The organism is Haloarchaeobius baliensis (genome assembly GCF_052060055.1).
In the GTDB taxonomy this organism is placed as follows: Archaea; Halobacteriota; Halobacteria; order Halobacteriales; family Natrialbaceae; genus Haloarchaeobius; species Haloarchaeobius baliensis.
On sequence record NZ_JBPPFR010000003.1, the window covers coordinates 283198 to 392281 of the forward strand.

Genomic DNA, 109084 nt, shown 5'->3' on the forward strand with positions numbered 1-109084 from the left:
TGGGCGGAGCCACATCATCTACCGCACCCAGCCAGACGCTGGCACCCACGCCGTCCGCCACATCGCCGTGACGTCCGAGGGAAGTCTGGATTTCGAACAGACGGTTCGCACCGACAGTGAGCGTATCAACTTCGAGGATACCACCATCGGTCCCAACGGTCGGGTGTTCGTCATCTCGGACGATTTCGACACCACCGGAATCGATTTCTGGGCGCTGAATACCGCCGAACCCGGTCTCAATGGGTTCCTTGAAACTGGGACGGGCGCCGACGTTCATAATCCCTCACTGACAGTCCACGAGGAGACGCTCTACATCGGATTTTCCGAGGATCACAGTCGAACCGCCCATCATCTCCAGGTTGCGAGGTACGACCTGAGCGGGGCGACCGTACAACGGAGCGGGCAAGACGATTTGATCGACAACGATCACCGCATCGTCGACAGTCGTATTCAGGACTTGGCGGTCCATCCGGACGGTCTACTCCTCGTCACCTACAGCGACAACGACAGGACGTCCCTCAGTGCCTTCGATCCGAACAGCGGTGCTATGGTCACCGGCCTGGACGGTTTCGATGGCTTCGTACGAACCGACTGGACTGTCGACTACTCTGGACGGTCGTTCGCCTTCGTGGACTCTCAGCACGTTGTCTTCGACGAGCAGTTGGACGACCGGAGAGCAGTGCCATTCTCCGGGGACAGCGTCGCCAGAAACGGCCACGGCTTCCCGAGCCTCCTGACGAAGACGGACGATGGCGACCTCCGCTACCGGCCGATGGTCGTCCAGGCGCTGCCCGAGACCGAGAACCCCATCGCCCAGTACGGCTCCATCGATGACGCACTGGCCCAGCGCGTCGAGGAACTCCAGACGGCGGCCAGTCGCCCCATCAACATCTCCGTCGTCGTTCGTCCCGCCGGGGGTGGAGAGTCGTTCCAGACCGGTGAACGGGCCGCGGTCACCGTCAACGCTGGTGATGCCTCGATTGCTGATATCGACGTGCTGTTCGACGGTGCGGTCTACTCGCTCGACACCGATGGGAGTACCACTATCCCACTGTCGGAGCCTGGGAGCCAAGAACTCGAGGTCCGATACGGCGACGCGTCGGAGACGGTCACCTTGACGGTGGAGCAGGCAGGTGGAGGCCAGGAGACGGCCACCACCGGAATCGGAAATTCCAGTGAAGCGACTGATGAGTCAGCGTCGGGTGACGGCGGCGCGCCAGGATTCGGCCTCCTCGGGTCGCTGCTCGGAATCAGTCTCTGCCTCTGGGCTGCTCGTCGTCGTGTCGATGGTCGACAGTAGCTTGAACCGCCGGGTTCAGCCCTCGTTTACGTGCTTCCCGCCGTCCCAGTGGTGGTCGGCGAGGACGCGTTCACCCATCTCTCGCGGGACGTCCTCGAGCGCCGTCGCCATGGTATCGTTCCAGCGGTTGAGGAAGCCGTAGAGGCTGATGGCGGCGAGCAGTTCGACTATCTCGTCGTCGGACCAGTGCTCCTTCATCGCGGTCATGATCTCCTCGTCGACCTCGTTCGGGACCTTCCCGGCCGCGAGTGCGAAGTCGAGTCCCACCCGCTCCTTCTCCGTGTAGAGCTCGCTCGTCCGGTACTCCCAGAGGTCGTCTATCTTCTCCTGACTGACCCCGTGTATCTCGGCCGCGATGAGCGAATGCGCCTCGCAGTACTGGCAGCCGGCGGCCCGACTCGAGAAGTGAGCGGCCATCCGCTTGAACCCGGGGTCGACCTCGTCGCACTCGTTCATGACGGCCTCGGTGAGGTCGTGGAACCCCCGGACGACCGGTGGTTTCCGTTGCATTGTCAGGAGACTGTTCGGGACGAACCCGAGGATCTCCTCGAAGAGCGCGAAGTCCTCTTCGAGTTCCGGGTTCTCGTCCATCGGCAGTGGTTCGAGATGTGGCATCAGTGACCACATCACACTACCGTCGTCCGTGGTTTAGTCCTGTCCATCGCCTCACAGGTGGGGTCCCTCCGTGGCTCCCGATATGCGCCAGGACCCGAGTTTCTGGTCGGTATCCGGCCAGAGCCACTCCTATCTGGGATGCACTCGTACCCTGTCTCATGGCGACGATCGCCGAGTTCGTCATCCCCGCCACCGAGTTCCCCCTCGGGAGAATCGCCGAGGAGCTCCCAGACGTGACCGTCGAACTCGAACGGATCATCCCGACGAGGGACGCCATCGTCCCCTACCTGTGGGTTCGTGGCTGTGATGGGCCGCTGGAGTCCGATACCCTGGCGCGACTCACCGCTCAGACGGACCTGAAGGACGTCGAGGTCGTCGACAGGGTCGAGGGCGCGTACCTCCTCCGTGCCGAGTGGAGATCACGATACGAAGGTGTATTGCGGGCGATCACGGACACCGACGTCGTGCTCCTCTCCGGCGTCGGGAACGCCGAGCAGTGGACGTTCGAACTCCGGGGGACCGACCACGAGTCCATCGCGGCCTTCCAGCAGTGCTGCCGCGAACTCGACATCCACGCCACGCTCGTCTCGCTGCAACGTCTCTCGGAGCTCCAGACCGGTCAGGACCACGACCTGACGCCGGCACAGCAGGAGGCACTGGTTCTCGCCTACGAGCAGGGCTACTACGAGTCGCCCCGACAGGTCACGCTGGCGGAGCTGGCCGAGACACTCGGTATCACGGGGCAGTCGCTCGGCTCTCGACTCCGCCGTGGGACACATCGTCTCATCGAGAACACGTTGATCGAGTGACCGGTACTGCCGGGTGAAGAACACCGTTCATATGAAGAAGGAACATTCACTCGGTGTCACCGAATCATCGCAGTGTATGAGCGCCGACGACTTCGACAGCCGCCCTCAACCCCCAGTCGAGCCAGACCTGCCGAACCTGCTGTACGAGCCAGAGACGGAGTCGTTCCGGTACTCGGGCGAGGACGATCGCTGGTCGATGAGCGAGGCCGTCGTCTCCTCGGTCTCCGTCGCCACAGAACGTGACCCACTCGACCTGCCACCACTCTACTCGGCGATCGACCCCGACGCGCTCGACGCCCTCCTCTCACCCGTCGGGCACCAGATACCCAGCCGGTCCATCACGGTCTCGTTCGAGTACGCGGGCTGCTGGATCGTCATCCAGGACCAGTCGAGGATACGTGTACGGCCATCGTCGGAGACGACGGGGCTCTGAGCGAGGCCCGGCCGCCGCTCTCCTGGAACTCTGTGCGAGACGGTCTGCCGGCGACCGATACGTCCACGGCCGCTCAACCGGTGGCACTGCTCGATCAGGGCTGCCCGTCGGCGCTCTCCCCGCCGGCGCCCACCTCCGCCCGTACCCGACGGACTGTATCGAGCTGGCGGGACTCCGCCAGCGAGATCTTCCCGGGGTTCGGACTGTACGTGATGAGCCCTGCCTCCGACAGCTTCGGCAGGTGGACGTGATGCAGCTGCAGTTCGACGTCCTCGACGGTCCTGCCGGTCTCCCCACCGGTCCACTCGACGATTCCTCTCGCGAGCTCTTCCCGCTCGACGCCACCCGCCTGCTGCGAGAGGTAGTCCAGCGCGTACCGTCGGTAGGGGTGTGCGAGGAGTGTATGAATCTCTGATAGTTCCTCCGCCTCTATCCGTCCCATATCGTTTTAGACGCACCTGAGATGCATAAGGCTCATTATCAGCGGAGAACAATTACTTGCAATATTCAAGACACGAACGACCGCTGCTTGGAGACTCCAACTGCTCACCTACGTGGTCGTTCACCGTCGCCTACCGAGCTGCGAGAGCAGCGGCTCGCCGCTTTTCGTCCCCCCGGTCGGTTCCCTCCAGCCACTACGACCCCTCGTCCTCGTCGTCGGCATCGTTCGACAGGTGGAAGTGGTCCCACGGCTGGAACCGTTCCGTCGAGACGATCTCGCTGCTGTTGATCCGTAGTCCGAGCGTGTCCAGTTCCTCGGTTATCCGTTCCGTCTCGTCCGTCGACCCCGCGACCGCCATGACGTGCAGGTTCCCCTCGCCCGACATGAGCTCGCGGACGTTCACGACACCGTCGATCTCGAGGGCCCGTTCCGCGACCGCCGACCGGTCTGACATGGGGACCGAACCGATGAACAGGACCGAGAGGGGATACCCCGCGCTCTCGTAGTCGATCTCGGGATGGTAGCCCCGAATGACGCCCAGATCTTCGAGTGCCTCGATACGGTTGTGAATCGTCGTACTCGACACTCCGGTGTCGGATGCGATATCCGTATCCGTCATCCCTCTCGCGTCGAGCTGGAGCAGGTGGAGGATGCGCCTGTCGAGATTATCGAGCACCCGGTCTCCCATACACCTGAGTACGCGCGGATCGACATTCAATCGGTCGGTGCGCACGTCGTCTCTCCGCCGGTTCAGTCACCGAACAGGGCCGCGAGGACCGCCGACTCCGCCCGCTGGAGGTGCTCACCAGCGGTGGACGGCGAGCAGTCGAGTGCTGCCGCCACGTCGGCGGTCGTCGCCTCCCGCGGGACCGCGTAGTATCCGAGCGCGAGTGCGGTCTCGACGGCCTCGCGCTGGCGGTCCGAGAGCGCCCCTCTGGCATCGGCCGGCGCGACTCGCTCGCCGCCGACGCGGCGGACCTCCACGTCCACCGCATCGGGCACGCCGTCCACGGCGGCCTGCACGTCCGCCTCCGTCCCGACGATGGTGAAGGTGCTGCTCCCGTCCTCGCCCCACTCCACCGGTGGAACGGTCAGCAGCCCGTCCCGGGTGAAGTTCTCCCAGAGCGCCCGTGCCTCGGCCGGTGCGTGCCCCTTCAGGAACAGATAGCACTCGCGGTCGCTCACCGGCAACAGCTCGTGGTCGAGCATCTGGTCGTCGGCCTCGAGCTCGGGCACGAGTCGCTCGTAGTCGCCACGGAGCCGGAGCAGGAACGCAGCGGGCGGCTCCCTGATGTTCCAGTTCACCGTCTGCACGCGCCGCAGGTACGGAGCCCGGGTGAGTCGCTCGTACAGCGTCGGGTTCTCGAGTGACTGCGGGTGGATGGTCACTCGGACTCGCTTCATGTTCGAACGTCCTCGGACGCCGCGGAAAAACTGTCGGTGGGTGGCCGCCACTTGAATGGACCCCTGCCATCCGGCAGAATCGACTCCAGTGACTCGGACCCACCATCCAGGTATGCGCATCGATGCATCCCCCCTGGAAGCCGCGCTGACGAGTGACTGGACGATCGTGGCCGGACTCCTCCTGTCCATCCTGCTCGTCCCGGCGTCTGTCTACTACCTGCTCGTGGTCAGGACCGCCGTCGCACCAGGCTGGCCATCGGTCGGACTCGCCGGTGGCATCGCGATGGCCCCGGGACTCGTGATGGGAGCACTCGCGCTCCGGGTCGCGGCGCAGGGCTGAGCGCACCGCCCTTTATTGTCGTTCGCGGCGACAGGTCAGTCCGAGAATCGCCATGCAGCTCACCACCTACCTGCGACGACGACGGTGGACGCCTGTGCTCGGGTACGTACTGTTCGTCGCCCTCATGGTCGCCGGCTACTACTACAACATCACCTTCGTCCAGCTCGGCCTCATCGACCTGGGGACGAGGCTCGTCGGGATGTCCGAGACGGCCGTCTCGGCCTGGATGGCCGGGCTCGCGCTCTGTACCCTCGTCGTCGCCGTCGCCACCGGCGTCACGATGGACCGTCGCGGCTGGAGCACCGACCTCCGGACCAAGCTCCGCCTGCTGCTCGGCGTCGTGGTCGTGCAGTTCTGTCTCACACTCGTCGCACCGTTCGTCCGAACCGTCCCGAGCTTCGGCGCGTGGATCGTCGTCGCCTCTGTCGGTCTCGGGGTCGGGTTCCCGGTCTCGTTCTCGCTCGCGGTCGACCTGGTCCCGGTTCCCGACCGGGGCTACGTCGCGGCACTCATCACCGCGGTCGCGTACTTCCTCGCGAACGCCATCCCGCTCACGTGGTCGGTCGAGACGTTCAGCCGGCTCATGGTGGCCGCGATGCTGCCCGGCATCCTCGTCCTCGGCATCCTCGTCTCCCGTCGGAGCGAGCGACTCGAGACCGTGCTCTCGACCCTCGAGGGCCAACGCGAGGCGTTCGGCCCCGGTCGGTTCTGCCGGCCCGAGCCGGTCGCCGCCCGGAGCCTCGCCTTCGCTGTGCCGACGGTGCTCATGTTCGGCGTGTTCTTCGTCGACAGCCTGGGCTTCCTCCGCATCATCGACACACCGGCACTGCTGTTGAGCTCCTGGCAGTCGCCCCAGCTCTCGACACGCCTGCTCATCGCCGTCGCGCACGTCGTCGGCGCCGTCATGGCCGGTGTCATCTACGCGAACTACCCCCTGAACCGGGTGTTCCTCTGGACCTTCGCGCTGTTCGCGCTGACCCACGTCCTCTACACCTGGGACCTCCGGCTCGCGGCCGCACTCCCGACCATCGCGGGCGGGGCCGCCTCACCGCTGAACCCGGCGTTCTACGCGGTCGCTGTCAGCTTCTACACCACCCTCAACTTCGCGCTCTGGCCCGACCTCTCGACGACCGAGACCATCGGCACCCACTCCGCCATCGGCATCGGTGTCGCGGGCTGGCTCGCCACCTTCCTCAGCACCGCGCTCGCCCTCTACTTCCAGGCGTCCGAGCTCACCCTGCTCTCGCACCTCAACGTCGTGCAGGCGCTCTCGCTGCTGATGGTGTTCGGGCTGCTGGCCGGGCTCTATGCCCGACGGATGGTCCTCCTCGCTCGGACGGGTGATGTCGCGTGAACCCGACCGAGCTGGTCCCGCTGCTGGTCGTCGTCGTGCTGCTCGTCTCCGCCAGCGGGGCGGACCCGGACCGGATGACGGTCACGCTCCAGGGCGACCAGACGCTCGACGAGATCGACGGCGTCCACGTCGTCGCCGGCGGGACGACCACCGTCCCGGCGAACGCATCCGTCGATGGGGACCTGTACGTCATCGGCGGGACCGCACGTCTCGACGGGACACTCAGTGGCGACGTGACGGTGCTCGCGGGGAACGTGACGGTGACCGAGCGCGCGACGCTCGCCGGCACGCTTCGGACCATCGGCGGGCGGGTGACCGTCGCGGACGGGGCGACCATCGGCGTGTTCGACCGGTTCGAGCCTCCGGCACCGGGCGGGTCCCCGACCCGGCGCGTCGGGACCTTCCTGCTCCAGTTCCTCGTCCTGGGCGCCGCAGGCTGGTGGCTCGCCCGTCGACAGCCGACGCTGCTGTCGAACGTCGGTCACGCCGTGACGGAGCACCCGCTGGTGTGCGGCGTCGTGGGCTCGCTCGGAGCGCTCTCCCTCCTCGTGCTGTTCGTCTATATGGCCTTCACGCTCATCCTCCTCCCGGTCAGTCTGGTGGGTCTCCTCGGCCAACTCGCGGTCGTACTGTACGCACAGGTCGTCTTCGGATACCTCGTCGGCAGCAGACTCCCGGTGGCGCGGACGGACCGTGCCACCTTCCTCGGGGTCGGCGTCGTGCTGTTCGCCTTCGAGGTGCTCGGTGCGTTCCCCCTCGTCGGTGCGCTCGTCCAGCTCGCCGCCATCGGCGTCGGCTTCGGCGCGGTTCTCAACACGTACTTCGGGCTCCAACGGTTCGAACCGGTTTCACTCCCCGGTGTTGACGAGTGATGGGTCGCGGCAGGCACTCCGCCATCGGCGTCTCGCATCGGGGTCGAGACCCGGAATCGATTCCCACCGCGGGAGAACCTGCCTCCGACTTCAAGCCGCCCGCTGACGTCTCTCTAGCCGTGATGATACCACTCCAAGCACTCGGTCTGCCCGAGATACTCGTCATCCTGGTCATCTTCGTCGTCCCGCTCGTGCTACTCGCAGCCGCCGTCCTGGGTGGCCTGTACCTCTACCGAAAGCGGACCGTCGGTCCGGGGACCGAGCCGGGGCAGTCACCGGACGAGCCGGACGCGGCCGACGAAACGACGACGCCCTGACCCGGCCACTCCGAGCCGACTCTCCCCCAGGCACCTTCCGTCGACACTACCACGAGGAGCGACCGGGCCGCCATCTACGAGGTCGATCGGACTGACGGTACGCACCGAAGTTGGTTGCGGAGCGCAGCCGTCCGCGACGTTCGAAACGCGGGATTACGGCGGGGCAGGCGGCCATTCGACCGGCGGAGACTCCCGACTGTGTGCCGGTGCCGACGGACAGCGACAGATCCCGATTACCCTTCCAAAAGAGCTCGTAACTTTGCACCCGGGGAGTGTGTCCACTGCATGGCCATCTCGTGGCGAGCGGTCCTGATCGGATTCTTCGTCGAGGTCCTCGTCGGGTCGATCGGCGGTATCGTCATCCCGGTTTTCGGGACTGTCGGCGGGGGAGTGATCGGTGGACTCATAGCCGGCTACATCGCGGGTGGCGGGCTGTGGAACGGCATGTGGAACGGGCTCGTCGCCGGCGCCTTCGGTGGCATCGTCGCGGTGATCGTCCTCGCCCTCGCCGGCTCCCTCGTCGGAGCGATCGCCGGTCCGCTGGGGAGTCTGTTCGCGGGAGCGAGCATCTTCATCATCGGTATCATCGTGGCGCTGCTGTTCGCAATCCCGAGTGGAATCGCAGGCGCACTCGGTGGCTGGGTGCGGACGCTGAGCTAACGGGGTCGACGGACATTCGTGGCTCACACGATAAGGAAACTCGGCGGATACAGCAGCAGGCAGAGCACCGCGGCTCGCCGGTCGATGCCTCGCTGCCAATAGAACAGGCCGAGGACCAGCAGCGAGACGGCGAGCATGTACTGTGCGGAGAGCATGATGCCGACCGGGTCGACGAGAGTGACGTCGTAGAAGAGGGGGCCGATACCGAGCGAGAAGACGGGGTCGGTGATGTTGCTTCCGAGGATGGCCCCGACCGAGATACCCTCCTGGCCGCCTCTGGCCGCGATTCCCGCGACGACGATCTCCGGCGCGGTCGTCCCGAGACCGGTCAGCAGGCCCACGATGTACTCCGGGATGCCGACCGAGATCGCTATCTCGACGCCCGCAGTCACCATCACGTGGCCGCCGACCACGACCATCCCGAGGCCGAGGACGATCCACGGGACCGTCCGCCGGGGTGGTTCGCGTTCGACGACCTCCTCGGTGATCTCCTCGCCGCCCTCGTTGGTGTACAACGTGTAGATGAAGAAGACGTACGAGAGCATCATCAGGAACCCCTCCGACCGGATGAGCTCGCCGTCCTCGACGACAAGTATCATGATGATCATCGAGAGCACCATCGCGCCGCCGTAGATCATCACGTTCCGCCGCTCGGCGACGATGGGCGAGAGGAGCGCGACGATCCCGATGGCGAGGGTGATCTGTGCGGTCTCCGAGCCGACGATGTTCCCGACGAGCAGGTCGCCGGCTCCGTAGGACGCAGCGTAGATGGACGTCGTCATCTCCGGCACGGACGTCCCGACGGCGATGACCGTGACACCGACGAAGAACTTGGAGACACCGTAGTACAGCGCCAGGTCGCCGGCGGAGGAGACGGCACGCTCTGCGCCGATCACCAGCAGGGCGAGCCCGCCGACGAAGAGGAGGTACTGTTCGAGCACGGTCGTGGTCGGGGGACGGTCCGACCGCCTGCAGCGAGGCCAGCGACGGCCGGACCGGTCTCGTGACTGACCTGTCCACGGCGGGTCCCCTCAGCGTTTCGGTGCGCCGTGGTCCCGGTCGTCGGCCAGCAGCTCGCGGATGGTCCGGATCGTCAGCCGGTCGAGGCTGAACGACGCCACCGCGAAGGAGACGAAGAACACCACGACGGCGACCACGTCGAGCAGGAGGATCGCGGCCAGGTCGAACGTGGCGATGCCCTCGATGAGCGTCACCGCTCCGCTCACGCCCACCTCGAAGGTGACGAGCGCCGTCGCGCCGGCCAGTCCAGCACCGAGCCCGTACACCAGCAGCCAGTACTGGGCCGGGATCAGTGGGTGTATCACCCAGCCACGTCCGGCCGCCGACCGACCGGTGAGCGCGTCGAACTGCGTGCGGAGCTGGTCGAGGACGGTCACCGCGAGCACGAACCACAGCAGCGCCGCGAGTCCGAGACGGACGAGCGACGGCGAGAGCTCGAGCACGCGACCGGCGAACAGGTCGACGACGGTCGGGGTCGCCCGGTCGACGACGACGTAGAACAGCCAGTAGCCGAGGGCAGCGTCGACGGGGCCGTAGGCGGGGAAGGCCGGCCCCAATCGGGCGTGGTCCCGGGACCTGGCAGTGACTGTCGATTCCATACCGGAGAGACGCGCCGTGGCGGCTTCAACAGCGCGTCCGGCTCTCACGGCGTGAGAACGACCTGTCTTCGTTATGTCCTGAACGGTCGATCGTTCAGTCATGGCAACAGAAGAGACATCCACCACCGACGCCCGGAAGACCATCGCCATCACGGGGGACGCACTCGGTCCGAAGAACACACACGTCGAGACGGGGACAGGTGAGTTCGTGATCGGACGCGACGGAAGCCCGCTCGAGTACCTCCTCGGGTCGCTCGCCGGCTGCTTCAACGTCATCGGACACCTCGTCGCGAAGGAACAGGGCATCACCGTCGACAGCCTGTCGGTCGCCGTCGAGGGCGACATCGACACACGACGGTACATGGGCGAGTCGACCGAGCCGCGAGCTGGCTTCGAGACGCTCCGGCTCTCGGTCACCGTCGAGACGGACGCCGACCAGGCAGCGGTCGACGCGTGGATACGAGAGGTCGAGGCGCGGTGTCCCGTGGCGGACAACCTCGAGAACGGGGTGGGGCTGTCCGCGGAGGCTATCATCGCCTGACAGGGGCGCGGTGGCTCCCTCGGTCGCCACGGTCGCCGAAGTACCGAGTCTGGAGGAACGGTCAGTCGTCGGTCAGGGCCTCACGGCCGTCGGCCTCGTCGGTCCATATCGCGCCGGTCTCCCCGTCGTCGCTCACGTCGATGCTCCCCATCTCCGGCGTCTCCCGGTCGCCGTAGCGGGTCTTGAGCTTGCCGAGCGCGACGGCGACCGCGTAGATGCCGACGCCACAGAGGACGACGACGCCACCTGCGGTCGCACCAATCGTGTAGGAGACGGCGATGCCGAGCATGACCGAGAGCTCGGCGAGTACGATCGAGACGAGCAGTGACTCGTTGAAGCTGCGGGACACCTGTGACGCCCCCGCGACGGGGACGACGAGCATCGCCGCGACGAGGATGACGCCCATGATCTGCATCGCGCCCACGACGACGAGCGCGGTCAGCATCACCATGATGCGGTTGTACCAGTTCACCGAGATGCCCGACACCTCGGCCGCGGTCTCGTCGAAGGTGACGTAGAGGAGCTGGTTGCGCGTCAGCGCGACGACCCCGACGATGATGCCGAACAGCACCAGCAGGATAGCCGCGCTCTGTGAGGTCACCGTCGAGAGGTTGCCGAAGAGGTACTGCTCGACGCTGACTGTCATGCCGCCGGCGTTGATGCTGATGAGCGTCGTCCCCAGCGCGAACCCCGTCGACAGGACGATCGCCATCGAGACGTCGTTGTACGCGTCCGTCACCTCCGAGATGAGCTCGATGAACAGCGCCGCGATCATCGCCACGATGACCGCGGTCAGGTACGGCGTCACCCCGAGGTCGATGGTCGCGTTCAGGAACAGGCCGACGGCGACGCCGGCGAACGCGGTGTGGGCGAGCGCGTCGCCGATGAGCGCGAGCTGTCTGTGGACCAGGAAGGTGCCGATGAGCGGGGCCATGACGCCGATACAGAGCCCGACGAGGATGCCCCGCTGCATGAACCCGTAGCCGAGCATCTCGATGCCCGCCGTCCGGGCGATCCAGCTGAGCAGACCACCCCATGCATCGAGGAGCCAGTACATGGGCCCGAGCAGTGTGTCGAGCGTCTCGTTGGACTGCGACTGGAGGGCGACGGCGGCCAGCGCCCCGTTCATCCCGAATCACCCAGGAAGTTGGCGGCGGTCCCGAAGGCCTGTGCCAGGGCGTCGCTGTCGACGAACTCCTCGGTCGGGCCGTCGAAGTACACCTCGCGGTTCAGGCAGACGACGCGTTCCGCGTGCTGTGTGACCGCTCCGAGGTCGTGCTCGATGAGCAGGACCGTGATGCCGCGCTCGTTCAGCGACTCGAGCAGGTCGTAGAACGCCTCGACCGACTCGGCGTCGACGCCGACGGTCGGTTCGTCGAGCACGAGCAGCTCAGCCTCGCCGGCGAGCGCCCGGGCGATGAACGCACGCTGCCGCTGGCCGCCCGAGAGCTGGGTGATCCGGCGATCGGAGAACGCGGACATACCCACGATCGCGAGTGCGTCGTCGACGATGGCCCAGTCCTCCCGGGAGAGCCGGCCGAACCCGACGTGCGGGAACCGGCCCATCTTCACGACCTCGCGGACCGTGATCGGCATCTCCTTCGAGGCACTGGCGTGCTGGGCGACGTAACCGAGCCGCTCCCCGTCTTCGAACCGGTGTGCCGGCTGGCCGAAGAGGGTCGCTTCGCCAACGTCCGGTTCGAGCAGGCCGAGCATCAGCTGCATCAGCGTCGACTTGCCGGAGCCGTTCGGGCCGACGACGGCGACGTACTCCCCCTTCCGGATCGAGAGCGACACGTCCTCGATGACCGACGTGGCGGTGTAGCCGAAGGAGACGTCCTGCAGGTCGATGATCGTCTCCCCGGTGGTCGATCCCTCCGTGTCGCTCTGGGTGTCGGCGTACTGTGAGCTCATTGGAAGTTGCGCCACTCCTCGGCCCAGCCGTCGGGGCCGGCTTCCTCGGGCAGCTTGTTCCCGAGGACGACCTCGAAGGTGGGCATGTTGATGTTGTAGGCGATCTCCTCGTAGCCCCAGTTCTCCTCGACCCACTCCTCGCGGACACCGGCGTACGGCGTCACCGGGAAGTACGCCTCGACGTCGGTCTCCTCCATCAGCTGGACCGCCGGACGACGGGACTCGAACACGCCGTTGGCGATGTACCTGATGTCGTGCTCCTCGATGGTCTCCTGCGCCCGGCGCATGTCGCCGGGGGAGACGTCGCCACTCGCCGCGAGGTTGGTCACCAGCGGTCGCATCTCCACGCCGTACCGGACACCGATGTACTGGAAGGCGTTGTGAGCGGCCAGCTGTACCACGTCGCGCTCCGCGGCGTCGAAGATCGCCTGGTAGTCGGCGTCGATCTGGTCCAGTCGCTCGGACTTGTACGTCTCCGCGTTCTCGCGGATGGTGTCCTCCTCGGCGGGTGACAGCTCGACGAGGCCCTCGGTGATGTTGTCGACCGACGTCTTCGCACGGTACGGGTCGAGCCAGAAGTGGGGGTCCTTCCCCTGCTGCTCACCGACACCCTCTTCATCCGGGTCGAGGCTCGCGGCGAGGTCGACCAGCTCGACGCCCTCGCGGACGTTGATGAGCTGCGTGTCGACGTTGTCGTCCTCCAGTGTCTGGATGATGCGGTCGGCCCAGGGCTGGAACCCCGGTCCGACGTGGAGGAAGGCGTCGGCCTCGTTGACCTTGATGTTCACCTGTGCGTTGGGCTGCCACCCGTGGCCGTGCATCCCGACCGGGACGAGGTTCTCGACCGTGATGCTCGTGCCGTCGGCGATCTTCCGTGCGAAGTCGTAGAAGCTGAAGAAGGATGCGACGGCCGTCGGTCCATCGTCGTCCGGACTGGCGTTGGTCTCGCCGAGACAGCCCGCGATACCGCTCAGCAGTGCTCCACCGCCGACGGCGAGCGCCTGTCTGCGAGAGAGACGAGAGGAGAAGTTCCCGTTCGTATCGTTCATACTCGGTCGATGGTTGGGCTCCGAAATATATAATAGTTCTCTTCTAATGTGAGAATTAGACTTGTCTAAACCACGGGTCAGTACGCTGTTCTCTCCTGGTTCATCACCGGGCGATGATCGCTCACTGGCGGCCCAACCACGTTCAACTGGTCCCGAATCTCTTGGGGGCATCTAAAGTCTGGTTTCGTCTCGTCCAAAGACACGCCTTGCTCGGGAGAGAACTCCCCCATCGAGGCGACACCAACCTACGTCGCCGACTCCTGCCAGCCGCCTGCGTCGACCACCGCGAACAGCTTCCCCCAGTTCTCGTCGTCCTGCGCCTCCGGCAACTGGTCGCGGAGCTGCTGGAGGTCCGACGCCGGGACCTGCGCGGCCACGAGGTCGACGATGACCTGTGCGTGGTACGCCGCCTCCTGTCGCTCGATGCCCTCCCGCTCCGCGACACGTCCGACGAACTCGGACCAGTCGAACCGTTGACCGTGCTCGTGCACCGCGCCCGTCGGGTACCACTTGATCTCCATCGGGAGCGACGCCGCGAGGTCCTCGGCGTTGCCTTCGGGGATGCGCTCGCCGAGCGTGGTGAGCGTCGCACGGATGGCTCGGACCGTCTCGCCGGTGCCCGGTAGCTCGAGGCGGTGCTGGATCTCGCCCGTGAACTCGTCGAAGTTCATGCTCCGTCGTGCTTGAACGGCGTCCGGCAATAGAACGAAGTCCTTACTCGACGCTATCGTCACCTAAGCTCGGCCTACCTCCCGAACGGTCGGCGGTCCGCCGACGGCCGCGGTGCCGGTCGCCCGGTCACGCGTTCCGGACCCGTTCGAGGTCGGAGACGATGGTGTCCACGTCGGGCGACTGCTCCCTGTAGGCCCGTTCCACGTAGCCGTCGCCGTTCACGAGGAGCGTCAGGGACGTGTGCGTGAACATGTACATGTCCATGTCCTCTGGTTCGGTCCGTCGGAACGCGACCCCGAACTCGTCCTCGACGACTGCCTTCGCGCGCTCCTTCGAGTCCGGCCGCAGGAAGTGCCAGTTCCCCGCATCGGCGTCGACGTTGCGCTCCTCGGCGTAGGTCCGCAGTCGGTCGGCGGTGTCCCGTTCGGGGTCGAAGGTGACCGGCAGGAACGCCACCTCGTCGGCGTAGCCGTTGGTCGCCGCGTGCTCCTGGACGTGCTGCAGCGCCGAGACGAGCACCGGACAGACCGTCTGACAGTGGCTGTAGAAGAACGTCAGGAGCTGCGGGCGCTCGACCGACCCCAGCCCGACGGCTCGCGATTCGAGCGGCGCCGGCAGCGTGACCGCCGGCAGCTGCTGTCCCCAAGCCGGGTACGCGACGTCCTCGCTGTCGAACGGTTCGCCGGGGTCGCCCAGGACGACGTTCGGGTTCGAGTCCCCCCGCAGCACCCCGAGACAGCCGGTCAGCGCGCTGGCACCGGCGACCGTTCCGACTGTCGCGAGCATCTGCCGCCGTTTCATGCCCATCGATAGTCGGGTCGAGCACAAGTGCAATCTGGTTCACGGGTCGAATCCGGGCGTACCTCGTCCGATGGGTCGGCTTGGCCCACGTCGCGGGACAGCACGCTGGCCAACAGACCCACCACCGGAACCACACTACTGACACTATGGACGCATCCCCCTCCAGTACCGACAGGGCCCTGTCGTCGGTCGTGTCGACCGTACTGCTCGTCGCCGTGGTGCTCTTCGCCGCCGCAGGCGTCGGTCTCTTCGTGTTCGACCTCGGACAGTCGGCGACGGCATCACCACCCCCAAAGGCAGCCTTCGAGACGGCCAACACGTCTTCGGGCGTGGCCATCACGTACAGTGGGGGCGAGCCCGCCGACCCCTCGCGGCTCCGTGTCGTCGTCGACGACCCCGACGGAACTGTCTCCTCGGGGACGTGGGACACGCTCGGCGGGACCGCCTCCGACGGGCAGGTCACCGCCGGTGACTCGCTGACGTTGTCCGGGAGCGACGGTGACGAGACGCTCCAGTTGATATGGGAGTCGGCCGACGGCGGCGGGTCGTATCCGCTCCTCTCCTGGACCGGCACCGGAGGTGCCGGAACGCCATCGTACACGTTCCAGGGAACGACCAGCACCGGTGATGGATTCGGCGACGCCATCGAGTTCAGTGCCGAGGCGTGGGACGCTCGCGGTCGGTACGGCGATAGTGCCGGCGGCGGCTCGACCGAACTCCAGATCCGCGATGGCGGAAACAATCCGCTCGCGACGACTGGCCACGACTGGTCGGCCGGCACCGAGGAGTCCTTCAGTCTCAGGTACTACTCGAGCAACTCCACGGCCGTACTGACGGTCGACGGTGACACCGTCAGCAGCGCATCCGTGACCGACCCCGGTGACCGGTTCACCGTCACGGTGAAGGCGCGAAGCAGCTCCCCACCGTCGAGTCAATCGGTCACCGTGGACTCCCTCGCGCTGAACGGTTCATCCATCGGTGCGACAGACGGTATCTCGGAGGACGGAACCACCGGAAGTGCGGATCAACAGTACCTGCTCGTCGAGCCCGGCAACGCAGACCTCTCGGACGGCTTCGTCATCACCGGGACGGTCACCTTCGACTGGGCCGGTGGGACGCCGAATTCGGAGACACTCGCCTTCACCATCGACTTCGAACAGCCCTGACCAGCCGGTAGGGCCGGCATCGAACGGACTGACCGCACCAGGGGATACCGTTCCCTCGCGATGGTCGGTCGCCGACAGTTCTGTCGACACCTGCAATCGCTGCGAACCCGTACCAACCCGGGTTCGAAAACGGGTATGTAGTTTTATGTCCGCCCATCCGGTGGTCTGTACCAGTACCCGCAATGCAGGTCACGGTAGCAGACATCGAAGACGCACGCGACCGCCTGGACGACGAGTCCGTCGTCCGCGAGACGCCCATCGAGACGAACCGTTCACTCTCCGCCGAGGTCGACGCCGACGTCCGGCTGAAGATGGAGCACCTCCAGCGCACCGGCTCGTTCAAGACACGGGGCGCGTACAACAAGCTCACCCAGGTCGCCGCCACAGACAGCGACGCGACCCGCGCCCTCGCCGCGAGCGCGGGGAACCACGCCCAGGGCGTCGCACTCGCCGCGACGAAGGTCGGTCTCGACGCGACCATCGTCATGCCGAAGGACGCCCCGCAGGCCAAGATCGACGCGACGGAGGGCTACGGCGCGGCGGTCGTCCTCCACGGCGAGGACTTCCAGGCGGCGATGCGCCACGCCAAGACCCGGATCGACGACGACTGCGTGTTCGTCCACGCCTACGACGACCCCGACATCGTCGCCGGACAGGGGACCCTCGGGCTGGAGATCGCCGAACAGGTGCCCGATGCCGACACGGTCGTCGTCCCCATCGGTGGTGGCGGACTCATCGGTGGAATCGCGACCGCCATCAAAGCACGGTCGCCCGAGACCCGCGTGGTCGGCGTGCAGGCCGAGTCCGCCGCGACGGTGCCGGAGAGCCTCGACAAGGGTGTCCCGGTGACAATCGACTCCATGCAGACCATCGCCGACGGCATCGCGACGGGTGGCATCTCGGAGCTGACCTACGAGCTCATCCGGGAACACGTCGACGAGGTCGTCACCGTCACCGACACCCAGATCGCAGAGAGCGTGCTGTTCATGCTCGAACGGACGAAGCAGATGGTCGAGGGGGCCGGGGCGGTCTCGGTCGCTGCGGTCCGGAGCGACGCGCTCGACGTCAGCGACGAGGTGGTCGTCCCGCTGCTCTGTGGCGGTAACCTCAGCATGACCGACCTCCAGACCGTGCTCACCCACGGCCTCACCCACCGGAACCAGCTCGTCCACCTCCAGGTCCACATCGTCGACCGGCCCGGCGAGATGAGCCGCGTCTCCGAGCTCATCGCCGACTGCGGCGCGAACATCCACGACGTGACCCACGAGCGCTCCGCGAAGGAGCTGGACGTCGGCGACGCCTACCTCCAGTTCCACGTCCAGACCAGCGGGACCGGCCAGACCGAGCGCATCCTCGAGAGCATCCGGAACGCGGGCTACGACGTCGAGCTGTTGAACTGAGCCAGGCGACCGTCGGGTCAACGGGCCGGTGCAAGCACGTCCTCGAGCCCGTAGAGGAACACGTCCGCCCGGTCCCCGGCGGTCGCTCGCAGGTCGTCGGTGAAGCCGGACCGGCTGAACAGCGCGTACCGGGTGCTCGACTCCGCGGGTTCCTCCGACCACCGCACCTGCTCCGTCGTCCGTTCCAGGTCGGCGAGCTCGCCCTCGCCCACCGGCGACGACGTGAACTTGCACTCGCCGGCGACGAGCCCCGCGTCGCTCAACCCCAGCACGTCGAGCTCGTGCTCCCTGTACCACCACTGGCCAACAGCACGGTACCGTCCATCGACCAGTTGCGGCAGTGCCTGCTGACACAGCCGTTCGAACAGCGGACTCACGTGGTCGGCGAGCTCCGGCGCGACCAGTTCCTCGAAGGCGTCGTCCTCCAGGAGCCGCAGTCGGTCCTGCTGCCCGTAGACGAACCGGAACCAGAACCGGAACAGCGGGGCCGCTATCCGGTACCGGCCGCGCTTCGACGAGGTGGGGGACGCCGTGACCGGGATGTGTCGCTCGACCAGCCTGAGCCGGCGGAGCTTCTGGAGGTACGTGCTGAGCGACGCGGACTCGACGCCCGCCATCCCGGCGATCTCGTTCGGCGTCCGGCGGCCGTGTGCCAGCGCCCGGAGGATGCTGAAGTACGTGTTCGGCTGCCGGAGCTCGGTCCGCAGCAGGAACTCCGGCTCGGAGTAGAGCAGCCCCTGCTCGGACAGCACCGACCGCTGGACGTTGTCCGCGACGGACGCTCCCGGGTCGATGGTCTGGAGGTAGTAGGGCGTGCCGCCGTAGATGGCCCACGTGCGGACGGCGTCCTCGGGACCGTACTCCGGGAAGAACGCCCGCGCCTCGCCGACGTCGAGCGGCCCGAGGTCTATCGTCCCGGTTCGTCGACCGTAGAGGGGGCTTCCCCCCGAGAGGACCTTCTCCTCCATCACGCTGATGGAGGAGCCGATGAGGACGAGCGTCATCCCCGTCTCCGACAGCGCCGTGTCCCAGACCCGCTGGAGTCGCGAGGGGAGCGCCTCGTCGGCGTCGATGAGGAACGGGAACTCGTCGACGACGACGACGGCGTCTTCCCGACCGAGTGCCTCCAGCAGCATCTCCCAGTCCCGGCGCACGTTCCCGACCGCGGGGACCGCCTCCGTCGCGGCCTCGACGAAGTACTCCAGCTGGTTCTCGGCCGTGGACTCGGTCGCCTGGTAGTACACCGCGTCGTCGCGACCCAGGATTGACTGCCGGACCAGCTCGCTCTTCCCGAGCCGACGCCGACCGTACAGCACCACGAACTCGGCGTCGTCCGACTCGTAGGCGGCCTCGAGCCGTTCGAGCTCGTCCTCCCGGTCGACGAACTGTGCCATACCCGACCTGCGTCAGGAGCCCACTTGGAACCTCCGATTGTCGAAACTATAGTTTTGGAAATCGTAATTTCCGAAATCGTGATTTCGACTACTGGTTGGCAGCTCGTTCAGACCCCGGTCTGGTCGAGCACCGTGACGTTCGCGAGGTCGATGCCGAGCCGGGAGGCCCCCGTAGACCACGTCGTCGAACCACGGACCACCCGACGGTACTATCGCCGGCGGGGATGGCATCCCGAATACCACCACACACTGAATGGATGCGCGATGGCGCCGAGGCGGCGAGAGTCGGGCCCCGGGCGGTCGGCGGCCAGTCAGTCCAGAGTGGCCGAGGAACCCCCGTCCCGGTTCCGGTGCGCGATGGCGAACAGGAACCCCGAGAGGAAGAGCAGCTCGTTGCCGGCGTAGAACGAGAGGACCGGCTCCAGGAGCTCGAAGAACGACGCCGGAGCCGCCAGGCCGAGCACGGCCAGCACGAGGGCGACGAGCGCCGCGAGTCCCGCGAACACACGGGTGACAGTTCCACTGAGGTAGCCGACGACGAAGATGACGACAGCCTCGACGAGTGTCATCGACGACCCACCCGGCTCGCGTCCCGACGGCCGATCGCGTCGCGTCGAGAAGGGAGATGCACCCGGTACGGCTCGTCCGGGTTCTGGCGTTCGTCGACTCCGGCGGCGCCGGTCGGATGGACCACGAGTTCGCTCGTCATGTACGGGACCGAGAACGGGCCACGAGGCGATAAAGGGGGCGGACGCCGGAACCCGCTCCACGAACGCACGACCGGGCCCAGAACGGCCGGGGCTCAGTCTCCCCCTTCACCCCGGACTGTCAGGACGGGAACGGGCGACCGGCGGCCGACTCGTTCCGCGACGCTTCCCATGAACACCCGGTCGAGCCCGGTCCGGCCGTGGGTCCCCATGACGACCAGGTCGATGTCGTTCTCGGAGACGTACGACAGGATCTCCTCGTGTGGGTTCCCCTCGACGATGTCGGTCACGATGGTCAGACCGGCCCGTGTACCGGCCACCTCGACGTCCCGTATCGCCCGCCGTCCCTCGCGACGGAGCGTCTCGAGCGCCGGCCCGGACCGAGCGAGCCTCGTATCGACGACGTACAGGGTATGGACCGTCGCGTCCCACTGTGTCGCGATCTCGATACCGTGTTCGAGCGCGGTGGTCGCGCCCTGACTCCCGTCCGTCGGCACGAGTATCCGGTCGTACATACGACAACGGTAGGCGGTTCGAACACAATGTTCTTGTGCGCATACCCGCCGAACGGGCCGTCTCGACCCGATGGTGTCGTCTCGACCCGATGGGACGCTCAGCGGTCGCCGTCCCCGGGCCGGTCGATCCCCGACCTCCCGTCGGACGTCGAGTCCTGCTCGACACGTGGACCATCCGGTTGGTCGACCCCCTCCGCGTCGAAGATGGCGCTGGCGATGTCGCCGTTCCCCGTCGCCCGGAGTCCCTGCTCGAGCCGTGCGACGTGGTCCACGCGGGCACGAGGGGGTGCCGCCGACAGCCTCTCGGCCGCCCGCGAGAACGTCCGCTCGTGGGCACCGTCGGCACCGAGCAGGTCCGCGTCGACGGCGGCCTGGACCGATTCGTCCACGGCGTCGATGCACGACTCGGTCAGTGTTCTGGGCCCGGGACTCCTCGCACCCGCCACGACGACGTCTGCGTACACTCCTTCCAGGAACGTCGCCGGGTCGTCCACGAGCGGCCCCCTCGCGAACTCGCGGAGCTCGGCATCGAGCCGTCGGCACCAGCCGTCTGCACCGTCCTGGGCCGCTTCGGCGACGGCCCGGACGAACACGTCGGCGACGAACGCGGCCGGTCCGTCCGGCACCTCTCTCGTCGCGGTCGTCTCGAGTCCGGTGTGCACGATATCGAGCCACTCGTCGACCGCCGGGTCGTCGACGTTCCGCCGACCGACGGTCGCGAGCGCCTCGGCGAACACGCGCTCGTAGACCGTCGCGGGGTCGCTGTCGACGCTGTCGAGCGAGCCGCCCTCCTCGAGGACACCCAGGACCTCGGTCACACCGAAGCGGACCGCAGCCGGCTCGATGTCGGCGGCGAGTGCCAGGGCGGTACCGAACACCGAGGACACGTAGACGACCGGATGCGCCGGGTTGTCCGGTGCGTTCGCGGCCAGTTCGACCTGTGACAGCACCGCCTCGACGATCCGGTCGTGGGTCCGTTCGCCGACGTCGGTTCGGGTCAGCACCGCGAGCAGCACCTCGGCGTCCGTCGTCGCGAAGGCGTCGAACCAGTCCCCCCTGTCGGGTCCGTCGATGGTCTCTCGACTGGCCCGCAGCGACTGCACGAGCACCTCGAGCCACTCCCGGGTGCGACTCGATTCCCCGTCGGCCGCCCATCGCACGGCCGCCCCGCCGAACACGTCCGCGAGGAACGGGACCGGGTCGTCGACCGACTCCGCGGCCCTGGCCTCGACCAGCTCCGTCAGGCCCGCGTACCAGGTACGCTCGTTGCGTGGCGTCACACCGTCTGCCGTCCCGTCCGAATCGGCGTCGAAGCCCTGCACGTGCGTCGACAGTGCACCCCGGTAGACGGCGGCGAGGGACCCCGTTCGCGCCGCGATGGGACGGTCCGCCGCCTCCCGTCCCAGCACCGTGGCGTCGTAGCGTTCCATCCAGTCCTCGAAGCCGAGGGCGTCCGGGGACGGGACCGTGTCACTGCCGTAGGGGTACCGACCGACAGCGTCCGGACGAGCGTGCTCGACGTCGGCGAACGCGGCGAGCGCCGCCGCGTGCAGCGTCGCCCGGAGCTCCGGTTCGTCCTCGACGTGGTCGGCGCCCGCGACCGCGTCGACGAGTCGGTGACCGGCCGCGAAGAGCCGTTCCGCCCGGTCGAGTTCGCCCGTCTCCACGACGGTTCGGACGGCGTGACCGTACACAGCGGAGACGAACGCGTCGGCGTCGTCGGAGGCCGCCGTGGTCGCCGTCCGGTTCATGCGCTGCCCGACGGCGTCGAGCCAGGGACCGAGCTGGTCGTCCGGACAGTCGTGTTCGAAGACCCAGAGACCGATCCCGTCCGCGTAGAACCGTTCGAGCAGCAGGCTCCGGTCCGACGGGTCCCCGACGAGTCCGGCCGCGTCCACCGCACGCGACTCGATATCCGTCACCCACGCCGCCAGGTCCTCGGGCGGACACTCGACGCCCGCGACCGCCCCGAGCATGGAGGCGAGACTGTTCCCGAGAACGTCCGTCGCGAGGTGGGTGTGCGGGCTCTGTGCGTGCTGCTGGACCAGCGAGAGCACCGTCGAGAGGCCACCGTTCGCCGCCGCCGGATCGGCGGTTCGGCGGACGATTCGCCCGACTGCGCGTCCGTAGACGAGGTGGAGCGGGAACCGCCAGCCGTCCTCCGGGACCACCTCGTGGAGGACCTGGTCGACACAGCCGACCGCGCCGTGGTTCACCGTCGCCCCGTCCGGTGGCTGGGCGAGCGTGGCCAGTGCACCCGCGAACGCGGAGGCGAAGGGTTCCAGCTGGCCGCCGACGGACGCCACCCCGTGCGGTGTCGCGGTCTCGTTCGTCACCTCCAGCGCGCCACGTGCGACCGCGTGGACCCACTCGGCGGTCGTCGGGTCCGCCGTCGCGACGGCCGCCACAGCCGTCGCGTAGACCTCGCCCCGGTACTGGAGTGCGTCGTCGCTGCCGGGACCGCGGTTCCGACCGACGTCCGCCACGAGGTCGTCGACGAACGAGAGCCACGGCCGTGCGGCGTCCGGTCCGTGGGTGGTCGCGACGACGTCGACGACCTCGGCGACGACGTGCCCGACGAACGTCCCGTCGAGCGCGTGGTCCGGGACGCCCGCGACCGCTGCCAGCGTGCTCTGGTCCGTCACCCGCTCCACGTCGACGGTCCGACGCGACGGCGACGCCACCTCGCCCCAGCCGACCGCATCGAGCAGGTCACCCGCGACCGCTGCGGGCTCCCTCTCCGGCGAGTCGTACGCGTCCTCCATGCTGATCTCGACGCGGTCGACCCAGGCCGCCAGTTCCCCGCAGCCGGCCCGCTCGCTGATCTCGTCGAGGCGCTCTCGGTCGGTGTCGTCGCAGATGAGCAGCGCCCCCGAACAGACCCCTTCGTCCACCCACTCGGGGAGTGCCCGGAGCCCGTCGTCGCCGGGTATCCGCGCCGGCTCGGCACCGTACGCGGCGACGACGACTGCGTCGGGCGTCGCCTCGATGCCCGTCCGAACGTGGTCGGGGGTCGTCAGGGACGGGAGTCTGACTGTTGCCCCCCAGTTCTCGAGTTCCGTGGCCAGTGCGGCGGCCACGCGTCGCTTCCCGCTCCCCCTCGGACCGGAGAGGACGACCAAGCCCCCGTCGAGAGCCTCGAGGAGGTCGGTCTCCTCGACGAGCGACCGCCAGTCCGACCCTCCCTCGTCGTCGCCGTCTGACTCCGGGAGTGGTGTCGGTAGTTCACGCTCCGCGGCGGCATCGTGCAACGCCCGGGGACCCTCCCAGTGCCAGGCACCGACGAGCGGGGAGGACCCGTACGCATCCGGGTCCGTCGACATCGTCTCGAGCGACGACCCGACCGACCGGAGCGCGTCCGCCGGCTCATCGACCACCCCACGGGCCACGTCGAGGACCGATTCCCCAGCCTGGTCGCCGGGCTCGTCGGCCAGACGGTCGCGGAACAGGGTTCGGGCGGGGTCGGCGGCGAACACCGTGAGCCGGTCGACCGTTCCGGGCGGGAGTTCGAGCGCGATCTCCAGCCGCTCGGCGGCGGTCGGTAGCGTCCGGAGCCCGGCGAGGGTGTCGAGCCAGTCCGCCTCCTCGCTCAGTCCGACGGCGACCAGCGCGGCGGCGACGAGGACCGGCGGTGAGCGTTCGTTCGGGAGCCGGCTCGGGAGGCCACCACCCGGCACGAGTCGCGAGACGGCGTCCGCGAACGGCTCGCCGAGCGGGCCGACGGAGACGTCCAGCTCTCCGAGCGCCCGCCCGGCGTCCTCGGGAAACATCACCGGTTCCGGGTCGTGTTTCGAGAGCGGGAGGAACACCTCGGGCGTGACGGTCGCATCGTACCACCCGAGATGGCGCTGGAGCGCCGGGGTCTCGAAGTGGTACGGGGGATACCGGGCCCGTTCCAGCACGGCCGCCTGTTCGTCGTCTCGCAGTCCGCCAGCGCCCCGACGGCTGGTTCGCTGCCGTACACCGTCGATCGCCGCCATCGCGTCGGTCGGCGGGGTCCTGACCAGCAACACCCTGTCGACCGCCTCGACGAACTCCCCCGAGACACCCAGCTCGCTCCGGCAGAGCCAGTCGAAGCTCCGTGGCCTCGTCACGAGCACCGTGCCGCCCGTTCTGGCGAACAGCGACCGGTCTCCGTACTCGGAGCAGTAGCTCGTTACACTCCCGTCGACGAGGTCGAACACCGCGTCCACGAACTCCTGGACGACGAGGAGCTCGTCGTCGCTCGCCGCCGTCTCGGGCAGCCCCCGGACGACCCGACCCAGCGACCGGAGCCGCCGGACAGGTTCGATGCCCGGTGGGCAGAGGACGAGTGTCACCTCGTCCGACTCGACAGCGTCCGCCAGTGCGTCCGGTCCGACCGTCTGTATCGTAGAATCCATGAGTAGGCGGCAACCGGTTCCGTCGACGGATCCATCACGGAGCACGACAACGGCGGTTGGTTGCATCCGAATCGTTCGCTGGATAATATATCAGTTTCCATCGCGAAGGATTTCGGGTCGGCAGGGCAGCGCTAAAGGACCGCCGCAGATATCTCCCGGTCCCTCAGCCGGGCCGTCTGGTCGACCACCGGCCCTGTCATCGTCGAGCGACTGTGTGCCGCCCCCACCGAACGCGGGTTTATGTAGTCGGCGTCCGCGGGTGCCGTATCGCCTGTCGGTCACCGATGCGGCCACGCCGTCGGCCCCCACCGGCGCCCTGCACGAACGCGGTCGTACGCTGGCCAGTGCGGGCACCCCTCGACGCGTCTTCGGTCCGTTCGAGGCGGCGCGGACCCACCGAATCAGCCATGGCAACCTACTACGTCATCTCCAGCCCGGACCACGACGCAGACCGCCCCCACAGCAGCGACTGGCCGAAGGTACTCAAGCTCTCCTTCGAGGCCGGCGAGATCCAGCTCAGCCAGGGCAAGGGACACGGTTTCGTCGGAGCGAACTTCGCCCTCGAGGAGTTCCAGGTCGCGGAGTGGACGGACTTCATCGAGGCCTGTGGCGGCGAGTGGCTCCGCGAGGAACTCAGCGGCCACGAGTCGCTGGCCGCCATCGAGGAACCCGACTTCGTCCGGCTGGTGAACAAACAGACCACACTCGTCACGGAGGACCACTGACCGTCCAGCCGACGGGACTACGCACCACCGTCGGGGTCCGCAGGGGGCCGAATCGGGGGCGTGACGCGCCTGCCCTCGTAGGACGAGCGGTCGTCGCGGAACGTCTCGACCAGGTCGGCCGTCGTCGATTCACCGGCCTCCACCGCGGCGATCTCCGCGGGCGTCAATCGGACGGTCACGTCGCGCATGACTGCCCTGCCGACCAGGAACGTGAGGAACCACTCCCCGTCCCGCACCAGGAGGACGTGGGAGTAGGGTTCCCGCTCGAGGACCTCCATTGGTCGGTCGACGGGCGGGGCTCGCTAAACCGTTCCGACACGTCCGGGGGGTATCGTCACCGTCCGAAAGGGGTGAAACCGTGGCACTTGCCACCCGGCCGGTCGTCGCCCGACCCAGTGAGTGCCGAGTGGTAGCAGCGATGAACATCGAGGACGGCGACGACGGCGCCCGCACGACGGTCACGTGGCGTCACGAGGGGGAGAGCGTGTCCGTCACACTCCCCAGCCCGGCCGATGCGGCCTACGCCGACCCCGTGGACGTCATCGTCGCCGCAGACGGAGACGGGCGGCTGCACGTGCTGGAACCCGATGGAGCCCTCCGTGACTCGTTCGAGTACGACACGCCGGACGGCTGTGACCGGTACGTGCTTGTCTCGAGCATCGCGACGAAGCTCGGTGTGACGATGGTACTGGCCCACGACCCACCGCACCAGGGAGAGACGCTCTGGCAGCACGAGATCGACCTCGAAGGGCGTGCGGTCGGTGGCCCCGTCGCCAGATGGCGCTGACGTCGATCGTCGAGTCCATCCCGACAGTCCGACACCGGTGCCACGCGACCGGATGTGTCGGCCCCCAGTGTCAGTGGTCTCCGATGGGTTCGGGCGGTGTCACCGCTCCCCGGATTCCATACCTGTACCCATCTCGCCCGGCGACAGAACGCAGCGCTAGAGCCAGTCGTCCGGCAGCTCGTCGGCGTGGGCCACCATCAACTCCAGTAGCGGTCGTATCTCCTCGAACCGCGGTCCAGTCTGGATGGTGTTCGTCTCCCGGTCCCAGTCGACGAACCCGGACTCCGCAAGTTTGGGAAGGTGGACGTGACGCAGCTCGATCATCAGCTGGTCCAGTTCCTCGTCGCCCAGTCGGACGTCGTCGGGCACCTGTGGGTCGTCGCCCTCCTGCGGGTTGTGGTCCAGCAGCGCGACGAGCAGCCGTCGGCGGTATCGGTTCGAGAGGACGTCCAGCATCGAGTCCAGGCCGGACTCGGCCGAGCCGGAGCGACTGGTCATGCTCCCGTTCCCTCCCCATCGATTCGCTCTCCCCCGTCCGCACCCGGTGAGGCGTCTTTCGCGGCGACCATCCGGGCGAGGGACTCGACCGACACCGGTTCGTCCTCGCGCAGCAGCGCGAGGAGGACCCGACGCCGTGACTGCCGTCCGAGAGCGTCAAGCATCTCGGAGAGCGACGCCAATTCCCCCGGCGAGTCGGAGCCGTCCGCCTGCAGCGACCCTTCTGAACGGTTCCAGGATCGGTCGATGGGCATACGTCCCGATGAATGCTACGACGACAAAACCCGACCCCAAAAACTGTTCGCCCCCCGCCCCAACGTGGGGAAACTATTTCTCCCCACGCTCCGGGGGCTCCTGCTCGTCGGCGAAGATGGCGTCCAGCACGTTCCGTTCTGCGGTCCGGATGTGCTTCGTGAATGTCGACGGCACGATACCCAGCACGTCGGCCAGCTCCGTGCCCGACTGGATACGGGGCATCTCGAAGTACCCACTGCGGTACGCCAGCTGCAGGACCTCCTCCTGGCGCGGCGTCAACCGGTCGAGCACCGCACTCTGGAGTGTCGTCTGCGGCTCGCGCGTCCGGGTCCGTCGTGAGAGCAGGTCGAGGTCGGGCGCGTCCCGCCGCAGTTCCTCGATGCACTCGCGGACCTCGGCCGTCTCCGGGAGCTCCACGACGGCCGTTGCCGTCCCCGCATCGATGGACAGCGACCGTATCGTCGCCCCGCGTTCGAGGAACCGTCCGGGGAGCGTCGCCCCCGCCAATCGTGCTTTGAACAGGGCTCCGGTCTCTCGGTCGGCGACGTGACGCAGTTCCTCGATTGCGAGCACCTGCCCGCGGTCCGCGACCAGCGCTTCGGGAGCGACGTCACTCGCGGTGAAGAACACGGTCGTGTCACCGTTGTCCCCTGGGACCAGCCCCTCGAACTCGAGCTCGCAGTCCAGCTCCCGCGAGAGCCGGACCAACGGCGTCTCCGCCGTCCTGGTCTGGAGCGTGAGTTCGACGACGCTGTCGGTCCGCCGGGTGGTCGTCGCCTCGAGCGCGTGGATGGCGTGTGCGATGGTCCCGCCGAGTTCCGCCAGCACCTCCGTCTCGCGCTCGTCTGGCTGTGGGGTTCGCCCGTAGACGGTGAGCATACCGTAGGTGGACTCCTCGTAAACGAGCGGAACGATGATCGCCGAACGGGCACCGCGTTCGAGTGCGTCCTCACGCCACGAGGCTGCCTGGGCCTCGACGGCGATATCGGAGATGATCTGCATTTCGTGTGTTCGATGGGCGGCGACGAGCGGGTCGTCGCTCGACCCATCACCGACAGTCACTGTCCGGTGTTCCAGATAACGACTGTCTATGCCTGCCCAGGTCTGCGGCCGCAGCGTATCCGTGGCTGCATCGTAGGTGGCGAGCCAGGCCGACTCGTAGAGGTCGGAGTTGGCCAGTTGCTCGCAGACTGCTTCGTCGATTCCCTCGCGCGTGTCGGCGGCCACGAGCACCTGGTGGATCGACCTGATGAGCGTGTTGAGCTGGTCGAGGCGCGTCAACTCCTCGTTCTGGCGTGCCACCTCCTGCTCGCTCTCGGCTCGGCTCCACGCGGTTTTGACCGTCGAGACGACCATCTGCAGGAGGTCGAGGAGTCGATCGTCGAACGCCCCGGGGTCCTCCGAGCCCACACAGACGACGCCGTGCCGGCCCAACGGAGCGAACACACGGTTCCTCAGCCCGGCCGGCCACGCGTCGTCCTCGGCGATGTCGAGCGCGTTCTCGACGTCGAACTCGCCCCCGACGAACGTCCCCCAGACCTGCTCGTGGGAGACCGCCGCCGGACGGATCGCATCGAAGTCGGTTCCGGGGGCCGCGTGTTCGGTGTCCAGTTCGAGGTCGCCGGTCTGCGCGTCGTACCCCCAGAGCGCCGCGTACTCGACATCGAGGACTTCGACGACGAGTTCGGCCACGCGACCGCCGATCGTCTCGGGGTCGGCGTCGATCAGCTCGCGGCTCGCGTCGTTGAGTCGTTCGAGGGACTGATTGGACCGGTTCAGTACCTGCTCGGCACGGGTGCGCTCGACGGCCTCCCACGTCCGTTCGGCGGCCTCCTCCAGTAATATCCGCTCGTTGTCGGTCCATTGGCGTGGCTCGGCCATGGCCGCTGGGAACGCCCAGATGACTTCGTGTTCTCCCTTCCGTAGCGGTACAGACAGCAGGGCGACGATGTTCAGCCCGGCGTGCAACTCCTTCTCCGAATCGGAAAAGCGCGGGTCGTCGGCCAGATTCGGGATCTGAATCGTCTGCGTAGCGAGCCGTCGCATCACCTCCTGGGAGTCAGAGATCTGGAACGTGCCGGACATCGGCTGCAGGTTCGAGCGGAAACGCTCCGGGCCGACCCGGGCAACTCCCTCCTCCTCGGACACCTTGGCGATCCAGCAGCGGTCGACATCCAGCTGCTCGGCGAGCATCTCGACGGCCGTCTCTTCGATCGACTCCGCATCGGGCTGGGCCCGCAGGGCGTCGCTGAACCGGAGTAGGAACTCCTGCTGCTCCTCGCGTTGCTTCTGTTCGGTAATGTCGATACCAGTCCCGAAGACGCGGACCGCCCGCCGGTCGTCCCCGTCTTCCTCGAAGAACACCTCGCCGTTCGTGAGCACCCACCGTTCGCCCCCATCGGGAAGCCTCGCTCTGAACTCGAACTCGTACTCCCCGTCAGACGCGGACTCGAACACCGCCTCTAGCTGGTCGGTGACTGATTCGAGGTCGTCCGGATGGATGCGCTCGTCGAGCAACGCTTGCCCGACGATGGTCTCCTGTTCGTCGTATCCGAACAACTCGTGCATCCGCTCGTTTCCGCTCACCCGATCCGTCTCGAGGTCCCACTCGAAGACGGCGATGTCCGCGATGTCGGTCGCGAGTCGGAGTCGCTTCTCGCTCTCACGCAACGCTGCGTTGACCTCCTTGCGCTCGGTGATGTCGTCGACGAGAACCGCGACCTGCCGACTGTCCGACCCGCCGTACGGGAACACGCGGACGTCGAACCATCCGTCGACGAGCGGCTCGCCGTTCGTTTCGAGGCGACGGGACTCGCCCGTCCGAGCGACCTCGGCACAGACGTCGAACCCGGGGACGTCGCCGTCGACGTCCAGGTCGGACCGACGAGTACCGACCACGTCGGTCATCCCGGTCAGTTCCTCGAACGCGGGATTGACCTCCACGAAGCGGTAGTCACCCAGGGCATTCCGGTCAGCGGCAGTTTCGTCCCGATTCGAAGATTCGTCGGTGGCCTCGCCCTCCTCAAGCAGTTCGACGACGCAAAACCCCTCCTGCATGGACTCGTTGAGCGAGTCGAACAGCGTGCGATAACGTTCCTCGCTCTCCTGGAGGGCCTCCATAGCGCGTTCCCGCTCGATTTCGGCCTGCTTACGCTCGGTGACGTCGACAGCGACGTTGAACACGCCACCGACCGACCCGTCGGCGAGCGGTATCGGATTGTAACTCGTATCCCACCAGATGTCCTCGATCTCGTCGGTCCGTTCGAGCGGGAGCAACAGTTCCTCGAGTCGAGTGGCCCCGCCTCCCGCCATCACCTGCTCGTGGACCGGACCGAGCGTGTCCCACGCTTCCGGGAACACGTCCCGGGCGGGCTGGCCGAGCGCGTCAGGGTGTTTCTTCCCGATGACATCTCCCGCGAGATCGTTGTACAGCAGCGTCAGGTCGTCGCCCCAGTAGATGCCGATTGCTTCGTCCGCCCCCAGCATAATGTCGACCGCAGTCCGCAATTCCGCTGGCCACTCTTCCATCGGGCCAATCGGGGTTTCGGCCCAGTCGAACTCGCGGATGCGTTCGGCCATCTCGCAGTCGGCAGTGAATGGCGGAGACTGTTCATCTCGAAGTGAGACGGGACCACCGGGCGCAGGGGCACCACGGTTTCGTCGGAGACCGCCGTCGACGGGGCGCCACCAGACGCGGCTGTTCGCGCCGACCTTCTTCGTCTCCAGAACGCCGTCCTCGACCAGTGCCTCGAGTCGATTGTAGATGGTCCGCTGGGTGCAGTCGAATCCCGCTGCGACCTCCGGGGTCGTCACCGGCGTGCTGGGCGGGCCGAGGTCGTCGACCTTCTCCAGCACGTCGCCTGCTGTCGGCGCGGCAGGGGCCATGGTGCCAATTCGCAAGGATGCGGCAAAAGGTTTCCGTCGATAGAATCTCGTGGTCGCGAGGACGAGTGGACGGACCTTTAGACCGACGCCAGACCGGGCTATATGACGTCTTCCGTGGACGACGAACCCGTCGCCATCACTCGGGCACGTTCGGCCTGAACGGCGAGCTGAATGACAGCGTCTGGATCCAGCGGTCGCGTGACCCTCCTCCTCGTACTCACAAACCGTCAAGGCCACGGCACCACGGCCGACGAGTCCTCGTGCGATGCGGGCGGTGGATGGGCACAGAATCATCTCGCCTCGGGCCGTCTGGCCCATCCCCCGGCCCGCACAGTCGGTATAGCGATATGTAGTTTACAAGGAGGGGCGAGCCATCAGTCGTCGAACGTCATCCCGTAGCCCCACTCCTCGAGTTCGCCCTCGACCTCGTCGAGGTGCTCGAGTCCGACCATCACGAGCGCCTCCCGGAGGTCGGTGAGCGAGACGTCTGCGTCGAACCGCTCCTCCAGCTCCCGCAGGGCGTCGCGCTCGGCGCTCTTCGTCTCCGGCTTGAGGAACAGCGGGACGCGGTCACGGCCGTCCTGCACGCCGTCGCGCCGGAACTTGTACGGGATGGACATCGACCGCCGACCCCCGCTCCGGCTACTGCTCGCGGTGGACCGGTCGGCGCTCCCGGTGCTGGTCGTCTCGGCGGAGCTGGTCTCCGTCGTCGTCTCCGTACTCGATTCCTCGGTGGAGCCCGAGTCAGTCACCGGGTCCTCGGCGAACGGGTCCTCGCCAGCACCCTCCTTCATGCCGGTCATGGCGCGAGCACCTCGTGCTCGATATCGCCCGGCTTGGGCGGGTTCGGCGCCTCGATACCGACCTCCTGCTCCAGGTGGCGGGCGATGCGGTCGAACTGCGCCAGCGTCTCCACCTCGTAGTCGCGCTGGCGGTCCCGGTGCTCGCGGATGTACCGGTACGCGGAGCACTGCTGCATCCAGCAGCCCTCCATCAGCGAGGCCCGCTCGCCGATGATCTCCGGGATCGGGTACTGGATCTCGTCGAGGATGGTGCGCTGGTCGCGCGTGTCCTTGAACCCGATGGGGATGGCCCCGAGGACGCCGACGTCGACCTCGAGCTGCTCCTCCAGCCCGGCGACGAGGGCCTCCAGACCCTCGACGGCTGCACGCCCCTTCGCGCTCGGCTCCACGGGGATGACGAGCGACCGCGTGGCGTGGATGGCGTTGTAGAGATGCGGCCCTTCGGTCGCAGGCGGGTCGCAGATGAGAACGTCGTACTTCTCGGGCACGCCGGCCTCGCGCAGGACCCGGAGCAGCTGGGCGTGCATGCCGAACGCCTCGCCCATCGCCTCCGCCTGGTCCTTCTCCCGCTGGAGGTACTCCGCGAGGTCCGAGAGCATGTTGTGTTCTGGGACGATGTCGACGCCCTCGACGGTCCTGACGAGGTCGTCGAAGTCGCCCTTCGGCCGTCGAATCATGTGCCGGACGACGTTGTCGACCGGTTCGGTCCGCTGGTCGTCGACGCCGAACAGGCGGGAGAGATCGCCGTCCTGGGGGTCGAGGGGCACGACGAGCGGCTTCAGCCCGGCCCGGGCGTGCGCCACGGCGAGGTTGGCGGCGGTCGTCGTCTTCCCGACGCCGCCGGCTTCGCTGTACGTCGAGTACGCTAACATGCTCGCACCATCACAGCCATTCATCTTGAATGTTCGTCAGACGCATTCGTGACTTCAGATGGTGAACAGGACAAATGAACATGAGAAGTGCACGAGTCCATCGAACACATCCTATGAACACATGTACTGAACGACCGCACTGAACACAACCGCATCCTGTGACCAGTTGAGGCATCCAGCTACTGTATTCACTTGCACAAACCCACCACAGCAAGTAACTGATGTAGCGAACTCGTTCAACGGACACACGTAATCCACGACAGTACCGAATACCACCCACCAAACCAACGAATGAACTACAGACAAGAACACAACCAAGACACACTAGCAACGAACATCAACCAAGAAAAGATACCTTGGACACCATTCATGCACCCACACCATGAACACCAGCAATGAACGCCAATAGAGAACAACAAGAATGAACGCACACAGTGAACACAACCAATGAACATCATCGATGAATGGCCTTACGGAAGGCGATTTCTGACTGATCTGGACGGCGTGTCAGGGGTGCTGAACGTCAGGACAACACGTCCCTGTAGTCACGGACGAACGTCGAGAACGACAATGGGTCACGACCGAGGAGAGTACGCACGTCCGCCGACACCCGGCCAGCGAACCCCAGCCGCGTGGTCGTGTAGATGCCCGCCATGACCAGCACCTTCCGAAGGTCGCCATCCTGCTGCGCGCGACGCCAACAGAACCGTACGAGAGAGGGCTCACGATACCGGACGTCGTGGTCGAGCTCCGCAGACAGTATCGCGGCGACCTCGTGGTAGGTCAGCGATTCGGGGCCCGTGATGTCGTACGCGCCCGTGCGCGACCGTTCCAGGAGGACCGCAGCGACGGCGGCCACGTCGCGTGCATCGACGAAGCTCGTCTCGCCACGCCCGGCGGGGACGAACAGTTCGCCGGCGCGAACCTCCGCAAGATGTTCGGTGAGGAGGTTCTGCATGAAGAAGGATGCACGGAGGAAGGCGGTGTCTACACCGCTGTCGGAGAGCCACGACTCGATCTTCGCGTGGGGGACGAGCGGGTTGCGGTCCGCGCCGATGACCGAGAGGAACACGACGTGCTCGACACCGGCACCGACAGCGGCGGCAAGGGCGGGGACCACGTCCCGGGCAACCCGCGAGATCGCCGGCGGCCTGACGAGGAACAGGGAGTCCACGTCAGCGAACGCCGCACGGTATGTGGCCGGGTCGGTGAAGTCGAACGCGACGACCTCGTCGACGGGGCCATCGTAGCCCGCCGGATCCCGAACCGCGGCGCGGACGATAGAGTCCCCGTGCTCGACGAGTTCGGTACAGACGTGACTCCCGACGGTGCCGGTCGCTCCGGTGACGAGGACTCGGTCCGGCCGCCCCTCGTCGTTCGCCCCTCCGTCGGTCATGACGGGCCCACCTTCGGGAGTTCGTGGATGTATAAACCGTCATCCACGATATCCAGTATGCAGGTTGCCACGTCGGCACGGGCGACACTCGCGAACCCGAGGTCGATGTCCCCGACACTGTACGAACCAGTCCCCCTCCCGTCCGTCAGTCTCGGGGCACGCAGGACCGTCCAGTCGAGGTCCGAGCGACGAACACGCGAGACGTGCGCTCTGGCGTCCTCGAGCACGGACCGTGCGAGCAACTTCAACATCGTCCCGACGACACGGCCACTGAGTGGGACGGACTCGCCCTCGGTCCTGACCCCGGCGCCGACCAGCGTCACCAGCCGGCTCACACCAGCGTCGGTCATGGCTGCGACGATGTTGTCGCCGGCGACCGTCAGGAGATCGTCCGGGCCGTCGGCGGTCTGGCCGAGCACGCTGACCACGGCATCGGCTCCGGTGACGGTCTCGCGAACACCCTCGCCGGAGTAGGCATCCCCGACGACGACCGTGAGCCGGTCGTGCTCGAAGGCGAGCTTCTCCGGGGAGCGGGTGTGAGCCACGACGGAATGCCCACGTTCCAGCGCCTGTTCACAGAGGGGGACACCGGTCCGACCAGTCGCCCCGAACACTGCCAGTTTCATACTCCCGATAGTGGGGGACGAAGCTTATACTTGCAACTTCGTAGTATAGAAGTATTGGGCAGCTCGTGGGGCAGAAGGAGCGTCGACCGGATTCGACGAGGAGAGCCAGTGCCGACAGCTGCAGACGGTGGCCGAATCAGGACCCGCTCGTCGTGTAGCCGGGGCTTCGTCCCGGGCCGAGACCGGTCTGGTGATACTCGGGGCACTGGTGGCAGGCCTCTGGCTTCGCATCCGCGGTATCGTCGGCAACGCTGCCGTCGGGTTCCTGGTCATCCTGCTCCCCGCACTCTTCGAACGCGACTACCGCTTCACGATGAACCCCGGCATCGTCGACCAGCTGGCGTATCTGCTGTCGAGACGGGACGTCGTGTGGCTGGAGGCGGTGTCTCCGGGCGTCGATTCGGTGGACTGAATACCGACTCTGATAAATGACGACTATCATGCCACTGGACTGGCGCGACATCTCCCACGTCACGAAGGTCGACCCGGCGGAGGAGCTGCCGCGGGACCTCGACATCCTCGGTGGGACCGACCTCGTCATCGTCGGCGGGTCCGACGGCGTCACACAGGAGAACTCCCTCGACGTGATCAGGCGCATCAAATCCCGGTTCCCGGAGCTGCCCGTGTTCCAGGAGCCCTACAGTTCGAGCCACGTCTCCACGGCGACCGTCGACGCGTCGGACTACCTCGCCGTCCCCGCGGTGTACAACGGGGACCGGGAGAACTTCGTCACGAAGCACGTCGAGTTCTTCACCGAGATCGGGACAAAACCGGAGGAAATCGTCGGGTCGGGGGTACCGGTCGTGGGGGAGCTCATCGCCTCGCGCGGCAGAGAGGCCGTCGCCGAGGTCTCCGAGAACGTGGTCGGTGAAGGCTACGTCATCCAGAACCTCGATTCGAAGGCGGCAGCCGTCTCGGGTGTCGAGCGGACGTACAGCCCGGACGAGGTCGCTGGCGCCGCGCTCGCGACGGAGTCGTTCTACGGATTCCCCATCTTCTACATCGAGTACTCGGGGACCTACGGTGGGACAGCCGACGTGGAGGCGGCCGCGCAGTATCTCGACGAGACGGTCCTGCTCTACGGTGGCGGCATCACGAGCCAGCGACAGACCGAGGAGATACTCGACGCCGGTGCGGACGCGGTGGTCGTCGGCGACTGCTTCCACGACGACCCCGAGCGGTTCCGTGACACGCTCCCCTGACCGGGTCAGTCCCACCGTCTGCAACGCGACGCCGTCACGTCCAGCCCGGGGCTGTAGAACCGGACCGGCTCGGTGTCGGGCCGTTCGAAGCCGTTCGCGGCGAACAGCGTGTTCGTCTCTTCCTCGACGCTCGCCGGATACAGCGTCCACGGTTCGTGGTCCACGTTCGTGTACATGAGAGAGCCGTCCGGCGCCTGCGTGTAGAAGCGGTAGCGTTCGACCATGAAGCGCGCGAGGGGGTCGTCGACCGAACGGAAGGCGTCGCCACTCGGCCAGTACGTCGCCTCGTACTGGGCCGGTCGCGCCCCGGGATGGAGCCGTCTGCTCAGGAACCGCACCTTGCCGTCCACGCCGTCCAGCGAGATGCGGGCGTAGTAGTACGGCAGGTGGTGGAACAGCCGGGCACCGGTCACGCCCAGGACGCCCTGGGCGTCGAGGCTGAAGAAGTAGACCCCCGGTTCGCCGTCACAGGTGACGTAGGTACGGAGGTTGAGTTCGGGGAGCGGCAGTCCCCACCCCTCCGGCACGCCCCGCGGGCGGACGTCGACGTTCGTGAAGGGGACGACGGAGAGCCAGGCGTCGCCGTCGAACGTATCGACGTCGACCCCGTCGGGGAGATGCGAGTCGACGAGGTCGGGCGCCACGGGATAGTTGTCGAAGAGGAGGTTCCGCCACCCCATCGCCAGTGGTAGCATGTGGGACACTGGGGACCGATGGTGGAAAACTCCTCGCCCGGTCGGGCGGAACACCCGGTCGTCGACAGGCCCTCCTCGCCAGTCCTCGACGCTTCTTCCGAGCCCGTCAGCAGTCCTGAATTCGTCCGCCCCTGGAACGCAGCGGGACACAGCGCCGAGAGTGGAACCGATATCCGGCGGACCATCACCCGACCCAGGTCGCCGCGAAACCCCCCGACGTGAGATACTTTTATTGGGCGACCTCCCCGAGGTGAGGCCATGACGACGGGAGGCACACCCCGGCGGCGGACGGTTCTGGCCGGGGTCGCGGGGGCGACGGCGGGTCTCGCGGGCTGCAGCGGTGTCTTCGGTGGCGGTCCGGCGGTGTCGGTGCTGGCGGCCGGGAGCCTGAACGACGCGCTGGAGAACGGCCTGGTCGAGCGCGTCGACGAGCGCGTCGAGGTCGAGGCCCACGGGTCGGCCCGGGTGGCCCGACTCGTCGCCGAGGGACAGAAGGACCCGGACATCGTCGCCGTCGCTGACGTCGCGCTCTTCGAGTCGACGCTCACCCCGCCCTGGTACGCCGAGTTCGCGACGAACTCGCTCGTGCTCGCCTACGACAGCACCAGCCCGGGCGGCCGTCGCGTCGCCGACGCGGGCGTGGACGGCTGGTGGCGGCCCCTGCTCGATGGTGGGGTCTCCCTCGGACGCACCGACCCGGATCTGGACCCGCTCGGCTACCGGACGCTGTTCGCGCTCGAGCTGGCGACCGACCACTACGACACCGCGGTGGACCTCAGAGCCGAGGTCCCGTCACCGGACCAGCGCTACCCCGAGACGCAGCTCGTCAGCCAGTTCGAGACCGGCGCCATCGACGCGGCGTTCACCTACCGGAGCATGGCGGTCGACCGCGACTACGAGTTCGTCGACCTCCCCCCGGCCATCGACCTCGGCGACCCGTCGCTGGCCGACCGGTACGCGTCGACGAGCTACGAGCTACCCGGCGGGACGGTCGTCACCGGGGCTCCGATCAGCTACGCGGCGACGCTGCGAAACGAGTCCGCTGCGACCATCGCCGTGTTCGAGGCACTGACCGACGACGGCTACCTGACCGAGTTCGGGTTCACCGTCCCCGAGACGTACCCCCGGTACACGGGACAGACACCGGATGGCGTCGCGAGCTGAGACGGCCCGCGGGCCGGACTGGCTCGCCGTCGCCACCGTCCTCGGGGTGCTGTTGCTCTGCTACTACCTCGTCCCGGTGCTCTCGCTGGTCGCGAGCCAGCCCCCTGGCGCCGTGCTCTCCCGACTCGACGACCCGGCCGTCGTCGGCGCCATGACGACCTCCGTCGCCGCCTCGACGGTGAGCACGGCCATCGGGGCCACGTTCGGGGTCCCCCTCGCGTACTGGCTGGCGCGGACCGACGGCCGACGCGAGACGGTACTGACCGCGCTCGTCGTCCTGCCGCTCGTCCTGCCCCCGGTCGTCAGCGGGATGGTGCTGCTGACGGTGGTCGGCCCGGAGACGCTGGTCGGCGAGGTCGCCGCGTCGGGCGGGTTCCCGCTCACGCGCTCGTTCGCGGGGGTGGTCCTCGCCCAGACGTTCGTCGCCTCCCCGTTCGTCGTCGTCACGGCGAAGGCGGCGTTCGAGGGGGTCGACGAACAGCTGGAGGCCGCGTCCCGGTCCCTCGGCAAGAGCCGGGCGACGACGGTGCGGCGGGTCACGCTCCCGATCGCCTGGCCGGGGGTGCTCGCCGGGGTCACGCTCGCGTTCGCCCGGGCGATGGGCGAGTTCGGCGCAACCATCATGCTGGCGTACTACCCCCGGACGATGCCCGTCCAGATCTGGGTCTCGTTCAGCACCGCCGGCCTGTCGTCGGCGTTCCCGGTCGCGGTCGTCCTGCTCGCGGTGGCTGTCGTCAGCCTCGTCGTCCTGAACGCACTCGGCACCAACCCACTGGAGTGACCATGCTCGAACTCACCTCGCTCGAGACACGCTACGGCGGTTTCACGTTCGGCCCGGTCGACCTGACCGTCGAGGACGAGGTGCTGGCGGTGCTCGGCCCGTCGGGGAGCGGGAAGACGACGCTGCTCTCGACGGTCGCGGGAATCGTCGACGCGGACGGCGGGACCGTCGCGCTCGACGGCCGCGACATCACCGATGCGCCAACGGAGGCCCGCGGAACGGGCGTCGTGTTCCAGGACGGCGCGCTGTTCCCGCACATGACCGCCCGCGAGAACGTCTCCTACGCAGCGACCGACCAGGGGCGCGTCACCGAACTGGCGTCGCTGCTCGAGATAGACGACGTGCTCGACCGCAGACCTGACGCCCTGTCCGGTGGTGAACGCCAGCGGGTGGCGCTGGCCCGGACGCTCGCCGCCGACCCGGATGCGCTGCTGCTCGACGAGCCGCTCTCGAGCCTCGACACGCCGATCCGACGACGGCTTCGGCTGGAGCTCCACGACCTGTTCGCCTCGCTGGACATCCCGGTCGTCTACGTCACCCACGACCAGCGCACGGCCAGCGCGCTCGGCGACCGGATCGCCGTGCTGAACGACGGCCGGGTCGAACAGGTCGGGCCGTCCGACGCGGTCCTCCAGCGACCAGCCACGCCGTTCGTCGCCCGCTTCACCGGCAGCGAGAACGTCCTCGAGGCGAGGGTGGTCGAACGGCAGTCCGGCAGGCTGCTGCTGGAGCTCGGCGCAGGCCAGCTCCGGGCGACGCTCGACGGGAGCGAGTCCGGCCCCGAGGTGGGTGAGACCGTCACCGTCAGCGTCCACCCCGCCCGCCTCGGACTCGCACGGCCGACGGCAGCCACGCCGGATGGTCCCGAGCGACTCCACGGAACGGTGGACAGACTGGTGAACGAGGGCGACCAGTTCCGCGTCATCGTCGAGACCGACAGCGAGAACCGCGACACCGGGAATCCCACCGGGTCGGAGACCGGAACCGTGACGCTGGTCGCGACCGTCGCGCCGCCGACGGTCGACCGGCTCGCCCTCGAGGTGGGAGACGCCGTCGCGGTGACCGTCTCATCGGCGGACGTCCACGTCATCGGTCGAGGACGATGACGACAGCCGCCTGCAGTCCACGTCACTTCCATATCCGTAATTCGTGCCTGCCTTAGCAAGCATTAAGTGAATCCCCGACGCGGTCTGCTTGTAGAACCGAAATCCGCAAGGAGCAACCGACATGCCACAGCAAGACACCGAGTACCGCCTCGACGACATCGACCGCCGGATCCTCTTCACACTGATGCGTGAGAGCCGCCACACGACGGCGGCGGCCATCGCCGAGACGGTCAACGTCTCCGGGGCGACGGTCAGGAACCGGATCTGCAACCTCGAGGAGGCGGGTATCATCAGCGGCTACACCGCACACATCGACTTCGAGCGAGCGGGCGGGAACCTCACCAACCTCTACCTCTGCAACGTGCCGGTCCCGGAACGCGAGGCACTCGCCCACCGGGCACGCGCCGTGCCGGGCGTCATCAACGTCAGGACCCTGATGACGGGGCGGGAGAACCTCCACGTCGTCGCCGTCGGCGAGACGACGAGCGACCTGCAGCGCGTGGCCCGGAAGCTCTCCCAGCTCGGCATCGAGATCGAGGACGAGGACCTCGTCGAGGACGAGTTCTTCAGTCCCTACGCTCCGTTCGACCCGGACGGCGACCGGGACGCCGGCGCCCCCGAGGACGTCATCAGCCTCACCGGCGAGGCGAACATCGTCCAGATCACCGTCGACGGGAGCGCCCCCATCGCCGGTCGGAGCCTCGAGGAGGCGAGCGGCGAGGGCATCCTGGACGCGGACACGCTGGTCATCGGCATCGAACGCGACGAGTCGGAGCTGACGCCCCACGGGGAGACGGTGGTCCAGCCGGACGACATCGTCACCGTCCTCTCCCGGAACCCGACCGACGAGCGCGCGCTGGAGACGTTCCGCGGCACCGGAACCGAGGCGGTCGACGGATGAACGGCCCGACGAGCAACGAGACGAACGCGATACGGACAGGACCGAATCAATGAGCAAGTCATTCACAGAATCAGTCGTCGTTCCAGTCGCCGACGAATCGGACGCACGGAAGACAGCACGAGCCCTCGAACCCTACGAGCTGGACCAGGTCACGGTCCTGCACGTGGTCGAGAAGGGCGAGGGGGTCCCTGACAAGACACCCGTCGAGCAGTCGGAGGAGGTCGCCCGGGAGGCCTTCGCGGCGTTCCGAGAGAGCTTCCCCGACGCCGACGACGCCGTGGCGTACCGACGAGACGTCGTCGATGGCATCATCGACGTCGCGACCGAGCTGGACGCGAGTGCCATCGTCTACCGGCCACGTGACCAGGGCCGTATCGTCCGGTTCCTCTCGGGAAGTCACTCGCTCAGGCTCGTCACCGAGTCGCCGATACCCGTCATCGCCGTCCCCGAGGAGGGCAGCGGATGACAGACGGCGACGAAGAGCTCGCGAAGGACCTCGGCCTGCTCTCCGCGCTGACCATCGGCGTCGGTACGATGATCGGAGCCGGTATCTTCGTCCTCCCGGGGCAGGCAGCTCAGGCAGCCGGACCAGCGGTCGCCATCTCGTTCGTCGTCGGGGGCGTCATCTCGCTGTTCACCGCGCTCTCGGCCTCCGAGCTGGGGACGGCGATGCCGAAGGCCGGCGGGAGCTACTACTACGTCAACCACGCGCTCGGCCCGCTGTTCGGCTCCATCGCCGGCTGGGGGAACTGGATGGGGCTCGCGTTCGCGAGCGCCTTCTACACCATCGGTTTCGGAGAGTACCTCAACACGCTCCTGGCGCTCCCGGAGGTCGCACTCGGCCCCATCGCGCTCTCCTCGTTCCAGATCGGGGCCCTCGTCGCCGGGACACTGTTCATCGTCATCAACTACGTCGGCGCCAAGGAGACCGGGAGCATCCAGATCGTCATCGTGACGCTGCTGGTCGGTATCCTCACCCTCTTCTCCGTCCTCGGCTTCCTCCAGGCCGACCTCTCGACGCTCCGGCCCATCTTCCCGCCCGACACCGGCGGTGCGACCGCCATCCTCCCCGCGACCGGGCTCATCTTCGTCTCGTTCCTCGGCTTCGCGAAGATCACAACCGTCGCCGAGGAGCTGAAGAACCCCGGCCGGAACCTCCCGCTGGCGGTCGTCGGCAGTGTCGCCATCGTGACCGTGATGTACGCCATCATCATGGTCGTCCTGATGGGCGTCATCAACTGGCGCCAGCTCGGTCCCGACTTCACGTCGACGCCGGTCCTCGACGTGGCTGATATCGCGTTCGGGGCCTACGGAGTCGCCGGAATCGGCGTCGGGCTGCTCACGTTCGCCGGCCTGCTCGCGACAGCCTCGAGCGCGAACGCGAGCATCCTCGCGTCCTCCCGGATCAACTTCGCCATGGGCCGTGACAAGCTCATCTCGAACAAGCTCAACGCCATCCATCCGAGCTTCGCGACGCCGTACCGGAGTATCGCGGTCACGGGCGGTCTCATCCTGGCGTTCATCGTCATCGGCGACGTGAAGGTGCTCGCGAAGGCAGGGAGTGTCCTGCACCTCATCGTCTACGGACTGCTCAACCTCGCGCTCATCGTGATGCGGGAGGCCGATACGCCGGAGTACGACCCCGAGTTCGAGGTTCCGCTGTACCCCGCCGTCCCGATCATCGGGGCGATCTCCTCCTTCGGGCTCATCTACTTCATGAACCTGGAGTACATCGCTGTCGCGGTACTGTTCGTCGTCGGCGGTATCGTCTGGTACCTCGTCTACGCCCGGAACAAGACCAACAAGCAGGGCATCCTCTCGACGTACATCCTGTCCCGCCCCGAGGAGATGCCTGATGCCGCCGTCTCGGCGGCGAACACCGTCCAGCCCGACACTGTCCAGGGGAGCGCGACCGACGACTACCGCGTGATGGTCCCGCTCGCGAACCCGAAGACCGAGAAGGACCTCATCACGCTCGCGAGCGCCGTCGCGAAGCAGAAGGGCGGCACCGTCGACGCGGTCCACATCGTCAAGGCGCCGGACCAGACCTCGCTCGAGTACGCGGCGGAGCACCCCGAGGTGTTCGAGGAGGACTACCACGACATCCTCGACGAGGCGAAACGCGACGCCGAGACGTTCGGCGTCGACGTCGAGACGCACACCATCCTCTCGCACACGCTGTTCGAGCAGATCTTCGACGCCGCGGAGACCCACGACGCGGACATGGTCGTCATGGGCTGGGACGACGACACGCACGGCTCCCCCGGCCGTGTCGAGAGTGCCGTCGACGAGCTGACCGAGAACCTGCCGTGTGACTTCCTCGTGCTGAAGGACCGCGGGTTCGATCCGTCGGAGATCCTCGTGCCGACGGCCGGTGGACCGGACTCCGACCTCTCCGCGGAGCTCGCCAAGCTCCTCAGGGCCGAGTACGGCTCGACCGTCAAGCTCCTGCACGTTGCCGAAGACGTGGACGCCGGCAGGGAGTTCCTGGAGTCGTGGGCCGAGAGTCACGGGCTCTCGGACGCGGAGCTCGTCGTCGAGAGTGGGGACGTCGAAACGGTGATCGAGGACGCGGCCGCCGAGAGCTCGATGCTCGTCCTCGGTGCCACCGAGAAAGGGCTGCTGTCGCGGCTGCTCCGTGGATCGCTCGTGCTGGACGTCGTCGACGACGTGCCGTGTTCGGTGCTGCTGGCCGAGCGCTCCCGCGAGAAGGGCTTCGTCGACAAACTGTTCGGCGAGTAGCTCAGCTCTCTACGGGCTCGGCCTGTGCCTCCCCGTCGGCGTACTTCTCGCTGAACTCGCCGATGAGGTTGCCCATCTTCGCGTACCAGTCGTTGAGCATCCGCTGCATCTCCTGTGCGATCTCATCGGCGTCGCGCGGCCGGTAGACGTGGTAGTACCCGCCCTGCTCGTAGTTGATCTGTTCCTTCTGGAGGAAGCCGGCCGAGAGCAGGCGCTGGACCGCACGGTAGGCGGTCGAGCGCTCCCGGTCGATCTCCTCGGCGATCTCGTCGACGGTGAGCGCGTCCGTCTCCTCGTTCAGCAGCTGGAAGATCTCCTTGTCGATACCCTTCAGGTCGTGGAAGCACTCCAGCAGTCCCTCGCAATACATGTCCTGCCGGAGCATCTCGCTCATCGAGTCAGCCATTTGATGTACATAGGGGTTGCCCACTCAAAAGTGTTTGCAAATTCGGCACAATACTGCCAGAGGCGTCGAATACAGGGCTTCAGTCCTGCGAGGAGGCGTGGTCTGCTCCCTGCTCGGCGCCCTCCGACGACCGCATGGATCGCCAGTAGCCCTGCGCGTACGCACCGAGGAACATGCCCCCGATGGCCCAGAGGATTGGGTAGTTCCCGACGCCGAAGCTCGCGTAGGCCGCGCCGGGACAGATACCGGAGAGCCCCCAGCCGACGCCGAAGATGGAGCCCCCGATCACGACGTTGCGGTCGAACGACTTCACGCGACGCTTGTACTCGTCGCCGGTGATGGGTGCGCGGTCGAGGAACGTCGTCGCCACGAAGAACGTGATGCCGGTGACGACCGCCGCGCCGCCCATCACGAACAGCAGCCCGAAGTCCTGGAACTGGAGGAAGTCCAGCACGACCTCCGGCCGGGCCATCCCGCTGATGGCGAGTCCGAGCCCGAAGACGATGCCGCCGAGGTAGATGGCGGGCAGGAACAGCGGGCTCCGCTCTGCGGTGCTCATGGGCTCACCCCCAGCGCCATCACGAGCTGTGCGGTCCCGATGGCGAACGCCATGAACGTCGCGACGTTCACGAGCGAGGTGTTCGACAGCGAGCCGACGCCGCAGACGCCGTGGCCGGAGGTACAGCCCTTCCCGAGGCGGGTACCCACGCCGACGAGGAAGCCGCCGCCGAGCAGCCGCCACCACTGCACCTCCGTGGTCCAGATACCCGGTTCGAGCACGAGCCCCCAGATCGCTGCGCCGCTGACGATGCCCGCGGTGAACACGAGCCGCCAGTCGCGCGACTGGACGTACTTGAACCGGTTGAACCGGTCGATGTCCGAGACGTACGAGAGCGTGGACTCGAGGAACGTGCTCGCCCCCGCGATGATACCGGTCGAGAGGTAGATTATCGATGCTCCGAGCCCGACGAGCAGGCCGCCGAGGGCGTACGGGAGTATCCCGCGCGGGAACAGGTCACCCAGGACGAGCAACGGTGCGAGCTCGGTCATCTCGCGGTGACACCTCCCCGGTCGTCTCCGGTGTCGGTTCGCCGGACGATGCTACCGCCGATGTCCGGTCCGTGGTCGCCGGCCGTCGAGCGGCCGGTGTACCGTCCGTCTGTCATTGTCGATTCCATCTACAGCGGTCGCACAGATAAGACTTTGCATAGTAATTCTACGGGCGCACAATACCGGATAGACAGACCGGCATCGAAAACGTTCGTCTGACTGGTTACGTACGCGTAACCGAGAGTAGTCGTGTTCGGAATACGAACGGCTACCGACACGCTTTTTAGTGACCCACCAGTATTGGGTGGTGAAGCCAATACCATGACGGAGTACGAATCCACCGAGACGCTCGACGTGAAAGGACAGAACTGCCCGATGCCGGTCGTCAAGACCAAGCAGAGCATCGATAGCCTCGCCGCCGGCGAGGTGCTCGAGGTGCTTTCGACCGACTCCGGGAGCATGAGCGACCTCGCGGGCTGGGCCGACTCCACGCCAGGCGTGGAGCTCGTCGGCCAGGTCGAAGGCGACGGTCTCTACACGCACTACGTCCGCAAGACCGAGTGATCATGTCGACCGACACACCAAACACCGCAGAACCCGACGGCGACGTGCCGTCACGTGCAGAACTGGCCGCCCAGGTCGAGGAGCTGCAGGACCGGCTGGCCGACGTCGAGGCCGACGCAGGCGACGAGAACCCGAAGATGTCCATCATCGCGACGAAGGGCACCCTCGACATGGCGTATCCGCCGCTCATCCTCGCGAGCACGGCCGCCGCGTTCGGCTACGAGGTCACCGTGTTCCACACGTTCTGGGGCCTCGACATCCTGCACAAGGAGAAGTCCAAGAAGCTCAAGCTGAGCTCTGTCGGCAACCCCAGCATGCCCGTGCCGAACGTCATCGGCGCGCTCCCGGGCATGGACCGCATGACCACGAAGATGATGGAGAAGCAGATCGCGGACAACGACACCGCGACCATCCAGGAGCTCATCGACACCTCGCTGGACATGGGTGTCGAGTTCCAGGCCTGCCAGATGACCATCGACCTGATGGACTACGACGAGGACGACTTCTTCGACGGCGTCACCACCGGCGTCGGCGCAGCGACGGCCATCCAGGACATGGCCGAGGCGGACATCCAGCTCCTGGTCTGACCGACCAGTTCCTTCATGACACAGGAATCCACCGACGAGCGGGAGCAGCAGGCCGATAGCGACGGGCAGGGCCGCGCCGACCCACTGGTCGGCGAGGGTCTGCTCGACGAGGAGATGGGTCCGAGCTCGTCGATGGCCCACCTCTACCGTGGCGAGATACACCGGATGAAGTTCTGGCGGGAGCGGCTGGACCGGACCACGAACTGGGCCGTCGTCGTCATCTCGGCGCTGCTGACGTGGTCCTTCTCCTCCTCGGACACCCCGCACTACGTCATCCTCATCGGCATCGCGACCCTGACGGTGTTCCTCGTCGTCGAGGCGCGCCGCTACCGGGGGTACGACATCTGGCGGACCAGGGTCCGCTCGCTCCAGCAGAACGTGTTCGCGAAGGGGCTCGACCCGGATATCGAGCTCACCAACCCGGACTGGCGGACGGAGCTGGCGGCGGACTACCGCCAGCCGACGCTGAAGATCACGGCCGAGGAGGCCATCGCCCACCGGTTGCGACGCATCTACCTGCCGCTGTTCGGGCTCCTGCTCGTCGCCTGGGTGGTCCGGATCACGGCGTTCGCGACGGACTCCTGGCTCGCGACGGCCCAGGTCGGCGCGATCCCCGGGTGGGGCGTCGTACTGTCCGTGGCCACGTTCTACACGGCCGCGCTGGTCGTCGCCTTCCGACCGCGGACCTGGCACGCGAGGGGCGAACTCAGGTCCGAGGACCTCCGGAAGTGACCCGTCCGGCCAGTTCGTCGTATCGGACTGTCACACGGGTTCGCGGCCTCGCGGGGTTCTCAAACGCCGGGACCGATAGTACCTCTTTATATTATCACTATACGTATGTTAATCCATGAGCACTACTTCGTCCCGTAGATTCCCGTCCATCCAGGTACTGTTCGGCGCACTCGTCGTCGTCCTCGGAGCGTTGCTGCTGCTCGACACGACGGGCGTGTTCCCGACGACCGACCTGCTGCTGTACGCGCCGTCGCTGTTCGTCCTCGTCGGCCTCTGGGCGCTGTTCCAGAGCCGGCTCCGGAACATCGTCGGCCCGGTCGTCCTCGTCACCATCGGGGCGGCCTGGCAGGCCGTCGCGCTCGACGTCGCGACCGTCGACGACGTCATCGTGTTCTGGCCGATACTCGTCATCGCGTTCGGTCTCTCGGTGGTCCTCGGGACCTACCGTTCACGGTCGGTCGAGATCGACGACGCCTACACGTCGATGTTCGCGGCCTTCGGTGGCGTCGAGCGACGGAACACCTCGAAGGCGTTCACCGGGGCCGACCTGACCGCCATCTTCGGCGGCGCCGAGATCGACCTCCGCGACGCAGAGATCACCGACCGCCCGGCCCGCATCAACGCCGTGGCGCTGTTCGGTGCCGCCGAGGTCATCGTCCCGCGCGACTGGAACGTCCAGATGGACGTCCTGCCCGTCCTCGGTGCGGCGGAGGACTCGCGCCGCCGGTACGAGACCGTCAACGACGACGTCGACCTCGTCGTCGGCGGCTTCACCGCCTTCGGTGGCATCGAGGTCAAGGACTGAACCGTCGCGAAACCTGTATTCTCTGGGCTCCTCGACGAGCTACCGCCAGCTCGTCCAGCCGCCGTCGACGACGAGCGACTCGCCCGTGACGTAGCTCGCGAGGTCGCTCGCCAGGAACGTCGCCGCGCCGCCGATCTCCTCGGGCTGGCCGTACCGCCCGAGCGGGACCTGCTGGGCGAACGCGGCGGCCTCCTCCTCGCTGGTCTCCCGGTCGCCGCCGATCATCGTCTCGATGCCGCCCGGGTGGATGGCGTTGACACGGATATCGTGGTCGGCGAGCTTGTGGGCGAGCGAGTACGTCAGCATCGTGAGCCCGCCCTTCGATGCGGAGTACGTCGGCCAGTTGCCGTTGCCGAACAGGCCGGCGATGCTCGAGATGTTGATGATGCTGCCGCCGTCGCCCTCGGCCATCCGTTCGGCCGCGACCTGCGAGCCGAAGAACGCGCCGTAGAGGTTGATGTCCATCAGCCAGCGGTAGTCCTCCTCGCTGACGTCGAAGAAGTCCTCGGCCCGCCAGACGCCCGCGTTGTTCACCATGATCGTGACGCCACCGAACTCGTCGGCCGCGTCCATCGCAGCCGACAGGTCGTCGCGGTCGGTCACGTCGCAGTGGACGAACGCGGCGTCGGCGTCGGTCTCGGTCTCTATCTTCTCGTGGGTCGGTATCCCCTCCTCCTTCGGGTCCTCGCGGACGTCAGCGACGACCACGGCCTTCGCCCCGTGTTCGGCGAACGCGAGTGCGATACCGCGTCCGATACCTGAACTCCCGCCGGTGATGACCGCGATCTCGTCATCGAGCAGTGACATCTATGAACACCGTTCGTCGTTCGACGGGAGAGACAATAAAACGAGACGACAGTTACGCCACGGCGGGAAGCGCCTGCGGACAACGGACACCCGTCACTCCGCGTCGGTGTCCGCGGACCGAACCGTCAACACCGGAACGGGCGAGGTGCGAACGATCTTCTCGGTGACGCTGCCGAGCAGGTAGCGCTCCAGCCCCGTGCGACCGTGAGTTCCCATCACGACCAGGTCGACGTCGTTGTCGGCGATGTACCGTCGGAGCTTCTTGTACGGTCGTCCGAAGCCGACGGCGGTCTCGACGCCTGCGACCGAGTCACCCGCTCGGCTGGCGATGCTGTCGACGGCCTCCTGTGCGGCGTCCTCCAGCGAGTCGGTCATGAGCTGGGAGCGGACGTCGACGCCCATGGAGAACGCGTCCACGACCGAGACGACGTGCACCTGCGCGCCGTAGCGGCCAGCGACGTCGAGCCCCACGTCTGCAGCGGCCGTGGCGGCATCGCTCCCGTCCGTCGGGACGAGCACCGATTCGAAGGGGTAGTGCACCGAGCCGTCGTCCGAGTCCCGGACGGTCAGCACGGGCACGTCGGAGCGTCGGAGTATCTTCTCGGTCACGCTCCCGAGCAGGTAGCGCTCGACGCCGGTCCGACCGTGGGTGCCCATCACGACGAGATCGATGTCGTTCTCACCGGCGTACTCGAGGATGACGCGGTAGGGGACCCCCGTTCGCACGGCTCGTTCGACGTCGAGGGACTGCGCCGACACCTCCTCGGTGACCTCGTCGACGACCGATTCGGCGCGGGAACCGCTCCGCTCCTGCTGTGGCGCGTTCTCCGCGAGGCGCGAATCGAGCACGTTCAGCACGTGGACGGTGGCGTCGTAGCGGCTCGCCACGTCCTCCGCGTAGCCCACCGCAGCGGTCGCACAGTCGCTCCCGTCGGTCGGCACCAGGATGTCGTCGAACATAGACGGAACCTACGTCGGCACGGGCCAAGAATGTCGGGGCGGGTACCGTGGTGCGGTCGTCGGTGGGCGGTCGACCGTGCGGGCCCGTCGAACGGCCCATCCCGGGTGTTCGTCGGTGGGGGCTCAGGGCCGCCAGCCACGCAGGAACCCCGTCGAGACCCCGCCAATCGCCAGCGCGGAGCCGATGCTGAACGTCCGCACGGCGAACACGGCGGCGGCCGCGTCGGCCTGCGAGGCGACCGTGAGCAGTCCAAGGACGACACCGAGCAGCACGTCGTAGGCACCCAGACTCGCCGGCACGGGGACGACGCTGGCGGCCTGTGGGAGCGGGATGACAGCGACGATGGGGAGGAGTGCGACCGGCGTTCCGATGCCTCCCAGCGCCACCCAGAGGGCGCCAGCAGTGAGCAGCTGTTCGACGATGCCACCGACCGCGATGAGGGCGACCAGCCCCGGGGCGTCCCGGAACTGCCCGGCACGCATCCAGAACCGGTCGACAGCTGCGGTGACGTCCTCGCGGCCGTACGGTTCCGCCCGATAGAGCGAAGAGAGCAGCCTGACCGGGGGAGTCAGGAGGACGACGAGACCACCGCTCAACCAGCGGTTGGTCACCACCAGCAGGAGACCGACGACGAAGAGGACCACGACCGCCCCACCGAGCGTGTAGACGAGGAACGATGGGGTCAGTCCGAGCAGGACCAGGACGACGACGAGGACCGTGGAGACGAGCAGCTGCGCTCCCGACTTGACGTACTTGGCGACGCCCCTGACACCCAGCGCCTCGCTGTAGCTCGTCTCGGTCTCGACGGCGAAGAACCGGGCCATGATGGGCTCAGAGGTCACCGGGCCGGCGGGGCTGAGCGTGTCGAAGAAGTCCCCGGCGAACGCGAACTGCACGCTCTTTCTCGGCGAGAGTCCACCGTTGAGCGGGCGAAGCGAGGCCCAGACACCGATGCCGTCCGCCGCACCCTCGGCGAGCACCAGCGCGAGCACCAGGACCGCAAAGAGCGGCGCGATCGTCGTGGCCCGGCCGAGGACGGTGCCGACGCCGACGACCCAGAGATACGCGGCTATCGCTATCGCGCCGAGCGTCACACCGACGAGGAACCGCACGGCGGGGCGCACACCACCGTCTCTGATGGGCATCTAGTTAAACCCGCCGTCACCGGGAGGGCTCCGGACACTCACCGGGAGGTCTCCGGACACTGGATTTATCGGGGTGCGCTCCCGCCCTCATGCACATGGAGTCTGGAGACCGCCCCGCAGGGGGCGAGCGCCGGTTGATCCGGGCCCGGTTCCGGATGACGCTCCCGCCGGAGATGTGGATCAGCGAGGTCTCGCGGGCGAACCCGGGAGCCACCTACCGGCTGCTGACCGGTGCCGCCGTCGAGGGCCGCTCGCTCGAACTCGGCGAGGTGCTGGCCGACGACGCCCGACGTGCCGCCGAGGCCGTCCGCGACCACCCGGACGTGGTCGCGTTCGACCTGCTGTTCGTCGACGAGGGCCGGGCGCTCTCGCGGTACGAGTCGACGGAGCGCCGCCTCTACGAGTTCCTCGGCGAGTCGTCGCTCCCACCGCTGTTCCCGGTCGTGGTCGAGGACGGTCGGATGACGTTCGACGTCGCGGCCACGCAGGCGCAGTTCGACGCCATCGGGGCCACCCTCGACGAGCGGGAGTTCCAGTACGAGCTCCTCACGGTGGTCCACTCCGACGCGTCGGACGACGTCCTCACGGAGCGCCAGCGGGAGTGCCTGCGGACGGCCCGGGCGGCCGGCTACTTCGAGGTTCCACGGCGGTGTACGCTCGCGGACGTGGCCGACCAACTGGACGTCGACAAGTCGACCGCCAGCGTCACGCTTAGGCGGGCGACGGAACGGGTGCTCGACCAGTTCCTCGTGGGACCGGAGTGACGACGGCCGGCCAGAAGGGGCCGTCGCTCGACGAAGAGACGGTCCCCCGCAGGGAGAACGAGAGTCTAGCTGTACTGCTCGATGAGACCGCGGAGCGTCCCCTCGTCCTCGAACCCGACCATCTGCTTGACGGGTTCGCCGTCGGCGAACAGCACCATCGTCGGGACGCCCTGCACGCCGAACTGGGCGGCGAGCTGCTGGTTCGCGTCGACGTCGACCTTCGCGACGACCGCGTCCGTGCTCTCGGCGATGGACTCGACGACGGGCTCCAGCATCTGGCACGGGCCACACCAGTCGGCGTAGAAGTCGACGAGGACGACGTCGTAGTCGCCGATGGTCGACGTGAGCTCGTCGGTGCCGTTCACGTGCACCGGTTCCGCGGGGACGTCGCCGGCGTCGGCTGTCTCCGCCTCGGTCTGGTTCTGGAGTTCGTTCTTCTTCTGCTCGCGGATGTCCTCGATGGTACTATCTCCACTCATCACCAGTTCGTTGACGCTACTCGAACTTAGGTGTTGTGCTCTTTCTGCACAATACAATGTTCCCAGGGAACCGCGATCTTTCGCCAGACGCCCCAAATAGGAGCATCTTGCCGGGTTCTGGGAGTCGTTCGAGAGATGAGCACAGAGATTGTAGTGGTTGGAGTACGAAATACTATGCCACCGCGGCACGTACTGTTCGGTATGACCCGATACATCGCAGTGCTCGACGCGTCCCTCGGCGACACGCCGGCGGAACGGAACCTGCGACGTGAACTGGAGGCCGTCGCGGACGACGTGGTCGTCGACGTCTACAAGCTGCCGGCCTCGGCGCTTCCACCCACCGTCTCCAGCCCGGAGTGGAACTACGACGGTGTCGTCGTCAGCGGCTCCCAGACCTCCGTCTACGAGGACCGGGACTGGATACACGAGGCCACGACGTGGCTCCGTCACGTCCACGAGGCTGGTGTCCCGCTCCTCGGGATCTGCTGGGGCCACCAGTTCATCGCCCAGGCGCTGGGTGGACGGGTGGTCGACATGGGCGAGTACGAACTCGGCTACCGGGATATCACGCGGGTCGGGACGGACCCCCTGTTCGACGGCATCCCGACGGAGTTCGTCAGTTTCGAGACGCACTCGGACCGGGTGGCAGAGCTCCCGCCGGGGGCGAGCGTCCTCGCTCGCAACGACTACGGCATCCAGGCGTACAGGGTGGGCAGCGCCTACGGTGTCCAGTTCCACCCGGAGTACGACCGGCAGACCGCGGTCTGGGTCACGGAGGGGAAGGACCTCCCGGACGAGCGCATCCAGCAGGTCCTCGACGGCATCACCGACGAATCGGTTGCGGCGGCGGAGCCGGCGAAGCTCGTCTTCGAGAACTTCCTCGGCCTCGTCGAGACGCACCAGCGCGTCGTGGCATCGGCCTCGCGTCGGTACTGACCTACTCCTCGGTCCGGCCGATGGCCTCGTCCCACGACTCCGCACCGAAGAACTCCTGGAGCGCCATCAGGACGCCGACGTAGGTCCCGAAGGCGACGAGGACGATCGGGACGACGAGCGCGATGACCAGCGCGGCCAGCCCGGACCCACCGAGCACCTGTATCATCGCGACCTCCGTCCACCGCGGTCGACTGCATCCACGTGACGGTCCATATCCACACACATCGGATCACCCCCAATCAATCTTGTGATTCCCATTCAATACCCATCGGAGAAATCCAGGAGACGAACGAAGATTTCGCATTACGATAGGGGCCTCATCGAGACCCGAACGAATCTCCCGTATCCTGGTCGCTGCAAGAATCACAATCTTGCACAATACTGATTAGCTCGGTCCGCGTAGAATCACCTATGCGCGCAGTACTCGCGACCGACCTGTCCGACGCCATCGAGACAGCCATCAGCTCACGGACCTGTCTGGAGTGCCTGGAACGGTACGGCATCGACCAGATAGACCTGGTCACCGTCACCAGCCCGAACGTCACCTCGGGGATGCCGGGCAGCGACATCGGAGCCCGCACCAAGCGCGGCCTGGAACGCCAGCGCCAGCTGCTGGAGGAGGAGGGGTTCGACGTCCGAACCCACGTGATGCGGGGGACGCCACACCGCCGCATCAACGGGCTGGCCGACCGCGTTCACGCCGACCTGGTGATCGTCGGGTCCCGTGGCCAGAGCCCGCTGGAACAGCGTTTCATCGGCGGGACCGCGAAGAACGTCGCCCGCACCGCCAGCCGACCGCTGCTGGTCCAGCGCATCCTCGAACACGGGGAGGAGGACCACGAGGTCGCCGCCGAACACCTCTTCCAGCGCATCCTCTACGCGACCGACTTCTCTGAGAACGCAGAGAGAGCGTTCGACCAGTTCAGGAACCTCAAGCACGCTGCGAAGGAGGTGACCCTGCTGCACGTCGCGCCGCCCGAACGGCGGTCCGGGACCGACCCCGATGCCGTCGCCGATGCCCAGGCTCGACTCGACGAACTCGCAGCCGAACTGGAGGAGCTGGGGATCGAGACCCGGACCGTCGTCCGTGAGGGCGCCGCCGTCGAGGAGATACTCGCCGCCGAGACGGAGTTCGAGCCGACGACCATCCTGATGGGCTCGCGTGGTCGCAGCCGGATGCGGCGCCTGCTCCTGGGCAGCGTCTCCGAGGACGTCACCGCGAGGGCGCACTGCAACGTCCTGCTCGTGCCGCCGGCCGGCGCGCGCTGAGTCAGAGCTCTTCGCTGATGTGTTCCCAGATGGCACACCAGTCCTCCGCCGCGACGTAGCCCTCCACCTTCGCACAGGCTCCCCAGCCGTCGCCGTTCTGGTCGGGGATGAACTCCGCACAGTTGCCACACGACTGTCCCGGCTGGCCGATGCCGTCGGCGATGGCGTCGACGGACTCCATCAGCTGCACCGCCTCCTGCGTCTGGAGGTCGTTCGGGTCGCGCTCCTCGTCACCCTGTGAGCTGGCGGTCCGGTACTGCTCCGGAACCTGCGCGGTCGGGAGTTCCGCCGCCGAGAGCCCTTCGGGGACACTCGGTTCCGGGAGTTCCTCCCAGACGGTACACCAGTCCGCGCCGTCGATGTAGCCCTCGACGGTGACACAGGCACCGAACGCGTCCCCGTTGCGGTCGTGGATGTACTCGTGACAGTTCGCACAGCACCGCCCCGGCTGGTGGGCGTTGTTCTCCAGGGCCTCCTCGTACTCCGAGAACTGGACGGCCGCCTTCGAGAACAGCTCCTCGCTCCCCCGCTGCTCGCCGCCGATGGACCGCGCGGAGAGGTAGACGTCCGGGACGGGTCCGTTCTCGAACTGCTCCCGCGAGACGCCCTCCGGCAGCTCCTCTTCCTCGTCGTCCTCGCCGTCTTCCGCTCCGTCGTCTTCGTCCGCCCGCGTGGTCGTCTCGGCGACGGTCGTCCCGCCCGTGTCGGCCTCGTCACCACCGAGACAGCCACTCAGCGCACCGATCCCAACTGTTGCGACGAGATAGTGTCGCCGACTCCAAAGTTCGTACCCGGAACCGCCGTCCGACCGTGATCGTCGGCCCTCCATGCGTACAGGTCGGCTAGTATCACATAAAATTATGAACTACTGATAGCTGGAAACTCGTGGTTACCCGAATGCGACTGCAGCTGCTACCGTACGTGCGACGGAAGAATGTGGGAGGTGTCCGAAGGATGTGGGAATCAGTTCACCCGGCGAACCGGACTCGTGGACCTGTCGATCAGTCGCCGGTGAGGGCGTCCTGACTGGCTGCGCAGTTGTTCGGGCCGAGTTCGAGCTCGAAGGCCTCGTCGTCGTCCGCGGTCTGCTGGCCGAGGTTCGTCGCGATGATGTCCTCGTAGTTGGCGGGACGCGGCGGCATGTCCGCGAGGACAGTCTCGACGAAGTCGTCCTCGTCCATCGTCAGTGCGTCCATCTCCTCGCGGAGCTGGCCGATGGGTGCCGTGTAGGTTCCGTCCTCGGCGGGCGCTGCGGCGTCACTGAAGTGAGCGCCACCGACGAGCACGTCGTCGTCCTGCGTCAGCACCTTCGTCTGCAGCGATTCGTAGAGCTGGCGCGCGGCGTCGGGTGCGCCCTCGTCGCCCTCCTCGAGGTCCGGGCGGGCGACGCTCTCGATGAACAGGCCGTCGCCGGTGGCGAGCAGACTGTCGCCGAGCAGGTACGAGGTCATCCCGCTCGTGTGGCCGGGCGTGTAGACGGTCTCGACGGTCGCGTCGCCGACGGCGAACTCGTCGCCGTCATCGGCGGAGACGAGCTCGTCGATGTAGGTGACGTCGCGCTGACGGGCAGCCTCGGGGATCACGCCGGTGACGCCCTCGTCGTCGAGCGCGCGGACACCGGAGATGTGGTCGGCGTGGATGTGCGTGTCGAACGCGTAGGTCAGCTCGGCACCGAGCTCCTCGGCGTCGTCGAGATAGCGGTCGGTGAATGCCCGGAGGGGGTCGACGACAGCGGCCTCGCCGTCGGAGACCAGCAGGTAGCCCAGACAGCCACTGGAGGGTCGCTGGTACTGGTAGAGCGTTCCGGGACCGTCGTAGCGCGAGACCTCGACGCGCTCGTAGATGCGGGCCCAGCCGTTCATCCCCTCGTCCAGGTGGACGACGTCACGGCCGTTCTCCGCGAGCTTGCCCGCGACGAACGCGCTGGCGCCACCCTTCGCGCAGAGGACGACGAGTGGCTCGCCCTCGGGGACCTGCTCGAGGATGTCCGCCTCGACCTCGTCCTCGAGGAAGTGGAAGTACGGGACGTTGGCGATCTCGACGTTCTCGCCGTCGATGTGCCACTCGTCGAAGTCGCCGTTCATGCGGGCGTCGAGGATGGTGACAGCCTCGCCGGCGTCGATCTGTGCCTTCAGTTCGCTCGGTTCGATCTCGTCGACCTCGACAGCGGGTGTCGGGAAGTCGTCTGCATCCATGTTACACTCACCGTTTGGGGACTGGGGACCTTATATCTTGTGTATACTGTGCAATACAGTGGATAGTGGTTTGGGAAAGAGGCCGCCAAAAATAGGCTAATCAGCCCGTTTAGATGCCACTATGGCGTGTTACGGTTGTGCCAGAATTGCAAAATTGGAGCAATACGGTTCCGGGTGCGGTCAGTCGCTGACCGACGTCGCAGGGGCGGACTCCGCCTCGTCCGCACGCAGCTCGTGGACGGCGCTGTAGGTCACCGCTCCGCTGACCAGAAGCGCAGCGCCGAGGATGATGATCAGGCTGACGGTGTCGAGGATGGGCATCTCGAGGACCCCACCGATCTCGCGGACTGCGACCGCGATGGCTCCGAGGAGCAGCATGACACCGAAGTACACCTTGATGTCCTCCTCCTCGACGAGGCTCGTCGCCGCCGCACCGAGGCGTGCACCGAGTGCACTCCCGGCGAGCAGCGGGACGACGATGCTCAGGTCGACCGCGCCCGACTGCGCGTAGAGGAAGCTCCCGAGACCGCCGGAGAAGACGATCTCGAACAGGTCCGTCCCGACCGCGACGGGGACGGGGACCCCGATGAGGTAGAACAGCGCGGGCATGCGGATGAACCCACCACCAACGCCGAGGAACCCGGAGAGGAGCCCGGTCGCGAACGCCACGGCCAGGATGAGCCACAGCGAGACCCGGACACCGCCACGGAGCTTCATCATCGGCGGCACGCGGTAGGACTGGATCTTCTTCGCGATGTCGGGGATGTCGTCCGCGTCGATCTCGCCATCGGCGTCGTGGTCGACACCACCGCCGCCGCCTCCCTTCAGCGCCTCGCGCGTGACGAACACGCCGATGCCGCCGAGCAGGAGGACGTAGGCGACGCTGACGACCGTGCCGGCGAGCCCGATGTGCTGCAGGTACTCCAGGCCGAGCTTCCCGACCTCGATGCCGGCCGTCGTCCCGGCGATCATCAGGATGCCGAGCTTGTAGTCGACCTGCCCGAGGTCACGGTGTTTCAACGTCGCGATGACGGAGGTCCCGAACACGAACGCCAGGCCGGAACCGACCGCGACGTTCGGCTCGTAGCCCATCACCAGCAGCGCGGGCGTCACGAGGAACGAGCCACCCATGCCGAAGAAGCCGAACAGGATGCCGATGAGGAGACCGAACCCGGTGAACAGCAGGAGCAGGTCGACGCCCACTCCCATCAGCTCCATCATTGGTCAGCACCCCCGGCGGAGGCCGAGCAACGGCGAAGCAGCAGGTCAGTGACCTTGCACTCCCCCGCGAGTACACGCCGGACTGCGCCACCCACCAGGGACTCGAGCGCCCCGTAACCGACGTACAGCAGGAGCGCCTCGAAGAGGACGATACCGACGAGTGCCGCCGCGAGCGCGTTGCCGCTGAGAGACTCAATACCTAGCATCTCTACTCACCCATCCGAACGGTCTTGTGTGGATATTGGATTTCTGCACGGTAGCTGGTAATCGAGCAGGGTAGATAACGGTTTTGGGATTATCGCACAATACTATATCGCCATAACCGACTCATACGTATGGATAAGTTATGGGTAGCTACACCCGTCAGTGGACGTAGGCTTCGGGTGAGAACGAGCTCGGGCCGTCCGCGCGGTGGACGCGGGCCGGACCTACGAGTCGAGTACAGTCGCCAGCGCGTCCATCACGCGGTCGACCTTCGCCTCGTCGGCGTTGTATCCCATGTGTCCGACCCGCAGGATGTCGCCCGCCAAGTCACCGAGGCCGGTCGCGAGGACGACGTCGTGCTCGGCTTCGAGCTCCCGCTGGACCGCGCCTGCCCGTCCGGGCAGGTGGAACGCCGTGACCGTCGGTGCGCTCCGTGATCCGTCCGGGTACAGCTCGAGCCCCAGTTCGGCCCCCCGTTCCCGACAGTGTGCGGCCACGCGCTCGTGACGCTCGTAGGCGGCCTCGAGTCCCTCGTCGAGCAGCATCGCGAGCGACTCGTCCAGCGCGGCCACGTTCGCCACCAGATGCGTGTACGGGAACATCTCGCTCGTGTCTCGCCAGGGGAGCAGGTTCGTGTACAGCGAGTCGGGGTCGCGCTCGGTCGCCACCTCCCACGCGCGGTCGCTGACGGCGACGGTCGTCAGACCGGGCGGGGAGCTGAACGCCTTCTGGGACGCACCGAGGTTGATGTCGATGTGCTCGCTGGGGACCGGCGTCCCCCCGAGCGAGGAGACCGCGTCGACGATCGTCAGGACCCCGTGGTCGTCGAGCAGTTCCAGCACCGGCTCGATGTCGTTGAGCGTCCCCGTGGGGGTCTCGCAGTGGACCATCGTCGCGGCCTCGAACGAACCGGCGTCGAGCGCGGCCTCGATACCCTCCAGGTCCAGCGGCTCCGTGTACTCGGTCCCGACGAGCGTCGGCTCTCCGTCGTAGCTCTCCACGAAGTCCGCGAAGCCGTCGCCGTACAGCCCGTTCGAGATGCACAGCACCTCGTCGCCGGGGGAGACGGTGGAGGCGATGGCGGCCTCGAGTCCGAGGATCCCCTCCCCGCCCATCACGATCACGTCGTCGTCGGTGCCGTAGACGCGCTGGAGCTTCCCGCAGACCTCGTCGTAGAGCTCGAAGAACGACTCCTCGACGTCCGGGTTCGGCATCGGGTCGCTCATCCGTTCGCGCACCCGCGGCGGAACCGCCGTCGGGCCGGGTGTCATCTGCATAGCCCGACGTTTCACGCGTGCGGGCTTAGCCGTGGGGGTCACCGATGGCGGCACAGCCGCCGGGGCGAAAGGAAGGCACAAGGGGACACCGGACACAGGAGAGGGCATGAGCAAACTCTCGCCCGACGCGCTCGAGCGCTTCATCTTCTCGCGCACGGGCGCGGCCAACGCGGACCTCCTGGCCGGCCCCGGCTATGGGGAGGACGCGGCCGCGGTCGCGACCGACGGTTCGACGATGGTCGTCAGCACGGACCCCATCTCGCTGGCCGCCGACCGCATCGGCACGCTGGGTGTGGCCATCGCGAGCAACGACGTCGCGGCCTGCGGCGGTATCCCCGAGTGGCTGGTCGCCACCATCTTCCTGCCCAGCGAGGACGAGCACCTGCTCGACGAGGTGACGAGGCAGCTCGACGACGAGGCGCGCCGCCTCGGCATCACCATCGTCGGTGGCCACACCGAGACGCTCGCCGCGCTCGACAGGCCGCTCCTGTCGCTCACCTGCATGGGCCCCACCGACCGCTACGTCCCGACCGCGGGTGCCGAGCCCGGCGACGCGGTGGTGCTCACGAAGGGCGCCGGAATCGAGGCGACCGCCGTGCTCGCGACCGACTTCCGCGACGAACTCGAAGCCGCCGGCGTCGACGGGGCGACCATCGACCGTGCAGCCACGTTCTTCGACGACATCAGCGTCCTCCCCGAGTCGGCGGTGCTGTCCGGGGCCGCGACCGCCATGCACGACCCGACCGAGGGCGGGGTGCTCAACGGCCTCGTCGAACTGGCCGGTGCCTCGGGCGTCCGCATCGACCTCGACCGCGAGCGGGTTCCGGTCAGTGCAGAGACGGAGGCCTGCTGTGGCGCCATGGACGTCGACCCGCTCCGCGTCCTCGGCTCGGGTGCCATGCTCGCGACGGTGCCCGACGACGAGGCCGAGGAGGTCGTCTCGACGCTCCACGAGGAGGGTATCGACGCGACCGTCGTCGCGACGGTCGAGGCTGCCCCCGACGCCGAGGACGTCGGCGTCGTCTGCGACGGCGAGCACCTCGTCGGCAGCGTCGACGACGAGATGTACGCACTCTGGGAGTGACCGTCCCCGGCCACACCTCTTCACCCGATGGGGATACCGACCTCCGGGTACCACGAGCTGCAGGGAGCGGTCCGGAGCCACGTCCCGCACAGCAGCCAGGGCGCGAGCTCGGCGGGGGCCCGACCCCCCTCGAGAAATGCAAATAGCTACATTCGAGAAAAAATTCGAGTACGAATGCACACAACCTATCCGATAAACTAACATCTTCTGTCCAACCTTCGAGATTTTGTTCCACAAGAGTTACTTTTTGGCTGTGGCAAGGTTCAGTACTGATGTCCCCATCCGTGCTCACGGTGGCGGCCGAGGCCTGTATCACGCTGTACACTGTGCCGGTACTCGGTGTCGAGCTGGGCCAGACGCAGGTCACCGCGATCGGTGTCGTCCTCATCGGATTGCTCCTCGTGGGGTCGGGGTTCTTCTCCTCGTCCGAGATCGCGCTGTTCTCCCTGCCGGCCCACCAGATCGACGCGATGGTCGAGGAGGGGAAACGCGGGGCGAAAGCGGTCAAGTCCCTCAAGGAGGACCCGCACCGGTTGCTCGTGACGATCCTCGTCGGGAACAACATGGTCAACATCACGATGTCGTCGGTCTCGACCACGCTCGTCGGCTACTACCTCGAACCGGGCGTGACGACGGTCCTCGTCTCGTCGCTCGGGATCACCTCGATGGTCCTGATATTCGGGGAGAGCGCACCCAAGTCCTACGCCGTCGAGAACACGGAGCTGCACGCACGCCGCGTCGCACGCGGGCTGAAGGTCGTCGAGAAGGTCCTGTGGCCACTCATCACCCTGTTCTACTACCTGACGTCGATTGTGAACAAGGTCACCGGCGGCAATGCGTCCATCGAGTCGACGTACGTCACCCGCGACGAGATCCGGAACATGATCAAGACCGGCGAGCGAGAGGGCATCCTGAACGAGGAGGAGCGCCAGATGCTCCAGCGTACGCTGCAGTTCACCGACGCCTCGGCCAAGGAGGTGATGACCCCCCGTCTCGACATGGAGACCATCGCCACGGACGCGACCGTCGACGAGGGCATCAGGAAGTGCATCCAGTCCGGCCACGCCCGGCTGCCGGTCTACGAGGGCTCGCTCGACACCGTGGTCGGCATCTTCGACATCCGCGACCTCGAGGATTCCACCTACGACGACGCAGCCGACCACGAGGTCGCCGACGTCGTGAACCCGACGCTCCACGTCCCCGAGTCGAAGAACGTCGACGAGCTCCTGACGGAGATGCGCGAGAACCGGCTGCACATGGTCATCGTCATCGACGAGTTCGGGGCCACGCAGGGGCTCATCACGATGGAGGACGTCCTCGAGGAGATCGTCGGGGAGATCCTGGTCGGTGACGAGGAGCACCCGTTCGAGTTCGTCGACGACGACACGGTCCTGGTGAACGGCTCGGTCAACATCGACGAGGTCAACGAGGCACTCGACATCGTCCTGCCGGAGGGCGAGGAGTTCGAGACCATCGCGGGGTTCATCTTCAACCGCGCCGGTCGCCTCGTCGAGCAGGGCGAAGAGTTCGAGTACGAGAACGTGACGCTGCGGGCCGAACAGGTGGAGGACACCCGCATCCAGAAGGTCCGCGTGAGCGTCGAACGCGACACCGTCGAACCCCTCGGGGACGACCCGGCGCTCACCGAGGACGAAACCGACTGACAGTCGGCGCCGGTTAGACGGTCCCTCTTCAGCGGGGCCTGTGGAGGAAGGGGAGCTTGGTCCGTGTCCGCGCGTGCGCTCGCACGTCGATGCCACGGCTCGACTATCCCGCGTACCGGCCGGGCCCCAGGTCTGTAGGTGAAAACGATTAGGAAGCAGACGACCGTACCCCCTCGTAGCGACTCATGTACGACACCATACTCCTCCCGTTCGACGGGAGCGACGACGCGGCAGGGGTGCTCCACCACGCCAGCGAGATCGCCCACTGGGCCGACGCCACCATCCAGTTGCTCTACGTCGCCGACACGACACGTGACAGCGTCACCGTCATCGAAGGCCAGACCGTCGACGTGCTCGAACGCGAGGGCGAGGACATCGTCGAGGACGGCGCGAAGACCCTGGAGACGCTGGGCGTGTCGTACGAGACCGACATCGTCCAGGGGAACCCCGCCCCGACCATCGTCGACTACGCCGAGCGGTACGACCACGACCTCATCGTGATGCCGACCCACGGGCGGGAGGGGCTCTCCCGGTACCTCGTCGGCAGCGTCTCCGAGAAGGTCGTCCGACTCTCCTCGACCCCCGTCCTCTCGGTCCGCATGCAGGACGACGAGACCCTGGAGTTCCCGTACGAGAACCTCCTCGTGCCGACGGACGGGAGCTCCGCCGCGACGTATGCGGCCGACCACCTCGTCGACCTCGCCGCGTCGCTCGATGCGACACTGCACGTCCTCTCGGTCGTCGACGACTCCGCACTCGGCCCGGACGTCAGGTCGACCGTCTCCGGGAAGGAGAGCGACCAGGCCGCGAACGAGGCCGTCGAGACCATCGTCTCGGCGGCCGAGGACCGAGGCGTGGCGGACGTCGTCACCCACGTGGAACACGGACGGCCCGACGAGCGCATCCTCGACTGCATCGAATCGAACGACATCCACGCCGTCGGGATGGGGACGACCGGCCGGCGCGGGACGGACCGTATCCTGCTCGGCAGCGTCGCGGAGAAGACCGTGCGTACGGCACCCGTCCCCGTGATGACCATCGCGGAACCGGAGGAATAGTGGCCGGGGCGACCGATTTCGACGTCCGTGGCTTTTACCCGCCTTCGGCAGCCAGATGAGCTATGGACCTTCAGGTCGGTGGGCTGGAAGATCTCGAGGAGCGAGTCGGGAGCGCCCTCGAACGAATCGGCGAACTGGAGGCAGGGACGCGAGTCGAGTCGGACGCCTTCTTCTCGGAGTCCTTCATGTGCAATCACACCGAGTTCGAGTCCTTCGCTGCGTTCTGTGCACAGAGCCCCTGGGCTCTCGACAACGTCTCCGACATCCGGAACGTCTCTCGTGACCGGCTCAACGAGTACATCGACAGCACGACCGAGTTCGAGACGTGGGAGGAGATGAAGACCCAGGCCGCGGAAACGGAGATTATCGATCAGATCGTCCCCTGAACTACGAGATGGGGAGCGCGCGAAGCGCGAGGTAGAGCACGTAGCTGATGACGCCCGCCCCCATCATCGAGCCGACCCACGAGCCGAGCGTGATGCCGATCTTCCGGGCCGAGACGCCACCCGAGTCCGCCGAGCTGGTGGCGAGCCCGCTCCCGACGATGCTCGCGATCATCACCTTGTTGAACGAGATAGGGATGCCCAGCACGATTGCGAGCTGGGCGATCAGGAACGCCGGGATGAGCGCCGCGATCGACCGCCGCGGGCCGAGCGATGCGTACTCGTTCGACACCGCCTGGACGAGTCGTGGGCCGCGGATCCAGGCCCCGAGCAGGATGCCGCCACCGCCGAGCGCGAGCAGGTAGAGGGACGGGAGCTCCAGATCCGTCTCGAAGACCGACTCCAGCGGCCCGGTCGCCAGCCCGACCTGCGTCCCACCGCTCGTGAACACGACGATCAGTCCCAGCACCACCAGGAACTGGTTGATACCTGCTGTCTCGTCACGTCGCAGCAGGGCGTACGTCCCGGCGAGTGCGACCAGACCGCTGACGACGCTCACCGCGACCATCCCGACCGTGTACGATCCGCCGACGGTCGTCGGGAGGAGCCCGTACGTAGTGGCGAGGTATCGAGCGACCGAGCCCTGTGCACCGTTCGCCGTCGGGATGACCGTGAGCTGGATGTTTGCCAGTGCGTAGCCGACGGCACCCCCGAGGAGGGGGATGCCGGTGGTCTCGGCGATGGACTCACTGCGGAGGCCCCGCGCCAGCCCGTACGCCAGGACCCCCTCGACGATGGGGATCGCGAACCAGAATCCGAGGATGACGACGTACTCGTGGACGGCGAACCCACCACCGAGGGCGATTCCGGCCCCGACCATCGCTCCCGTGACGGTGAACGCCGACGGAATCGGATAGCCGTAGGTGTTCCCGATCGTGATCAGCGTCGCCGCGGTCAACAGGGCTGCTGCCGCCGCCAGCGGCGTGATCGTCACCCCCGTGACGAGGTCCTTCCCGACGGTCTCGGAGATGCTTCCACCCTGGAGGATGGCGCCGAGGCCGGCGACGAGACCCACCAGCAGGGCCGCGCGGAGCACTGAGACAGCGTTCGCTCCGACCGCGGGGGCGACGGGAGCCGAGTTGCTGTTCGCTCCGACGGTGAACGACATGAACACCGCTGCCACCAGTGCGATCGCCAGGACGAGCGCTACCGATGCCATGCGTTCAGCTCGTCGTGCGGTGTTTCGGACATCCAGCGAACGAGACCGAGCCGCTCCGGTTCCGGTACCACATTCCTCCGAGAATCGTGGGAAGAGACGGATGAAACCATCGGAGTTCGGTGTATCGGCTGGGGCTCGACAAATCGTCTGGATACGTTACATGGGGCCGGCCCCGCGGATTCGAAAGACCTGGTTTTCCACGGAAGGCCACCAGCCGGAGACCGTGCAGCGACACGGAGACCATCGGCCCGTCGTGCGCCGGGAGCGACTCGTCGTCCAGACGAATCTCGAACCCGTCGATGTCGGTTGAACCAGGAGCGGTACGAGCCACCGCAGTCGAGACGCCCGAACAGCCCCTGGCCTCGTCGGTAGCACGACAAGCGGTGACAAACGAGGGATCTCCAGAGCCACATTGCCCATCGATTCCTCGGAGAACACGCTTCGCAGGCTTGCATAGCTCCGTGTCTCGATCTCGTGCAGCCACCCAATTTAATATCGCAATATACAGTTTATAAGTTCGGTATGAGACCGAATTCCGGCCATCTGGCGCTTGAGGGCGGGAAATACGACCGTGCAGCACGGAAAGCCATGTGGTCGCGATTAGTATAGTAATCACGACCAGATTTCCAGGGGTCCACGCCCTCGGTGACGCACGAAACCTGCAATCGCCACACGACGGCGTTTCTACCCGGGAGATCCGCTCGAAAACGCCTCGATGAACTCGGGACGTACGGGACCAAGAATCCAGTGACACGAGACAGTGGACCCTCCGAGACTGAGAGAGCCAGCCACGAGAACCGATCTTCGAAGCGGTTCTCCATCTGGTCTCGGCAGACTGTTCGTCGTCCCTGCTCCACTTCGGTCCCGTAGTCGCACCTGGCTCCGGTACTGCAGTTGTTCGGGAACCCGTCCTCGACCGGCTCTCTCGACGAAAAAGTGTTGGCGTACGACGACCGGTCAGGTCGACACGTGGTCCCGCGTCCAACCGGGGTCGTTCCCGGTGTGGTCGATGATGTCGGACCGACACGCCGGGCAGTAGTCGGGGGAGACGGTTTCGGGGACGTACACCGCGCCGCCACACTTCACGCACGCATCCACGTCGATCGTGACGCAGTCCGCACAGATGTTGAAGTCGTCAGCCGTGAGCTCGCGCAGGGGTTCGAGCTTTTTGTCCAGGAGATACTCGTCGATGACGGTCTGGCAGCTGTGGCACGGTTTCATTGCGATGCATGTCACCACTTGTGACGGCCCGGTATATACTTGTCTGCCGATGCAAGATACCCCGTCGGTTCGAGATGCGCGACGATTCGGACGATCGCCGGAGTCGTCTCTCGGAAAAAGCGTGGTAACGCTACCCTCGGAAGGCCTTTACCTCGTCCCGGTGAACATCTGTTCGTAATGGCAACCGGTAAAGTTGACTTCTTCAACGACACAGGCGGCTACGGCTTCATTTCGACCGACGACGACGCTGTTGACGACGACGAGGACGTGTTCTTCCACATGGAAGACGTCGGCGGCCCCGACCTCGAGGAGGGTCAGGAGGTCGAGTTCGACATCGAATCATCCCCCAAGGGACCCCGCGCATCGAACCTCACCCGCAAGTAACGAGTCAGTCCGCCTGTCGTTCGTCACGATAGTCGGCGTTCGTTTTTCAGACTGGTACCGAACCAGTCGACCATCCTGCAACGCAGCCCGTGGCTTCCACCGTTCTGGAGGCGGCGTGGTGGAGAGACATCCGCTCGCGCTCCGGGCCGTGACGAAGCGACCAGCCAGCAACGGGCAGCCACGCGCCAGCCACCGAGTAGCGACCCTGTCCCCTGGTCGACTGTTTTTTGCCCAGGGGACGAGAACGGAACCAGTACTGCCGATGGGGGGATACAGAAACACGGCCAGACTGGTCGGAGGGGCTGAACTCAGGGCGTTCGTGCGCGCGATACGTGGTGAGCCGGAGCGGTTCGACCCGCCCGGATCACCCGACCCGGAACTGGTGGACCCCGTCTATGGGGCCTTCGAGACGGTCCAGGATGCGACGCGACGTCTCGACACGCTGGAGTCACGGCTGCGAGAACGCGGGGACCGCCGAGCGGTGTTCCTGACCATCTACGTCCGGATGACCCGCGAGGTCCACGACGGCATCGAGACGGGTCGGTTCGCGGACCCGGCGTGGATGCGGCGCTACCTCGTCACGTTCGCGAACTACTACCGCCGGGCGTTCCTGGCCTTCGAGACGGGCGACGTCGCGGCCGTCCCGGACCCGTGGCGTGTCGCCTTCGGAGCCTCGATGCACGACGAGACGCTCGTCGTCCAGGATGCCTTCCTGGGGGTGAACGCGCACATCAACTACGACCTCGCGCTCGCGCTGGAGGACGTCGGACTGGACCCGAACCGCGAGCAGAAGTACGAGGACCACCTCGCCATCGACGAGATCCTCTCCGGACTGGTCGACGCACAGCAGGAGGCACTCGCGCAGGTCTACGCTGCTGGCGTCGAGGACGTCGACGCGCTGTTCGGCCGGTTCGACGAGTCGCTCACGCTACGCTCGATGACCGAAGGGCGCGCACAGGCGTGGCGCGTCGCGGTCGTCAGGACCGACGTCACGACCCCGCCCATCCCGGCGCTCGCGAGCTGGGTCCTGCAGACGACCGCCACCGGCGGCGCGCTGTTCGTCCTGAGTCCCCAGCTCGACCCAGCAGTCCTCGCCGGACTGCGGCGATTCGAACAGGCCGACACGTCGGTATCCACGATGCTGACCCGGATAGACGACCGACTGGCGGCCGAGGACGGGTGAGGGTACAGAGTTAGGCCGCGGGACGAACTTGCGTGAGGCCCTAGTCGCGACCGACGCTCGCGGTGGTCGGCAGATCGTTCCCGGCCATGCCTGCGACTCAAGCTCGAACCATGCAACTCGATGCACTCCTCCGCGACATCGAACACGCGCTCGCACCGGTCCGCCACGTGATGAGACCGCTGTTGTCGGACCCGCTCGTCATGGGGATCTGGGCGGTCCTCGTCGTCGTCTCCGTCGGGGTCCTGCTCTGGGACATCCGCGAACGCAACCAGGCGTTGCCCTCGCTCATGAAGGGGGTCTGGACGCTCGTCGTGCTCTACTCCGGCCCCTTCGGGCTGGGCGTCTACGCCTACGCCGGCAGGACCCAGATCAGCGACGACACCCTCTGGCGCCGAGGCCTCAGGTCGACGGCCCACTGCTACTCGGGCTGTGGGGCCGGCGAGGTCGTCGGGTTCGTGACCCTCGCAGGACTGCTGGCGCTGGAGAGCTCGCTGGTCATCACGGCCGGCACGTTCACCCTCGCGTACCTGTTCGGATACGCGCTCACCGTCGGCCCGTTGATGCAGGAGGGCGTCGGATTCGGCGAGGCGATGCTCGACGCACTCTACAGCGAGACCCCCAGCATCACCGTCATGGAGATAACCGCCATCGGCACGGACCTGCTCCTCGCCGGCGGCGCGCACATCGGCGACCTCCTGTTCTGGGGCGCGCTCGTGTTCTCCCTCTCCATCGGGTTCCTCGCCGCCTTCCCCGTGAATGCCGTGTTGGTCCATCTGGGCGTCAAGGAGGGGATGAAGAATCCGGCGGAGATGGCCCGGGACGCCGGGGCGACTGCCTGACTGACGCGAGAGCCCCGGCTTCGCCCCGGAGTTCGGGGCTACCGACAGCGACACTACATCAGTTGCCTGCCGTCGGTGCCGGGCGATCAGGACCACACCGTGCACAGCTCTGGCCACACACCCCGGTTCTCTGCGTGGCTCGGGCGGTCGACAGCCACGCCTGGTCTGTGGCGTCACGCGTTCTGCGTCCAGCCTGAAGCCCACCTCTCAACCGAGCGACGCTTCGACAGCCGAACTGGTCCTCGGTAACGTCCCCGTACCGTCGGTAGAGTAGGAAGTCGACGTGCCCCGATTCGAGGTAGCAGTCAGATGATACTGCGAGAAAGCACAGGTTTATACCTACGAACCTTCTTGCCATGGCAATGATTCGCTCACCCGAGGACGACACGGGCGCCACGACCAGGATCGACTGCGAGCTGACCGAGGGGTACAACGTCAAACCGGGGATCCACGTGTACGAGTACTGCCCGTTCTGTGGCCATCCAGCGATCGAGGGGGAGGGCCACGAGATCTCCATCGCGCTGCCCTCCTGACACCCGGCGGTGGCCAACCGCTTCGCGAGACTCGCCGCGCAGAGCCGGAGGCCCGGACAGAGGGCCGCATCACGGGGTTCTGGACCGGAGTCGGCCGAGCAGCTGGTCGGAGAGTCCGGTCAGGTGCGCCGTGCCGAAGAGTGCGACCAGGAGGCCACCGAGGGTGTTGTAGAACAGGTCGAGGATGGTGTCCTCGAGCCCGTACTGCGTGAGGACTTTCGGGATGCCGACCAGCTCGGCGACCACGGCGATGTAGAACTCGAGTAGCTCCCAGAGCACGCCGAACGCCATCACGAACACGAGCAGGTATACGAACGTGAACTTCGGGCCGAGGTCGACGTACTCGGTGTGCTCCTCGACCGCTCGCGTGACGGCGTAGCCCGCGCCAACGACGAGCGACGACGACAGCGCGTGTGTCATGTGGTCCCACCAGGTCGTCCCACGATAGGGGGTCATGAAGTCCAGCCCCGGGAGCGGGACCGTTCCGATGGCGTGGAGGAACATCGCGAGCGTGATCCAGAGGACGAGCGCGACGTCCATCGTGATGTCGAAGCGTCGCTCGAGGATGGCGGGCAGCTGGGTTACGAGCAGCCCGACCGCGGCGTTGACCACGATGCCGGGGTTCCCCATGAGCAGGCCGAGGACGAGGATGCCGACCATCAGCGCCTGGAGGACCCGAACGAGCCTGGCCAGCGTGTGCTTCGAGACGTGGAGCCGGCTGCGGACGCTCACTGGGAGACCACCCCCTCGCCGCCGACGGTCTCGCGGTTCGCGGCGAGGCGCCGACGGAAGTACGCCCAGAACAGTCCGCCGCCGACGAACCCGGCGAGCGTCGCAGCCGTGAACACGATCATGAGTTCGTCGTTCGTCTCGAGGAACGGCGTGCCGAGGTAGCGCGCCGAGGCTGCGGACCCGACCGCCCAGAAGCCCGCGGTCGCCAGCGTCGAGAGGACGACGAAGACGACGGCGAACCCGGGCGTCATCTGGACCGAGCCCGTCAGCTGCAGGGCGACGACGACCAGCATCCCGAGGGCGGCGATGCTGAGACCGGTGACGAAGTCACCGAAGAACCCCGGGGCGAGGACACCGCTCGCGAGCGGCAGCGCACTGACCAACAGGAGCGGCCAGGGGACCGTGTGGGTCCACGACCGGCTGACGAGGACCGGCGTGACCGCGACGAACGCGGCGACGGCGGCGAGTGCCATCCGGACGAACAACACGGCGAAGAAGGCCTGGACCGCGACCAGCACGAGGGCGGCGACGATCGTCCAGGTGATGACCGCGTTGACCCGACTGTCGCGCAGGAACCAGACCTCCTCGAGTCGTTGGCTCATCGTGGGTACTCCTGGGGGATGGGTACTACCGTCCCCAGTCCCCTGCCGATAGAGGACGTACGGTAGCGAGGCAAAAAGCGGTAGTCACCGTTCAGTGGGGACGGACGTGGCGGCTCCATGGGAAAGCTGTCATTTTCGATATCGTTCGTGCCGGTCGTCCGAGGGTGAGAACTGCAGTCCACCGAGCGGGACCGAGTTCCCGGCCGCCTCAGCCGGAGACCTCCTCTGCAGCGAACGCCTCCCGGAGCTTCGTCTCGTCCTCGTACGAGAGGTTCGTCTGGATGATCTCGAAGTCGTAGTCCGCCAGTTCCTCCTGGATGCGCTCCATCTGCGCGTCGCGGGAGAGGAGGAAGAGCGCCGAGTTACCGGGCTCGATGGACGCGCTGACCTCCTTGATGAACGAATCGTCGATGCCGATGTCCGTCAACTTCCCGCCGAGGGCTCCAGCGGCGGCGCCGGCGACCAGGCCGAGCCACGGCGCGAAGAACAGGAGGCCGACGAGCATGCCCCAGAACGCACCACCGAGCGCCCCTCGACCGACGAGGCTGTGTGCCTGCTTGACCTTGACCTTCCCGCTATCCTTCCTGACGACGACCGCCGCGTCCTCCAGTGTGATCAGTTCGCGCTTCTGGAGGTCGTACATCTTCTCGCGCATCTCCTGCGCGCCGGTCATCGTGTCGAAGACGAGCACGACTAGTGAACTCATGCGGACGTACCTCGTGCGTGTGGTGAATTAGTAATACGTCGAGTACCCGAGGTAAGTCGGCCGTAGCCGAGGCGAGCGGTGCGTCCCTCCCGAGCTGGTCGAACGCGTACTCCGATGCTCCGACCCTGACGTGGGCCAGACCCGAACTGCCCTTCCGGACACGCCGGAGATCGCTGTGGACTGGGTCTTCGTAGTTTGCTGTGATTCCACACAATGGAACACTACCGTCGATGCCGGCACGTCCGGAACCAGAACCGACTGCGCTGGCCTGAGTGTCCGTGGACCCCCGAGGTACCGACGACGACCGGGGGAAGGACATTAACGCAGCCAGCGCTTACGGCCCGCCACAATGCGAGACGGAACCGACCCGAGATACGGATGGGGGACACTGGCTCGGGGGCACGAACCCGACGGGCCAGACGACGACGGTCACCGGCCGGCACTCCCACAGCGCCGGTCGCGGAACCAGTGACCGGAACGGTCGTGATCGCGGGTGACGTCCACCTGGGGTCAGAGAACGCGAACGCGGAGGCGTTCAACGGATTCCTCGACAGCATCCGCCACGAACGCGAGGACGTGACGGAGGTCGTGCTCCTCGGCGACGTCTGGGACATGATACGGCGCGACCCGTTCGGGGTCGCCTGGGAGTCCGCCGACACCATCAGTCGCCTCCAGGCCCTGGCAGCGGAGGTTCCCGTGCGGCTGCTGCTCGGCAACCACGACACGTACCTCGGGGAGCTCGACGACGCCCGGTACGACGTCGCGTTCATGGACGAGTACGCGGTCGAACAGGGCGGGACGACCATCCGGTTCGTCCACGGGAACGCCTTCGACCGACTCCAGTTCGACGTGCTCTCGTCGCGGCTCTCGGGGCCCGGCGACCGCGGTGACATCGACCCGACGGGAGGCCGGAAGGACCCGGTCGTCGCCGCGTTCAGGGAGACCGTCAAACGCGGACATCAGCGGGTCCAGGCGCTCCCGCTGGTCGGCAGCGTCGCGTCCAGCGACGCGGCGGCCAGCTACTCGCGACGGCAGCGCCGCGCACACGCGTTCCTGGAATCAATCGCGGAGGACAAGCTCGTCTACGGGCACACCCACAGTCCGTACGTACACCACGAGAACGTCGCCGCCAACCCCGGGTCCTGGAAGGCCACCGCACCCGTCCACAACACCTACCTCGTGCTCGAGGACGGCCACCTCGAACTCTACCGCTACCGCGAGTATGGGGAGGACGAACAGCTCGACTGACGAGCCCGGGTCGACTGCTATCGACCAGCCGTCGTGCGGCCTGGAATAAACGCACTCCACGCTATTTGCCCTGTGCCGGCGTATTACACGGCGATGGTAGAACAGGAACTGTTCGACAACCGCATCACGGGCCGGCTGGTCGCCGAGGCCGTCATGCGGTTGTTCGAGGAGGATGGTACCATCTACCTCACCACGGGATACTTCACATGGTCCGGGTTCCTGACGATCCGTCCGGCCCTCGTCGAGTTCCTCGCGCGGTCGCCCGAGAACGAGCTGTACGTCGTCGTCGCGACGGGCGCCGACCAGTTCTCCCGGCTCGTCGCCACCGCACTCTGGGAGCTGGACGTCGACGACCGCGTCCACCTCCTCACGTACCGCGACGGGTTCATCCACCCGAAGCTCTACCTCAGGGACGGCGCACAGCCCGCGCTCGTCTCCGGCTCCGCGAACCTCACGTGGGACGGCCTCGGGAAGAACCTCGAGCTCGCCTGGTACTACGCCCCCGACGACCCCTCCGACCCGATATTCCAGACCCACCTCGCGTGGGTGGTCGCGTTCCTGCAGCCATGCGAGACGATCACCCAGGCTGACCTCGCCCGTGTCACCCGTCTTCGCCGGACGACGAGGACGTGGCTCTCGAAGGGGCGCATCAACATCCCGTCGATGGTGCGGGGCTGGCTGCCGTTCGTCGACCAGCCGACGACGGCCGAGTGGGAACCGCTCCCCGGCCTCCAGACGACGGACGAGCCGTGGCAACGCAGATGACGGCTGCCGGCGGGGCACTCGTCGGCGCAGCCGTGCGAATCACGGGGACCGCATAACTCCGCCTTACCGTCGTCCGTCGAGGCCCCTCCCGAGTTCCACCCTTCCCACGGAGAGCGGACGATGGTGGAACGTGCTGGGACCTAGTGCGGACATTCGGAACTGACGCGAGGGTGACCGCCCGATAGCGCCTCCATTACTTTCCGGGCGGTCGGCGTGTCTCCCTCCGTTGAGTCGACCGTCTGCGCTTCCGGTCGGACGCGAGGGCGGTCTGGCCTGCGGTGACGGACGCGACTCCCCCCTTCACTGGGGCGATTCCCCACACACATGCCATCGCAAGATTTCCACGGCCACATCGGCCGAACGTACGACGAATCGGAACCCTGGTGGCCCGCGGAGACGCGGGCACCAGACGACGCGCCGAACGTGCTGCTGATCACACTCGACGACGTCGGGTTCGGGCAGCTCGGCTGTTTCGGCGGCCTCATCGACACGCCGAACATCGACAGACTCGCCGAGAACGGGCTCAGGTACAACAACTTCCACACGACCGCACTCTGCTCGCCGACGCGCTCGTGTCTGATGACCGGGCGCAACCACCACTCGAACGGGATGGCCGCCATCGCCGAGGCGTCGACGGGCTTCCCGGGTTACAACGGGCACATCCCACACGAGAACGGGATGGTCTCGGAGGCGCTCGTCGAGGAGGGCTACAGTACCTACCACCTCGGCAAATGGCACCTCACGCCGGCCGAGTCGACGAGCGCCGCCGGCCCCTACGACCAGTGGCCGTTGCAGCGGGGGTTCGAGCGGTTCTACGGGTTCCTCGGCGGTGACACCGACCAGTACACCCCGACGCTCATTCACGACAACCATCAGGTCGAGCCACCGGCGACGCCCGAGGAGGGCTATCACTTCACGGAAGACATCGCCCAGCGGGCCATCGAGTTCATCGGGGACGCCAAGCAGGTCGACCCCGACAAGCCGTTCTTCACGTACTTCTGCCCGGGCGCGGCGCACGCACCCCACCAGGTCCCACAGGAGTGGATCGAGAAGTACGAGGGCGAGTTCGACATGGGCTGGGACGAGGCCCGCGAGGTCATCCTCGAACAACAGAAGAAAGCAGGCGTCGTCCCAGAGGACACCGAACTGTCCCCCCAGAACGAGGACGTCGAGCGGTGGGACAGCCTCTCCGAGGACCAGCAGCAGCTGTATGCCAGGATGATGGAGGTGTTCGCGGGCTTCGTAGAGCACACCGACGCCCAGATCGGCAGGGTGCTGGACTACCTGGAGGAGATCGGCGAGCTGGAGAACACGCTCGTGATGGTCGTCTCTGACAACGGTGCCAGCGCGGAGGGGGGTCCGACCGGCTCGGTGAACGAGAACAAGTTCTTCAACAACGTCCCGGAGAGCCTGGAGGAGAACCTGGAGGCGATGGACGACCTCGGCGGCCCGGAGTGCTTCAACCACTACCCGTGGGGGTGGACGTGGGCGGGCAACACGCCGTTCCGGCGCTGGAAGCGCGAGACCTACCGCGGCGGCGCGAGTGACCCGCTCGTCGTGTCGTGGCCCGAGGGCATCGAGGCCGAGGGCGAGGTGCGCGACCAGTTCGTCCACGCCATCGACGTCGCGCCCACCATCTACGAGGCGGTCGGCATCGAACCACCGGACGAGGTGAAGGGATATTCGCAGTCGGAGATCGAGGGCACCAGCTTCGCGTACAGCTTCGACGAGCCAGACGCGCCCGAACAGCACACCACCCAGTACTTCGAGATGATCGGCACGCGCGCCATCTACCACGACGGCTGGCGCGCCGTCCGCCCGTGGCCGTTCGGAGAGCGCATCACGGCGGAAGACCTCTCTGCGACGAGCCTGGAGGAGTCGGGCTGGGAGCTGTACCACGTCGAGGAGGACTTCTCGGAGGCCCACGACGTCGCGAGCGAACACCCGGAGAAGGTGCTCGAGCTCGCCCAGCTCTGGTGGACCGAGGCCGGGAAGCACGACGTGCTCCCCCTCGATGGCCGCGGCGTCGAACGGCTGGCGGAACCCCGCCCCCAGCCGGGGAAGGTGCGCGACCAGTACGTCTACCACCCCGGCGGCCAGCACGTCCCCGAGAACGCCGCCGTGCGGGTGCTGAACCGCGACCACAGCATCACCGCGGACCTGACCATACCGATGGGCGGTGCCGAGGGCGTTCTGCTCGCCCATGGGAGCCGGTGGGGCGGCTACAGCCTCTTCGTCCGGGACAATCGGCTGCAGTACGTCCACAACTACGTCGGCGTCGAGGAGTACCGGGTGACCGCCGACGAGCCGCTCCCGGAGGGTGATGTCTCGGTCCGCATGGAGTTCGAGGCGACCGGCGAACCAGACGTCCCGAACGGCGAGGGCGTCCCCGCGACGGTCCGACTCTACTGCGGCGACCAGCAGGTCGGCGAGGGAGAGCTCCCGAAGACGGTCCCGATCATGATCGGCATCGTCACCGGACTGAGCTGTGGTCGGGACGCGGTCAGCACAGTCAGCGAGAGCTACCGCGACCGGGCGCCGTTCGACTTCACCGGGGATATCGCCCGCGTTACGGTGGACGTCAGCGGCGAACCGTTCGTCGACCACGAGGCCGAGCTGGAGCGCATCATGGCCCGGGAGTGAAAGGTTGCGGCGGCCTTCGGCCGCCCGGCTCTCCACCCGTGCCGCGAAGCGGGGGCCAGCGACTGACCGACCAGCGACCTGGCGCGGGTGAGCACCGAAGATAGCCTGGGATTGACCACAGCAACCCATGACCGCCGACGACGACCGCTCATCGGTAACGTTCCTTCGGCTGCTACTGGCCGTCATCGGCACGCTCTCGGTCCTCCTCGTGCTGCCGTTCCTGCAGGCCGTGCTGGCGGGGGGACTCCTGGCGTACCTCGTCGCCCCGGTGAGCAGGCGGCTCTCGCGTCGGCTGGGCCCGACCATCGGGGCCGCGGTCACGATTCTCGTCACGGTCCTCGTCGTGCTCGTCCCGGTCCTCGCCGTCCTCGGTATCGCAGCCGAACAGGCGGTGACACTGGTGCGGGGCGCAGAGCTCCCGGACGTCGCGGCCCTGGAGCTCATTCTCCAGGAGTGGCTCGGAGCGGATGCCGACCTCTCGAGGCTGGAGGGACCCCTCGCCAGCGCGGCCGAGATCGGCGTCCGGGGACTCGCGGGGAGCCTCGTCGGTATCCTCGCCGGCATCCCGGCCATCGCCGTCGGGAGCGTCATCTTCCTGTTCAGCTTCTTCTACCTGCTCCGGGACGGGGACGACCTCGTGCGGTGGCTCCGGACCGCGGCCCCGCTCGACCCGGAGATACTGGACGACCTGACCCGTCGGGCCGACGAGCTTCTGTGGGCGGCGGTGGTCGGCAACGTCATCGTCGCCGGCATCCAGGCGGTGTTGACCGTCCTCGGCTTCGTCGCCGTGGGAATCGGCGACATCGTCTTCTGGGGCGTGGCCACGTTCCTCCTCTCGTTGCTGCCCCTCATCGGTGCCTCCATCGTCTGGGTTCCGGCGGTGGTCTACCTCGCCCTCGTCGGGAACATCCCGGCGGCAATCGGGCTCCTCGTCTACGGGTCCCTGATCATCAGCGGCTCGGACAACTACGTCAGGCCCCTCGTGATGCAACGAGGCGCACATCTCAATCCCGGGCTGATAGTGGTGGGCATCTTCGGCGGCGTGGCGGTGTTCGGGTTCCTCGGTCTGTTCGTCGGTCCGGTCGTTCTCGGCCTGACGAAGGCCACGGCCGAGGCGCTGGTGGCTCAGCGCGAAGCGGCCGGAGAGACCTCCTGAGGGACAGGCATCGCCGCGCACGGGGCGACCGAGGCGAGACTGACCGGAGAGAGCATCGCCGCCCTGCAGCCGATAATCGGGTGTGTATCCGACCCAAACAAGAAACCTTACCACAATGATATGTTGTGCCTTACAAAATCCTCAGATGTCGTCGTTATTCTCGTATCATGGACATTAACTGGAACGCAGTATTCAGTGGGTTTATCGTCGCGGTCGTCCTCGGCCTCGCCGCCTCCCTGGTCGGCGTGAGCGAGACGTCCGTGTGGCTGTTCACTATCCCCGGTCTCGTCGGTGGGTTCGTAGCGGGCTACATGGTCTCGGGGGTCGGTGACGGCGCCGTCCACGGTGGCCTCGCCACCGTCATCGGCGCACTCCTCACGCTCGCCTTCCTCACCGTGTTCGGGGTCCTGTTCATCGGAATCATCCCCGCCATCGGTGGCGCAACCATCGCGCTGCTGGTCCTGTTCTTCCAGGCGATCCCCGGCGCCATCGCCGGCGCCGTGGGCGGCTGGGCCAAGGACCGCCGCGCCCCCCAGGCTGCCGCCGGGAGCGAAACCGCGTCTCGCTGACGGGACGCGCAATCGACCATCCGAATCGATCATCCGAACTCACATCCGTTCTTCGACACACCGAATCCGAGCAGCGACAGCTCCGACGCCACCGCGGTTTCGAGATGGCGACCGCAGTGTATGCCACTCGAGGTTTGAGGTTTCCATCCCGTGCCGCTGGACAGCATCGTGGAGGTGACACCACGACCGGCGAGTCGCCCCGGTGACCAGTAAGTCGTCGTTCACTCGGAGATACCTCGAACTAACAAAATACGAACAGAGCTTCCACAGTCACGTCAGTTGACGGAGTCAGGCCGGCCCGGGTTCCGTGACCAGAATCGCTGCGAGACCACGTCTTCCGGCATCGAAACATGGACGCAACACACGAACTCCGTCGCCCCTGCGGACTCGACGCGGAGGCTCTCCCAGTGGAGGCTCTCCCACCCGACAGTTCGGTTGACGCCCGGCACAGCCACACCGAACAGGGCCGGCCAGCCCGCTGGCGGGTCGACCGACCAGCACCAGAGGCCAACGGCAGGTCCAACGGGGCGTTCAGCCACCCATGACGACCTCACGATCCCGGGCCCGGGCCCTTCTCGCTCTCTTGCTCGTTACCTTCGTTCTCGCGGGCAGCATCGGTCCGGTCGGTGCGGAGACGGGTGGTGCGGAGACGACGAGCGCGACGGCAGAACGACAATCCCGGAGCCCGCAGCTCGAGCTCAGGGCGTCCGTCACGGGTGACATCGTCGTGGTCGCCGGCTGGTTCGAGCTCACCGCCAGTGCAGAGGGGCGAGTGGATACGACCACCGGCGCCAGGGAGATCGATGGGACGTACGACGTGAACCTCGCCGAGCCGTTCGGGGAGTTCGAGTACAGCGGCGAGGTCGTCGGGACCGTCAACGCGAGCAGGGTCCTCCTCGTGTTCGAGGGGAACGCGACCAGTTTCGCCTGGGCCGAGTCCGCACCGCCGGCCACCGCGTTGTCGTCCGTCGGTGGTGCTGTCGCGACGGTCGACAGGATGCCACGGCAGAGCGTCTCCGTCCAGCAGCAGCCCACGCCGCTGCAGCTCAGACCGTTCCGGAGCCTGGGCATCTCCTTTTTCGACCTCTACTGGGAGCTCGCGACGCTCCTCCTGGGACTGGTCGTGGTCGGCCTCCTGCCGCGCTTCTCGAGACACGTGTCCGACCTCGGTACCAGCGACCCGTTGCGAACTGCCGCGGCCGGCCTCGCCGTGGTGCTCGCCGTCCCCGTCGCGCTGCTGATGCTCGGGCTGAGCCTGTTCGGGATTCCGCTGGCGCTCGCCGGCACCGCCGTCTACCTCGTGTTCTGGTGGCTCGGAGCCGTCTTCGGTCGGTTCACGGTCGGTCTCTGGGTGCTCGGAGCCGTCTCCCAGGGGCTCGCGGCCGTCGACATCGAGGTCCGGCGTGTCGAGAACCGCTGGGCGGGACTGCTGGTCGGGACGTTCGTGGTCGGGCTGCTGGTGCTGCTCCCGTTCGTGGGCCCGGTCATCGAGTCCCTCGTCCTCCTGCTCGGGCTGGGCGGGGTCACCCGTCTGGCCTACCGGTCGTACCGCCGCACCGAGCGAGGGGAGCGGACACAGACCGTCGGGTCCGTGATCGGCTCGGAGGAGGAGTGACGGACCGAGCGGGACGCTTCCTTCCTCGGTGTCATTACGGAGAGTCAAGGAGAAAGCCCCGCCCTTCAGGGCGGGGATGAATCCGACAACTCCTACACAGTCCACTGTTCGGTGGCACGGCAGGATATTCCACGCTCGAATCCATATCACTAAGTATGTTTGTTTACATAGGTTACGTATGGCGAAACAGGTCGTCACTCGCACCTACGTTGCGTCCATACGGAACCAATCACAGGTGCAGGACGACCTTGATTCGCTCGGGTTCGCCGCATCAAAACTCTGGAACGTCGGAAGAAGGGTTTGTGACCGCGTATGGTCAGAGATTTGCCACATCCCCGGTCACAACGAACTCACCTCGTACCTCAAGAGCCACGAACGCTACGATGACCTGCATTCGCAGTCAAGTCAGCGAGTCCTTCAAGAACTCGCTGAAGCGTTCAACGGCTGGTACGGCAAACGACGCACCGGAGATACACGAGCGAACCCGCCGAAGTACCGTAAACACGGCGACGAACACCCGCGTAGTACGGTCACGTTCAAAGCCGCTGGCTTCAAACTCGACACCCAGTACAACCGCGTCCGACTCAGCAAGGGGTCAAACCTGAAAGAGTATTGGTCGGACTTCACTCTCTGTGAGTATCAGACCCGCCCCGATGTTGACCTCTCCACCGTGGAGAACGTCCAACAGGTCCGGGCGGTCTGGACGGGCGACGAGTGGGAACTGCACTTCGTCTGCAAAGTCGAAACCGAAGTCGCTGAATCACCCGGTGAGAAGACCGTGGGTGTTGACCTCGGTATCAACAACTTCGCTGCGCTCGCCTACGAGGACGGAGACAGCGAGTTGTACCCGTTGAACTGCTTGAAGCAGGATGACTACTACTTCAGCAAGCGAATCGGCCAGTGCGACGACTCGGATTCCGAGCAGGCCACGCGGTTGAACCAGAAGAAGTCGGCTCGCCGCACCCACTATTTCCACACACTTTCGAAACACATCGTTGAACGATGCGTTGAGGAGGGTGTTGGAACCATCGTGGTGGGCGATCTCTCCGGTATCCGTGAGGATGAGGAGAACGGCGAGTCGAAGAACTGGGGGAAACACGGCAACCTTGATTTGCATTCGTGGGCGTTCGACCGCTTCACTGACCTACTCACCTACAAGGCCGAGATGGAAGGTATCTCGGTTGAGGAGGTATCCGAGCGGGATACGTCGAAGTCGTGTTCGTGCTGTGGTCGTACACGGAAAGCGAACCGTGTTGAACGCGGGTTGTACGTCTGCGAGGAGTGTGATACGGTTGCGAACGCGGACGTGAACGGTGCGGAGAACATTCGGCAGAAAGTATCTCCGAGTCTCGCCTGTGATGGGGGAGACAGGAGTAACGGCTGGTTGGCACAGCCTTCGACGTTCTTGTTTGACAAGGAAACTGGTGCGTTCGCACCTCAAGAACACGTAACGTCGTAAACCACAATATCCCAACGACGGTCGGGAATCCTCGCCCTTCAGGGCGGGGAGGATGTCAACGCGCACCACGTCGGCGGTGGGCGTTGCAGTCTGAAAGGCCCCAGGGATCGGCGTAATCCGAGCGAACTCCCAGTTCGAATGGCATAACAAAGACTCGCAGGACCCATCATCTCCACAGGTCGGCACCTGGCTGACCGCCGATTCCCGAAACCCATGAGTTCTGAACACGACGACCAACGACCGTTCCGGTACGACGCGGAGGTCGACCCCGGCGAGGTCCGACACATCCAGTACGAGGTGGGTGAGACGTACCTCGGCCGGCCGGTCGAGCTGCCGATCACGATCATCAACGGCGAACACCCCGGACCACGCCTGTGCCTGAGTGCGGCGATCCACGGCGACGAGGTGAACGGGGTCAAGGTGCTCCAGGAGGTGGCCGACCGCTACGACCCGGGGAACCTGCACGGCACCATCGTCTGCCTGCACGTCGTGAACGTGCCGGGCTACATCGCCCAGCAACGCTACCTCCCGATCTACGACCAGGACCTCAATCGGTCGTTCCCCGGGACCAGCGGGGGCTCGACCGCCTCGCGGATGGCACGGGTCATCTGGGACCGGTTCGTGAGCAAGTGCGACATCGGCCTGGACTTCCACACGTCGACACGGAACCGGATGACCGTCTTCCACGGCCGCGCCGACATGGCGGACGAGGGCATCCAGCGACTCGTCGACGCGGCAGGCATCCCGCTCGTCATCTCCGGCGAGGGGAGTTCCGGGATGCTCCGCCGGGTCGCGACCGAGAAGGGGACGCCGATCGTCACCGTGGAGATGGGCGAGGCGAACCGCTTCCAGCCGATGCTCATCGACCTCGGCGTCCAGGCCGTCGAGAACGTCCTCGCGGCCTACGAGATGCACCCGGAGGCGACGCCACGGCGGCCCGAGTTCCAGCGGGTCCTCACGAACGACGACGAGAAGAGGTGGATCCGCGCAGACAACGGCGGGCTCGTCGAGATGAAGTGGGGACCGCTGCCCATCGTCGACGAGGGGGAGACCATCTGCGTCATCTCCGACCACTTCAGTACGGAGGAGCACGTCGTCGAGGCGCCGTTCGACGGGTTCCTCGCCGGCATCCTGGCTAACCCGCGGGTGCTGCCGGGTCACCCGCTCGTCCACCTCGTGGAGATAACCGAGGAGGACCGCGAGCACGTGCGCCGCTCCTACGAGCAGGTCGGGTTCGCCCGGCACGGCACCTTCCACTGGATGGGCAAGATGGGTGAGCAGGTGACGGAGTCACTCATGGAGAGGCCCCCGCACGAGGAACCGGACGACGACTAAGACACGAGCACAGCATGGGACCCAACCGCATCACGACCCTCGTCGACGCCTTCCGGGCTGCGATCTTCGACGCACAGCGGGCTGCGTTACTGCTGCTCGTTCTCTTCGTCCTGTTCACGCTCGTCGCATCGACGTTCCTGCCGCGACGCGTGTCGGAGACCGAGGTGTCGGAGGCACGAGTCCAGACACAGGAGACCCAGCCGACCGAGGTGACCGACTGAATCGGGGAGTCGTGATACCGACTTCGTCCCGACATCGACCAACTGACAGATAACACAATGGCAAACACGACCCACAGACCGGACGTCGATTCGCTCGCGGAAGACGCATACCCGTACGGCCTCCAGCAGCCCGTCTTCTGCGAGAAGCGGGACGAGTGCACGCGGGAGGAGGACAGCAGTTCCCCCGTGGGCGACGAGTTCGAACGCTCCCCCATCAACAGCGTCCGCCACGACGAGAACAAACCGCACGTCGAGAACGACGAACCGGTCATCCACCACGAGAAACCCAGGAGGCCCGATAGGGCGGAGAACTGGCCACCGACGCCCGAGGGTACCGTCCGCCTCACCTCCCGGTCCTCCGCCCCCGCTGGTCGGTGGCCGACTGGTCCGTCGAGATGTCGGGTGTGGTCCCGGTCGGGAGGTGATCGACGGTGGTAGTCATCCTCGAATCCCTTGCCACGCTCTCGGTGCTCGTCTTCGTCGTGACCAGCATGCTCGCGATGGGGCTGAACCTGACCGTCGGCCAGATCCTCGACCCCCTGAGCGACCTCCGGCTGGTCGGCAAGGCGCTCCTGGCGAACTTCGTCCTGATTCCGCTCCTCGCCTACCTCATCCTGCTGGTGATTCCGCTCACCGACGCGCAGTCCATCGGCTTGATTCTGCTGGCGACGGCGGCTGGAGCGCCGTTCCTCCCCAAACTCGTGGAGTTCGCGAAGGGCGACATCGCCTTCGGCGTTGGCCTGATGGTCCTGCTGATGGTCGTGACGGTCGCCTACGTGCCGCTGGTGCTCCCGTTCCTCCTCCCGGGCGTCGCGGTCGACCCCGTGGAGATCGCGAGCTCGCTGGTCGTCCTGATGCTCATCCCGCTCGCTGTCGGGTTGTTCGTGAAGGCGCGATACGAGGAGACCGCGGGCTGGCTGCAGCCGAAGATGAGCCAGGTCTCCAGCACCGCGCTGGTGTTCCTCGTCGTGCTCATGCTGGTGCTGAACTTCCAGACGCTCATCAGCGTCGTCGGGAGCGGGTTGCTCGTCGCGTTCGCGTTGCTCATCCTCACCTCCTTCGCCGTGGGGTGGGTCCTGGGCGGCCCGAAGGCCGGCACCAGACCGGTGCTCGCGCTCGGGACCGCCCAGCGCAACGTCTCCGCGGCGCTCGTCGTCGGCGCGGCGAACTTCGAGGACCCGAACGTGGTCGTCACGCTCGTCGTCGGCGCGACGCTGATGGGCCTGCTCATCCTCGTCGCCGGTGAGCTGGGAAAGCGGACCGAACGAACCGAACCGACGCGGATGGCCGAGGAGGTGGCGTACGATGACTGACAACCCCACCCACACGAACGACACCGGAACGAGAGGCAGATCCACCATGACACGAGACAGATCCACCATGACACCGATCGGCGGACAGACGACGGACGATTCCAGCGAACCGACGGGGGCGATAGCATGAGTCCCCGGAGGGGCCGACAGCGACGTCAAGCTCGCCGGGAGGGCACGACGCCGGCGCCGGGCGGCCCGGCGACGACGCCGACGCGCTACCAGATGCGCGAGAAACTGGTGGCTTTCGGCAACGACTACGTCATCAAGACGGGGAAAGGACGGCCGGCGTTCAGGGTCGACGGGAAGGCGCTCAGGGTGCGCAATACCATCAGAATCGAGGACTCGATGCGGCGGCCGCTCTACACCGTCCAGGAGCGGATGCTCCGGGTGAAAGCGACGATGGTCATCGAGAAGAACGGCCAGACGGTCGCGACCATCCAGAAGGCGCTCGTGACCCCGCTACGGGACCGCTTCGACGTCAAGGTCGTCGGTGGCCCCGACCTGCACGTGCAGGGAAACATCCTCGACCACGAGTACAGAATCACCCGGCAGGGGCAGCCGGTCGCGAACGTCTCGAAGCGGTGGTTCCGCATCAGAGACACCTACGGCGTCGAGGTCATGCCGGGCGAGGACGACGCGTTCGTGCTTGCCATCACTGCCGCCCTCGACTCGATATGAGGGGAGACAGGCGACCGGAACGCCGCCGGCGCCAGTCACCCTCTGGGAATGGGCGTCGCCTGGGTGGGTTCGACGCGACAGGAAGTCGACCACTCTCGTCGAGCGCTGCGCACACGTGCAACTGAACTGGACCGAGCCCATCGAGGCGCTGGTCATCGTCCTCGAAAGCCTCCAGGGCGTCCTCGTGGTGGTCTCGCTCGTGGCGATGATGACGGCGTTGGGGACCAGACTCACACGTGGCGACGTCGGCCGGACAATCCGCGAGTACAGGCTCGTCCTCCGATGGGTCTTCGCGAACCTGCTTGCAGTCCCGGTGTTCGCAGTGCTTCTCGGGAGGATCGTCGGCCTTCCCAGATCGCTCTACATCGGACTGCTACTCGTCGCGGTCGCCCCGGGCGCGCCCTTCATCCCACAGCTCGTGTCGATGACACGCGCGAACTCGCAAGAGGCCGTCCGCCTGACCGCGGGCCTGACCATCGTCGCCACGGTGACGGTGCCGGTTCTCGTCGCTGCCGTGCTCGCACTGATCGAGGTCGAGACCGGCTTCGCACCCTGGCGATTTCTCTACCCGTTGGTGGTCCTCCTTGTGGTTCCCCTGCTGGCTGGCGGCGTCTTGCGGGACAGACGCCCTGGAGCCGCGTCCCAGGCCGCGAGGTGGCTCACGGCTCTGGCCAACGTGACGCTGCTCGCCGCGCTGACGATCGTCGTGGTCGTCGACTTCGGCGGAGCGATCCGGGTGTTCACGGCGCTCGTCGGGACCGGTGCCCTGCTGGTGATGGCGCTGTTCGTCCTCGCGACCATCGGCGTCGGCTGGCTCACGGGCGGTCCGACCCCACAGAACCGACGGATCCTCGCACTCGGCACGGCCGGCCGGAACATCAACATCGCGCTGTTCATCGCGACGGGTGCGTTCCCCGCGTCCGAGGCGGATGCTGGCATCACTGCGTTCGCTGTGGTCATGGTCGCCGTCTCGCTGCTCGTCGCCTGGTACTGGCGACGACATCCGCTGCCCGACGGGGTCGGATCGAGCAGTGCACTGACACAGTGACCCGGGGTCGCATCGGAAGCCGAACCACTCCGAAGAGCGATTCGGCGGGTGATGGCCCCCTCTCCACCGGAGCGCCATCGCACTCGCCGGTTCGTCGTATACGTCCTGCACGTCGAACGCCTCCTCAGCCGCTCGTGCGGGTTGTGAGCCCCGTGAACTGCGGCTCATGCAAGTGAGTACTCGACTGCTTCTACCAGGGCAATGAGCGTCTCTGGGCGCGACGGGGAGCATCACCATCTGAAGTCGCTCTCCCGATGTCGGTCGCCCGTCAGGGAAACCCCCACCTCACCGAAGCGCTGCGAGAGATAGGCCAGCTTGAATGGCCGGGGGCGCGGACCTGCGCCGCCGGTGACACGACCGTCACGAACCCGCGACTGTCCCGCGTTTCCAGCGGTGGTCACAGGCTGCTACCAACCATCGACCGAACGGAAGGCATATGCTACCTGGCGGTAAGAACCGAGCAAGACGATGAACAGGTGTCCCCAGCCGGGCTGTTCGTGGCAGGCGCTCGCCGCGTCCGCGGACGGTGCACGGACGGCGTATCTGGAACACGTGGTCACCGACCACGCGGGAGCTGACGACCCGGACTCTGTCGACTGGTTCGAGAGATCGCCTGGTGAGACGTCGGAGCGACGGTCGCACGACCACGAGCGGGTCGTCATCGTACTCGAGGGCGACCTCGTCCTCCACACCGAGGACGACTCCATCGAGCTGTCGACGAGCGATTCGATGCTGATAGAGGCCGGAGAGCCATACCACAGCGAGAACCCCGGTGAACACCCGTGTCTGGGCATCACGGCGGCCGCACAGGGGAGCTGACCCACGACAGGTTTCCGTCAGCGACGGTTGCGGGGGCGGTCACCGCTGCCCGGCCTTTCTCACTCACGGGTCCGGAGGGAGCGAGAGGGACAGTACCACCTCCACACAGCCATGCGGGCTCTCAGACCAGCAGCAGGACGAGCGTGTACGCGAGCGCGCCGGCGACGAACGCCATGAAGCGGCTCTCCCGCAGGTCCGGAAGTTCCTCCTTGATGACGTTGAGGATGACCGCACCCGCCACGAATCCGAACAGCATCGAGAGCAGCAGCCCGCCGCTGTCGAGCAGTAGTCCGAGGCCGCCACCGACCAGCGTGGCTCCCGCGAGAATCCAGCGACCCGTCCGGTCGAACTCCTCACCGTGATACCGGCGCAGTCCATGGTCGGAGATCCCGAAGTGCAGTCCCATCGCCAGCGCGTAGAACAGCAGGTTCGAGAGACCCGGCACCTCCTGGTGGAAGAGCAGATAGCCGATGAGCGCGCTGTACACGGCGAAGACGGCGACGTGGGCCCAGAAGACGAGCGGTTCCGCCTGGACCTCGTCGCTCGCACGCTGCGCGACGACGACCTCGACCCCGTAGAACAGCACGAACCCGAACAGTGCCATCAGGTAGACGATTTGCTCCGCGAGCAGCGCCTCTCCGCGGAGTTCACCCACGACCAGTGCCATCTCGCTCACCTCCGGGAGCAGGAGGACGAAGACGTAGGCCACTGTCGACCCGCCCGCGGCCGACAGCAGGGGGCGCCGCCGCTCGTACGCAAGATATCGACGGTGGCTCGCGAGCAGGTGAACCAGCGCGAGAGCGACGGTGCACAGGGTGGCAGCGACCGGGAAGCCCCCGGTCGTCGCCTCCTGCAGGAGTGTCGGGGTGAGCGCTCCCGTCCCGGGGCCCACGGTCATCGGCCTGCCTCTCGCCGTGAAAGCGCCGGACCCCGTGCCGTCCGGACAGGTCCTGAACGAGTCATCCGGTTAGTCCTGCAGTGATTCGACGCAGCGAAAGCCGACGTGGCTCGTGGAGGTGTCGACCGGTTCGGGGTAGCGCGCCGCCGGTCGGTACCTGAAGCAGTAGTTCGGCGCACAGAGGTGCGAGCCGCCCTTGAGCACCCGACGGGGCATCTCCGACGGGTCCCGGGGGTCGACGCTCTGCTCCTCCGACACACCGCGCGGGTTCGTCGGCGTACAGCAGGCGGGGGCGTCCCCGGCCGACGGGTCGGCGCTGAACCAGTCGCTCGTCCAGTCCCACACGTTGCCGGCCATGTCGTAGAGGCCGAACTCGTTGGCGGGGAACGCGCCGACGGGCGAGGTGCGCTCGTAGCCGTCAAGGGCCGTGTTCTCGTGGGGGAACTCCCCCTGCCAGGTGTTCGCCATGAGCTGGCCGTCCGGGACGTGTTCGTCGCCCCAGACGAATCGCTTCCCCGCCAGCCCACCGCGGGCGGCCCGTTCCCACTCGGCCTCGGTCGGGAGGCGCTTGCCCGCCCATTCGGCGTACGCCGCGGCGTCCTCGTAGGCGACGTGGACGACTGGATGGTCCATCCGGTCGTCGATGGAGCTGTCGGGACCGAGCGGGTGGCGCCAGTCCGCGCCCGGGACGTACTCCCACCAGCCGCTCGGGTCTCGAAGGTCGACCGAGCCGTCCGGCGGGGTGAAGACGGCGGACCCGGCGACGAGGTCGTCCGGGTCGGCACCGGGGTAGTCAGCGGGGTCGGGCTCGCGTTCGGCGAGCGTCGTGTAGCCGGTGTCCTCGACGAAGGCGGCGAAGGCCGCGTTGGTCACGGGGGCCACGTCCATCCGAAAGCCGTCTACCTGCACCTCGCGGACCGGTCCCTCCTCCGGGTAGAACTCCTCGGAGCCCATCCGGAACGTCCCGCCGGGAATCCTGACCGTCTCCCGGCCCGGGGTCTCGTCGGCGTCCGCCGCTGGTCCCGTTCCCGCCATCGTCACTCCCGGGCCATGATGCGGTCCAGTTCGGCCTCCTCGTGGACGAACGGCTCGCCGCTGACGTCGACTGTCACCCGGGCGATGTCCCCGGTGAACTCGAACGGCGCGCGGTCTCGGTAGGCGTCGGTGACGGCGCTGACGCTGTCCTTCCCACAGCTCAGACCGGCGGTGAGACCGATGGTGATGGGTGTCGTCACCGGAATTTCGCCTTCGCCGACCTGCTCGTCGTCGTAGTAGAGTCGAATGGTTCCCGGGGCCCCCTTCCCGTTCGGGAGGTCCGGTTCACCGGTCACCTCGAACTCCATGCGGGCGGTGACGTCGCCCTCGGGCAGCATCTGGTCGGCGACCACCTCGTACTCCTCGGAGCCGACGTAGTTGTGGACGAACTTGAGGCGGTTGTCCATCACGTACAACGAGTATCCACCGAGATACGAGCCGTGGGCGAGGAGGACGCCCTCGGCGCCACCCATCGGTATCGTCAGGTCCGCGGTGATGCTGTGGTCGCGATTGAACACTCTCACAGCGGCGTTCTCGGGAATATACTGGCCACCGGGGTGGTAGACGTACTGGTCGCGGGGCTTGCCCGGCTGCGGCCGGGTTTCCGCGAGGCGCTGAGTGGAGCGACCGTCGAGGGGAAGGACGTTGTGCTTGCCAGCCTCGGTCCACCAGAGCTGGGCGAGTTCGAGCACCTTCTCGGGGTGTTCGCTCGCGACGTCGTTCGCCTCCGCGAAGTCCTCCTCGACGTGATAGAGCTCCCAGCCCGACTCCTCCAGGCTGGTCGCCGAAAGCGCCTCTGCTGTCATCGGCTCGCCGAGCGGCCAGGGGTGGACGGCCCGCCAGCCGTCGTGGTAGATTGCCCGAGTCCCCAGCATCTCGAAGTACTGGGTGGTGTGCTGTTCAGGGGCGTCCGGTTCGTCGAAGCTGTACGCGAAGCTGGTGCCCACGATATCGGACTGTGAGTACCCCTTCACCTCCTCGGGCGCGTCGATGCCGGTCGCTTCGAGGATGGTCGGCGCGACGTCGATGGCGTGGACGAACTGCTCGCGCACCTCGCCCTCGGCCTCGATACCCTCCGGCCACGATACGACGAGCGGGTCGCTCGCACCGCCACGATACGTCTCGCGCTTCCAGCGCCGGAACGGCGTGTTGCCCGCCCACGCCCAGCCCCATGGGTAGTGGTTGAAGTGCTCCGGCCCACCCAGGTCGTCCATCGCCTCCAGGTTCTCTTCAAGGTCCTCGGGGACGTTGTTGAAGAACTTGTTCTCGTTCACCGAGCCGGTGTGGCCCCCTTCGGCGCTCGCGCCGTTGTCAGAGACCAGCATCACGAGCGTGTCGTCCAACTCGTCGATTTCCTCGAGGTAATCGAGTACCTTTCCGATCTGGGCGTCCGTGTGCTCCAAGAACCCGGCGAAGACCTCCATCATCCGCGCGTAGAGCTCCTGCTCGTCCTCCGAGAGCGAGGCCCACTCGTTCACGTCGGGGTTGCGCGGCGAGAGCTCTGTGTCCTCGGGGACGACGCCCATCTCCTTCTGTTGTTCGAGGATGACCTCGCGGGCCTCGTCCCAGCCCATGTCGAACTTGCCCTCGTACTTCTCGACCCACTCCTGGGGAACCTGATGCGGGGCGTGGCACGCGCCTGGGCAGAAGTACGTGAAGAACGGCTTGTCCGGGTCGACCTGCTTGGTGTCCCCGATGAACTCGATGGCCCGCTGGGCGAGGTCCTCGGTCAGATGGTAGCCCTCCTCGGGTGTGGCGGGTGGTTCAGTCTGGTGGTTGTCGTGGACCAGCGCCGGCGTGTACTGGTCGGTGTCGCCCCCGAGGAAGCCGTAGTACCGCTCGAAGCCCCGGTTGAGCGGCCACTGGTCGTATGGGCCTGCCGCGCTCGTGGATTCGGCCGGTGTGAGGTGCCACTTGCCGAGGTGGTACGTGCTGTAGCCCTCCTCGACGAGCATCTCCGGAATCATCCCGTTCTCGTGGGGAATGTGTCCGTTGTAGCCCGGGAAGCCGGTCGAGATCTCCGTGATGCCGGCCATCCCGTTCGAGTGGTGGTTGCGACCGGTCATCAGACACGAGCGCGTCGGCGAACAGAGCGCCGTCGTGTGGAAGTTGTTGTACCGCAGCCCGTTCTCGGCGAGGCGGTCGATGTTCGGTGTGTCGACCAACCCGCCGTAGCAGCCGAGCTGGCCGAAGCCGACGTCGTCGAGCGTTATCAGCAACACGTTCGGAGCGTCCTCGGGTGCTCGTGTCTGTTCGGGCCACCACGGTTCCGATTCGTCGTACGTTCGGCCGATGTGGCCGTGAAATTCCTGGTCTGGCATGTGTACGTGGCGCAGCGTGACCGGCCGACCCGCGTCGGGAGAACCCCCGGCAGTTCCGACTCGCTCGCCAGCGCGTGAGGTGGCCCGGAAGCGGGCAGGAGCCGATGACTCGAATTATCAACGTTCCACCAAAGTAATGCAGTTCCTTCAGAGACGACGGTGACCTTACCCGTGAGAAAGCGGGGATTTGTGTGGCAGCAGTCGCCGGTTTATCGCGTTTCAAGGCCTGTCGAGCAGGTATTCCTCCCTAACAATTTACGCCGCGATACCCTACTCGCAGTATGTCGTTCGACTCCCCCTGGGCGACCTATCCAGTACTGCAAATCGACACGTTCGTCGAGGAGATATCCGCCCTGGAGGGTGGATTCGTTCGCGGGTTCACCGTGTTCTTGATCGGGCTCGTCGTCGTCTACTTCCTCGCCCGATTCGTCGTCGTCAGGAGACTGACCAGGTGGATGACCGCCCATGGCGTAGACTCGTCTATCGTCAGCATGGCTCGCCTCGCCGGACAGATCGGGAGCGCGGCGCTCGCCTTCGGCATCGCAACGTCCGTCGCGGGGTTCGGCTCCATCACGACCGCGCTCTCGGCTGTCACCGGTGCGATCGCGATCGCGGTCGGGCTGGCGGCGAACGACATCATCGGGAACCTGCTGGCGGGACTGTACATCATCAACGAGGACCTGTTCGAGGTCGGCGACTGGATCGAGTGGGACGACCAGCGGGGCCGGGTCGAGCAGATCGACCTCCGGATCACGCGTCTCCGGACGTTCGACAACGAACAGATTGCCGTCCCGAACTCGACGCTGGCGAACACGACCGTCACCAACCCGGAGGCGTTCGGCCGACTCCGCATCTCGGTGCAGTTCGACGTCAGCCCCGCCGACATCGACCGAACGATCGAGATCATCGAGGACGAGGCCCGGGCCTTCCCCGAGATCATGGCCGAACCCGCGCCGAGTGTCAGGATCGCCGAACTGGGCGACACATTCGTCGGCCTGCGGGCACGGGTCTGGATGTCGAAGCCGTCCCGCTCGGACTTCAATCGGCTACGGACGGCGTACGTCCGCAACGTGCTGGGGCGCCTCGTCGAGGAGGGCATCGATGTGGACCCGAGTCCAGTCAGCGTGTCTGGGCAGCTCGAGGTCTCTTGAGCCACTCGAGTGGGCTCGAAGCCCGAGTGTCGGGTGAACACGCCCGCCCGATGCTGCAGGACAGGGACCGACCGAAGTCGCTCCCGGCCACCGAGTCGCGCACTCACATAGTCCCTTGTCCCTGCCTACCGTAGATGGAGTATGGCCCTACCGTTCCGACGCGAAGCGGAGGAGACCGGCCGCCTGCTCGCACTGTCTGACGGTGTCATCGCGATCGCTATCACGCTGCTCGTCCTGGAGATTGCCGTCCCCGAGGTGCCCGCAGGGACACCCCCATCGATCGTCGCGGAGCTCGTCTTCGAGCAGTCGCACCAGTTCCTCGGCTACACGCTCAGCTTCCTGGTGATCGGACTCTACTGGACACTTCACCGACGGATCTTCATCCACATCGAGGCACACGACCGGAGAATCGTCTGGCTCAACCTCCTCTTCCTGTTGCTCGTGGCCTTCGTCCCCTACGCGACGAGCGTGTTCAGCACGTATCCGAACCGACTCGGCGTCTCGTTCATCGCTGCAGTCCTCGCACTCACCGGCCTCTCCCTCGCTTCCCTCTGGATCTACGCGTCGCGAAGGGAACTCATCGAGGCGGGGCTCACATCCCGCACCGTCGGCATCCAGGCGACTCGCTTCCTGATCTCCCCCATCGTGTTCGCGGGCTCGATCGCAGTCGCGAGCGTCGACCCGACCTGGGCGATGCTCACCTGGGTGCTCTTGGTTCCGATCAACGTCGTCCTCAACTCGCGCCTCGTCGAGAGCCTGGAGGAGGAGTCGAGCCCGCAGGATTGACACCGGTGTCGAGCGGGAGACGGCGACCGAGCGAGGTGGTTTCGTGACCCTGTCGAGGACACCACTCCGAGGTTGCACCGGGGGCCAGCCGGACCGACTCGGGATCGACCCGTCGGGCGGCGTTTCGACAAGGCCGAGGACCCCGAAGAGAGGGCTGCTCCCAAACGAATTTATCTCGCTCCACGGAACTGTTACCATGGACTCTGCTAGCGTGTTCAGAGTCGCGGTGGTCGGCCTCGCGGTGCTCGTGGCGGGAGTCCTCATCGCACCGTACCTCACACCGGTTCTCGCCGCCCTGCTGATCGCCTACGTCTTGCGACCCGTCTATCGTCGGCTGGCACCCCGTGTCGGAGACAGGGTCGCTGCACTCGGCCTCATCGTCGCGTTCACGCTCTTCTTGCTGTTGCCGTTTCTCCTCCTCGCGTCGGCGCTCGTCGATGGGATCCGAGAGATCCTGGCCGTCGTTCGCGAGGAGAGCCTGGTCCCGGACGGCGGAGAGGCGGTGTACGGCGAGCTGTTCGGCGGTGAGTTGACCCTGGAGCGGTTCCTCACCGATTCGGCGGGGTCGATAGACGCCGGGACGCTGCTTCGCAGCGCACTCGCTCTCTTCGGGGGGTTCACCGACGCCGTCCTCGTCCTGACCGTGCTGGCGTTCGTCCTCTACTTCGCGCTCGTCGACGGGCCGGATCTCCTCGAGTGGGTCCGCGCCCAGACACCGCTCCCGGACGACCAGTGGCGGGAACTCACCGAGCGTGCGGACGCGCTCACCTTCGGCGCCGTAGTCGGCGAGGTCGCCGTCGCAGTCATACAGGGACTGCTCGCCGGCATCGCGTTCTTCCTCCTCGGCCTGCCGGGTGTCCTGTTCTGGGCGCTCGTCACCACGATTCTCGGGTTCCTCCCGGTCGTCGGCCCATCGTTCGTCTACGTCCCCACATCGATCTACCTGCTCGCTGTCGGGCGACCGCTGGCGGGGGTGGCCTTCCTGCTCTACGGAGCCGTCGTCGTGAGCGTCAGCGACGACTACCTGCGTCCGCTCATCGGCGGGCAGGCGGGCCGGTTGAACCCCGCGCTCGTCGTCGTGGGTATCTTCGGCGGTCTCGCGCTGTTCGGGTTCGTCGGCATCTTCTACGGTCCCATCCTCATCGGGATGGTCAAGGCCGTCTTCGAGACGGTCTGGGCTGGTGACCATGCAGGGTCGACGGAGAGCCTCGACGACGACCGAGGAGCGTTCGCGGATCAGGAGGAGCCGACGGGGGATGGGTCTGAGAGGGCCTGAGACCGGTCACAGACAGGTGTCCGGGGTGTTCACTCGCTGGCGTCGAATCCAGCACGCTCGCCTGGAACGATCCGCCCGACCGACATCGGACGACGCAGAACCTGATTCACCGGACCGTGAAGCGGGACAGAATCGAGTCTCTAGCCCACGTGAACCGCCTCGGGGTCAAGCCCCGAGGCACTCGCCTTGTTTCCTCTGTAGATACGTTGAAAACCCCTGGTCGGACCGAACGTCACCGAGAGAGACGTCCCGGGATGCTGGAGAGTTCTGTCGCGGAACGTGCCGTCGCGGGTTGCGGCAGTGCGTTCCTGTTACGACTCACCGAGCTCTCGCCCACGACGACGAAGTGCGATTGCGACGATCGCGACGATTCCAACCAGTGCAACGATGGCGGTGATGAGTACGCGTTTCATCGGCTTCGAAGTGGTCGACAGCAACAGCAGTAAACAGTATCCACCGTTGAGCAGGGTATAGAACCCATTCAACCTGAAGGGCGGTAGTACCGTCGATCCTCGTGTGGCCGCACGGGAGACGGAAAGAGTCAGATAACGGCAGCTCGCCATCGTCTACGACGACCCGAGGTGCCGCCGAGGCCGACGAGGTCGAACGCCACGTCGTCCTCCTCGAGAAGGCGGGCGAGCACGCCCGCGGTGAACGCCGTGTGGCTCCCGCCGCCCTGGCAGGCTATCCCGGCCCTCGTGACCGTGTCATCGTCCGGTGTCATGAGTCTGAAGGCTGTCTCGGTATCTCGTCGTCACCGGTGGTGGCGTCCGTCTCCTCCAGTTGCCGGTCGAACTCCCCGGCCGGATCGACGACGGTCCGGGCGGGCACCGGAGTCTGCTGTTTCGGGGACCGGGTGAGGAGGCGCTGGAGCAGCGTCTCGTCGTCCGGGTCGGGTTTCTCGATCACCTCGTACTCGACGAGGACGCCGCCGTCATCCGCCGGGGAGAGCCGGAAGTAGTTGAGACGGTACGACGAGTAGAAGACCGGCGGGACGACGCCGATGACTGGGTCGATGCGGCGCAACCGTTTGAGCCACGTGCCGGTGTTGATGACGAGCCGGTCGTCCACCTCGGTCGACGACGGGCGGTGCGTGTGTCCGTAGACGTACACGGCGGCCCGAGGGTTCGAGGCGAACACCGCTCGGGCCCTATCGATGTACTTCTCGACGGGGTCGGCGTCTCCCCGCGACCGCACGAAACCGAACCGTCTGAGCGTCTTCCGGGCATCCCGCACGAACACGGAGAGTGGAATCGCGATGGCCAGCAACAGGAGGATGAGCACCAGGTTCCCAACCAGAACGAGCCTGACCAGTTCTCCGGCCGGGCCGAACAGTTCGAGGAACTCTAGAACGGCTGTGAGGGGCGCCGACCACAGCCCGAACCAGTCGAGCGCGAATATCGCAACGTAGAGCACGCCGACGTTGAACAGGAGGAGGAACGGAACGACAGCGTACCTGAGCCACGCGCTCATCTCCCGATAGAAGTAGTTCGAGATCATCCAGTCGGGAATCTGTGTCATCGGCGTCACGGCCTGGATGTCCTTGAGCCAGTTGTACTTCCCTCGGTCGGAGAGACGGCCCGCTCGGCTCGTTATCTGCCGGTTGACGAAGTAGCCCGGCGGATTCGCGTAGGGGTTGCCGAAGTCGGGGATCCGGTTGCTCGGGTCCTCCTGCATCCCGTGTTCGACGTGGACGACGTGCTCGCCGACGGACCGCTCGATCGACACCTCCTGTTCCAGCGTGACGTTGTACTCGGCCAGTCGGTCGACGTACTCCGGGTACGCGGCGAGTTCGTAGTCATGGTTGCCCGGGATGAGCGTGATCGGTATCTCACGGCCGGTCGCCTGGAGCTGGGCGAACAGTTCGGGGTAGCGGTCGAGGAGGGCGTCGAGCTTCGCCGGACCCTCGACCTGCGTGAACTCCCACAGCCCGAACGCGTCGCCGTTGATTATCAGCTCCGCGTCCTCGTCGCTCTCCTCGAGCTCTCGGAGGAACGCGAGCAGTTCGTCGAGGAAGTCGACCTGCTCAAGTTGCTCGTCGCCGCCGATGTGGAGGTCGCTGATGAGGTAGTACGTGTCAGTCATATCGGGGACTCCGTCGAGAGGTCGGCTGACCCATCTCGGTCGCACTATTCGACGGGAGCTGTCATTTCTATTATTTCCGTATCGAGGCCAGCTGGTGACCGGTCTGTGACGGCCGCGAGGCAGGGGGTGTCCCTGGGGTGGAGACCGCGAGAGATGGGGGCTCGCTGCCACCGAGCGGTCGTCGAGAGACGGCGCTCCAGCGCCGTCGGAGAACCGGACGGCGTGGTGGCGGACCACTCGACAGTCGGTACCCGGGAGTCACACCAGGAGCAGGCACCGCAGGTCGGCGACGTTCACATCGCGGACGTATCCTGCAGGTAGCAGGTCGCAGTCGGTGTCGTATCTGGAAATAACGGTTTTTCTCCCGTCCTGTCGTCTGTACGAACGGTGAGACCATGGTCATTACATCAGCGGATACGGTGAGCGAGATAGACGATTCGATGGGAGCCGTCGTCGGCGGCATCATCATCGGGATACTGGGTCTGCTGGCGATCCTCTTCCCGTTCGTCACCGGGCTGTCGCTCTCGCTGCTGTTCGGCAGCCTGCTGGTCGTCGGGGCACTGGTCCACGTCGCACACGCCTTCGGTCGCAGACGCCGCCTCGGCTCCCGCCTCTGGCAGATAGTGCTCGGCCTGCTATACGGTTTCGCCGGCATCAGCCTGCTCGCCAACCCCGTGCTCGGCCTGGCGACGCTGACGGTGCTCGTCATCGCGTTCCTGCTCGTCGACGGTATCCTCGAGACAGTCTGGGCACTCCGCGACCGCGGCAAGGAGGGCTGGGGCCTCCTGCTCGGGAGCGGCATCATCTCGTTGCTCGCCGGGGTGCTGCTCTGGCTGGGGTTCCCCAGCACCGCCACCTGGGCGGTCGGACTCCTGTTCGGGCTGAACCTGGTGGCCACCGGCATCGCTCTGGCGACGATGGGACGGCGCACGAGCACCGAGACGGTCGAGACCGAGCGACCGATCAGTGGCTAGTTCCCGAGGTGGCCCGACAGTCCTGGTTCGACCGCGACGCGCTGGTCGGGGTCGAACTGGTCAGGTGTGTCTGTGGCGACGCGCCGGCCCGACTCCTCGCTCCACTCCACCCCTCCTCTGTGGCCACTCTCGTCGGCACTGACGCGATGTTCGGCAGTCGTTTCCGCACTGGTATCGAGCGTGTTTCGGGGGGACGTCGCACCGCTCGCATCTGTCGTTTCGGTGGTCCTACCGCTGCGAACCGCTGCCTACTGCCGACCGCCACGGTTCCCGGGAACAGCACCCGACCCGACGGCTCCGCCCACGGACCGCTCCACCTGCCATCGCTGGCCTGTTCAGTTCCAACCGATGCAGTTCGCACCGGCCGAGAAAAGGCGACCCCGTCGCCCGGGTGCACGAATCGACGGACGAGTGAGTGATGGCCCTGGCGACCGCAACGCCGACACGTCCGTGAGACGACGAGCACCAGATGGCTGGTCGACGAGAACGGTGATTCCACGGTGAGACTGCGTTCTCCGAATCTACGCCGTAGTTACCGCTCTATGAGTGTTCTTAACTAAGGCCCGCTCCCTGCAATTGCGGCCCATGAGTTCCCTTGTGGTACTCGCGTTCGACAAGATGCAAGGTGCGGAGGCGATGCGCGAGAAGATGTACGAACTGCAGAAACGAGAGCTGATCACCATCGAGGACGCGGCGGTCGTCGTCCGCAACGAGAAAGGCCGGGCGAAGGTCAAGCAGGCACACAGCCTCGTCGGCGCGGGCGCCCTCGGCGGGGCGTTCTGGGGCATGCTCATCGGCCTGCTGTTCTTCGCCCCGTGGCTCGGCCTCATCGCCGGTGCGGCCGCCGGAGCCATCTCCGGGAAGCTCGGGGACTTCGGCATCGACGACTCGTTCATCAAGGAGGTCAGTGACGCGGTCGAGCCCGGCAGCTCCGCCCTGTTCATGCTGACGCGGGATGCGAACATCGACCGCATCGAGTCGGAACTGGCGGACTTCGAGTACGAGTTCGAGATCATCGAGACGAACCTGTCGCCCGAGGACGAGACGAAGCTCCGGGAAACCTTCGCAGCCGAGGAGGTCGCGGGCTGATCCGAGGCGCTCCCGGTCAGGCCCGGTGCCTCGGTAGCGAGCGGAAACCACGACCCCGGCCATCTGGACAGCTGATGACCGGGGACCCACCAACTCATGCGACTCGTTCAGGTACTGATTCCAACGGGGACACGACAGACTGTGCTCGAGGCGCTCGACAGCCAGGGTATCGACTACGCCGTCTTCGACGAGGTCCAACGCGAGGAGTTCGAGGCGATGGTCCAGTTCCCCGTCCCCCCGAGCGGCGTCGAACCGGTGATGGACGAACTGGTCGAGGCCGGCGTCCGGGACGACGCCTACACCATCGTGCTGCCGACCGAGACCGTCGTCTCGCAACGCCTCTCCGCGCTCATCGAACGGTTCCCCGGGCTCCGTATCTCGCGCGAGGAGCTGTACGCACGCGCCCAGGACCTCGCGCCGGCGACATCCACGTTCTTCGCGTTCCTCGTCCTGAGCACCGTCATCGCGACGACCGGGCTCTTGCTCGACTCCGCGGCGACCATCATCGGGGCGATGGTGGTCGCGCCGCTGATGGGACCAGCGATCTCCGCGAGCGTCGGGGCGATACTCGCCGACTCGAAGATGACCTCTCGAGGTGTGACGCTCCAGGTGACCGGTCTACTCACCGCGATACTCACCGCCGCCGTCATGGGCTGGCTGCTCAAGCAGACGATACTCATCGCACCGGGACTCGACATCCGAACCATTCCGCAGATCGCCGAGCGGACGAGTCCGAACTTCCTGTCGCTGTTCCTGGCACTGGGGTCGGGGATAGCCGGGTCACTCAGCATCATGCGGGGCTCCGGATCGACCCTGGTCGGCGTTGCCATCGCCGTCGCGCTCGTCCCGCCCGCAGCGACCTCGGGGCTGGGAATCGCGTTCGGCCTCCCGGGAGTCGCCATCGCGGGTTCGGTGCTGGTGGTCGTGAACCTACTCGCCATCAACGTCTCGGCGCTCGTGCTGTTCTGGCTCGCGGGGTTCAAACCCCTCGAGGCGGGGCAGTTCGAGGGCGTCCGCGCGGCGGTCTTCTCGCGAATCGTCGTGCTCGCCATCGGCATCGCCGTCCTCTCAATCGCCCTCGGTCTGGTCACCTGGACGACGTTCCAGACCCAGTCCTTCGAGCAGCAGACCCGAACCGAGTTCCAGGAAGGGTTCGAGGAGGCGGACATCGAGGGCGTCGAGCTCGTCTCCGTGACGGTCGACTACGAACCGGTCGACGTGCTCCTCGGGAACCAGCCGCAGGTGAACGTCCTGGTGGCCATTCCACGGGATCTCGAAGCACCACCCGACCTCGCCCAACGCTGGGACGACCAGTTGACCGAGGAGCTGGGCCGTGACGTCGTCGTCCGCGTCGGCTTCATCGAGGCACAGGTCTCCGACGATGGGACGCCGGAGCCACGCGAGGGCATCGCCGGAACGAGTGTCGGGTGGCCGGTCGACACGGACGGCGGCATCAATCAGCCCTTGTGGACGACGAGCCGAGAACCGGACGTGAGGACGAACCCGGTCGCCAGCGGAGACGGGCAGACCAGGAGCGGTTCGTCTCTCCGACGGCTGCTCGGCGAACAGCAGGCGCGATGTGCCACCGTGCTTCGACCGCCAGAGCGGACATCGATGTTCTGCCGCGGCCACTGAGGGGCTGGAGAACCGGACCGCGCCCGAACGGTGTCCCGAGCGGGAGACCCGGTCTGCGAGGGGCACCGGGACGATCGGTCCTCGGGGGGTCGTGACTGCACCCGGAACTGTCCGGGTGTGGTGACGCTGGCGACACACACCGGAGGAACGTGCAGCCTCCGGTCCGACAGATGATGGCACCCCTCCCGTTTGACCGACCACCACACGACGGGGACGCCCTACTCCGACGACGCGGACTCCCGCATGGTTCGACGAACGATGTCCGCGTACCAGAGCGCCGTTCCGAAGGTGACGGCCGCGAAGGCCAGAACCACCCAGCGGTGGTAGACGAACTCCCGCATGGTCGGCAACCCCACGGCCGCCTGCCCCTGGCCGAGGAGCGCCCAGCCCGTGGCGACGAGGAGCAATGCGCCGGCCACGACGACCACCAGCCCGGCGAGCGTCTCCCGCTCGACGAATCCCCCGGTCTGGAGGAGTGCACCGGCGACCGTTCCGGAGGCGAGGAGGCCGAGCGCCAGCGGTTCCGGCCAGGTCGCCGAGTAGTACGGTTCGAGGCCCGTACTCGGGTCCAGGACGGGTGGAACAGCCAGCAGCAACAGGAGCGCCGCCGCCGAGGCGGCGTGGACTCCCAGCGAGAGACGTTCGCGGTTCACGGCGCCACCGCCGGCCCGGGTCGGTCACTGCAGCGGACCGCTGGTTCCGTCTCCGTTCGACGCCGCGCGGGCTGGAGGCCGGGGAGGGGAGCGATCCGCCCTGCCAACCACGGCTCGCGGTTCATCGATGCCGGCCGCGGCGCGCGGTTCTCCGAGCGGCGTGCTCGCCGGACGTGTCGAGCGACCCCTCGGGACAGGTGGACCCGTGAGGACATGTGCGCCCTACCCGGACGGTGGTGTCCCACATTGTTCTACACCGATTACCCGACTGCTCGACGGACGAGCAACCGCGGCGGGACAGGTGTGGCGGGCTCCGTCACCGAGTCGATCGGGGGACAGGGCAGTCCGAGGGGAGACCTAAGCGGTTCGATGCCGAACACCACGGTATGGCGACCACGAGACTCGACAGCTCGGCGTTCGGACTGGCGTGTGGACTGCTCTGGTCGGCGGCGGTGGTCCTGCTCGGAATCACCGCCCGCATCGGCTGGGGGAGACGGTGGGAACGACTGCTCGCCGACGTCTACCGGGGGTACGACGAGAGCGGGTCGGGGCTGCTCGTCGGCGCCCTCTGGGCGTTCCTCGACGGGTTCCTCGGCGGCTACGCGTTCGCGGCGCTCTACAACCGCCTCCGGCGCGTGACCGGCGGCCGCCCACGCGTCGAGGGCTGGTGACGCGGAGCCGTCAGTCACCGTCCGGCCGCCCCCGTTCGAGACCGGTCGGGAAGCGGCCGACTGTCCGCCAGGGCTCGCCACCCCGGGAGGCAAGGTGAAATGGGTTCGCGCCGAACTGGGTGGTATGTACGTCCATCCACGGTCGCTGTCGGGGGAGCGCTGATGCGGTTCGGTGCAGCGCTCGACCTGCGATACGAGGTCCCGATCGACGAGTTCGTCGACCTGGTCACCGGGCTCGGACTCGACCACGTCGAGCTCCGGCAGGGGTACCTCGACGTCCATCCCGAGGCACCGACGCCGCGGGAACTGCGGGAACTGGCCGCAGACCGCGACCTCAGCTACACGTTCCACGCCCCGTTCCGCGGGTCGAACCTGGCCAACCTCAACGAGCCGCTCCGGGAGGCAGCCGTCGACGGCGTGAAGCGGTCGCTCGACACCGCGCTGGCGGCCGGTGCCGGGGCCGTCGTCGTGCACGGCGGCTCGGTCCCGCGCCGCTACCCCGACCGGATCCGGAGTATCGCCCGCCGGCAGGCGGTCCGGTCGCTCCGGGAGTGTGCAGTCCACGCCGACGAGATCGGGATGCACCTCTGCGTGGAGAACCAGCGACGGAAGGAGAGCCAGGAGCGCAACACGGAGACGCCGGCGCGCCTCGCGTCGTTCCTCGACGATGTCGGCGTGGACTCGCCGTACCTCGGCGTGACGCTCGACGTGGGCCACGCCAAGGTCACCGGTGTCGACGTCGCGGAGTACGTCGAGACGTTCGGCGACCGTATCCGGGTGGTCCACCTCCACGACAACGACGGCCAGCGGGACTCCCACGACGTCCTCCCGGAGTTCCGGCAGGTGGCCGAACGCATCGGCGCGCCGTTCAACGTGCTCGAGATGAAGTCCATCGCGGATATCGAACGATGCGTGGCAGGGTGAGCGGTGACGGCGGCCGGCCCCGCATCGGCATCACGAGTGACCCCGAGCACCCGGTGTTCTCGGTCGTGGGCGACCGGCTCGTCGCGGACGGGTTCGACGTCAGATACTTCGACGCGACCCGGACCCTGCCGGTCGACGTGCTCGACGGACTCGCGGCGTTCGTCACGAAGCACACACGGCCTGGGTCGGTCCGGTCGCTCGTGGCCGCCGAGCGACACGGGGTGCCGACGTGGAACAGCGCGACGGGGGTGCAGGTCTGCATCTCGCGGCTGAGCCAGCTCTGTGCGCTCGAGACCGTCGGCTTCCACGTCCCGGACGTGACCAGGACGAAGCCCGACTGCGACTACGTCGCCAAGGGACTCTACCACTGGGACGACGTCCTCGAGATCAACGGCGATGGCGACGTGTACGAACCCCTGCTTCCCTGCGAACGGGTCGACTACAAGTACTACACCGTCCACGACGGGGAGCGGTACCGGACGGTGGTCCTCAGGGCGACCTCGAAGCTCGACGGCGAGAAGACCATCGTCGGGCGGGCCGACCCGGTCCCCGAGCACGTGGACCGTATCGAGACGCTGATGGACACGCTGGGTATGCGAGGAATCGGTGTGGACCTCGTTCGTACGGCGGACCGGTGGTACGCCGTCGACCTCAACCCCTGTCCGGGGTTCGGGGGGACAGGGCTGGAGGCGGTCCTGGCCGACTCCATCGCGTCCTGTACCGACGGTGGGTGACCCGCCACCCCAGGGACTCCGCCCACGGGTCACCCGTCGGTCGAAACCTCGGCTTACCCCCGCTGTGCGGCCCATCCGGATCGGGGTGACGGCTGTCACGCCCCCTGAGAAGGCCCGCTCCGCACCCCCCTGTGACTGTTCTCTGACCGCCTCGACTGCGATAACCCGGTGCATACTATTCCATACCAGCCACGAATGGCCGCCATGGACCCCGTCCGAAGCAGCCTGAGCAGTGGGTTCGCGGCCACGGTCGTACTCCTCGTCCTGCTGTTAATCGCGGACGTGTTCCTCAGTGGCCCGGACCTGTTCGTGTTCTCGACGTTCATGCGGTCCTGCGCGGTCGCGACAAGCCCGAACTGCGGACTTGCCACCTCGACCGCGACGCTCCTCACCTTCGTCTGGTTCCTCCTCCTGTTCGCCATCGCCTGGCCATTGCTGTTCGCGGGGTTCACGTGGGGGTTGCCCGGTGAGTCCGGCCTCACCCACGGCGTCGTGTTCGCCACCATCGTCTGGCTCGGATACGCGGTCTCGGTGTTCTACGCCATCGGGATGGAGGGACGGACGGTCGGTGAGAGCATCCCGTTCCTGGTCGTGACGTTCGTGGCGTACGCGATCTACGGGGCTGTCCTCGGAGGTGGCTACGACTACCTCGCCGAGCATCGGACCTTCCTGAGTGCGGAGGACGAGGGGGTCTGAGCCGGCAGTTGCGAGGGGTCCGGGACCGAGGTCGAGGGGCAGCTGGGGTGTCGGACGTGGAACCCCGTCTCCTCGACGTGCGGTGTGGCCGGACGCGGGGAAAGAGACCGCCTACCGGGGCTGAACCGTCGTGGCTGTTATCCACGCTTCGTCCGTCCATACACGCCATGGCACCGACGCTCGGGCTCACCGGCGACGTGATGCTCGGTCGGAACGTCGACGAGCGCCAGACTCGTCGGCCGGTCACCGCCGTGTGGGGCGACGTGCTGGAGCGGCTCCAGTCGCTCGACGGCCTGCTCGTGAACCTGGAGTGCTGCCTCTCGAAGCGCGGCACCCCGTGGCAGCGGACCCGGCGGGCGTTCCGGTTCCGCGCGGACCCCGAGTGGGCGCTGCCGGCGCTCGACGCGGCCGGCGTCGACTGCTGTGCGCTCGCGAACAACCACGTCCTCGACTTCGAGGAGGAGGCACTCCTCGACACGCTGGACTGGCTCGACGAGGGCGGATTCGCGCGTGCCGGCGCGGGCCGCAATCGCGAGGCTGCCTTCGCGCCGGCAAGGTTCGAGCTGGATGGACTCGACGTCGCGGTCGTCTCGGTCACCGACAACACGCCCGAGTACGCGGCGACGGAGCGGACACCGGGGACGGCGTACGTCGACATCCACGGTGACGAGGATGGGACCCGCGAGGCGCTCGGAGCGGCGTTGGACCGGGCCGGCTCGACCGAGCCCGATCTCGTCGTCGCCTCACTGCACTGGGGGCCGAACATGGTCACGGAGCCACCCGAGGCATTCCGACGCCTCGCACACTGGCTGATCGACGGTGGCGTCGACGTCGTCCACGGCCACAGCGCACACGTCTTCCAGGGAGTCGAGGTGTACCGGGGGCGGCCGATCCTCTACGACACCGGCGACTTCGTCGACGACTACGCGGTCGACGACGAGCTGCGGAACGACCGGTCGTTTCTGTTCGAACTCAGGACGACGACCAGAGGTGACCCAGCGAGCCTCCGACTGGTCCCGACGGAGATCGGGAACTGTGCGGTCCACCGGGCCGGTCCCGGGGTGGCGGTGTGGTCGAGAAAGCGGATGCGCGCACTGTCGGCACGGTTCGACACCAGTTTCGAGCGTGCGGGGGACGGACTCGTCCTCGACCTCGGCGAGAGTTCCCGGTGACGGGGCCGTCACAGCCGGGTGCTTCCTCGGTAACCGACGACGAACTTTTATCCTCGCTCGCGACGCGTGACCACATGACAGGACGCTGTCCGCACTGCGAGGAGGAGGTGACACCACGGAACGGTGGTGAACCCGGCGAGCACTCCGGCGTGGCCACCGTCTGGGTCTGTCCCGTCTGTGACACCATCCTCGGCGTCTCGGAATGGATGGACTGACGACCGTACTCCAGCACTACCCATGTCCCAACCCACACCGACCGCGACCTTCAAGCGGTACACCGACGTACAGGCCGACGAACCCTATCTCATCGAGGGGCTGCCGGGCCACGGGCTCGTCGCCGCCATCGCGACGGACCTCGTCACCAGACAGCTCGAGCTCGAACACTACGGAAGCATCGTCTCGGACGAGTTCCCGTCCGTCGCCCCGTTCAAGGACGGCCGCGTGCAGGACCTCGTCCGGGTGTACGCGCGGGCCGAGCCACCCGTGATGACGCTCCAGAGCGACGTGGCACTGCCCGGTCGGGCGTTCGACCCGCTCGCGAACTGCGTCCTCGAGGACCTGGCGACCGAGTTCGAGCGCGTCATCTTCCTGACCGGCGCGCCGGCCGAGAACGAAGCGGAGATCGGCGACGTGTTCGGCGTCGCGACCACGGACGAGGTCGAGTCCGAGCTCCGTGCCGCCGACATCCGTATCGCGGACGGCTTCGGCCTCGTCGGTGGTATCACGGGTGCGCTCGTCTCGGCCTGCCACGAGGCCGGCGTCCCGGCGTCGGTACTCGTCGTGAAGGCGAACCCGTTCCTGCCGGACCCGGCCGCTGCACAGTCCGTCATCGAGACCGCGCTCGAACCGCTCGTCGACTTCGACATCGACACCACGGAGCTGGCGGAGCAGGCCGACGAGATCCGCACGCAGATGGAGGAGATCTCGAGACACTACCAGCAGATGATGGCCGCCGAACGTCAGGAGCCACCCGAGGAGCCCACCGGGCCGACGATGTTCCAGTAGCAGGTGGCGTGAGGCTGGGCGAGCGCTGGGTTGGCCGGGGGCTCAGGGCGGCACGTCGCCGTCCATCTCGTGGTACTCCCAGACGTGGTCCTCGAGCTCGGCCTCCGTCCGGAACGAATCGTCGCAGAGCTCGCACTCGTAGGGCCGCTCGTCGTCCGCCTCGTCGGTCTCGGGCATGAGCGTGTGGGCGTTCGGAACGGTCAGTAGCTCGGTGACTCGGCCTCGATGACCCCCGCGAGACCCGTCATCTCGTCGGAGAACAACACCACGAGGTCGTCGAGGGTGACGATGCCGGCGAGTTCACCGTTGTCGTCGACGATCGGGAGCCGGCGGACCTCGCCCCGGTACATCGCCTCGGTGACCTGGAACACGCCGTCGTCCTCGTGGGCCGTGATGGGGTTCTTCGACATGATGTCCCCGACCGTCACCTCCCGGGGGTCGGCCCGGGGTTCGAGCACCTCGAGTGCGAGGTCGCGGTCGGTGACGATGCCGACGGGGACGTCGTCCTCCTCGACGACCACGCTCCCGACCTCCTCCTCCTTCATCACGGTCGCGAGGTTGCCGGCCGTCTGGTCCTTGTGTATCGTGATGACACCGGTCCGTGCGATATCACTGATTGGCATGGCTCCGGACGCCCTACTCGGGGGCCAGTCCGTTAAGTATGGACAGCGAACACGCGGTAAGGTCCAGTGAACGCCCGACCGGACCCGTGTGCCTCAGTTCGACTCCGAGCGGCGGAAGGCGTCGAGGTCCGCCTGGATGTACTCCGCGACTCGCTCGCAGTAGGTCCAGAGCAGGTCGTTGTACTGTTCGCGTGCGGCCTCGTCGAGGCTCTCCTCGCCCCTGAAACCCTCGTAGGGGATCTCTGGATGGAGGGTACAGACGACGCCCGGTTCACCGGGGTCGGCACCCCCGTCGTGGACGATGCCGTACTCGTCCGCCCCCCAGATACCGGGCTCGCCACGTCGGGTGAGGTCGGAGTCGATGCGGTCGAGTTCGCGGAGCTCCGCGTCGGTAAGTGCGGCGCCGGAACCCTCGAAGAGCTCCGAGTAGGCCTGGTCACGGGCGTTGAAGGTCCACTCGGAGAGGTGCTCGCGGGCACGCCGAACCGTCTCGCGGTCGGTTTCTGCGGGCATGGCCGTGCGGAACTACGTCGGCCACGGTGAAAACGCTCCGGAGGGTGCACCCGTCGAGCAGCGGCGGCGAGCCCCGTGCCGACGACAAGTTTATATACGTAACGCGGTTACGTATGGTTAGTGAATTCGGGTCCGGGACGGTCGCGTGTCGGCCCCGAGTGACGACGCAATGAGTTCTGTAGATACGAAGACAGGAGCGACGGAGGGACAGCACGAGATCGAAGCGGAGAGTCCGATCGAGAGCACCAGCCAGCACGAGACAACGTGTCCCGAGTGCGGGGCTCGCCTCACGACCGACGCCGAGCACGCGGAGACGACGTGCGTCGAGTGTGGCCTCGTGGTCACAGAGCGGCACGTCGACCGCGGACCTGAGTGGCGGTCGTTCGACGACGGCGAGGGCACGAGCCGGAGCCGGGTCGGGGCACCCACGACCCAGCTCCTCCACGACAAGGGCCTCTCCAGTCACATCAGCTGGGAGAACCGCGACGGGCGGGGCTCCACGTTGAGTCCGCGGCAGCGACGGCGGATGAGTCGGCTCCGCACCTGGGACGAGCGCTTCCGGGCCAAGAGTCACGACGACCGAACCCTGAAGCAGGCGCTCGGCGAGATCCAGCGGATGGGGAGCGCCCTCGGTCTCCCGGACGACGTCCGTGAGACCGCGAGCGTCATCTACCGGCGCGCCCAGGCGGCTGACCTGCTCCCGGGACGCACCATCGAGGCCATCTCGACGGCCGCGCTGTACGCGGCGGGGCGTCAGATGGACAACCCCCGTAGCATCGACGAGGTGGCCGCGGTGAGCCGCATCGACGAACAGGAGTTCAAGCGCGCGTACCGGTACCTGGTGCGCGAGCTGGAGCTCCCCGTCAAGCCCGCGAACCCGCAGCAGTACGTCGGTCGGCTCGCGTCGGCACTCGACGCCAGACCGGAGACGGAACGACAGGCACGCGAGCTCCTGACCGCCGCGGAGGGGACCGGCGCCTTCACGGGCAAGAGCCCGGTCGGGCTGGCGGCGGCGGCACTGTACGCTGCGTCCCAGCTCACCGGCGAGCGGCTGACGCAGGACCGGGTCAGCGAGGCCGCCGACGTGAGCAACGTGACCATCCGCAACCGGTACAAGGAGCTCCTCGAGTTCCACGAAGCGGCCCGGACCGACTGAGCCGACCCCTCCTGACCGGGGCAGGTCAGACCGTTCGTTTCAGGGCCTCGAGCTTCGCCGCGAGTCGTTCGCTGGCGGCGGCCGCCTCGTCGGTCAGCCCGTCGGCGTCCGCGGTGACCCGGTCCTTCACGTGGCCGGAGGTCTCACCCTCGTTGGCCTCGATACGACGACGCAGACTCTCGAGTTCGTCGGCCAGCTCGTCGAGCCGACCGACCGTGGTGTCGATCTCGTCGAACAGTTCGTCGACACGGCCCGAGCCGACGGTCGAGAGGTTCTCCGTGGAGTCGTCTCGTTCGACCATACCGAGGTGTTCGGTCCCATGGGACAAGTTCGTTGTGGATTTCGCGATGGGGAGGCCGAAACCCACAGACAGGAGCCCGTTCGTCCGCGACTGGCAACCATATGGATTCTAATCCGCCACATGATACTTTCTGCCGTTCGACGTACATCCGGACGGAGGCAACAGCAATGAGCTCACGCAACAATCCGTTCGAGGAACTGATGCGCCTCACGGAACGGATGAATCGCCAGTTCGAGGAGGCGACACGCTCGTGGTCGGGCAACGGTCCGGCCGCCTGGTGGGCCACCGAGGGCGAGGAGATGTCGCTCGACCTCGTCGAACACGACGACGAGTTCGTCGTCGCCGTCGACCTGCCGGGGTTCGAACGCGACGAGGTCTCGATCCGCGTGACCGACCACCGACTGGAGATCGATGCCGAACACGAGGCAGAGACCGAGGAGGAGGAGGAGCACTACCTCAGACACGAGCGGACCCACCGTGAGCTCCACCGGTCGGTCCGACTGCCGGACGAGGTCGACACGGAGAACGTGGCGGCCCGGATGCGCAACGGCGTCCTGACCATCACCCTCCCGAAGCGGGAGGTGACGGAGGCCCGCACCGTCGAGATCGAGGAGTCCTGAGCGGACCACGCTCCCGGTCCCCCTGACGCCGCCTGTTCGTCACCCGAGGTGCTCGCCGAACCAGTCCGCGGCGAGCTCCGCCACCCGCTCCAGCTCACCCTCGCCTTCGAACAGGTGCCCCGCACCCTCGACGACGGCGAGTTCCTTCTCGCAGTTCAGCTCCGCGAAGGCGTCGCGGTTCAGTTCCAGCACCTGCGTGTCGGCCCCACCGACGACGAACAGCGTCGCCGCGGCCACGGTCGGTAGCCGGGCCGTCGCGAGGTCGACCCGACCACCGCGTGAGACGACGGCATCGACATCGTCGCGTGCCGAAGCCGCCCTGAGCGCGGCGGCCGCACCGGTGCTGGAGCCGAAGTAGCCGACCGAGAGCGAGGCGGTGTCCTCGCGCTCGCGCAGCCAGTCGGTCGCCGCCCCGAGCCGGTCGGTCAGTCGGTCGATGTCGAAGCGGTTCTCGTACGTCCGGTCCTCGGCCTCGGTGAGCAGGTCGAACAGGAGCGTCCCGAGGCCCCGCTCGCGAAGCACCGAGGCGACGTACTGGTTGCGGGGGCTGTGCCGGCTGCTGCCGCTGCCGTGGGCGAAGACGACGAGCCCGGCCGAATCCTCGGGCAGGTGCAGCTCGCCCTCGAGGGAGACCGGACCAGCCGGAATCGAGACCTGCAGCCCCTCCGGGTCGCTCATCCGGCGCCCTCACTCCACCTCGACCCGCCTGGGCCGGTGACGCTTGGGGAGGTGGACCCTGAGGACGCCATCGGTGTAGTTCGCCGAGACCCGTCGCTCGTCGGCGTGTTCGGGCAGGTGCAGGACGCGGGACTGCTCGCCGCGACCGCGTTCCCGCGCGAGGTACCGCTCCGCGTCACCGTCGCCGAAGTCGGCGACGATCCGGACGCGGGCCTTCCGAACGCTCACGTCGATGTCCTGGGTCCGCAACCCCGGTAGGTCGGCCGTGACGACGAACTCGTCCCCGTGGTCCTCCAGATCGACCGGGAACCAGTCCTCGCCGGGGCGACGCTGCCCGGCCCCTTGCTGTTCCACACCGCGCGCTCCCGTCCGCGGTTCCTTGCGTCTCATTGGTCGAAAACCGTCCGCAGTGCCGTTACTCGTCGGTCGCGAGCTCCCGTTCCACCAGGTCCTCGAGCAGCTCTTCGTACTCCAGGTCAGCCTCCTCTATCTCCTCCAGCGCTTCCCGCATCTCGCGCTCCCGCTGTCTCCGCTCCTCGTCGAGTGCCTTCTTGTCTCGCCCACTTCGGGTGTCTGGCATGTGCTACCATTGCACGCATGACCTCCTAACCTTTGTGCCGTCCTGTTGGCCCGGTGTTATCTCTGGGCGCGGGACCCCTGCGGGCGTCATCCCGGAGCGGTCGGACATCGTCTCGGAGCGGCCGGCCATCGTCTCTGTGCGGTCCGCCATCGTCCCGGAGTGGTTCCAGTTTCCCCCACACGTGACCCGTTCGACGGGGCCACCACCGCACGACCTAAACCGGTGTCCACCGTAGTCGTACGTAGCCAGAAGGTCACCATGGAACACATCGAGTACGCCTACACTCACGGCATGGACGACGAGGAGATAGCCGAGCGACTGCAGGCCGAGGGGACGGGCGTGCTGTCGCTTGCAGACGACGACGACGCCTACGGCATCCCGCTCGCGCACTACTACGACGGCGAGGACCTCTACTTCCGGCTCGGGATGACCGAGGACAGCCACAAACGGGAGTTGCTGGACGGAGGCGGGGCCGTCTCCTACGT

General features: G+C 66.7%; 119 protein-coding genes and 2 pseudogenes (2 of these 121 running past the window's edge). 66 read left to right on the forward strand and 55 right to left on the reverse strand.

What is annotated here, in order from left to right; translation table 11 throughout:
- Positions 1-1300, forward strand: partial view of a hypothetical protein gene (locus ACSG06_RS18120; RefSeq protein ID WP_440991698.1) — the 3' portion only. It extends 395 nt beyond the left edge of the window; the window shows 1300 of its 1695 coding nt (coding positions 396-1695); the start codon falls outside the window, past its left edge; its stop codon occupies positions 1298-1300.
- 15 nt (positions 1301-1315) lie between these two features.
- Here the strand turns inward: ACSG06_RS18120 and ACSG06_RS18125 are convergent, their stop codons facing one another.
- Positions 1316-1915 (reverse strand): carboxymuconolactone decarboxylase family protein, encoded by a 600-nt coding sequence (locus tag ACSG06_RS18125; RefSeq protein WP_440991699.1) that lies wholly within the window; start codon positions 1913-1915, stop codon positions 1316-1318.
- 158 nt (positions 1916-2073) lie between these two features.
- Here ACSG06_RS18125 and ACSG06_RS18130 point away from each other — a divergent pair, with 158 nt between their 5' ends.
- Together ACSG06_RS18130 and ddfA are read left to right on the forward strand one after the other, a co-directional pair.
- Positions 2074-2724, forward strand: a complete 651-nt coding sequence (locus tag ACSG06_RS18130) for a helix-turn-helix domain-containing protein (protein WP_440991700.1) — start codon at positions 2074-2076, stop codon at positions 2722-2724.
- A 76-nt stretch (positions 2725-2800) separates the two neighbouring features.
- A complete protein-coding gene (gene ddfA, locus ACSG06_RS18135; protein WP_440991701.1) occupies positions 2801-3157 on the forward strand; it encodes a DdfA family disk-determining factor in 357 nt (118 codons plus the stop codon).
- Positions 3158-3251: 94 nt separating this feature from the next.
- On the opposite strand, the gene ACSG06_RS18140 is transcribed toward ddfA, so the two are convergent.
- From ACSG06_RS18140 to ACSG06_RS18150, 3 genes are all read right to left on the reverse strand, one after another.
- Positions 3252-3599 (reverse strand): DUF7344 domain-containing protein, encoded by a 348-nt coding sequence (locus tag ACSG06_RS18140; RefSeq protein ID WP_440991702.1) that lies wholly within the window; start codon positions 3597-3599, stop codon positions 3252-3254.
- 193 nt (positions 3600-3792) lie between these two features.
- The gene (locus tag ACSG06_RS18145; RefSeq protein ID WP_440991703.1) at positions 3793-4287 is read right to left on the reverse strand and encodes an Lrp/AsnC family transcriptional regulator; all 495 of its coding nucleotides are present in this window, start codon (positions 4285-4287) and stop codon (positions 3793-3795) included.
- A 62-nt stretch (positions 4288-4349) separates the two neighbouring features.
- Positions 4350-5003, reverse strand: coding sequence for a helix-turn-helix domain-containing protein (locus ACSG06_RS18150; RefSeq protein WP_440991704.1), 654 nt, complete (start codon positions 5001-5003; stop codon positions 4350-4352).
- Positions 5004-5115: 112 nt separating this feature from the next.
- Between ACSG06_RS18150 and ACSG06_RS18155 the strand changes: the two genes are divergently transcribed.
- The 5 genes from ACSG06_RS18155 to ACSG06_RS18175 all read left to right on the forward strand — a co-directional run bounded on the left by ACSG06_RS18155 (position 5116) and on the right by ACSG06_RS18175 (position 8546).
- The gene (locus ACSG06_RS18155) at positions 5116-5343 is read left to right on the forward strand and encodes a hypothetical protein (protein WP_440991705.1); all 228 of its coding nucleotides are present in this window, start codon (positions 5116-5118) and stop codon (positions 5341-5343) included.
- Positions 5344-5395: 52 nt separating this feature from the next.
- Positions 5396-6697 carry an MFS transporter gene (locus ACSG06_RS18160; protein WP_440991706.1) on the forward strand — a complete coding sequence of 434 codons (1302 nt, stop codon included), beginning with the start codon at positions 5396-5398 and terminating at the stop codon, positions 6695-6697.
- A complete protein-coding gene (locus ACSG06_RS18165) occupies positions 6694-7569 on the forward strand; it encodes a polymer-forming cytoskeletal protein (RefSeq protein WP_440991707.1) in 876 nt (291 codons plus the stop codon). Before ACSG06_RS18160 ends, ACSG06_RS18165 begins: the two co-directional genes overlap by 4 nt.
- Positions 7570-7691: 122 nt before the next feature.
- Positions 7692-7886 carry a hypothetical protein gene (locus ACSG06_RS18170; protein WP_440991708.1) on the forward strand — a complete coding sequence of 65 codons (195 nt, stop codon included), beginning with the start codon at positions 7692-7694 and terminating at the stop codon, positions 7884-7886.
- A 285-nt stretch (positions 7887-8171) separates the two neighbouring features.
- Positions 8172-8546, forward strand: coding sequence for a DUF5518 domain-containing protein (locus ACSG06_RS18175; RefSeq protein WP_440991709.1), 375 nt, complete (start codon positions 8172-8174; stop codon positions 8544-8546).
- Between the two features lie 23 nt (positions 8547-8569).
- On the opposite strand, the gene ACSG06_RS18180 is transcribed toward ACSG06_RS18175, so the two are convergent.
- A complete protein-coding gene (locus ACSG06_RS18180) occupies positions 8570-9487 on the reverse strand; it encodes a sodium:calcium antiporter (protein WP_440991710.1) in 918 nt (305 codons plus the stop codon).
- 90 nt (positions 9488-9577) lie between these two features.
- Positions 9578-10165 (reverse strand): hypothetical protein, encoded by a 588-nt coding sequence (locus tag ACSG06_RS18185; RefSeq protein ID WP_440991711.1) that lies wholly within the window; start codon positions 10163-10165, stop codon positions 9578-9580.
- 100 nt (positions 10166-10265) lie between these two features.
- Here ACSG06_RS18185 and ACSG06_RS18190 point away from each other — a divergent pair, with 100 nt between their 5' ends.
- On the forward strand, positions 10266-10706 hold the full coding sequence (locus tag ACSG06_RS18190; protein ID WP_440991712.1) for an OsmC family protein: 441 nt from the start codon (positions 10266-10268) through the stop codon (positions 10704-10706).
- Positions 10707-10767: 61 nt separating this feature from the next.
- Here ACSG06_RS18190 and ACSG06_RS18195 read toward each other — a convergent pair whose 3' ends face one another.
- The 5 genes from ACSG06_RS18195 to ACSG06_RS18215 all read right to left on the reverse strand — a co-directional run bounded on the left by ACSG06_RS18195 (position 10768) and on the right by ACSG06_RS18215 (position 15142).
- Positions 10768-11835 carry a metal ABC transporter permease gene (locus tag ACSG06_RS18195; protein ID WP_440991713.1) on the reverse strand — a complete coding sequence of 356 codons (1068 nt, stop codon included), beginning with the start codon at positions 11833-11835 and terminating at the stop codon, positions 10768-10770.
- Positions 11832-12620: a metal ABC transporter ATP-binding protein gene (locus ACSG06_RS18200; RefSeq protein WP_440991714.1), complete on the reverse strand. Its 789-nt coding sequence runs from the start codon at positions 12618-12620 to the stop codon at positions 11832-11834. The genes ACSG06_RS18195 and ACSG06_RS18200 overlap by 4 nt, the downstream gene beginning before the upstream one ends.
- A complete protein-coding gene (locus tag ACSG06_RS18205; RefSeq protein WP_440991715.1) occupies positions 12617-13669 on the reverse strand; it encodes a metal ABC transporter substrate-binding protein in 1053 nt (350 codons plus the stop codon). The genes ACSG06_RS18200 and ACSG06_RS18205 overlap by 4 nt, the downstream gene beginning before the upstream one ends.
- A 245-nt stretch (positions 13670-13914) precedes the next feature.
- Positions 13915-14340, reverse strand: a complete 426-nt coding sequence (locus tag ACSG06_RS18210) for a DUF2267 domain-containing protein (RefSeq protein ID WP_440991716.1) — start codon at positions 14338-14340, stop codon at positions 13915-13917.
- A gap of 127 nt (positions 14341-14467) precedes the next feature.
- A complete protein-coding gene (locus tag ACSG06_RS18215; protein ID WP_440991717.1) occupies positions 14468-15142 on the reverse strand; it encodes an SCO family protein in 675 nt (224 codons plus the stop codon).
- A gap of 146 nt (positions 15143-15288) precedes the next feature.
- Between ACSG06_RS18215 and ACSG06_RS18220 the strand changes: the two genes are divergently transcribed.
- Positions 15289-16308 carry a type IV pilin N-terminal domain-containing protein gene (locus ACSG06_RS18220; protein ID WP_440991718.1) on the forward strand — a complete coding sequence of 340 codons (1020 nt, stop codon included), beginning with the start codon at positions 15289-15291 and terminating at the stop codon, positions 16306-16308.
- 182 nt (positions 16309-16490) lie between these two features.
- Complete coding sequence (gene ilvA / locus ACSG06_RS18225; RefSeq protein ID WP_440991719.1) at positions 16491-17708, forward strand: threonine ammonia-lyase; 1218 nt, start codon at positions 16491-16493, stop codon at positions 17706-17708.
- Between the two features lie 17 nt (positions 17709-17725).
- Here the strand turns inward: ilvA and ACSG06_RS18230 are convergent, their stop codons facing one another.
- The 4 genes from ACSG06_RS18230 to ACSG06_RS18245 form a co-directional block, all read right to left on the reverse strand.
- Positions 17726-19102 carry an ATP-binding protein gene (locus ACSG06_RS18230; protein ID WP_440991720.1) on the reverse strand — a complete coding sequence of 459 codons (1377 nt, stop codon included), beginning with the start codon at positions 19100-19102 and terminating at the stop codon, positions 17726-17728.
- A gap of 311 nt (positions 19103-19413) precedes the next feature.
- On the reverse strand, positions 19414-19671 hold the full coding sequence (locus ACSG06_RS18235; RefSeq protein ID WP_440991721.1) for a hypothetical protein: 258 nt from the start codon (positions 19669-19671) through the stop codon (positions 19414-19416).
- Positions 19672-19904: 233 nt separating this feature from the next.
- A complete protein-coding gene (locus ACSG06_RS18240) occupies positions 19905-20324 on the reverse strand; it encodes a universal stress protein (protein ID WP_440991722.1) in 420 nt (139 codons plus the stop codon).
- A 98-nt stretch (positions 20325-20422) separates the two neighbouring features.
- Complete coding sequence (locus ACSG06_RS18245) at positions 20423-24706, reverse strand: hypothetical protein (RefSeq protein WP_440991723.1); 4284 nt, start codon at positions 24704-24706, stop codon at positions 20423-20425.
- Between the two features lie 407 nt (positions 24707-25113).
- On the opposite strand from ACSG06_RS18245, the gene ACSG06_RS18250 reads away from it, so the two are divergent.
- Positions 25114-25431 carry a hypothetical protein gene (locus ACSG06_RS18250; RefSeq protein WP_440991724.1) on the forward strand — a complete coding sequence of 106 codons (318 nt, stop codon included), beginning with the start codon at positions 25114-25116 and terminating at the stop codon, positions 25429-25431.
- Between the two features lie 17 nt (positions 25432-25448).
- Here the strand turns inward: ACSG06_RS18250 and ACSG06_RS18255 are convergent, their stop codons facing one another.
- Positions 25449-25709: a hypothetical protein gene (locus ACSG06_RS18255; RefSeq protein ID WP_440991725.1), complete on the reverse strand. Its 261-nt coding sequence runs from the start codon at positions 25707-25709 to the stop codon at positions 25449-25451.
- A gap of 140 nt (positions 25710-25849) precedes the next feature.
- Here ACSG06_RS18255 and ACSG06_RS18260 point away from each other — a divergent pair, with 140 nt between their 5' ends.
- The gene (locus ACSG06_RS18260) at positions 25850-26218 is read left to right on the forward strand and encodes a hypothetical protein (protein WP_440991726.1); all 369 of its coding nucleotides are present in this window, start codon (positions 25850-25852) and stop codon (positions 26216-26218) included.
- A 156-nt stretch (positions 26219-26374) separates the two neighbouring features.
- On the opposite strand, the gene ACSG06_RS18265 is transcribed toward ACSG06_RS18260, so the two are convergent.
- From ACSG06_RS18265 to ACSG06_RS18295, 7 genes are all read right to left on the reverse strand, one after another.
- Positions 26375-26716 carry a DUF7344 domain-containing protein gene (locus ACSG06_RS18265; RefSeq protein WP_440991727.1) on the reverse strand — a complete coding sequence of 114 codons (342 nt, stop codon included), beginning with the start codon at positions 26714-26716 and terminating at the stop codon, positions 26375-26377.
- A complete protein-coding gene (locus ACSG06_RS18270) occupies positions 26713-26970 on the reverse strand; it encodes a hypothetical protein (RefSeq protein WP_440991728.1) in 258 nt (85 codons plus the stop codon). The genes ACSG06_RS18265 and ACSG06_RS18270 overlap by 4 nt, the downstream gene beginning before the upstream one ends.
- 73 nt (positions 26971-27043) lie before the next feature.
- Entirely contained in the window at positions 27044-30856 is a 3813-nt protein-coding gene (locus ACSG06_RS18275) for a bacterio-opsin activator domain-containing protein (protein WP_440991729.1), read from the reverse strand.
- A gap of 374 nt (positions 30857-31230) precedes the next feature.
- Positions 31231-31659 (reverse strand): DUF7970 domain-containing protein, encoded by a 429-nt coding sequence (locus ACSG06_RS18280; protein ID WP_440991730.1) that lies wholly within the window; start codon positions 31657-31659, stop codon positions 31231-31233.
- The gene (locus ACSG06_RS18285; RefSeq protein ID WP_440991731.1) at positions 31656-32531 is read right to left on the reverse strand and encodes a ParA family protein; all 876 of its coding nucleotides are present in this window, start codon (positions 32529-32531) and stop codon (positions 31656-31658) included. Before ACSG06_RS18285 ends, ACSG06_RS18280 begins: the two co-directional genes overlap by 4 nt.
- Positions 32532-33054: 523 nt before the next feature.
- The gene (locus ACSG06_RS18290; RefSeq protein WP_440991732.1) at positions 33055-33927 is read right to left on the reverse strand and encodes an NmrA family NAD(P)-binding protein; all 873 of its coding nucleotides are present in this window, start codon (positions 33925-33927) and stop codon (positions 33055-33057) included.
- Positions 33924-34553, reverse strand: a complete 630-nt coding sequence (locus ACSG06_RS18295) for an NAD(P)-dependent oxidoreductase (protein ID WP_440991733.1) — start codon at positions 34551-34553, stop codon at positions 33924-33926. Before ACSG06_RS18295 ends, ACSG06_RS18290 begins: the two co-directional genes overlap by 4 nt.
- A gap of 208 nt (positions 34554-34761) precedes the next feature.
- Between ACSG06_RS18295 and ACSG06_RS18300 the strand changes: the two genes are divergently transcribed.
- A complete protein-coding gene (locus ACSG06_RS18300; RefSeq protein ID WP_440991734.1) occupies positions 34762-34965 on the forward strand; it encodes a hypothetical protein in 204 nt (67 codons plus the stop codon).
- A 28-nt stretch (positions 34966-34993) separates the two neighbouring features.
- Positions 34994-35755 (forward strand): geranylgeranylglyceryl/heptaprenylglyceryl phosphate synthase, encoded by a 762-nt coding sequence (locus ACSG06_RS18305; protein WP_440992105.1) that lies wholly within the window; start codon positions 34994-34996, stop codon positions 35753-35755.
- A 5-nt stretch (positions 35756-35760) separates the two neighbouring features.
- Here ACSG06_RS18305 and ACSG06_RS18310 read toward each other — a convergent pair whose 3' ends face one another.
- Positions 35761-36450, reverse strand: coding sequence for a YqjF family protein (locus ACSG06_RS18310; protein WP_440991735.1), 690 nt, complete (start codon positions 36448-36450; stop codon positions 35761-35763).
- Between the two features lie 258 nt (positions 36451-36708).
- Between ACSG06_RS18310 and ACSG06_RS18315 the strand changes: the two genes are divergently transcribed.
- From ACSG06_RS18315 to ACSG06_RS18340, 6 genes are all read left to right on the forward strand, one after another.
- Positions 36709-37614: an extracellular solute-binding protein gene (locus ACSG06_RS18315; protein ID WP_440991736.1), complete on the forward strand. Its 906-nt coding sequence runs from the start codon at positions 36709-36711 to the stop codon at positions 37612-37614.
- The gene (locus ACSG06_RS18320; RefSeq protein WP_440991737.1) at positions 37598-38395 is read left to right on the forward strand and encodes an ABC transporter permease; all 798 of its coding nucleotides are present in this window, start codon (positions 37598-37600) and stop codon (positions 38393-38395) included. The genes ACSG06_RS18315 and ACSG06_RS18320 overlap by 17 nt, the downstream gene beginning before the upstream one ends.
- A 2-nt stretch (positions 38396-38397) precedes the next feature.
- Positions 38398-39501, forward strand: a complete 1104-nt coding sequence (locus ACSG06_RS18325) for an ABC transporter ATP-binding protein (protein ID WP_440991738.1) — start codon at positions 38398-38400, stop codon at positions 39499-39501.
- Between the two features lie 121 nt (positions 39502-39622).
- On the forward strand, positions 39623-40402 hold the full coding sequence (locus tag ACSG06_RS18330) for an Lrp/AsnC family transcriptional regulator (RefSeq protein ID WP_440991739.1): 780 nt from the start codon (positions 39623-39625) through the stop codon (positions 40400-40402).
- A gap of 49 nt (positions 40403-40451) precedes the next feature.
- Positions 40452-40868 (forward strand): universal stress protein, encoded by a 417-nt coding sequence (locus tag ACSG06_RS18335; protein ID WP_440991740.1) that lies wholly within the window; start codon positions 40452-40454, stop codon positions 40866-40868.
- A complete protein-coding gene (locus tag ACSG06_RS18340; RefSeq protein ID WP_440991741.1) occupies positions 40865-43144 on the forward strand; it encodes an amino acid permease in 2280 nt (759 codons plus the stop codon). Before ACSG06_RS18335 ends, ACSG06_RS18340 begins: the two co-directional genes overlap by 4 nt.
- 1 nt (position 43145) lies before the next feature.
- On the opposite strand, the gene ACSG06_RS18345 is transcribed toward ACSG06_RS18340, so the two are convergent.
- From ACSG06_RS18345 to ACSG06_RS18355, 3 genes are all read right to left on the reverse strand, one after another.
- A complete protein-coding gene (locus ACSG06_RS18345) occupies positions 43146-43550 on the reverse strand; it encodes a helix-turn-helix domain-containing protein (RefSeq protein ID WP_440991742.1) in 405 nt (134 codons plus the stop codon).
- Positions 43551-43629: 79 nt separating this feature from the next.
- Positions 43630-44109, reverse strand: coding sequence for a DUF6691 family protein (locus ACSG06_RS18350; RefSeq protein ID WP_440991743.1), 480 nt, complete (start codon positions 44107-44109; stop codon positions 43630-43632).
- Complete coding sequence (locus ACSG06_RS18355) at positions 44106-44600, reverse strand: YeeE/YedE family protein (protein ID WP_440991744.1); 495 nt, start codon at positions 44598-44600, stop codon at positions 44106-44108. Before ACSG06_RS18355 ends, ACSG06_RS18350 begins: the two co-directional genes overlap by 4 nt.
- A gap of 321 nt (positions 44601-44921) precedes the next feature.
- On the opposite strand from ACSG06_RS18355, the gene ACSG06_RS18360 reads away from it, so the two are divergent.
- From ACSG06_RS18360 to ACSG06_RS18375, 4 genes are all read left to right on the forward strand, one after another.
- A complete protein-coding gene (locus tag ACSG06_RS18360; RefSeq protein WP_440991745.1) occupies positions 44922-45164 on the forward strand; it encodes a sulfurtransferase TusA family protein in 243 nt (80 codons plus the stop codon).
- 2 nt (positions 45165-45166) lie between these two features.
- Complete coding sequence (locus ACSG06_RS18365; protein ID WP_440991746.1) at positions 45167-45751, forward strand: DsrE/DsrF/DrsH-like family protein; 585 nt, start codon at positions 45167-45169, stop codon at positions 45749-45751.
- Positions 45752-45766: 15 nt separating this feature from the next.
- Positions 45767-46483 (forward strand): DUF2270 domain-containing protein, encoded by a 717-nt coding sequence (locus tag ACSG06_RS18370; RefSeq protein WP_440991747.1) that lies wholly within the window; start codon positions 45767-45769, stop codon positions 46481-46483.
- A gap of 115 nt (positions 46484-46598) precedes the next feature.
- Complete coding sequence (locus ACSG06_RS18375) at positions 46599-47288, forward strand: LiaF transmembrane domain-containing protein (protein ID WP_440991748.1); 690 nt, start codon at positions 46599-46601, stop codon at positions 47286-47288.
- A 39-nt stretch (positions 47289-47327) separates the two neighbouring features.
- Here the strand turns inward: ACSG06_RS18375 and ACSG06_RS18380 are convergent, their stop codons facing one another.
- The 3 genes from ACSG06_RS18380 to ACSG06_RS18390 form a co-directional block, all read right to left on the reverse strand.
- Positions 47328-48095, reverse strand: coding sequence for an SDR family NAD(P)-dependent oxidoreductase (locus ACSG06_RS18380; protein WP_440991749.1), 768 nt, complete (start codon positions 48093-48095; stop codon positions 47328-47330).
- Positions 48096-48188: 93 nt separating this feature from the next.
- Complete coding sequence (locus tag ACSG06_RS18385; protein WP_440991750.1) at positions 48189-49055, reverse strand: universal stress protein; 867 nt, start codon at positions 49053-49055, stop codon at positions 48189-48191.
- Between the two features lie 123 nt (positions 49056-49178).
- On the reverse strand, positions 49179-50180 hold the full coding sequence (locus ACSG06_RS18390) for a lysylphosphatidylglycerol synthase domain-containing protein (protein ID WP_440992106.1): 1002 nt from the start codon (positions 50178-50180) through the stop codon (positions 49179-49181).
- A 116-nt stretch (positions 50181-50296) separates the two neighbouring features.
- Between ACSG06_RS18390 and ACSG06_RS18395 the strand changes: the two genes are divergently transcribed.
- Positions 50297-50965, forward strand: coding sequence for a helix-turn-helix domain-containing protein (locus ACSG06_RS18395; protein ID WP_440991751.1), 669 nt, complete (start codon positions 50297-50299; stop codon positions 50963-50965).
- A gap of 65 nt (positions 50966-51030) precedes the next feature.
- On the opposite strand, the gene trxA is transcribed toward ACSG06_RS18395, so the two are convergent.
- Positions 51031-51444 carry a thioredoxin gene (trxA, locus tag ACSG06_RS18400; protein ID WP_440991752.1) on the reverse strand — a complete coding sequence of 138 codons (414 nt, stop codon included), beginning with the start codon at positions 51442-51444 and terminating at the stop codon, positions 51031-51033.
- 201 nt (positions 51445-51645) lie between these two features.
- Here trxA and ACSG06_RS18405 point away from each other — a divergent pair, with 201 nt between their 5' ends.
- Positions 51646-52380 carry a type 1 glutamine amidotransferase gene (locus ACSG06_RS18405; RefSeq protein ID WP_440991753.1) on the forward strand — a complete coding sequence of 245 codons (735 nt, stop codon included), beginning with the start codon at positions 51646-51648 and terminating at the stop codon, positions 52378-52380.
- A gap of 1 nt (position 52381) precedes the next feature.
- Here the strand turns inward: ACSG06_RS18405 and ACSG06_RS18410 are convergent, their stop codons facing one another.
- Positions 52382-52546 (reverse strand): hypothetical protein, encoded by a 165-nt coding sequence (locus ACSG06_RS18410; RefSeq protein ID WP_440991754.1) that lies wholly within the window; start codon positions 52544-52546, stop codon positions 52382-52384.
- Between the two features lie 245 nt (positions 52547-52791).
- Between ACSG06_RS18410 and ACSG06_RS18415 the strand changes: the two genes are divergently transcribed.
- The gene (locus ACSG06_RS18415; protein WP_440991755.1) at positions 52792-53649 is read left to right on the forward strand and encodes a universal stress protein; all 858 of its coding nucleotides are present in this window, start codon (positions 52792-52794) and stop codon (positions 53647-53649) included.
- Between the two features lies 1 nt (position 53650).
- On the opposite strand, the gene ACSG06_RS18420 is transcribed toward ACSG06_RS18415, so the two are convergent.
- The 5 genes and pseudogenes from ACSG06_RS18420 to ACSG06_RS18440 form a co-directional block, all read right to left on the reverse strand.
- Entirely contained in the window at positions 53651-54478 is an 828-nt protein-coding gene (locus ACSG06_RS18420) for a high-potential iron-sulfur protein (RefSeq protein ID WP_440991756.1), read from the reverse strand.
- A gap of 172 nt (positions 54479-54650) precedes the next feature.
- Positions 54651-55844, reverse strand: a complete 1194-nt coding sequence (locus ACSG06_RS18425) for an MBL fold metallo-hydrolase (RefSeq protein ID WP_440991757.1) — start codon at positions 55842-55844, stop codon at positions 54651-54653.
- Positions 55845-56024: 180 nt separating this feature from the next.
- Positions 56025-57065: a sulfite exporter TauE/SafE family protein gene (locus tag ACSG06_RS18430; protein WP_440991758.1), complete on the reverse strand. Its 1041-nt coding sequence runs from the start codon at positions 57063-57065 to the stop codon at positions 56025-56027.
- A gap of 59 nt (positions 57066-57124) precedes the next feature.
- Positions 57125-57271, reverse strand: a pseudogene (locus ACSG06_RS18435) (DUF7512 family protein); the annotation flags it as partial.
- Positions 57272-57493: 222 nt separating this feature from the next.
- Positions 57494-58546, reverse strand: coding sequence for a pyridoxal-phosphate-dependent aminotransferase family protein (locus ACSG06_RS18440; RefSeq protein ID WP_440991759.1), 1053 nt, complete (start codon positions 58544-58546; stop codon positions 57494-57496).
- A 106-nt stretch (positions 58547-58652) separates the two neighbouring features.
- On the opposite strand from ACSG06_RS18440, the gene ACSG06_RS18445 reads away from it, so the two are divergent.
- From ACSG06_RS18445 to ACSG06_RS18460, 4 genes are all read left to right on the forward strand, one after another.
- Entirely contained in the window at positions 58653-59630 is a 978-nt protein-coding gene (locus ACSG06_RS18445; RefSeq protein ID WP_440991760.1) for an AIR synthase family protein, read from the forward strand.
- Between the two features lie 272 nt (positions 59631-59902).
- Positions 59903-61294, forward strand: coding sequence for a hemolysin family protein (locus ACSG06_RS18450; protein ID WP_440991761.1), 1392 nt, complete (start codon positions 59903-59905; stop codon positions 61292-61294).
- A 185-nt stretch (positions 61295-61479) separates the two neighbouring features.
- Positions 61480-62352 carry a universal stress protein gene (locus ACSG06_RS18455; RefSeq protein ID WP_440991762.1) on the forward strand — a complete coding sequence of 291 codons (873 nt, stop codon included), beginning with the start codon at positions 61480-61482 and terminating at the stop codon, positions 62350-62352.
- A gap of 62 nt (positions 62353-62414) precedes the next feature.
- A complete protein-coding gene (locus ACSG06_RS18460; RefSeq protein ID WP_440991763.1) occupies positions 62415-62738 on the forward strand; it encodes a hypothetical protein in 324 nt (107 codons plus the stop codon).
- Between the two features lies 1 nt (position 62739).
- Here the strand turns inward: ACSG06_RS18460 and ACSG06_RS18465 are convergent, their stop codons facing one another.
- Positions 62740-63954 (reverse strand): inorganic phosphate transporter, encoded by a 1215-nt coding sequence (locus ACSG06_RS18465; RefSeq protein ID WP_440991764.1) that lies wholly within the window; start codon positions 63952-63954, stop codon positions 62740-62742.
- Between the two features lie 957 nt (positions 63955-64911).
- Positions 64912-65175 carry a DUF7571 family protein gene (locus ACSG06_RS18470; protein WP_440991765.1) on the reverse strand — a complete coding sequence of 88 codons (264 nt, stop codon included), beginning with the start codon at positions 65173-65175 and terminating at the stop codon, positions 64912-64914.
- 177 nt (positions 65176-65352) lie between these two features.
- Between ACSG06_RS18470 and ACSG06_RS18475 the strand changes: the two genes are divergently transcribed.
- The 4 genes from ACSG06_RS18475 to ACSG06_RS18490 all read left to right on the forward strand — a co-directional run bounded on the left by ACSG06_RS18475 (position 65353) and on the right by ACSG06_RS18490 (position 68114).
- Positions 65353-65559, forward strand: a complete 207-nt coding sequence (locus ACSG06_RS18475; protein ID WP_089735669.1) for a cold-shock protein — start codon at positions 65353-65355, stop codon at positions 65557-65559.
- Between the two features lie 319 nt (positions 65560-65878).
- Positions 65879-66742, forward strand: a complete 864-nt coding sequence (locus ACSG06_RS18480) for a DUF5995 family protein (RefSeq protein WP_440991766.1) — start codon at positions 65879-65881, stop codon at positions 66740-66742.
- Between the two features lie 110 nt (positions 66743-66852).
- Positions 66853-67581: a DUF4396 domain-containing protein gene (locus ACSG06_RS18485; RefSeq protein WP_440991767.1), complete on the forward strand. Its 729-nt coding sequence runs from the start codon at positions 66853-66855 to the stop codon at positions 67579-67581.
- A gap of 362 nt (positions 67582-67943) precedes the next feature.
- Positions 67944-68114 (forward strand): hypothetical protein, encoded by a 171-nt coding sequence (locus ACSG06_RS18490; RefSeq protein WP_440991768.1) that lies wholly within the window; start codon positions 67944-67946, stop codon positions 68112-68114.
- Positions 68115-68183: 69 nt separating this feature from the next.
- Here ACSG06_RS18490 and ACSG06_RS18495 read toward each other — a convergent pair whose 3' ends face one another.
- The 3 genes from ACSG06_RS18495 to ACSG06_RS18505 all read right to left on the reverse strand — a co-directional run bounded on the left by ACSG06_RS18495 (position 68184) and on the right by ACSG06_RS18505 (position 70121).
- Positions 68184-68846, reverse strand: coding sequence for a DUF2238 domain-containing protein (locus ACSG06_RS18495; RefSeq protein ID WP_440991769.1), 663 nt, complete (start codon positions 68844-68846; stop codon positions 68184-68186).
- Positions 68843-69448 (reverse strand): hypothetical protein, encoded by a 606-nt coding sequence (locus ACSG06_RS18500; RefSeq protein WP_440991770.1) that lies wholly within the window; start codon positions 69446-69448, stop codon positions 68843-68845. Before ACSG06_RS18500 ends, ACSG06_RS18495 begins: the two co-directional genes overlap by 4 nt.
- 208 nt (positions 69449-69656) lie before the next feature.
- On the reverse strand, positions 69657-70121 hold the full coding sequence (locus tag ACSG06_RS18505) for a DUF1269 domain-containing protein (RefSeq protein WP_440992107.1): 465 nt from the start codon (positions 70119-70121) through the stop codon (positions 69657-69659).
- A gap of 501 nt (positions 70122-70622) precedes the next feature.
- Between ACSG06_RS18505 and ACSG06_RS18510 the strand changes: the two genes are divergently transcribed.
- From ACSG06_RS18510 to ACSG06_RS18575, 14 genes are all read left to right on the forward strand, one after another.
- Entirely contained in the window at positions 70623-71402 is a 780-nt protein-coding gene (locus ACSG06_RS18510) for a metallophosphoesterase (protein WP_440991771.1), read from the forward strand.
- A 93-nt stretch (positions 71403-71495) separates the two neighbouring features.
- Positions 71496-72167, forward strand: coding sequence for a phospholipase D family protein (locus tag ACSG06_RS18515; protein ID WP_440991772.1), 672 nt, complete (start codon positions 71496-71498; stop codon positions 72165-72167).
- Positions 72168-72491: 324 nt separating this feature from the next.
- Positions 72492-74810, forward strand: a complete 2319-nt coding sequence (locus ACSG06_RS18520) for an arylsulfatase (protein WP_440991773.1) — start codon at positions 72492-72494, stop codon at positions 74808-74810.
- 127 nt (positions 74811-74937) lie between these two features.
- Positions 74938-75966 (forward strand): AI-2E family transporter, encoded by a 1029-nt coding sequence (locus tag ACSG06_RS18525; protein ID WP_440991774.1) that lies wholly within the window; start codon positions 74938-74940, stop codon positions 75964-75966.
- Positions 75967-76133: 167 nt separating this feature from the next.
- Positions 76134-76535, forward strand: coding sequence for a DUF5518 domain-containing protein (locus ACSG06_RS18530; RefSeq protein ID WP_440991775.1), 402 nt, complete (start codon positions 76134-76136; stop codon positions 76533-76535).
- A gap of 541 nt (positions 76536-77076) precedes the next feature.
- The gene (locus ACSG06_RS18535) at positions 77077-78150 is read left to right on the forward strand and encodes a DUF8173 domain-containing protein (RefSeq protein ID WP_440991776.1); all 1074 of its coding nucleotides are present in this window, start codon (positions 77077-77079) and stop codon (positions 78148-78150) included.
- 178 nt (positions 78151-78328) lie between these two features.
- Positions 78329-79609: an RNA-guided endonuclease InsQ/TnpB family protein gene (locus ACSG06_RS18540; RefSeq protein ID WP_440991777.1), complete on the forward strand. Its 1281-nt coding sequence runs from the start codon at positions 78329-78331 to the stop codon at positions 79607-79609.
- 213 nt (positions 79610-79822) lie between these two features.
- The gene (locus tag ACSG06_RS18545; RefSeq protein ID WP_440991778.1) at positions 79823-80944 is read left to right on the forward strand and encodes a succinylglutamate desuccinylase/aspartoacylase family protein; all 1122 of its coding nucleotides are present in this window, start codon (positions 79823-79825) and stop codon (positions 80942-80944) included.
- 14 nt (positions 80945-80958) lie between these two features.
- A complete protein-coding gene (locus tag ACSG06_RS18550; RefSeq protein ID WP_440991779.1) occupies positions 80959-81165 on the forward strand; it encodes a hypothetical protein in 207 nt (68 codons plus the stop codon).
- Positions 81166-81222: 57 nt separating this feature from the next.
- Positions 81223-81603, forward strand: coding sequence for a hypothetical protein (locus ACSG06_RS18555; protein ID WP_440991780.1), 381 nt, complete (start codon positions 81223-81225; stop codon positions 81601-81603).
- Complete coding sequence (locus ACSG06_RS18560; RefSeq protein WP_440991781.1) at positions 81597-82478, forward strand: bile acid:sodium symporter family protein; 882 nt, start codon at positions 81597-81599, stop codon at positions 82476-82478. The genes ACSG06_RS18555 and ACSG06_RS18560 overlap by 7 nt, the downstream gene beginning before the upstream one ends.
- 126 nt (positions 82479-82604) lie before the next feature.
- On the forward strand, positions 82605-83156 hold the full coding sequence (locus ACSG06_RS18565) for an LURP-one-related/scramblase family protein (protein WP_440991782.1): 552 nt from the start codon (positions 82605-82607) through the stop codon (positions 83154-83156).
- Between the two features lie 115 nt (positions 83157-83271).
- Positions 83272-84204 carry a bile acid:sodium symporter family protein gene (locus ACSG06_RS18570; RefSeq protein ID WP_440991783.1) on the forward strand — a complete coding sequence of 311 codons (933 nt, stop codon included), beginning with the start codon at positions 83272-83274 and terminating at the stop codon, positions 84202-84204.
- A gap of 468 nt (positions 84205-84672) precedes the next feature.
- Positions 84673-85023: a cupin domain-containing protein gene (locus tag ACSG06_RS18575; RefSeq protein WP_440991784.1), complete on the forward strand. Its 351-nt coding sequence runs from the start codon at positions 84673-84675 to the stop codon at positions 85021-85023.
- A 121-nt stretch (positions 85024-85144) separates the two neighbouring features.
- On the opposite strand, the gene ACSG06_RS18580 is transcribed toward ACSG06_RS18575, so the two are convergent.
- The 3 genes from ACSG06_RS18580 to ACSG06_RS18590 all read right to left on the reverse strand — a co-directional run bounded on the left by ACSG06_RS18580 (position 85145) and on the right by ACSG06_RS18590 (position 89277).
- Complete coding sequence (locus ACSG06_RS18580) at positions 85145-85921, reverse strand: hypothetical protein (RefSeq protein WP_440991785.1); 777 nt, start codon at positions 85919-85921, stop codon at positions 85145-85147.
- A 69-nt stretch (positions 85922-85990) separates the two neighbouring features.
- Complete coding sequence (locus tag ACSG06_RS18585; RefSeq protein WP_440991786.1) at positions 85991-86956, reverse strand: formylglycine-generating enzyme family protein; 966 nt, start codon at positions 86954-86956, stop codon at positions 85991-85993.
- A gap of 2 nt (positions 86957-86958) precedes the next feature.
- On the reverse strand, positions 86959-89277 hold the full coding sequence (locus tag ACSG06_RS18590) for an arylsulfatase (RefSeq protein ID WP_440991787.1): 2319 nt from the start codon (positions 89275-89277) through the stop codon (positions 86959-86961).
- A 281-nt stretch (positions 89278-89558) separates the two neighbouring features.
- Here ACSG06_RS18590 and ACSG06_RS18595 point away from each other — a divergent pair, with 281 nt between their 5' ends.
- The 3 genes from ACSG06_RS18595 to ACSG06_RS18605 all read left to right on the forward strand — a co-directional run bounded on the left by ACSG06_RS18595 (position 89559) and on the right by ACSG06_RS18605 (position 92490).
- Positions 89559-90428, forward strand: coding sequence for a mechanosensitive ion channel family protein (locus ACSG06_RS18595; protein WP_440991788.1), 870 nt, complete (start codon positions 89559-89561; stop codon positions 90426-90428).
- A gap of 141 nt (positions 90429-90569) precedes the next feature.
- Positions 90570-91214: a TMEM175 family protein gene (locus ACSG06_RS18600; RefSeq protein ID WP_440991789.1), complete on the forward strand. Its 645-nt coding sequence runs from the start codon at positions 90570-90572 to the stop codon at positions 91212-91214.
- 196 nt (positions 91215-91410) lie between these two features.
- The gene (locus ACSG06_RS18605; protein ID WP_440991790.1) at positions 91411-92490 is read left to right on the forward strand and encodes an AI-2E family transporter; all 1080 of its coding nucleotides are present in this window, start codon (positions 91411-91413) and stop codon (positions 92488-92490) included.
- Between the two features lie 574 nt (positions 92491-93064).
- On the opposite strand, the pseudogene ACSG06_RS18610 reads toward ACSG06_RS18605, so the two are convergent.
- Together ACSG06_RS18610 and ACSG06_RS18615 are read right to left on the reverse strand one after the other, a co-directional pair.
- Positions 93065-93214, reverse strand: a pseudogene (locus ACSG06_RS18610) (patatin-like phospholipase family protein); the annotation flags it as partial.
- Positions 93211-94575, reverse strand: coding sequence for a metallophosphoesterase family protein (locus ACSG06_RS18615; RefSeq protein WP_440991791.1), 1365 nt, complete (start codon positions 94573-94575; stop codon positions 93211-93213). The pseudogene ACSG06_RS18610 and the gene ACSG06_RS18615, both read right to left, overlap by 4 nt.
- Before the next feature lie 395 nt (positions 94576-94970).
- On the opposite strand from ACSG06_RS18615, the gene ACSG06_RS18620 reads away from it, so the two are divergent.
- The 3 genes from ACSG06_RS18620 (at position 94971) to ACSG06_RS18630 (ending at position 98273) form a co-directional block, all read left to right on the forward strand.
- On the forward strand, positions 94971-95549 hold the full coding sequence (locus ACSG06_RS18620; RefSeq protein WP_440991792.1) for an HdeD family acid-resistance protein: 579 nt from the start codon (positions 94971-94973) through the stop codon (positions 95547-95549).
- A gap of 618 nt (positions 95550-96167) precedes the next feature.
- Positions 96168-96638, forward strand: a complete 471-nt coding sequence (locus ACSG06_RS18625; RefSeq protein WP_440992108.1) for a DUF1269 domain-containing protein — start codon at positions 96168-96170, stop codon at positions 96636-96638.
- A gap of 96 nt (positions 96639-96734) precedes the next feature.
- Positions 96735-98273 (forward strand): TIGR00341 family protein, encoded by a 1539-nt coding sequence (locus ACSG06_RS18630; RefSeq protein ID WP_440991793.1) that lies wholly within the window; start codon positions 96735-96737, stop codon positions 98271-98273.
- 218 nt (positions 98274-98491) lie between these two features.
- On the opposite strand, the gene ACSG06_RS18635 is transcribed toward ACSG06_RS18630, so the two are convergent.
- A complete protein-coding gene (locus ACSG06_RS18635) occupies positions 98492-98926 on the reverse strand; it encodes a DUF7548 family protein (RefSeq protein ID WP_440991794.1) in 435 nt (144 codons plus the stop codon).
- Between the two features lie 386 nt (positions 98927-99312).
- On the opposite strand from ACSG06_RS18635, the gene ACSG06_RS18640 reads away from it, so the two are divergent.
- The 7 genes from ACSG06_RS18640 to ACSG06_RS18670 all read left to right on the forward strand — a co-directional run bounded on the left by ACSG06_RS18640 (position 99313) and on the right by ACSG06_RS18670 (position 104128).
- On the forward strand, positions 99313-99597 hold the full coding sequence (locus ACSG06_RS18640; RefSeq protein ID WP_440991795.1) for a bacteriophage holin: 285 nt from the start codon (positions 99313-99315) through the stop codon (positions 99595-99597).
- A gap of 162 nt (positions 99598-99759) precedes the next feature.
- Positions 99760-100521, forward strand: coding sequence for a sugar phosphate isomerase/epimerase family protein (locus ACSG06_RS18645; protein WP_440991796.1), 762 nt, complete (start codon positions 99760-99762; stop codon positions 100519-100521).
- Positions 100518-101255: an ATP-grasp domain-containing protein gene (locus ACSG06_RS18650; protein ID WP_440991797.1), complete on the forward strand. Its 738-nt coding sequence runs from the start codon at positions 100518-100520 to the stop codon at positions 101253-101255. The genes ACSG06_RS18645 and ACSG06_RS18650 overlap by 4 nt, the downstream gene beginning before the upstream one ends.
- A gap of 204 nt (positions 101256-101459) precedes the next feature.
- Positions 101460-101951 (forward strand): DUF6789 family protein, encoded by a 492-nt coding sequence (locus ACSG06_RS18655; protein ID WP_440991798.1) that lies wholly within the window; start codon positions 101460-101462, stop codon positions 101949-101951.
- 167 nt (positions 101952-102118) lie between these two features.
- The gene (locus ACSG06_RS18660) at positions 102119-103123 is read left to right on the forward strand and encodes a CapA family protein (protein WP_440991799.1); all 1005 of its coding nucleotides are present in this window, start codon (positions 102119-102121) and stop codon (positions 103121-103123) included.
- A 74-nt stretch (positions 103124-103197) separates the two neighbouring features.
- Positions 103198-103338, forward strand: a complete 141-nt coding sequence (locus tag ACSG06_RS18665; protein ID WP_256401645.1) for a phage terminase large subunit family protein — start codon at positions 103198-103200, stop codon at positions 103336-103338.
- A 22-nt stretch (positions 103339-103360) separates the two neighbouring features.
- Entirely contained in the window at positions 103361-104128 is a 768-nt protein-coding gene (locus ACSG06_RS18670) for a proteasome assembly chaperone family protein (protein ID WP_440991800.1), read from the forward strand.
- Positions 104129-104170: 42 nt separating this feature from the next.
- On the opposite strand, the gene ACSG06_RS18675 is transcribed toward ACSG06_RS18670, so the two are convergent.
- From ACSG06_RS18675 to ACSG06_RS18685, 3 genes are all read right to left on the reverse strand, one after another.
- Positions 104171-104305: a hypothetical protein gene (locus tag ACSG06_RS18675; RefSeq protein ID WP_440991801.1), complete on the reverse strand. Its 135-nt coding sequence runs from the start codon at positions 104303-104305 to the stop codon at positions 104171-104173.
- A gap of 23 nt (positions 104306-104328) precedes the next feature.
- Positions 104329-104751: a CBS domain-containing protein gene (locus ACSG06_RS18680; RefSeq protein ID WP_440991802.1), complete on the reverse strand. Its 423-nt coding sequence runs from the start codon at positions 104749-104751 to the stop codon at positions 104329-104331.
- Positions 104752-104844: 93 nt separating this feature from the next.
- A complete protein-coding gene (locus ACSG06_RS18685) occupies positions 104845-105264 on the reverse strand; it encodes a DUF7539 family protein (RefSeq protein WP_440991803.1) in 420 nt (139 codons plus the stop codon).
- Between the two features lie 169 nt (positions 105265-105433).
- On the opposite strand from ACSG06_RS18685, the gene ACSG06_RS18690 reads away from it, so the two are divergent.
- Positions 105434-106420 (forward strand): transcription initiation factor IIB, encoded by a 987-nt coding sequence (locus tag ACSG06_RS18690; RefSeq protein WP_440991804.1) that lies wholly within the window; start codon positions 105434-105436, stop codon positions 106418-106420.
- Between the two features lie 25 nt (positions 106421-106445).
- Here ACSG06_RS18690 and ACSG06_RS18695 read toward each other — a convergent pair whose 3' ends face one another.
- Positions 106446-106721 (reverse strand): hypothetical protein, encoded by a 276-nt coding sequence (locus tag ACSG06_RS18695; RefSeq protein WP_440991805.1) that lies wholly within the window; start codon positions 106719-106721, stop codon positions 106446-106448.
- A gap of 167 nt (positions 106722-106888) precedes the next feature.
- Here ACSG06_RS18695 and ACSG06_RS18700 point away from each other — a divergent pair, with 167 nt between their 5' ends.
- On the forward strand, positions 106889-107341 hold the full coding sequence (locus ACSG06_RS18700; protein WP_440991806.1) for an Hsp20/alpha crystallin family protein: 453 nt from the start codon (positions 106889-106891) through the stop codon (positions 107339-107341).
- A 39-nt stretch (positions 107342-107380) separates the two neighbouring features.
- On the opposite strand, the gene ACSG06_RS18705 is transcribed toward ACSG06_RS18700, so the two are convergent.
- The 3 genes from ACSG06_RS18705 to ACSG06_RS18715 all read right to left on the reverse strand — a co-directional run bounded on the left by ACSG06_RS18705 (position 107381) and on the right by ACSG06_RS18715 (position 108599).
- Positions 107381-108019, reverse strand: a complete 639-nt coding sequence (locus tag ACSG06_RS18705) for a dienelactone hydrolase family protein (RefSeq protein ID WP_440991807.1) — start codon at positions 108017-108019, stop codon at positions 107381-107383.
- A 9-nt stretch (positions 108020-108028) separates the two neighbouring features.
- Complete coding sequence (locus tag ACSG06_RS18710) at positions 108029-108373, reverse strand: Hsp20/alpha crystallin family protein (RefSeq protein ID WP_440991808.1); 345 nt, start codon at positions 108371-108373, stop codon at positions 108029-108031.
- Positions 108374-108434: 61 nt separating this feature from the next.
- Positions 108435-108599: a hypothetical protein gene (locus tag ACSG06_RS18715; RefSeq protein WP_440991809.1), complete on the reverse strand. Its 165-nt coding sequence runs from the start codon at positions 108597-108599 to the stop codon at positions 108435-108437.
- A 258-nt stretch (positions 108600-108857) separates the two neighbouring features.
- Between ACSG06_RS18715 and ACSG06_RS18720 the strand changes: the two genes are divergently transcribed.
- Positions 108858-109084, forward strand: the beginning of a protein-coding gene (locus ACSG06_RS18720) for a pyridoxamine 5'-phosphate oxidase family protein (RefSeq protein WP_440991810.1). 235 nt of this gene lie beyond the right edge of the window; the window shows 227 of its 462 coding nt (coding positions 1-227); its start codon is at positions 108858-108860; the stop codon falls past the right edge of the window.

Bases quoted from the DNA above. Each gene is read 5' to 3' on its own strand.
- ACSG06_RS18125 (WP_440991699.1), bottom strand. From the start codon at position 1,915: ATGCCACATCTCGAACCACTGCCGATGGACGAGAACCCGGAACTCGAA.
- ACSG06_RS18130 (WP_440991700.1), top strand. From the start codon at position 2,074: ATGGCGACGATCGCCGAGTTCGTCATCCCCGCCACCGAGTTCCCCCTC.
- ddfA (WP_440991701.1), top strand. From the start codon at position 2,801: ATGAGCGCCGACGACTTCGACAGCCGCCCTCAACCCCCAGTCGAGCCA.
- ACSG06_RS18140 (WP_440991702.1), bottom strand. From the start codon at position 3,599: ATGGGACGGATAGAGGCGGAGGAACTATCAGAGATTCATACACTCCTC.
- ACSG06_RS18145 (WP_440991703.1), bottom strand. From the start codon at position 4,287: ATGGGAGACCGGGTGCTCGATAATCTCGACAGGCGCATCCTCCACCTG.
- ACSG06_RS18150 (WP_440991704.1), bottom strand. From the start codon at position 5,003: ATGAAGCGAGTCCGAGTGACCATCCACCCGCAGTCACTCGAGAACCCG.
- ACSG06_RS18155 (WP_440991705.1), top strand. From the start codon at position 5,116: ATGCGCATCGATGCATCCCCCCTGGAAGCCGCGCTGACGAGTGACTGG.
- ACSG06_RS18160 (WP_440991706.1), top strand. From the start codon at position 5,396: ATGCAGCTCACCACCTACCTGCGACGACGACGGTGGACGCCTGTGCTC.
- ACSG06_RS18170 (WP_440991708.1), top strand. From the start codon at position 7,692: ATGATACCACTCCAAGCACTCGGTCTGCCCGAGATACTCGTCATCCTG.
- ACSG06_RS18175 (WP_440991709.1), top strand. From the start codon at position 8,172: ATGGCCATCTCGTGGCGAGCGGTCCTGATCGGATTCTTCGTCGAGGTC.
- ACSG06_RS18185 (WP_440991711.1), bottom strand. From the start codon at position 10,165: ATGGAATCGACAGTCACTGCCAGGTCCCGGGACCACGCCCGATTGGGG.
- ACSG06_RS18190 (WP_440991712.1), top strand. From the start codon at position 10,266: ATGGCAACAGAAGAGACATCCACCACCGACGCCCGGAAGACCATCGCC.
- ACSG06_RS18195 (WP_440991713.1), bottom strand. From the start codon at position 11,835: ATGAACGGGGCGCTGGCCGCCGTCGCCCTCCAGTCGCAGTCCAACGAG.
- ACSG06_RS18200 (WP_440991714.1), bottom strand. From the start codon at position 12,620: ATGAGCTCACAGTACGCCGACACCCAGAGCGACACGGAGGGATCGACC.
- ACSG06_RS18205 (WP_440991715.1), bottom strand. From the start codon at position 13,669: ATGAACGATACGAACGGGAACTTCTCCTCTCGTCTCTCTCGCAGACAG.
- ACSG06_RS18210 (WP_440991716.1), bottom strand. From the start codon at position 14,340: ATGAACTTCGACGAGTTCACGGGCGAGATCCAGCACCGCCTCGAGCTA.
- ACSG06_RS18215 (WP_440991717.1), bottom strand. From the start codon at position 15,142: ATGAAACGGCGGCAGATGCTCGCGACAGTCGGAACGGTCGCCGGTGCC.
- ACSG06_RS18220 (WP_440991718.1), top strand. From the start codon at position 15,289: ATGGACGCATCCCCCTCCAGTACCGACAGGGCCCTGTCGTCGGTCGTG.
- ilvA (WP_440991719.1), top strand. From the start codon at position 16,491: ATGCAGGTCACGGTAGCAGACATCGAAGACGCACGCGACCGCCTGGAC.
- ACSG06_RS18230 (WP_440991720.1), bottom strand. From the start codon at position 19,102: ATGGCACAGTTCGTCGACCGGGAGGACGAGCTCGAACGGCTCGAGGCC.
- ACSG06_RS18235 (WP_440991721.1), bottom strand. From the start codon at position 19,671: ATGACACTCGTCGAGGCTGTCGTCATCTTCGTCGTCGGCTACCTCAGT.
- ACSG06_RS18240 (WP_440991722.1), bottom strand. From the start codon at position 20,324: ATGTACGACCGGATACTCGTGCCGACGGACGGGAGTCAGGGCGCGACC.
- ACSG06_RS18245 (WP_440991723.1), bottom strand. From the start codon at position 24,706: ATGGATTCTACGATACAGACGGTCGGACCGGACGCACTGGCGGACGCT.
- ACSG06_RS18250 (WP_440991724.1), top strand. From the start codon at position 25,114: ATGGCAACCTACTACGTCATCTCCAGCCCGGACCACGACGCAGACCGC.
- ACSG06_RS18255 (WP_440991725.1), bottom strand. From the start codon at position 25,709: ATGGAGGTCCTCGAGCGGGAACCCTACTCCCACGTCCTCCTGGTGCGG.
- ACSG06_RS18260 (WP_440991726.1), top strand. From the start codon at position 25,850: ATGAACATCGAGGACGGCGACGACGGCGCCCGCACGACGGTCACGTGG.
- ACSG06_RS18265 (WP_440991727.1), bottom strand. From the start codon at position 26,716: ATGACCAGTCGCTCCGGCTCGGCCGAGTCCGGCCTGGACTCGATGCTG.
- ACSG06_RS18270 (WP_440991728.1), bottom strand. From the start codon at position 26,970: ATGCCCATCGACCGATCCTGGAACCGTTCAGAAGGGTCGCTGCAGGCG.
- ACSG06_RS18275 (WP_440991729.1), bottom strand. From the start codon at position 30,856: ATGGCCCCTGCCGCGCCGACAGCAGGCGACGTGCTGGAGAAGGTCGAC.
- ACSG06_RS18280 (WP_440991730.1), bottom strand. From the start codon at position 31,659: ATGACCGGCATGAAGGAGGGTGCTGGCGAGGACCCGTTCGCCGAGGAC.
- ACSG06_RS18285 (WP_440991731.1), bottom strand. From the start codon at position 32,531: ATGTTAGCGTACTCGACGTACAGCGAAGCCGGCGGCGTCGGGAAGACG.
- ACSG06_RS18290 (WP_440991732.1), bottom strand. From the start codon at position 33,927: ATGACCGACGGAGGGGCGAACGACGAGGGGCGGCCGGACCGAGTCCTC.
- ACSG06_RS18295 (WP_440991733.1), bottom strand. From the start codon at position 34,553: ATGAAACTGGCAGTGTTCGGGGCGACTGGTCGGACCGGTGTCCCCCTC.
- ACSG06_RS18305 (WP_440992105.1), top strand. From the start codon at position 34,994: ATGCCACTGGACTGGCGCGACATCTCCCACGTCACGAAGGTCGACCCG.
- ACSG06_RS18310 (WP_440991735.1), bottom strand. From the start codon at position 36,450: ATGCTACCACTGGCGATGGGGTGGCGGAACCTCCTCTTCGACAACTAT.
- ACSG06_RS18315 (WP_440991736.1), top strand. From the start codon at position 36,709: ATGACGACGGGAGGCACACCCCGGCGGCGGACGGTTCTGGCCGGGGTC.
- ACSG06_RS18320 (WP_440991737.1), top strand. From the start codon at position 37,598: ATGGCGTCGCGAGCTGAGACGGCCCGCGGGCCGGACTGGCTCGCCGTC.
- ACSG06_RS18325 (WP_440991738.1), top strand. From the start codon at position 38,398: ATGCTCGAACTCACCTCGCTCGAGACACGCTACGGCGGTTTCACGTTC.
- ACSG06_RS18330 (WP_440991739.1), top strand. From the start codon at position 39,623: ATGCCACAGCAAGACACCGAGTACCGCCTCGACGACATCGACCGCCGG.
- ACSG06_RS18335 (WP_440991740.1), top strand. From the start codon at position 40,452: ATGAGCAAGTCATTCACAGAATCAGTCGTCGTTCCAGTCGCCGACGAA.
- ACSG06_RS18340 (WP_440991741.1), top strand. From the start codon at position 40,865: ATGACAGACGGCGACGAAGAGCTCGCGAAGGACCTCGGCCTGCTCTCC.
- ACSG06_RS18345 (WP_440991742.1), bottom strand. From the start codon at position 43,550: ATGGCTGACTCGATGAGCGAGATGCTCCGGCAGGACATGTATTGCGAG.
- ACSG06_RS18350 (WP_440991743.1), bottom strand. From the start codon at position 44,109: ATGAGCACCGCAGAGCGGAGCCCGCTGTTCCTGCCCGCCATCTACCTC.
- ACSG06_RS18355 (WP_440991744.1), bottom strand. From the start codon at position 44,600: ATGACCGAGCTCGCACCGTTGCTCGTCCTGGGTGACCTGTTCCCGCGC.
- ACSG06_RS18360 (WP_440991745.1), top strand. From the start codon at position 44,922: ATGACGGAGTACGAATCCACCGAGACGCTCGACGTGAAAGGACAGAAC.
- ACSG06_RS18365 (WP_440991746.1), top strand. From the start codon at position 45,167: ATGTCGACCGACACACCAAACACCGCAGAACCCGACGGCGACGTGCCG.
- ACSG06_RS18370 (WP_440991747.1), top strand. From the start codon at position 45,767: ATGACACAGGAATCCACCGACGAGCGGGAGCAGCAGGCCGATAGCGAC.
- ACSG06_RS18375 (WP_440991748.1), top strand. From the start codon at position 46,599: ATGAGCACTACTTCGTCCCGTAGATTCCCGTCCATCCAGGTACTGTTC.
- ACSG06_RS18380 (WP_440991749.1), bottom strand. From the start codon at position 48,095: ATGTCACTGCTCGATGACGAGATCGCGGTCATCACCGGCGGGAGTTCA.
- ACSG06_RS18385 (WP_440991750.1), bottom strand. From the start codon at position 49,055: ATGTTCGACGACATCCTGGTGCCGACCGACGGGAGCGACTGTGCGACC.
- ACSG06_RS18395 (WP_440991751.1), top strand. From the start codon at position 50,297: ATGGAGTCTGGAGACCGCCCCGCAGGGGGCGAGCGCCGGTTGATCCGG.
- trxA (WP_440991752.1), bottom strand. From the start codon at position 51,444: ATGAGTGGAGATAGTACCATCGAGGACATCCGCGAGCAGAAGAAGAAC.
- ACSG06_RS18405 (WP_440991753.1), top strand. From the start codon at position 51,646: ATGACCCGATACATCGCAGTGCTCGACGCGTCCCTCGGCGACACGCCG.
- ACSG06_RS18410 (WP_440991754.1), bottom strand. From the start codon at position 52,546: ATGATACAGGTGCTCGGTGGGTCCGGGCTGGCCGCGCTGGTCATCGCG.
- ACSG06_RS18415 (WP_440991755.1), top strand. From the start codon at position 52,792: ATGCGCGCAGTACTCGCGACCGACCTGTCCGACGCCATCGAGACAGCC.
- ACSG06_RS18420 (WP_440991756.1), bottom strand. From the start codon at position 54,478: ATGGAGGGCCGACGATCACGGTCGGACGGCGGTTCCGGGTACGAACTT.
- ACSG06_RS18425 (WP_440991757.1), bottom strand. From the start codon at position 55,844: ATGGATGCAGACGACTTCCCGACACCCGCTGTCGAGGTCGACGAGATC.
- ACSG06_RS18430 (WP_440991758.1), bottom strand. From the start codon at position 57,065: ATGATGGAGCTGATGGGAGTGGGCGTCGACCTGCTCCTGCTGTTCACC.
- ACSG06_RS18440 (WP_440991759.1), bottom strand. From the start codon at position 58,546: ATGCAGATGACACCCGGCCCGACGGCGGTTCCGCCGCGGGTGCGCGAA.
- ACSG06_RS18445 (WP_440991760.1), top strand. From the start codon at position 58,653: ATGAGCAAACTCTCGCCCGACGCGCTCGAGCGCTTCATCTTCTCGCGC.
- ACSG06_RS18450 (WP_440991761.1), top strand. From the start codon at position 59,903: ATGTCCCCATCCGTGCTCACGGTGGCGGCCGAGGCCTGTATCACGCTG.
- ACSG06_RS18455 (WP_440991762.1), top strand. From the start codon at position 61,480: ATGTACGACACCATACTCCTCCCGTTCGACGGGAGCGACGACGCGGCA.
- ACSG06_RS18460 (WP_440991763.1), top strand. From the start codon at position 62,415: ATGGACCTTCAGGTCGGTGGGCTGGAAGATCTCGAGGAGCGAGTCGGG.
- ACSG06_RS18465 (WP_440991764.1), bottom strand. From the start codon at position 63,954: ATGGCATCGGTAGCGCTCGTCCTGGCGATCGCACTGGTGGCAGCGGTG.
- ACSG06_RS18470 (WP_440991765.1), bottom strand. From the start codon at position 65,175: ATGAAACCGTGCCACAGCTGCCAGACCGTCATCGACGAGTATCTCCTG.
- ACSG06_RS18475 (WP_089735669.1), top strand. From the start codon at position 65,353: ATGGCAACCGGTAAAGTTGACTTCTTCAACGACACAGGCGGCTACGGC.
- ACSG06_RS18485 (WP_440991767.1), top strand. From the start codon at position 66,853: ATGCAACTCGATGCACTCCTCCGCGACATCGAACACGCGCTCGCACCG.
- ACSG06_RS18490 (WP_440991768.1), top strand. From the start codon at position 67,944: ATGATTCGCTCACCCGAGGACGACACGGGCGCCACGACCAGGATCGAC.
- ACSG06_RS18500 (WP_440991770.1), bottom strand. From the start codon at position 69,448: ATGAGCCAACGACTCGAGGAGGTCTGGTTCCTGCGCGACAGTCGGGTC.
- ACSG06_RS18505 (WP_440992107.1), bottom strand. From the start codon at position 70,121: ATGACCGGCGCGCAGGAGATGCGCGAGAAGATGTACGACCTCCAGAAG.
- ACSG06_RS18515 (WP_440991772.1), top strand. From the start codon at position 71,496: ATGGTAGAACAGGAACTGTTCGACAACCGCATCACGGGCCGGCTGGTC.
- ACSG06_RS18520 (WP_440991773.1), top strand. From the start codon at position 72,492: ATGCCATCGCAAGATTTCCACGGCCACATCGGCCGAACGTACGACGAA.
- ACSG06_RS18525 (WP_440991774.1), top strand. From the start codon at position 74,938: ATGACCGCCGACGACGACCGCTCATCGGTAACGTTCCTTCGGCTGCTA.
- ACSG06_RS18530 (WP_440991775.1), top strand. From the start codon at position 76,134: ATGGACATTAACTGGAACGCAGTATTCAGTGGGTTTATCGTCGCGGTC.
- ACSG06_RS18535 (WP_440991776.1), top strand. From the start codon at position 77,077: ATGACGACCTCACGATCCCGGGCCCGGGCCCTTCTCGCTCTCTTGCTC.
- ACSG06_RS18540 (WP_440991777.1), top strand. From the start codon at position 78,329: ATGGCGAAACAGGTCGTCACTCGCACCTACGTTGCGTCCATACGGAAC.
- ACSG06_RS18545 (WP_440991778.1), top strand. From the start codon at position 79,823: ATGAGTTCTGAACACGACGACCAACGACCGTTCCGGTACGACGCGGAG.
- ACSG06_RS18550 (WP_440991779.1), top strand. From the start codon at position 80,959: ATGGGACCCAACCGCATCACGACCCTCGTCGACGCCTTCCGGGCTGCG.
- ACSG06_RS18555 (WP_440991780.1), top strand. From the start codon at position 81,223: ATGGCAAACACGACCCACAGACCGGACGTCGATTCGCTCGCGGAAGAC.
- ACSG06_RS18565 (WP_440991782.1), top strand. From the start codon at position 82,605: ATGAGTCCCCGGAGGGGCCGACAGCGACGTCAAGCTCGCCGGGAGGGC.
- ACSG06_RS18575 (WP_440991784.1), top strand. From the start codon at position 84,673: ATGAACAGGTGTCCCCAGCCGGGCTGTTCGTGGCAGGCGCTCGCCGCG.
- ACSG06_RS18580 (WP_440991785.1), bottom strand. From the start codon at position 85,921: ATGACCGTGGGCCCCGGGACGGGAGCGCTCACCCCGACACTCCTGCAG.
- ACSG06_RS18585 (WP_440991786.1), bottom strand. From the start codon at position 86,956: ATGGCGGGAACGGGACCAGCGGCGGACGCCGACGAGACCCCGGGCCGG.
- ACSG06_RS18590 (WP_440991787.1), bottom strand. From the start codon at position 89,277: ATGCCAGACCAGGAATTTCACGGCCACATCGGCCGAACGTACGACGAA.
- ACSG06_RS18595 (WP_440991788.1), top strand. From the start codon at position 89,559: ATGTCGTTCGACTCCCCCTGGGCGACCTATCCAGTACTGCAAATCGAC.
- ACSG06_RS18600 (WP_440991789.1), top strand. From the start codon at position 90,570: ATGGCCCTACCGTTCCGACGCGAAGCGGAGGAGACCGGCCGCCTGCTC.
- ACSG06_RS18605 (WP_440991790.1), top strand. From the start codon at position 91,411: ATGGACTCTGCTAGCGTGTTCAGAGTCGCGGTGGTCGGCCTCGCGGTG.
- ACSG06_RS18615 (WP_440991791.1), bottom strand. From the start codon at position 94,575: ATGACTGACACGTACTACCTCATCAGCGACCTCCACATCGGCGGCGAC.
- ACSG06_RS18620 (WP_440991792.1), top strand. From the start codon at position 94,971: ATGGTCATTACATCAGCGGATACGGTGAGCGAGATAGACGATTCGATG.
- ACSG06_RS18625 (WP_440992108.1), top strand. From the start codon at position 96,168: ATGCAAGGTGCGGAGGCGATGCGCGAGAAGATGTACGAACTGCAGAAA.
- ACSG06_RS18630 (WP_440991793.1), top strand. From the start codon at position 96,735: ATGCGACTCGTTCAGGTACTGATTCCAACGGGGACACGACAGACTGTG.
- ACSG06_RS18640 (WP_440991795.1), top strand. From the start codon at position 99,313: ATGGCGACCACGAGACTCGACAGCTCGGCGTTCGGACTGGCGTGTGGA.
- ACSG06_RS18645 (WP_440991796.1), top strand. From the start codon at position 99,760: ATGCGGTTCGGTGCAGCGCTCGACCTGCGATACGAGGTCCCGATCGAC.
- ACSG06_RS18655 (WP_440991798.1), top strand. From the start codon at position 101,460: ATGGACCCCGTCCGAAGCAGCCTGAGCAGTGGGTTCGCGGCCACGGTC.
- ACSG06_RS18660 (WP_440991799.1), top strand. From the start codon at position 102,119: ATGGCACCGACGCTCGGGCTCACCGGCGACGTGATGCTCGGTCGGAAC.
- ACSG06_RS18665 (WP_256401645.1), top strand. From the start codon at position 103,198: ATGACAGGACGCTGTCCGCACTGCGAGGAGGAGGTGACACCACGGAAC.
- ACSG06_RS18670 (WP_440991800.1), top strand. From the start codon at position 103,361: ATGTCCCAACCCACACCGACCGCGACCTTCAAGCGGTACACCGACGTA.
- ACSG06_RS18675 (WP_440991801.1), bottom strand. From the start codon at position 104,305: ATGCCCGAGACCGACGAGGCGGACGACGAGCGGCCCTACGAGTGCGAG.
- ACSG06_RS18680 (WP_440991802.1), bottom strand. From the start codon at position 104,751: ATGCCAATCAGTGATATCGCACGGACCGGTGTCATCACGATACACAAG.
- ACSG06_RS18685 (WP_440991803.1), bottom strand. From the start codon at position 105,264: ATGCCCGCAGAAACCGACCGCGAGACGGTTCGGCGTGCCCGCGAGCAC.
- ACSG06_RS18690 (WP_440991804.1), top strand. From the start codon at position 105,434: ATGAGTTCTGTAGATACGAAGACAGGAGCGACGGAGGGACAGCACGAG.
- ACSG06_RS18695 (WP_440991805.1), bottom strand. From the start codon at position 106,721: ATGGTCGAACGAGACGACTCCACGGAGAACCTCTCGACCGTCGGCTCG.
- ACSG06_RS18700 (WP_440991806.1), top strand. From the start codon at position 106,889: ATGAGCTCACGCAACAATCCGTTCGAGGAACTGATGCGCCTCACGGAA.
- ACSG06_RS18705 (WP_440991807.1), bottom strand. From the start codon at position 108,019: ATGAGCGACCCGGAGGGGCTGCAGGTCTCGATTCCGGCTGGTCCGGTC.
- ACSG06_RS18715 (WP_440991809.1), bottom strand. From the start codon at position 108,599: ATGCCAGACACCCGAAGTGGGCGAGACAAGAAGGCACTCGACGAGGAG.